Genomic DNA, 113479 nt, shown 5'->3' with positions numbered 1-113479 from the left:
TGGCAAAGCCAATGGCGTTCGCGGTGGGGGTAAAGCGCTGCATCAGGTAGTCATAGCGGCCGCCCTTCAGCACCGCGCAGGGGATGCCCGCCGCATAGCCGGTGAACACCAGCCCGTTGTAGTAGTCCATCTCGTCCGCCATGCTCAGATCGAGACGCAGTTCGCAGCCCTGCGGCGGCAGGGTGTCCAGCAGCTGGCGCAGTTCTGTCAGGGCGGCGCGCTGGGCTTCGCACAGGCAGCAGGTTTCCGCTTGCGGCAGCACCTCGGCGGGGGTGCCGTGCAGCGTCAAAAGGCCGCACAGACTGTCGGCCGCCGCAGCAGACAGGCCGAATTTTTCGGCGGCGCGACGCAGTTCGTGTCCGTTTTTGCCCCGCAGGTATTTCAGCAGCCGTCCCCGTGCCGCAGGCTCGATGTTCAGCGCGTCCAAAAGCCCCGTCACAAAGCCCATGTGGCTGATTTCCAGCACCGTGGCAACCCCCAGCGCCGCCAGACTCTGCAACGCCAGACCGACGGCCTCGGCCTGAACGGCAGCGTCCACCGCACCCATACATTCCAAGCCCATCTGCCGTATGGTCTGGAAGGTGTGGCTTTCGCGGCTGGGGCGGCAGACCTCCTCATTGTAATAAAAGCGCTTGCATTCCTCGGGGGCAGGCTGCGCGGTTTTGGCAATACTTAACGTAACATCAGGCTTTATGGCGCGCAATTTGCCGTCCAGATCGGTAAAGGTCACCACCTGGGTGTCCGGCAAAAAACGATTGTACTCCTGATACAGGGCGTACTCCTCAAAGCGGGAGCAGCGGTACTTGCGGTAACCGGCCTGCTCATACAAAGCGCGCAGCGTAAAGGTCGCGCGCTCGGCGGGGGTAAAATTTTGCAGATCCATATCCATATCCTGCCTCTCCTATCCTCTATCTCTCTATTATACTTTAGCACAGTAAAGTTGTAAAGTGCTAGTTCAATAAAAAAGGGCGCACCCTTGCCAAATCGCAAAGATGCGCCCGTTCAGCGTGATATCAGCCCTTGCAGCCCTGTTCTTCCCAATCGCCGAAATCGGCGGGGTCGGCAATCTTGGTTGCATCCAGCTTGCCGTCCTCGGTCTTGGGAACCTCCACCGCGCCCAGCTCTACCGGGTTGACGTTGGGGGTCTCGTCCGCCTTGGCGGGGGCAGGCTGCACTTCGGCAGCGGTGTCCTCGGCTTCGGCAGGCACGTTCTCAGGGTCTGCGGGGGCAGGGGTTTCCGCCGCGGCAGACGCATCCTCAGCGGGCTCGGCGGAATCGGTCTCGACCTCATCCTCCGGGCCCACAATATGCTCGTACTCCTCGGTATGCTCGTCACGGTTCAAAAGATAGGCAGCCGCGCCCACAGCGGCAGCACCGACAGCCAGACCAACCAGCTTTTTCAGCAAAGACATTGTCAAAACCTCTTTTCCACTCTTGCGGCGCACGGCAATTTATGCGGTGTCGCCTTATATTTTTTGGTTAGTATACCACAGCACGCACAAAATTACAAGCAATGTCAATAAAAATTCACAATTTATGAACTTATGGCAATACCGCATAATTCTAAGTGCCGATACGGCGAGCGAGGTGCGGCAGCTGTTAAGCCAAAAGCGCAGATAATACTTTGTGCTGCAAAGGTGAGCGCCGCCAGTGGCGGATACAGCGAACCGAAGCAGGGGCAGCGGTCGCAGAGTGCAAGGGGCTTTTGCCCCCGAAGCACGATGCGGGTACCGCAACCCGACATTATCGAGCATTTTGGCAACGCAGATGCTGTGCCGCACACCGAGCCGCAGCGAGGCGCTTCGGAGCGCAACCGCCGCTTGCGGCGGCTCTTGGCGCGGAGATCCGCCGGAGCGGTGCTTAAGCCGTAAGGCGGGAATTGTGCGGTGTTGTCTTATATACCCTCTGTAACATACATCGTGTCTTTGCCGTCTATGTAGGTGAACGGCAAAATGACACGGTACCGTCAGCCGCATAAGACAAGATTTTGGAGGATTTTTTATGAAACGCTTTTTCTGTTTTTTGTTGACCGTTGTATGCGCCGCCACTCTGGCAGCCTGCTCTACCCAAAGCAGCCGTTCCGATGTTGCTGACCCAACTTCTGCTGCGGACAGCGCCCAAATTCCCAACCCCTGGCAGGAATACGACACCTTGGATGCCTTAAACGCGGCTGTCGGAACATCCTTGACCGCCCCCAAAGACCTATCCGTAAGCGAGGAGCATTTCTCCGCCATGGAGGGTGAAGCCTACACGCTCGCGGAATACCGCTTTACATATAACGGTGCCGTATACACCCTTCGCACAGCCCCCACGCAGGAGGATATCTCCGGTTTGTGGATGGCCGGCAAAACCGTCGGAGATACCAATGAGGATTTTGCCACTGTGGACGGCAGTCCTTGGACACGCTGGTATGACGAATCCGGTCAACGCCAGTTCTCCCTGTATGGCAAAAACGCCTCTGCCGAGGATTTCGCCGCTGTGACCGCCACACTGGCGCAATAAAAACAAACGCCGGACTCCTTCGGGAGGCTGGCGTTTTACTTTTTGCGTGCTATAATAAATAAAAGGGAAAGGAGGGGATCGCTTGCCCACAGGTTTTTCACTTTCCGGCAGCGGGCTGAAATGGTTTGCCATGCTCACCATGCTGCTGGATCATATCGGGGCCGTCCTGCTGGTGCCGCACCTTGCCGACCCCACGGCAGCGGCCGTCTATCTGGTGCTGCGGTGCATCGGGCGGATGTCCTTTCCGATCTACTGCTTTCTGCTTGCCGAGGGCGTGCGCCACACGTCCCATCCGCGCCGCTACGCCCTGCGGCTGCTGGGCGTAGCGCTGCTTTCCGAGCCTGCGTTTAACTATGCCACACTGGGTCGTTGGCGGGACGCGGGACACGCCAACAATGTCCTGTTTACGCTGCTGCTGGGCTTTTTGGCGCTGCAAATTCTGCGCGCCCTGCAAGCCCGCTTTGGGCAAACCGACCCCGCTGCGCTGGTGTTGGGCGGCGCTGCCGCTGCCGCCTTGACATTTCTGGCGGAGCTTCTTGGTACCGATTACGGCGCCGCAGGTGTTGTGACTATCGTTTTATTCTACGTTTTGCCGCCGCTTTTTGCTAACCGCAGTGTCGGCTTTACCGCCGCACTGCTGCCCCTGTGCCTGACAGGCTCTTTAGAAATTTTCGCCCTGCCCGACGTTTTTCTGCTGAATGCCTACACGGGGCAGCGCGGGCGGCAGAACGCACTTTTCTTTTATGCCTTTTACCCCGCACACCTTCTCCTGCTGGGGCTGCTGGCGCATGGGTGGCAGTTCGTATAAACTTCGTAACGCGCTATTTTTATAATATCAAAAACCCGCATATCTTACGCAGATACGCGGGTTTTTGTTGGCGGAGTAAGAGAGATTTGAACTCTCGCGGCGGTTTCCCACCCTACGCCCTTAGCAGGGGCGCCTCTTCGACCTCTTGAGTATTACTCCACAGTCAAAGTGATATCTCTATTCACTTGTCATTAAAAATGGCGGAGAGGATGGGATTCGAACCCATGGTCCGCTCTCGCGAATCGCTGGTTTTCAAGACCAGTTCCATAAACCACTCGGACACCTCTCCACAGTGGCTGCCGCCAAGTACGTTTGATAGTATACCAAACGTTTTGGCAAATGTCAAGCCTAAAGCAGAATTTTTTTATACTTTTTATTTTTTCGGCACAGCTGCGCCTTTTTATTTTTACGCTGTCCGTCGGTGGCTTGCATTGCGGCACAAAATCCAGTATACTAAAGGCAATATCGTAACCGTAAACAACAGGGGGCACAACTATGCGTTTATTTGATGTGCTGGGCCCGGTCATGACGGGGCCTTCCAGCAGCCATACGGCGGGTGCGGTGCGCATCGGCAGCACGGCGCGCCGCCTTTTGGGCGAGGCACCTGCCCAAGCCGACATTATTTTATACGGCAGCTTTGCCGCCACGGGGCGCGGACACGGCACCGACCGTGCGCTGGTTGCGGGGCTTTTGGGTATGCAGCCCGACGACGACCGCATCCCGAACAGCTTTGCCATCGCTGACGCGCAGGGGCTGCAGTTCACAGTTTCCACCGGCACGCTGCGCGGGGGCTATCCCAACACCGCCATGCTGCGGCTGGTGGGGGTATCCGGGCGCAAGCTGGAGGTCATGGGCGAATCCATCGGCGGCGGACGCATCAACATCTGCCGCATTGACGGCATTACCACCCATTTCGGCGGCGACCGCAACACGCTGATCGTCTTTAACCAGGACTCTCCCGGACACGTTGCCGCCGTCACCGGCGCGCTGAGCCGCCTTGGCATCAACATTGCCACCATGCAGCTGTTCCGCTCCGAGGCGGGCGGCTACGCCGTTATGGTGCTGGAATGCGACCAGCCCCTTCCGGAGCAGCTGTGCGGCGAGCTTTCTGCCTTGCCGGGCATTATCAAGGTCACGATATTAAACGTATAAGGGGGTGTTGAAATGGCGTTCTCATCTGTCAGTTCCATGCTGGATGCCTGCAAGCAGAGCGGGCACCCGCTGTATGAAGTCATTTTGGAAAGCGACCTTGCCGAAAGCGGCCTGACCCGCGCCGAGAGCGAAGCCGAAATGCACCGCCTGTGGGGCGTTATGTGCGCCACCAGTGCAGGGTATTGCGGCGCTGACCGCTCGATGAGCGGCTACGCCGGGGGCGACGCCGCCAAGGTTGCCCAGGCAGCAGGGGAGGGCAGGCTTTATGCCGACGGCTACTTTGCCGAGGTCATCGCCGAAGCCCTGAAAACCGCCGAGTGCAACGCCTGTATGAAACGCATCGTGGCGGCGCCCACCGCCGGCAGCTGCGGTGTTTTGCCCGCCGTGCTGCTGCCGCTGTTCCGCGCCGGACGCGCCGACGAGGACGCGGTCTGCCGCGCGCTGTATGTTGCCGCCGGGTTCGGGCAGGTCGTTGCCGCCAGAGCCACCCTGGCAGGGGCGGAGGGCGGCTGCCAGGCCGAGGTCGGCGCCGCCAGTGCCATGGCTGCCGCCGCGCTGACCGTGCTGAAAAACGGCACACCCGAACAAGCCGCCGAGGCGTTTGCCATGGCCCTGACCAATCTGGAAGGGCTTGTCTGCGACCCCGTGGCGGGTCTGGTGGAAATTCCCTGCGTCAAGCGCAATGTCATCGGCGCGATGAACGCCGTTTCTGCCGCCGATATGGCGCTGGCGGGTGTGGTGGGGCACATTCCCGCCGATGAGGTCATCGACGCCATGGCTGAGGTCGGCAATGCGATGAGCCACGAATTGCGCGAAACCGGCATCGGCGGTTTGGCAGGCACCCCCACCGGCTGCAAGATCCGCGACGCCGTGACCCGTGGCTTTGACACACCGTGACCCCTTGCCAAGTATGCTATACTATATTATATAGAACAAAATAAACCATCCGGAGGTTTTTGACTATGAATGATCCGCGTTGGGCATCCATTGATGCCTTTGCCGAACAAAACCGCGACGCCGTGTTGCGGGACATTACCCGCCTGGTAGCCGTTCCCAGTGTCGAGGGCACCCCCGAGCCGGGCGCACCCTTCGGCGCAGGCCCCAAGGCCGCCCTGGACAAGGCGCTGGAGATCGCCGCCGAGCTGGGTCTGCACACCTATAACGCCGACGGCTACATCGGCTGGGCCGACACCGCCCCCATCGCCGAGGGGCAGAAGTTCCTGGCCACCATCACCCACACCGACGTTGTCCCCGAGGGCAACGGCTGGGACGCCGACCCCTACACCGTGCGCGTGCGCGACGGCTGGCTGCTGGGGCGCGGCGTTGCCGATGACAAGGGGCCGAGCATCCTCTGCCTGTACGCCCTCAAATACCTGAAGGACAGCGGCATTGCCCTGCGCTACCCCGTGCGCGCCCTGCTGGGTGCCAACGAGGAGACCCATATGCACGACGTTGACTACTACGCCGAGCACTACCCGATGCCCGCTTTCTGCTTTACCCCCGATGCCGAGTTCCCGGTCTGCAACGGCGAAAAGGGCGGCTTCAGCGGCGAGCTGGTCAGCCACGCGCTGAACGGCGTCATTCTGGACTTTCAGGGCGGTGTTGCTGTCAACGCCGTGCCCGACCGCGCCTTCTGCGTGGTGAACGTCCCCGCTGACCGCCTGACCCCCGCCGAGGGCATCACGCTGGAAGCAGGGGAGCAGCCCGGCACCACCGTCATCCGCGGCTGGGGCAAGAGCGGCCACGCCGCCATGCCCGCCGGCACGGTGAACGCCATCGGTCTGATCGTGCGCTATCTGCTGGACAGCGGCATCTGCACCGAAGCGGAAAACGCCTATCTGCAGGTACTGCGCACCCTGCACGCCGACACCGACGGCACCGCCTTGGGCATTGCCGCCGACGATGGTCTGTTTGACCCGCTGACCGTGGTGGGCGGTACCATTTGCATGAAGGACGGCGTCATCCGCCAGACCTTTGACTGCCGTTACCCCACCAACACCAACCCCGAAACGATGTCCGCCGCCGTGCGCAAGGTCTGCGGCGATGCCGCCGCACTGGAGAATGTTTCCAGCCGCGTGCCGTTCTATATTGCCGCCGACAGCCCCGCCATCCAGACGCTGATCCACACCTACAACGACGTCACGGGCGAGGGCAAGACCCCCTTCACGATGGGCGGCGGCACCTATGCGCGCCACTTCCCGTATGCGGTCAGCTTTGGCCCCGAGCATACCGACCTGCCCCTGCCGGAGTTTGCCGGTCCGATGCACGGTGCCAACGAGGGCGCTAACTTCGATAAGCTCATCGAAGCGCTGAAAATTTATATTCTGGCCCTGCTGCGTCTGCAGGAAATCGAGCTGTAAAACAGCAGCCCCGCTTCCCAAGGGAAGCGGGGCTGTTTTCATTCTTTTAATGTACTCTCAAAGTACACTCAAAATTCCACGCCGCTGTCGTACAGCGTGACATAGCCGCTGTCCTGCCGGTTTGTGCGGCGGCACAGGGCGGCGACCAAGGCGAAAATACCGCCCGCCACAACCAAAACTGCCAAAATTCTGCCAAGATGTTTCATATCGCTGCCCTCCCGGTTTGCGCCTGTTATTTTTTCTACTTATACTATACCACAAGAAGCACGCAGTTGCAAGTAAGTTACATACTTTGCAACATTTGCGCAAAACTCTGCATAAATTGCGCATTCCGATTTTTTCGGACGTTCTTCACAAAATCGCCTTGACTTGAATCCCAAAAATGTTAAAATGATACTGTATATTTGTCCGGTTGGAGCAAGGCTTGCCTTTTTCGCTGGCATCACCGCAGCCGGACGCCATTTCAACGTGACTGTGCCGCACCGCAAAATCGGTGCGCGGTCACATCAGAACAGGGGGAAATCAGCTTGTTTAAGTCCCTAAAGCGCTCCGCCAAGGGTGCTGCCGTCCCGCACGACAAAGGCACAGCAGGGCTGGCTACGGTGCAGATGCCCGTTCCCGACCGCGTTGTGATCCCTATGTCTATGCACATCGGCGCACCGGCAGAGCCGACCGTCCAAAAGGGTGACACCGTGCAGGTGGGCACCATCATCGGCAAGGCGGGCGGGTTCGTCAGCGCCAACATCTACTCCAGCGTGTCCGGCACGGTGGAGGGCATCGCCCCGCTGCGTATGGTCAACGGAGCCATGACCACCGCCGTCACCATCAAGACGGACGGTGCCCAGACGGTAGACCCCGCCTGTGTGCCGCCCACCGTCACCGACAAAGCCAGCCTGATGGCCGCCGTGCAGAACTGCGGCCTGGTCGGCGTAGGCGGTGCCGGCTTCCCGACCCATGTCAAGCTCGCTGCCAACACCATCGACACGCTGCTTATCAACGCTGCCGAGTGTGAGCCGTACCTGACCACCGACTGCCGCGAAATGCTGGAATGCAGCGACACCATCATCTCCGGCATCAGCGCCGTGATGAAGTACTGCGACATTCCGCACTGCATCATCGGCATTGAGCGCAACAAGCCCGAATGCATCGACCTGATGTGCTCCCTGGTGCGCAAGATGCCCGGCGTCACCGTCAAGCCGCTGCCCATGCGCTACCCGCAGGGCGCAGAAAAAACGCTGGTCGAAACCTGCACCGGCCGCGAGGTGCCGCAGGTGGGACCCTCCGGCAAGCCGGGTCTGCCCGCCGATGTCGGCTGCGTCATTATGAACGTGACCAGTGTGTCCACCTTGGGCAAATACTTAAAGACCGGTATTCCGCTGGTCAGCAAGCGCCTGACCGTGGAGGGCGACGCCATCGCCAAGCCCCAGAACATTGAGGTTCCCATCGGCACTATGTACAGCGATGTCATCGCAGCCTGCGGCGGCATCAAGGAAGATGTGCCCCTGGGCAAGATCATCTTCGGCGGCCCCATGATGGGCGGTGCCGCGCCCGGCGCGGACTTCCCGGTTTTGAAGCAGAACAACGGTCTGCTGCTGCTCAGCAAGGCAGCCGCCGTCCTGCCTGAGCCTTCGGCCTGCATCCGCTGCGGCCGCTGCATTGAGGCATGCCCCATGGGTCTGGAGCCTGTGGCCATTGCCGAAGCGTTCAACAACAAAGATTTTGATGTCTTAAAGGCCCGCTGCGTAGATTTGTGCGTGGCCTGCGGCAGTTGCAGCTACGCCTGCCCCGCCAAGCGCCCCGTCAGCCAGACCATGACGCTGGCCAAGGGCTGGTACATGGGCGAGCTGCGGAAAGGGGGCAAATAACCCGTGGAAAACCTGATTGTAACCGCCTCGCCCCATATTCGGGACAAAGCCACCACCCGCAGCCTGATGGGCTATGTGGTCATTGCGCTGCTGCCCGCCGTGCTGGCGTCGGCTTTGATTTTCGGTATGCGCGCGCTGGTGCTGGTGGTCGTTACCACCTTTGCCTGTGTATTCTTTGAGTATCTGTATGAGATGCTCCTGCACAAGCCCGTCACGGTCAAGGACCTGTCCGCCGTGGTCACGGGCATGATCCTTTCGCTGAACATGCCCGTGGGTATGCCGCTGTGGATCGCCATTGTCGGCGCGTTTGTCGCCATCGTGATCACCAAGCAGCTGTTCGGCGGCTTGGGCTACAACTTCGCCAACCCCGCGCTGGTGGGCCGTATCGTCCTGTTCCTGGGCTTTACCTCCCGTATGACCGCCTACGTCTACCCGGATATGAGCGTTGACGCGCTGGCTTCCGCCACGCCGCTGGCGCTCGGCAGTGAGCTGCGCAGCGTAAACCTGCTGCATATGTTCCTGGGCTTCCACGGCGGTATGCTGGGCGAGGTCAGCGTGCTGGCGATCCTTGCCGGCTTTGCCATTCTGCTGGCCAGCGGCACCATCCACGCCACCATTCCCGTCAGCATCGTGGGTACGATGTTTGTACTCAGCGCCCTGTACACCGGCGACCCGTATCTGGCACTTTTGCAGTGCATGTCCGGCGGTCTTTTGTTCGGTGCCGTCTTTATGGCGACCGACTATGTGACCTGCCCGTTCACCACCAAGGGCAAGCTGTTCTACGGCATCTTTATCGGTCTGGTGACCTTCCTCATCCGCAACTTTGCCTCGATGAACGAAGGCATGAGCTTTGCCATTCTGCTGGGCAACCTGATGGTGCCCTGGTTCAACGCCTGGGGTCACCAGATCCCGCTCGGCTACAAAAAGCCCAAGAAAGTCAAGGAAGGGGGCGCTGCCTGATGGCCAACCATTCTTCTGCCGAGAAGCAGTCCGCTTCTAAAGAGCTGGTTTTTCCCGTTATCGTGCTGGTTGTCATCTGCCTGGTGTGCAGCGCGATCCTGGCGGTGCTGAACAACATCACCGCCCCCATCATTGAGGCCAACACCCGTGCCGAGACCCTGGCCGCGTATGTGTCGGTGCTGCCGCAGGGTACCACCACCGATGAGCTGACCGAGGTGGAAAACCTGACCACCGCCAACGTGGCCGGTGCCGTCAAGACCGCCGCCGGCGATGTTGCCGTCAAGGCAGCTGCCACCGGCTACTCCGGCAAGGACGTCACCGTCTACGTTGCCTTTGATGGCAACGGTGCTATCTCCGGCATCAGCATCGACGCCTCCACCCAGACCACCGGCATCGGCTCCAAGGTAGGGGAGGAGCGCTTCGCCTCCGGCTTTATGGGCTGGAACGGCGGCAAGGTTTCCGCGGGCAGCCCCGTAGACAGCATCTCCGGCGCGACCTACTCCACCAATGCCGTGTACAATGCGGTCAACGCCGCAATCGACTGCTACAATAACGAAATCAAGGGGGGTATGTAACGATGGCGGAAAAACCGAGCAAATGGAAAGTATTTACCGCGGGCATCCTGCGTGAAAACCCCGTTCTGCGTCTGGTGCTGGGCTGCTGCTCTGCGCTGGCCGTTACCACCACCGTATCCGGCGCTGCCGGTATGGGCTTTGCCATGACCTTTGTGCTGGTATGCTCCAACATTGTTATCTCTGCCATGCGCAAGATCATCCCCGCCAAGGTGCACCTGCCGTGCTACATTGTCATCATCGCCACCTTCGTTACCGTGGTGCAGATGATCCTGCAGGCGTTTGTCCCCAGCCTGTACAAGAGCCTGGGCGTGTTCCTGGCGCTGATCGTCGTCAACTGCATCATCCTTGGCCGTGCCGAGATGTTTGCCTGCAAAAATACCGTGGTCGATTCCGCACTGGACGGTCTCGGCATGGGCGTGGGTTATATCCTGACCATGGTGCTGATGTCCTCCATCCGTGAGATCATCGGCAACGGCACCTGGCTGGGCATCACCGTCATTCCCGAAGGCATCGACCGCATGACCGTGATGAACTCTGCCCCCGGCGGTTTCTTTGTGTTCGGCTGCCTGATGGCCGGCTGTGTCTGGCTGGAGCGCAAGCTGAACAAACCCATTGAGCGCAAGACCTGCGGCGACGTTATGCTGGAGCAGATCGACGACGCCAAGCAGAATCAGAAAGAAGGTGCCCAGCAATGAATCCCGTAGCCACTTTTGCCACCATTTTCTTCAGCATGATTTTGGTCAACAACTACGTTCTGGTGCAGTTTTTGGGTATCTGCCCGTTCCTGGGCGTTTCCAAAAAGCTGGACTCCTCCGCCGGTATGGGCATGGCCGTTATCGTGGTCATGGTCATTGCCACGGCGGTGACCTTCCCGCTGCAAATTTTGCTGCTGGACGCCTTTGACCTCGGCTACCTGCAGACCATCGTGTTCATTCTGGTCATTGCCGTGCTGGTGCAGCTGATCGAGATCACCCTCAAAAAATACGTTCCCGCCCTGTACCAGTCCCTGGGCGTCTACCTGCCGCTGATCACCACCAACTGCTGCGTGCTGGGTGTCACCATTCTGGCCGTGCAGGACTACTCCGCCGTGGTCGAGCAGTACGGCTTCGGCCTTGCTTATGCCGAGGCGCTCGTCTGCGCCGCCGGTGCCGGTGTCGGCTTCCTGGTTGCCATGCTGCTGTTCTGCGGTGTGCGCCAGCGTGTCGAAAACGCCAACCCGCCGGAGAGCTTTAAGGGTCTGCCCATCACGCTGGTGTCCGCCGCCATTACCTCGCTGAGCTTTATGGGCTTCGGCGGTATGGTCGAAAACATCATCAACGCGATTTTCTAAGAAAGGGGAAACAAACGTATGAACCCGATTGTATTAGCTATCGTCGTACTGGTGGTGCTGGGTCTGGCCGGCGGCGTCATTCTGGTGCTGGCCTCCAAATTCATGGCCGTGTACGAGGACCCGCGCATTGCCCAGATCACCGAATGTCTGGCAGGCGCCAACTGCGGCGGCTGCGGCTACGCCGGCTGTGCCGACTACGCCAAGGCGATCGTTGAGGGCAAAGCCCCCACCTACAAGTGCGCCCCCGGCGGCGACAAGACCAACGATGCCATCAACCTGATCATGGGCAACGATACCGACGACCGCCCCAGCCTGCGCGCCACCGTTATCTGCAACGGCGGTGTCAACTGCGGCAAGCGGTTTGACTATCAGGGCATCCAGACCTGCGCCGCCGCGGCTGCCGTGGCGGGCGGCCCCAGTGCCTGCGCCTTCGGCTGCCTGGGTCTGGGCGACTGCACCCGCGCGTGCAAGTTTGACGCCATCCATGTGGTAAACGGCGTTGCCTTGGTCGACCGCACCAAGTGCACCGGCTGCACCGCCTGCACCGTCGCCTGCCCGCGCCATATTATCCAGATGAAACCCATCGCCTCCCAGCCCGCCGTCAAGTGCTCCAGCAAGGACAAAGGCCCTGTGGTCAACAAGGCCTGCCGTGTCGGCTGCATTGCCTGCGGCCTGTGTGTGCGCAACTGCCCCAACGAGGCCATCTTCCTCAAGGACAACGTTGCCGTGATCGACTACACCAAGTGCAACGGCTGCGGCACCTGCGTTTCCAAGTGCCCCAAGAAGGCCATCCAGTGGGTCGAGGGTTCGCCCCGCCCTGTGGATTCTGCCGTGCCGGAGCATAAGGTCCTGTAAGCAGGGCCTGTCCCAAACAAACCAAAAAGCACCGCGTCATTCCTTTGCCTTAGCGGCGGGAACGGCGCGGTGCCTTTTCTGTTTATAAGGGCAATGCCGCACAATTCTAAGTGCCGATACGGAAGGCGAGGTGCGGCAGCTGCTAAGCAGTTAGGAGAGAATTGTGCGGTGTTGCCATTAGGTTTCTTCCTGCGGGGGTGCCTTCAGCACGGCCACCACCCAGGCCATCAGCAGCGGGGCCGCCGCTGCCACAGGCAGTTCATAGCGGATAAATCTTGACAGCGGGCTGGCCAGGCAAACGCAGATGTTCACACCGATGGGCAAAAGCGGGATAAGCTCCTTCCACTTTTTTTTGCGCAGCAGCGACCAGCCGCACAAAAACGCCACCTGGGTGTAAAAGCCCGCCGTTGCCAGATACCGCAGTCCCGGCAGATTTTCCACCTTGGATATAAACTCCTGATATCGTCCGCGCGCCGCCTCGGAGAACGCCGGCGTCAATTCCAGCCGCGGATCCGGCTCGATCTCATGGCCCAGCAGCTTGACATAGCCTCTGGCCGATGCCGAATAATAGCCAAAGCATTTGTTCAGCGATGCCTGCACACAACTGGCAGGGTAGCGCAGTAAGATCCTGAACCACAGCTGCTGAAATGCCCGTATCTCCTCCGGCGTGGTCGCGCGGCGTATGCCCAGTATGGGATCCAGATTGGTCGGGCTGTACGTCTCGACCATCTTGTCGGCCTCGATGACCTCGTCGATGATGGCATATTCCTCCGGCGTGATACCGCCGGGATGCTCAATATAGCTGCGCATGACCTGCTGCACCTGGTTCAGGTGCACCATGCCCGCCAGTTTCAGGGGCTGGTTTTCGGTGATGCGGCCGGCCGGCACGCTCAGCACCTTGTGCGCCCCCGTGTAGATGACCAGCACCGACAGCAGCGACACCGCCAGATATTTCTTTGTAGCGCGCGGCATGGCCAACAGCAGCACGACCATGGTGGGGAACACCGCAAACGGCCCGTTCAGCCGCAGCAGGCAGGTCAGGATGGCCGTAACCGTCAGGCATACCAGGTTAGCCCGACTCACGGTTTTGCCGCTGCGGATGCACCGCATCATGCAGACCAGCCACAGCGTTGTAATGGCCGTATAGGGCACGTCCTTGCTGATCCACTGGGCAAACTGCCCCCACATGGGCACCACAGCAAAGAACAAAAGGCTCAGGACATAGCCGGGCTTGCGGCCCTTGCCCCGCAGCATGGTGTAAATTTCCGCGCAGACCACCGCAAAGCTGACCGCCAGCAGCAGCGCCTGAAACACCGTGTACAAAAACGCGCCCAAGCCACGGTTGCCGAAAAGATCCCCCAGGTTTACAAAAACCGCCATCATCAGGGTATGCAGCAGGTTGTCGTCTATGAACACCTCGTACCCGTAATAGCCCTTCAGCTGATACAGTGCATCGGTGCCAAAGCTGCCCGGATAATTTATGACGATGCCCGGCAGCCAGCAGATGCCCAGCACCAGCAGCGAAAAAGCAAATACCTTTTTGTAGGGCACAGGCGTTTCGGCGGTAAAGGGGCGCTCGCACCAGCGGTAGGCCGCCGCCAGCAGGGCATACCACAACATAAATACGGTCAGGAACTGCACCGTGCTCTGTACAGGGTTTTCAAACAGCCGGTTCCAGCTGTTTATGGCGGAATAGCTTTCCCCCATGACCTGCAACAGCGCCACAACAGCCACCATGACCGCCGTCAGGGGAAAGACCAGTTTTTTACATGCGTTCATAGAAAAACCTTCTCATTTTGATAAGAATACCGCCTTAATTATACCACATTTGCCCATTGCCTAGCAAGCCGCGGCAGGGGATAAGCGGGGCAATTTCTGCCGCGCCGCGTCGGTTTTACAGAACCCCCAGCCCGGTCAGCAGCGTTTTGGCGCCAATCAAAATCAGCACCACGCCTCCCGCGCGCTCTGCCGGGGCACGGTATTTGTCACCGAACACCGCGCCCGCCTTGACGCCCGCAGCGGACAGCCCGCAGGTGATACCCCCGATCAGCCCCGCCGCCGTGGCAATGTGTACCTGCATGGCCGCAAAGCTGACGCCCACAGCAAAGGCATCAATGCTGGTGGCCACAGCCAGCGGCAGCATGGCCTTGGCGGAAAAATCGTCGTCCAGCGTTTCGTCCCCGCCAAAGCTCTCCTTGATCATATTGCCGCCGATCAGCGCAAGCAGCACAAAGGCGATCCACGGTCCAAAGCGGGTCAGCAGCACGGCAAAGCGGTCGCCCAAAAAGAAGCCCAGCAGCGGCATCAGCGCCTGAAACCCGCCGAACCACACGCCGCAAAGCAGCGCATGTCTTGCGCTTACCCTGCGCACCGACAGCCCCTTGCAGACAGACACGGCAAAGGCATCCATCGAAAGCCCCACGGCAATCAAAATCAGATCCGTTAAAGTCATCGTATTTCCTCCATCTTTTTGCGGGAGCGCGGCAAATAAAAAAAGACTCATCTGCCCCCGAATCCGGAGCAGATAAGTCTCGTCAATTAAAGTTAAGCCAGGGTCATAAACCCATTATGTTGGCAGAACTGTGCGGCAAACCCGCACCGACTACTCCCTTATTGCCAAAAAAGCATACCATACTCTGAAAATAATGTCAATATGTTAGAAAACGCTAATCCGACAAAACATTTTTTTGCACCCACTGTTTTTTTTCGGCAAAGTATGCTATACTGATTACATATAATGTGAAAAATAAGAAGGGAGCTCCCTATGCAGCAGGAAACCGTTATCGTTTTGGATTTCGGCGGCCAGTATAATCAGCTGATCGCCCGCCGCGTCCGCGAATGCAACGTGTATTGCGAAATTTATTCTTACCGCACCGACCTGGCCAAAATCAAGGCCAGGAACCCCAAGGGCATTATCTTTACCGGCGGCCCCAACAGTGCCTATCTGCCGGATTCTCCCACCATCGACCCCGACATTTACACCTGGGGTGTGCCCATTCTGGGCATCTGCTACGGCAGCCAGCTGATGATGCACACCCTCGGCGGCCACGTCTGCAAGGCCCCCGAACGTGAGTACGGCAAGACGCTGGTCGATCTGGACACCGAAAGCCCCCTGTTTGACACCCTGCCCGCCCAGAACATCTGCTGGATGAGCCACAACGACTACATCGAACAGGCCGCCCCCGGCTTTGAGATCATCGCCCATACCCCCAACTGCCCCGTTGCCGCCGTGCAGGACAAAACCCGCGGCCTGTATGCCGTGCAGTTCCACCCCGAAGTACTGCATACCGACAACGGCACCCGCATCCTGCACAACTTTGTGTATAACGTCTGCGGCTGCGCCGGCACCTGGAAGATGGATTCCTTTGTCGAGAACACCGTCCTCGCCCTGCGTGAGAAGATCGGCGACGGCAAGGTGCTGTGCGCCCTGTCCGGCGGTGTCGACTCCAGCGTCTGCGCTGCCATGCTGGCCAAAGCCATCGGCAAGCAGCTGACCTGCGTGTTCGTCGACCACGGCCTGCTGCGCAAGAACGAGCGCGAGCAGGTCTGCGAGGTCTTTGGCGAAGGCGGTCAGTTCGACATCAACTTTGTCTGCGTCGATGCCCGTGACCGTTTCTATGCCAAGCTGGCGGGTGTGGACGCCCCCGAATCCAAGCGCAAGATCATCGGCGAGGAGTTCATCCGCGTCTTTGAGGACGAGGCCAAAAAAATCGGTGCTGTGGACTTTTTGGCGCAGGGCACCATCTACCCCGACGTTGTGGAAAGTGGTCTCGGCGGCGAAAGCGCCACCATCAAGAGCCACCACAATGTCGGCGGCCTGCCCGATTATGTAGACTTCAAGGAGATCGTCGAGCCTCTGCGTGACCTGTTCAAGGACGAAGTCCGTCAGGCGGGTCGCGAACTGGGCCTGCCCGAATATCTGGTGGCCCGCCAGCCGTTCCCCGGCCCCGGCTTGGCCATCCGCATTATCGGCGATGTAACGGCCGAAAAGGTCGCCATCGTGCAGGATGCCGACGCCATCTGGCGCGAGGAAGTGGACAAGCTGCCCATGGAGCAGCGCCCCAGCCAGTACTTTGCCGCCCTGACCAATATGCGCAGCGTCGGCGTTATGGGCGACGAGCGCACCTACGACTACGCCATCGCCCTGCGCGCTGTCACCACCACCGACTTCATGACCGCCGAGGTCACGCTTCTCCCCACCGAGACCCTGACCACCGCCGCCAGCCGCATCGTCAACGAAGTCAAGAACATCAACCGCGTACTGTTCGACTACACCACCAAACCCCCGGCAACCATTGAGTTTGAATAAATAAAAATTTCTAATGAATTATTTTAAATGACAGGCAGTCTACACGATTGCCTGTTGTTTTTCTAATAGCTGTATTTGTCATAAACAAATATCAAATTTGTTATCGTTGTAAAATTTCAACTGTGAATTTATTTATTAGATGATGTATGATATATTTTTAATATAATCTTTTATATATTTGAAAAAAATAACGTGAAAGAGGAATTATTATGTATAAAATCAGAAAAATTAAATTTCAAGAGCATCCTATTTTGAAAAATTTGGAACTCGATTTTTGTGGAAAAGATGGGAAAGCATTCGATACAATAATCTTTGCTGGCGAAAATGGAACAGGAAAAAGCACGATTATAAATGCGCTATACGAAATAGCATCTCATACAGTTAAATATCCTGTGTTAGTTGAGTTTGAATATAAGGGAAAAATTTTTAGTATTAGATATTACTTAAAAGAGATTAATGGTAAAAATTATATATATGCTAATGACGAACAAGGAATGAATACATATATTGGGTCTGATGATATAAAGAACAGATATCCGTTTAGTGGTATTTTTTCTGATGTTGATATAAATTTTCATGCAGATGATGTTTCAACTGTGACGAGTTTAACACTTGATTCGATAAAAGATAGTAGACGTTCAACAGAAAAACTACCGACACAAATTAATCAACTACTTGTTGATATACAGTCCATGGATGATGGAGAGTTAGCTCGTGCGTATAGAACTGCAAAAGAATTAAAACAATCTGTTGAGGATATTGTTTTTCAAGAGCGTATGCCCCGATTTACAACCGCATTTAATAGGATGTTTGAAAGCTTAAAATATAGTCGAATAGAAAACGTGGGAGGTAAGAAATTGATTCTTTTTCGAAAGAATGGTATAGACATTCCGATTGATAATTTGAGTTCTGGTGAAAAACAAGTGGTTTATCGTGGCTGCTTTTTGCTTAAGGATGTAAATGCAACAAATGGAGCTTTTGTGTTTATTGATGAACCAGAAATAAGTCTTCATCCAAATTGGCAAGTAAAGGTAATGGATTATTATAAAGGTATATTTACAAAGTGTGGAGAACAGACTTCTCAAATTTTTGCTGTTACACATTCACCGTTTGTAATTCATAATGACACACGAAGAAATGATAAAGTAATAATTTTTTCGCGTGATGATAATGGAGATATTGTTGTGAAAGATAAACCGGAATATTTTAAGTGTAATTCTATAGAAGCAGTTCAAGATGCCTTTCAAATTGATTTACCGGTTGATGAACAACCAGTTGTTTACTTAGAAGGTAGAACGGATGAAAAATATTTTAAGAAGGCACTTGAAGTTTATGGGTATGATGTAGATTTTAAATTCAAGTGGATTGGATATATTGATGAAAAGGGGCAGGAGGCAAATACCGGTAAAGATGCATTGAATAAGGCTGTATCCTTTTTGATAGCCAGAAATTCAGCGGTAAAAAGTGTTTGTTTATATGACTGTGATACCAACAAACCATTAAAAGAATCAAATAATGTTATTACTTTGAGCATTCCGAAATTTGAAAATTCTGCTGAGATTAGTATAGGAATTGAAAATGCGCTTGTTTTGGATAATATAGATATCAAACCATATAAAAAACAGCGAAAAGAAGTTGATGGATATGGAATAGAAAGATTGATTCCAGATTTTCAGAAAATGAAGTGTTGTGATGATATTTGTAATCTCGATGTCGAACAACTTAAGATTATTTTTAAGAATTTAAAAACGGTTATAGACCATATAATACAGTTGCTTAATGATAACAAGAATAAGGAATAATTTTAGACTTATCTGAAAGATAGTTATATTAATAAATATACTTTATGTTTTGATATATCAGTCTATGGGACAATTAGGTTATCAGAAACGAACTGACTTGAAAAGTAAATTCTAGTGCAGAACGGGGCATGCGGATTTTTAAATCTCATTTTAGTTTATCAGAAACAATTGAAATTCTATGTTGATTTTCTAAGTAAAACTTCTTATAATTTGCGTCGGAACATATTGCTATTATCCACAGTTACAGAGCTAATGTTATCAATGCCGATAACAAAATGATAACATTAGCTCATATAGGCAGGATAATATGGATAAATCAAAAAATCGAAAGAAAAGCAAACACGGCAACAAATAATCTCTAAGCAAAATTGATTAGTGATTGTCGAGTTTGAATAATTAAACAAGCCCGGATAGGGAACGAATTACCGCTCCCTATCCGGGCTTTTGTTTTTCGCGCAGGCTGTCCCTGCAAAATATTAAGGCATTGCCTTATATCAATTCCTCCAAAATGGCGTTTTGCACCACAAGACCCTGCGGGGTCAGGGCGAAGGTATCGTCCTGCCAGACGGCGTAGCCGTGGGCGACGCATTGGCGCATAAAGGCGCGCTGGGCAGCGGTAAACTTACCGTCGCGTGCAGCATACTGCGGCAGATTCAGCCCCGTGCGCAGGCGCAGCTGCATCAAAAGAAAATCCTCGGCCGTGCAGTCGCCCTCCGGCTGGGGCTGCACCGTGCCTGCGATAAAGCCCTGCACATCGTTGGGCCAGTAGCTGCGCAGGCCGCCCAGGCAGCTGTGCGCGGCAGGACCCAGCCCCAGGTAATCGCAGCAGTTCCAGTACAGCAGGTTGTGGCGTCCCTCGTGTCCGGGGCGGGCAAAGTTGCTGATTTCATACTGGCGGTAGCCCTCCTGTTCCAGACGGCGCACCGCGTACAGGTAAAAATCGGCGGCCTCGTCTGGGGTGGGCAAGCCGTCGGGCGGATATTTGGCAAACGCCGTACCCGGCTCAATCTTTAACAGATACGCAGAAATATGCGTGCAGCCGCCTTTTTTCAAAAGTGCCAGCGTGGCGTCAAACTCTGCGTTGCTGTAATGGGGCAGCGCCAGCATAATGTCGCCGCAGATTTCCGCAAAGCCCGCTTTTTGCGCCATCGCCAGGGCTTCGGCCGCCCCGGTGGCTGTGTGGGTGCGTCCCAAGCGGCGCAGCTGGGCGTCATCGGCGCTCTGCACGCCAAAGCTGATGCGTGTCACCCCCGCTGCACGAAAGCCGTCCAGCGTTTCCTGCGTGACCACATCGGGGTTGGCCTCCAGCGTGATCTCCGCGCCGGGCAGCGGGTCACAGGCGCGCAGCAGCAGTTCCACCTGCGCAGGGGAGAGCAGCGCCGGGGTCCCGCCGCCAAAATACACCGTGTCGGGGCGGCGGGTGTTCTTTGCCAGCTCCCGCAGCAGCGCGTCCACATATTCCTGCGGCACGCCGCGCGCACCGGGGGCGGAGTAAAAATCGCAGTAACGGCACTTCGCCTTGCAGTAGGGAACATGCAGATACAGCCCAAACAAATTTTTATTTGACATTTTGCCCTTTCTGTACCATACTTGTTTACAGGTACTTCATAGTTTTGTGATACATTGCACATCTTTTACGTTTATAATACAGCATAGAGAAAGGGGAATGCAACTATGAATCCTAACTATTACAATATTTCCTACGCAGAAAGTCCCTTCGGCACCCTGAACGAATATATGACCAAGACCTTCGGCTGGATGTTCGCCGGCCTGCTGGTCACCTTTGCCGTGGCGCTTGCCACCGTCACCACCGGACTGTTTGTACCGCTGTACAGCAGCGGCCTGATTTGGATGACCGCCATCGGCGAGTTGATACTGGTCATGATTTTGTCCACCCGCATCATGAGCCTGCAGCCGTCCACGGCCACAGGGCTGTTCTTCGGGTATGCGGTGCTGAACGGTCTGAACCTGTCCACCCTGTTTGTGGCCTACCGCTTCGGCACGCTGGTGCTGGCGTTTCTGGTGGGCGCTGTCTATTTTGGCGTTATGGCGGTCTACGGTGCCACCACCCACAAGGATCTGACCGGCTGGGGTCCCAAGCTGTTCGGCGGTTTGATTGCACTGATCGTCTGCTCTTTGGTGGGCGGGCTGTTCAATCTGCTGGGCTTTGGCTTCGGCTTTGGCGACATGCTGCTGTGCGCTGTGGGTCTGCTGCTGTTCATGGGCATCACCGCCTATGACACCCAGATGCTCCGGCATCATTACGCCTACTTTGGCGGCGATGCGGCCATGCTGCAAAAATCGTCCATCATCGGCGCGCTGAACCTGTATCTGGACTTTATCAACATTTTCCTGTATGTGGTACGCCTGCTGGGCCGCCGCGACAACTAACCCATAAGAAAACTGCCGATGCAGAGGTTTTTCTGCATCGGCTTTTGTTTGTTAAAGAAGCAATTTTTCGGGTAGAAATGCAGGGCGCGTGTTTACCCGGTAGGTTGATTTGCTGGGATGGCTGCGGCGGGCGGTCAATGACCGCCCCTACAAATAACCGGAAGGTAAGCAGTTATAGGCAAAGCTCCTATTTCCGGCAGGTTGTAGGGGACGCATATATGCGTCCCCTGGCGTTTACCCGTTACACAGCATTACCGGTGCGGTTGCAACGGGCGGCATATATGCCGCCCCTACGGAGTACCCGTAATGTTGTTGCAACCGTAAAACCGCGGGCGGGGCGTGCCCCGCCCCTACCGCGCAATGATTTTTATTGCCGCGCAATCCCGTGATGATTTGGGATTCCTGTTAGGTTTATCGGCAGTTTTTATTTTTTGTCAAAGGCCTCGCGGCGTTTCGTCGAAAGGCGGAACATCTCCTGCAGCCCGTCGCGGTCATCCTCGACCAGCTTTTGCCGCATATCCTGCAATGCGTCGGAGAACATGTCGATCTCGCTGATCAGATTGTCCTTGTTCCACAGGAACAGCTCCGCCCACATTTTATCGTTGATTCGTGCAATTCTTGTCAAATCCCGGAAAGAATCCCCCGTGTAGCGTGCAAGCTCCGTATTGTCGGAGGCACACATCAGGCTGACGGCGATGGCATGGCACAGCTGGCTGACATAGCCGATCATGTGGTCATGCTCGGCAGGGGACAGCACGCTGATGCGGCAAAAGCCCAGGGTCTCGGCCAGTTCGCGGCACCATTCGATGCCCTGCGGGGTGTTTTTTTCGGTCGGGGTGATGATAAAGTTTGCGGGGGCAAAGTTGACCTCGGCACTGTGGGCAATGCCGCTGGTCTCGCGCCCTGCCATCGGGTGGCTGGCGATAAACTCCACGCCCTCGGGCAGCGCCTGCTGCACAGGCTCCACCACGCCGCGCTTCACGCCGGAAACATCGGTCACCAGCGTGCCGCGGCGCAAAAGGTGCCCATACTGCCGCACCCAGTCCAGCAGCACCGTGGGGTACAGGCCGAAAATCACGCAGTCCGCCTGTTCGACCAGATCCTCAAAATTTTCGGTCTTGCCCGCGCAGACATAGCCGTGGCTGAGCGCAAAGTCCATGGTTTCCGCGCTGTGGGTAATGCCCGTAACGCGGTAGCCCTTCTGGCTCAGCACTTGGGCGTACTTGCCGCCCAACAGACCCAGACCTACGATGAGATACGTTTTGGATTTATCCAGCATACCGTTCCCGCCTTTACTCCTCAAATTCCACGCGCTCGCCCAGGGACTGCAGCACCTGCCAGAACGCCGGCCAGCTCTTGTTGACGGCCTCTGCCCCCAAAATTGTGGCGGGCAGACCGCCGGCGGCCGCCGCCACCGCCAGCGCCATGACAATACGGTGGTCGTTGTGGCCGTTCAGCGGGCGTTCGGGGGCGCGCAGCGCTGTGCCGTAAATATATACGGTGTCGCCGTCGACCTGGATACGCGCACCCATTTTTTCCAGCTCGGACTGCATGGCCGCAATGCGGTCGCTCTCCTTGATGCGCAGCCGTCCGGCGTTGCGCAAAATCGTTTCGCCGCTGCAAAAGCAGCCCAGAGTGAACAAAATCGGCCCCAGATCCGGGCAGTCGGCCAGATCAATTTCGGTAGCCTTGAGCAGACTGCGGCTGAATTTCAGCCCGCCGTCCACTGCCTTGCATTTGCCGCCGCAGCGCTGCAAAATATCCATAATGACCTTGTCGCCCTGCTTGCTTTCGGGGTTCAGCCCCGTCACGGTAACGCCGCCCAGCACACAGCCCAGCACCGCCAAAAAGGCGGCCTGGCTGTAATCGCCCTCAATGGTCACGTCACTGGCCGTGTAGGTCTGGGGCGCGGCAATGCGGTAGACAACGCTGCCGTTTTTGCGCGCGCGCTGCGCCACCTTGATGCCGAACTGCTGCATGGCGTCCAGCGTTAAATCCACATAGGATCGGCTTTCATACGGGGGCAGCACCTCGATCAGGCTGTCACTTTCCATCAGGGGGGCGGCGAACATCAGCCCGCTGATAAACTGGCTGGACACATCGCCCGGCATCTTAAAACCGCCCGGACGCAGCCGCCCAAACACCGTAATGCCGTCCGGCTCCTGGGTAAAGCGCAGCCCCTGGCTGTCGAACAGCATCTGGTAGACGGCCTGCGGGCGGTCAAACAGACGTCCCGCACCGGTAAAGTGTATCTTCTGGGCGGTCAGGCTGAACAGCGGGATCAAAAACCGCAGGGTCGAGCCGCTCTCGTTGCAGAAAACCGGACGTGTCACCGTCACAAAACCGTTGCCGGCACCGCGTCCCTGGATGCTGACGGCGTTCGGCTCCTCGCAGATTTTAGCCCCCAGCTGCGCCACCGCACCCAGCGTCGCGCGGATATCCTGGCTGTACTCTATATTTTCAATGCGGCTGGTGCCCTCTGCCAAAGCAGCGCACAGCACAGCGCGGTGGGCCGCACTTTTGCTGGGCGGCACTGCCGCCGTGCCGCCGATGCGGCTGGAAAAAAGATTAGCTTTCACGGGTGTTCTCCTAACGAAAGGTTATTTCAGCAGATGCAGCGCAGCCGTAACAGTATCGGTCAGCGCACCGTCGTTGCAGACGGTGCCCGTCGCAGCGGCACGGTACAGGGGCAGCCGTTCGTGTTCCATTCGGCGCAGGGCCTCACTGCCCTTGGAAAGCGGCCTGCCGGCAGTCGCCAGCTTTTCTATCGGGCGCTGCACCCACAGCACAGGGCCGTTCTGGCGCAGGGCATGCAGGTTTTGCGGCGTCTTGACGACCCCGCCGCCGCAGGCAATGACCTGTCGGTTCTGCCGTGTCAGGTCGGCAATGACGTCCGCCTCATACCGACGGAACGCCTCCTCGCCCTCCTGGGCAAAGATGTCGGGGATTGCCTTGCCCGTGCGGCGCTCGATCTCCGCGTCGGCGTCCACAAAGGTCTTGCCCAGCTTCTGGGCCAGCGCGGCCCCCACGGTGGACTTGCCGCAGCCCGGCATCCCGATCAAAACCACGTTTTGCAGTTCTTTTTGCAGTTCACGGCTGATTTTGGGTATCAGCGTTTCGCAGTCCAGCGTCCGGCCTGTAAAATACTCGGCCGCGTACACCGCCTGCGCCACCAGCATCTCAAAGCCGCCGGCGGCCACCAGACCCCTGTCCTTAGCGCGCAGCACCAGCTCGGTGGCAAAGGGGTTGTACACAACGTCCAGAACCGCCTGCAGATGTGGCAGCGCCGCAATGTCCAAAAGGCACTGCCCCGTCTGGGGATACATGCCGCAGGGTGTCGTGTTGACGACGATCTGCACATCGCTGCGCGCAGCGGCCTGTTCATAGGTCAGTGCACCGTCCTTACCGGTGCGGCTGGCGGTCAAAATCTCCTTGGCACCGCCGTCGCGGCATACGGCGCTTACCGTCGCATGGGTACCGCCTGTGCCCAGCACCAGCACGGTCTTGCCCGCAAAGTCAACGCCATGCGCCTTGGCCAGGTAGGCAAAGCCCGCATAGTCGGTATTGTAGCCGTACAGCTTTCCGCCGCGGTTCACCACCGTGTTGACCGCCCCGATGGCCTTGGCGCGGGGGTCGACCTCGTCGCAGCAGGGGATGACCATCTGCTTATAGGGAATGGTCACGTTGACCGCCGCAAACTCCCGTTTTTCAAAAAAGGCGCGCGCCTCCGCCTCGGTGGGCAGGGGCAGCAGGGTATAGGTGTAATCGGCAATTTTTTCGTGGATGATTTTGGAATAGCTGTGTCCCAGCCTGGCCCCGATCAATCCGTACAAGGGCTGTGCCATGGCGGTAACCTCCTTTGCTTTGGGCAATACGACCTCTTACTGCTGTTTCGGCAAGCCGTGCTTTTGCGCCAGCGTACCGTAGCGCACCGTCAAAAGATCCAGCAAGCCAAACGCTGTCAGCGTGTTTTGCACCACGGCGGCGCGGGGCACAATGCAGGGGTCATGGCGGCCCTTGATTTGCAGCTCGGCGTCCTGTTTTGCCGCAAAATCTACGGTGTGCTGTTGTTTATAAATACTGGGGGTGGGTTTTATCACGGTGCGGAACACCAGCGGCATGCCGTTGGTAATGCCGCCGTTCACGCCGCCGTTGCGGTTGGTGGCGGTGCGCACAGCCCCGTTTTGCATGGTAAAGGCATCGTTGGCCTCGCTGCCGCGCATGTCGGCAAAGGCAAAGCCCGCGCCGAATTCCACGCCCTTGCAGGCGGGAATGGCAAACATCAAATGGGAAAGCTCACTCTCGACACTGTCAAACCACGGTTCGCCCACACCGGCGGGCAGACCCGTTACGACGGTTTCCAGAATACCGCCCACACTGTCGCCCTGCGCACCCGCCTCACGGATCGCCTGCTGCATGGCGGCCTCCTTTTCGGGGTCCAGCAGGGCAAAATGCCCCGGCTCCGGCTCCGGCAGCAGCAGACCTGCCGCGCTCGAAAGCGGGGCGTCCTGCACCCCGCCGCAGGCGGCAATGTGGGTGTACACCCGCACGCCAAGGGACTGCAAAATGCCCTCGCAGACAGCGCCCGCCGCGACCGATGCCGCCGTGATGCGGCCGGAAAAATGTCCGCCGCCGCGCGCGTCCTGATACCCCTCGTACTTGGCGTAGGCCGTGTAGTCGGCATGTCCGGGGCGCAGCAGATCCTGCGTCCTGGCGTAGTCTCCGCTGCGGGTATTTTGGTTGCGGATCATCAGGGTCAGTGCCGTGCCGGTGGTTTTGCCCTGATACACGCCGGATAAGAACTCCACCTCGTCCGCCTCGGTGCGGGCGGTCGAAAGCCCGTCGCCTCGAGCACGGCGGCGATCCATGGCGGCAGCCACAGCGGCCTCGTCAACGGGCAGGCCGGCAGCCAGGCCGTCCAGCACAGCGCCCACGGCGGGGCCGTGGCTTTCGCCAAAAATGGTCATAGATACGGCATTTCCAAAGGTGTTTTTCATAAGCGTCATTCCATTCCCAGCAAGGTGGGCAGCTCGGTCAGGGGCAGGGTATCGGCGCGCCAGCAGCCCAAACCTGGGCACTTGATGACGGTGATGGTGCCGTTGCCCGCCTTCTTGTCGTGCAGCATGTATTGCAGCACCTTCTCCTTGCTGACGCCTGTGCGCACGGGCAGACCCAGTGTGCGGTAAACGGCGCGCACACGCTTGGCCAAGGCGTTGTCCTCGATCATCGGCAGCATACCCAGCGCCACGCACTCGCCGTGGTACAGCCCTGTGGTGCGCCGCCCGCGGATGCCCTTGACGGCCTCTATGCCGTGGCCGATGGTGTGGCCAAAGTTCAGGCATTTGCGCATACCGCCCTCGCGCTCGTCCTGCTCGACGATTTTTTTCTTGAATTTCAGGCTGCGGTAGATGATCTCCTCCAGATTTTGGCGGGGGTCGTCGCACTCAAACAGCGAGAACAGCTTGGGGTCGCCGATCAGACCCGTTTTCAGCGCCTCGGCCATGCCGTTGGCGACCTGGCGTTCGGGCAGGGTGGCCAGCGTGTCAAAATCCACCAGCACCACCTTGGGCTGCCAGAACGCCCCTACGATGTTTTTTGTTTCACCCAGGTCGATGGCCGTCTTGCCGCCGATGGAGGAATCCACCTGCGAAAGCACCGTCGTGGGGCAGTTTACAAAGTCAATGCCGCGCATATAGCTGGCCGCGCAAAAGCCGCCCAAATCGCCCACAACGCCGCCGCCCACGGCGACCAGCAGGTCGGCGCGGGTCATACCAAAGGCCAGCATGGCCTGCAAAACCTCGCCGTATACCTTCAGGCACTTGCTGCCCTCGCCCTGCGGGATGGTGTAGACCATCGCATCGGGGCACTGGTCGGCTACGGTTTGGGCATACTGCGCCGGCACGCCGGAATCCGTCAGCACAAACACCTTTCGGTTGGCGGTGTTTGTGAACTGGTGCAGGTTTTTCAGGCAACCGGCCTTCAGGATAATATCGTAGCTGCGCTGTTTCAGCTGCATTGTAAGTTTCATACCAAACTTTTCCTTTTTCATTGTATTAGCCCCCCAGGGTAAACGCGCCCAGCAGCCGCAGGGTGCTGCAGGCGGCGGTCAGGGTATCCAGCAGGTCGCGGCAGTCCTGCGCGCGCGAACCGGCAGGGCAGACCAGCTGCACATAAAAATAATATTCAAAGGGCACATGGGGCAGGGGACGGCTCTTGATGCACTCCATATTAAAGCCGCGCGCGCCGATCTGGTCCAGCACGGCAGCCAGCTGGCCGGGCTTGTGGCGGGCGGTGAACAACAGCGCCAGCCGCTGCCCTTCTCCCGTCAGGGCGGGCGGGGTCTCGCTGCGCTCGATCACGATAAAGCGGGTGGTGTTGTCGCCCTCGGCATTGATACCCGCCGCCAGAACCTGCAAGCCGTACAGCTGCGCGGTCTCGGCGCTGGCAACGGCGGCCAGCGTGGGGTCGTTCTGCTCCGCCACATGGCGGGCGGCATCGGCTGTATTGCCCCACGGCTGCAGGGTAAAGGCATGCTGCTGCAAAAAGACATTGCTCTGCGCCAGCGCCTGCGGATGGCTGATGACCGTGCGTATCTCCTCGATTTTCGCACCGGGCAGCGCTACCAGATCCTGCCGGATGGGCAAGTCGCACATGTCGGCCACTGTGATCTGCGGGTGGGTGTACAAGAGGTCCAGCACGGCGCTGACATCTCCGGCGCTGGAATTTTCAAACGGCAGCACGCCAAAGCGCGCATCGCCGTTTTGCACAGCGTCAAACACCTCGCCCCAGGTGGCAAAAGCCGCAGCGCGGGCAAAGGGGAACAGCTTGCGCAGGGCAATGTGGCTCCACGCGCCCTCAATGCCCTGATAGGCGGCCGTGTCCTGCCCCAGCGCGGCGCGCTGGTACGCGCGGGAAATCGACATGGCTTCCTGCAAAAAGGCGCGGTAATAGGGGCGCAGCGCATCGTCCTGCAGACGTGCCGTGTTCTTGTCCAGCACGGCGGCCTCCCGCGCGGCATCAAACACCGGCTTGCCGGTTTGCGCCTTGTAGCGCACCACATCGGCCACGGCCTGCATACGCTGCTCAAACAGAGCGGCCATTTGGGCGTCGATTTCGTCAATTTGGCTGCGTGCCTGCTGTAAAAGATCCATCGCAGACGCTCCTTTGCTTTAGAGTACTATTGTATAAAGTATAGCATAAAGAAAGCGCCGCCACAAGGGTGACGGCGCAAAAATCAGACAGTTTTCCTGGTTTCGTGTAATAGGTTTTTAGGCGTGCAGGGCGCTGCGCAGTGCTGCCAGCAGCTCGGCCTGGTACTTCGGGTCAAAGGTTCCGTGCAGCAGCTTGGGCAGGGCCTCCTCCTGCAGGCGGCGCCAGCTGGCAGCCTCGCGCCCCGGCAAAATGGGCACAAACGCCACACCGTTGGCGGCGGCGGCCTGGGCATCGCCCATGGCATCGCCCACCATGACCACCTTGCGGCTCTCGTACCCGCAGGCCAGCATGGTAGCGATGGAGTTCGCCTTGCTGCCCACTTCCTGGCCAAAAATCACGTCCGCGTGCTTGGTCAGACCATAGCGCTTCCACTCGCTGGCGATGGCGCTCTCGTTGGCGGCGCTGACCACAGCCAGATCAGCCACGGCATGCAGCTGGCGCAGACCGTCCTCCGCATAGGGGAAGGGCTTGAACGTAGGCTCCAGCAGCTGGATGCGGCGGTTGCAGGTGTTGTTCCACTCCTGCAATTTGCGCAGCGCGGGGCTGCCGGTTTTCAGTATTTCCTTTTGCAGACTCGCCGTCGAAAGCTCTGCCGCCGTGTTGACCCACGCGGCGATATCCTCGCTGCCGGGCAGCTCAATGCCGCGGTTTCTCAGCCGGTCAAATACCAGCACCACGCTCTCAAAGCGGGAAATTCCCCGCGTAATGGTGTGCAGGTTGATTTCCTCCCAGGCGGAACGGACAAAATCCGCCTGTTCTTCCAACGCAAATATCCGAATCAACTCCGGGCACATTACGGTAACATGCTTGGTGCGCACGGTGTCCATAACGCAGCCGTCGGAATCCATACAGACCAAAAATTCACGCCGCTTGGTAAAATCCTGCAATACGCTTGCCATACCCATAAACCCCCTTATACATTATAAACATCATACCAACAAAGGCGCGGTTTGGCAATGGGTTTTGACAAGAATTTAGCAAAATTTCACACACCGCGCCCCAGCGCCTGCCCGATGGGCATGTGCAGCAGCAGGTTTGCCATGCCGTCCGCCGGGGTGGGCTGCTTGTTGATGACCACCAGCGTGTCCCCCCTAAAGTACCGCAGCAGCCCCGCCGCCGGGTACACCGCCAGGCTTGTGCCGCCCACGATCAGCACATCGGCGGCGCGTATCGCCTTTACCGCGCCTTCCATCGTTGCCTCGTCCAGGCCTTCCTCATACAGCACGACATCGGGCTTTACAATGCCGCCGCACTCGGTGCAGCGGGGGACACCGTCGCCCGTTTTGCCCGCCTCCTCGATAAAGCTGACGGGGTAAAATTTGCCGCAGCGGGTGCAGTAGTTGCGCAGGGTCGAGCCGTGCAGTTCAAACACATTTTTGCTGCCCGCCGCCTGATGCAGCCCGTCAATGTTCTGGGTCACCACGGCGGCACACTTGCCCTCGCGCTCCAGTTCGGCCAGCCGCAGGTGCGCCGCGTTGGGCTTGGCACCGTGTACGATCAGCTTCTGGCGGTAAAAGTCGTAAAACTCTGCGGTATGCCGTTCAAAAAAAGTGTGGGAGAGCATTTCCTCCGGCGGGTAGCGGAATTTCTGGTGGTACAGCCCGTCCACCGAGCGAAAATCCGGGATGCCGCTTTCGGTGGACACCCCCGCCCCGCCGAAGAACACCATCGCATGACAATTCTGTAAAATTTCCTCCAAAGCAGGCACCATAAGCCGACAACCCCTTTCGTTTTTTTGCGGTTTCCTGTATAATATCATTATAAATCCTTTTGGGGGAGGTTTCAATATGCCGCAGGAGATCACCGTTCAAAACGCGCGCCAATGGCTGCCCGCCCGCCTGGCAGAAAGCAACAAGGGCAGCTACGGCAGTGTACTGGCCGTAGCGGGCAGCACCGCCTACCGCGGTGCCGCCGCCCTTTGCACCGAGGGTGCACTGCGCAGCGGAGCGGGGCTGGTGTATCTGGCCTCGGTCGAGCCGGTCCTGCAGTTGGCACTCGCGCGCACACCCGAATGCTGCGTCTGCCCCTGCCGCACGGCGCGAAACGGCGGCATCCACGCACAGGACGCCGCCGCCCTGCGGGAGTGGTTCCGCAGCAAAAACAACGCCGTACTGCTGGCCGGGCCGGGTCTGGGGGAGAGTGCCGCCTCCGTCTGCAAGGCGCTGCTGCACCGCGATGCCCCTTGGAGCGCTGCCGTGCTGGACGCCGACGCCCTCAATGCGCTGGCCGCCGGCAAGCTGAAACGGCTGCCCCTGCCCAAGAACACCGTGCTGACGCCCCACCCCGGCGAGGCTGCCCGCCTGCTGGGCAGCTCTGTGCGCCAGGTTCAGGCCGACCGCACCGCCGCCGCAAAGGCGCTGGCCGAAACCTACGGCTGCGTGGCCGTGTTAAAGGGCAGCGGCACGCTGATCGCCCAGCCGGACGGCACGCTGTGGCGCTGCTCTGTCGGCAACGCGGGGCTTGCCAAGGGCGGCAGCGGTGACGTGCTGGCGGGTATGACCGCCGGGCTGCTGGCTGCCGGGCTGCCGCAGGGTCGCACCGCCGCCCAGATGGCCGCACTGGCCGTATGGCTGCACGGCGAGACGGCCGACCGCTGTGCAGAGCAGCGCAGCATGACCGCCATGCTGCCCCAGGACCTGTTTGAGGAGCTTGGGTACTTATTAACGGAACTGGAAAACTAAGCCCGCCAAAAAAATCTCGCCGCATGGGCAAACACTACTTGCCAAAAATTTCATAAGGGTATATAATAGGACTGCTTTTTGAAAGCGGAAAGGAGCCGATCCCGTATGCCGCGTGTGGAAGGACAAAAACGCAAGCTGCTGGCGCTTTTGCAGATTCTAATTCGTGATACCGACGAAAACCACCCCCTCAGCGTTCCCCAGCTGGTGGAAAAGCTGCAGGACGAGGGTATCGTTTCCGAGCGCAAGAGTGTCTACAACGATTTAGCCACCCTCAAAGAAATTCCCGGTGCCGGATACGACATTGTGCAGCAGCGCGGGCGCGGCGGCGGCTATTATATGACCGACGCCCCCTTTGAGTTAGCCGAATTGAAGCTGCTTGTGGACGCTGTGTACGCCAGCAAGTTCATCACGGCGCGCAAGTCCAAAACGCTCATCGACAAGCTGGGGCAGTTCACCTCCCGCTACAAGCAGGCCGAGCTGGACCGTAAGGTTTTGGTCAGCGGGCGCATCAAATCCACCGACGAAAAAATCCTGTACACGGTGGACGCACTGCACACCGCCATCACGGCAGGGGAACAGGTGCAGTTCAAATACTGCGACTGGAACCTGCAAAAAAAGATGACGCCCCGCCACGACGGCCAGCTGTACCGCGTCAGCCCCTGGGTGCTGGTGTGGGAAAACGGCAACTACTACCTCATCGCTTACACCGAGGGGCGGCTCAAGCATTACCGCGTGGACAAGATGCAGTCGGTGCATCAGATGCCCGGCACCGCGCGTGAGGGTGCAGCGGAGTACGCCAATTTTGACGTCAACACCTACATGCAGCAGATGTTCGGCATGTTCAACGGTCCCTGCAAGCATGTGACCCTTCTGTGCGAAAACCGCTTTGCCGGTGCCATGATCGACCGTTTCGGCACGGTGCCCATTCTGGTGCCCTGCCCGGACGGGGAGCACTTCAAGATTTCGGTGGATATTCAGGTCAGCCCGCAGTTCTTCGGCTGGGTAGCCGGCTTCGGCGCGGGGGTATCGGTTTCCGGCCCGCCGGAGGTGCGCGCCGAAATGAAAAAGACGCTGGATCGTATTCAGGAAATTTATCGTTAAGAGGAACTTTTTATGTATGATTATCTGATCGTCGGTGCCGGTTTGTTCGGTGCCGTCTTTGCCCGCGAAGCCGCCAACGCCGGAAAATCCTGCCTTGTCATCGACAAGCGCAGCCACATTGCAGGCAACATCTATACCGAGGACGTCGCCGGTATCCCCGTGCACCGCTACGGCGCGCATATCTTCCACACCAACAACAAGACCGTGTGGGACTATGTCAACCGCTATGCCGAGTTCAACCGCTACACCAATTCCCCCGTGGCCAACTACAAGGGCGAGCTGTACAACCTGCCCTTTAATATGAACACCTTCAACAAGATGTGGGGCGTCATCACCCCCGCCGAGGCGGAGGCCAAAATCAGCGAGCAGCGCGCCGCCCACTACACCGCCGAGCCGAAAAACCTGGAGGAACAGGCCATCAACCTGGTTGGCGTCGATATCTACGAAAAGCTCATCAAGGGCTACACCGAAAAGCAGTGGGGCCGCCCCTGCACCGAGCTGCCCGCCTTTATCATCCAGCGTTTGCCCGTGCGCCTGACCTTCGACAACAACTACTTCAACGCCCTGTATCAGGGCATCCCCACCAAGGGCTACACCGCCTTGGTTGCCGCCCTGCTGGACGGCATCGAGGTGCGCACCGACACCGACTACCTGGCCGACAAAGCCGCGCTGGACGCCTTGGCGCAAAAGGTCATCTACACGGGTCCCATCGACGCTTATTTTGACTACAAGCTGGGGGCTTTGCAGTACCGCAGCGTCCGCTTTGAAACCGAAACGCTGGACTGCCCCAACTATCAGGGCAACGCCGTCATCAACTACACCGACGCCGAAACGCCCTACACCCGCATCATCGAGCATAAGCACTTTGTGTTCGGCTCCACCGAGCCGGGCACCCAGACCGTTATCAGCCGCGAATATTCTGCCGAATGGCAGCCCGGCGACGAGCCGTATTATCCCGTCAACGATGCCGCCAACGGCGCACTGTATGCCCGCTACAAGGCGCTGGCGGATGCCGAAAGCCGCGTGGTGTTCGGCGGCCGCCTGGGCGAGTACAAGTACTACGATATGGACAAGGTCATCGAATCCGCCCTTGCCTGCGCCGAAAAAGAGCTTCATTGACTTTTTCCCCATTTGCCGCGATTTTTGCAAAATTTCCTCTTGCGTGCGCGGGCTAAGTATGCTATACTGTATCTTGCATGAAAATTTTAAGGAGTGCTACATCAATGAACTGGTATGAAATCGCTCTCGGCGTCGTTCTGATCGTCGTTTCCGTTTTGATCGTTGTCTTTACCTTGGCCCAGGAGCAGAAGGGTCGCGGCCTGTCCGGTGCCATCATGGGCGAAAGCTCTGCCATGGCTGCCGGCCGTCAGCGCGGTGTCGACGCCAAGCTGGCCAAGATCACCAAGATCTGCGGCATTGTGTTTTTTGTGGTAACGCTGGTGGTCTGCGTCCTCAGCGCACGCCTGTAATCCGGCCGCACGGTATAACAAGAAAAGCCGACCCGTACCTGTACACACTGGTGTCAAGGCGGGTCGTTTTTTGTGGGAAAGTTTGCGGCTCCCCCCGCACAGGAAGGGCTTTATCGGACGATAAAGCGACGTAAATCAAAGGAGTAACTATGACACCCTTACAGAAAAATGTTTTAAATGCGGTCAAGCGCCGCCCCATGACGCTGCGCGAACTGCAAAACAACCTGCAGGTGGACAATTCCCGTCTGCGCACCACCGTGTCTGCCATGGTGGCCACCGGCGAACTGACCATCAAAAACGGGCAGTACGCCCCCGGCTTTGCCACCTTCAGCAACGAAGCCGCGCCCAACGCCATTCCCTGCACGCTGGTCAAACTGGCAGCCCGCTTCGGCTTTGCCAGCCGCGACGACGGCACCGGCGATATTTTCATCCCCGGCCGCGCGTTGCACGGTGCTATGCCGCAGGACAAAATTCTGGTCAAGCTGTTTGACCGCCCCCGCGTGGAAGGCTCGTCCGAGGGCGAGGTGCTGGAAGTCACCGTGCCCAACAACCGCTTTGCCGGTACCGTCTGCCTGTCCGACGATGGTCGCCTCTGCGTTGAGCCGGACGGCTGCCGCGACGTCAAGTTCCTACTGGCCAAGCAGGGAAGTGAGGGCGTGCATCTGGGCGACAAGGTCGGCTTTTTGATCACCCACCGCGGCGAGCGCCACAGCGACCACCGCGCCGCCGTGGTCGAAAAATTCGGCTCGTCCGACTATGCGTCGGAATGCTCCAAGGCGATTTTGTACGGACGCAACGTCCGTCAGGAATTTCCTGAGGACGTGCTGGAGGAAGCCCACGCCTACGACAACGCCGTCATCGACCAGACCGAGGCCGCCAAGCGGCTGGATCTGCGCGCCATCCCCATTTTCACCATCGACTCCGCCGAAACCAAGGATATCGACGACGCCATCAGCCTGCAAAAGCTGGCCGACGGCTACGAGCTGGGCGTTCACATTGCCGACGTCAGCCACTATGTGCGCCCCGGCTCCGCCCTGGATACCGAAGCGTTTGAGCGCGCCACCAGCATCTACTACGCCGACAAGGTCATCCCCATGCTGCCCACCCAGCTGTCCAACGGCATCTGCTCGCTCAATCAGGGCGAGGAGCGTCTGGCATTCTCCTGCCTGATGCGTCTGGACGAGCAGGGCAACATCAGCAGCTATAAGTTCGTCAAAACCGTGATCTGCAGCCGCGTCAAAGGCGTGTATAAGGAGATCAACGCCCTGCTCGCCCCCGAGGAGGGCGCCGACCTCAGCGAATTGCAGGCGAAGTACGCCCCCGTGGCGGATCAGCTGCCCGTCATGGATGAGCTGTACCGCAAGCGCATGGAACTGCGCAAAAAGCGCGGCGGCATGGATATCGAATCCACCGAGGCCAAGTTCATTATGGACGAAAACGGCCGCTGTATCGACATTGTCAAGCGCGAGCGCGGCACCTCCGAGTGCATGATCGAGGAGTTTATGCTGCTGGCCAACCAGTGCGCCGCCAACGCAGGCCGCACCAACAAGGTGCCCTTTGTCTACCGTGTGCACGAGGCACCCGACGCCGAAAAGATGGAAAAGCTGTCCGCCACGCTGCTGGCCTGCGGCCTGAACGCCAAGTTCAAGAACCCCATCCCCACCCAGCTGGAGCTTGCCGCCCTGCTGGACGAAACGCGCGGTCAGCCCATCCAGATCCCCGTACACACCGGCATTTTGCGCAGTATGCAAAAAGCCCGCTACGCCCCGCAGCCCTTGGGGCATTACGGTCTGGTGCTGGCGGACTACGCCCACTTTACCAGCCCCATCCGCCGTTACCCCGACCTTGCCATTCACCGCATTTTAAGCGAGCTGCTGCTGGGGGCTTCCGCCAACCAGCTGAACGCCGATTTCGGCGAGTTTGCCCAGCGCGCCAGCGAGCAGTCCAGCAAGCAGGAGGTCGCCGCCGTGCGCATTGAGCGCGACGTCGAGGACCTGTACAAGGCAGAGTATATGCACAGCCGTCTGGGCGAGGTGTATATGGGTACCGTGGCAGGCATCACCCCGCGCGGCATCTTTGTGGAACTGGAAAACACCGTCGAGGGCTTTGTCCCCGCCGCCCAGCTGTGCAAGGGCGAGCCGCAGGTCATTGACGGTGTCAGCATGCTGGACCCGCTGACGGGTCGCAGCTGGATGCTGGGCACCTCGATGAAGATTCGCGTTGCCGGTGCCGACGTCGCACTGGGCCGCGTGGACTTCGAGTATATGGTGGAGTAAGCTCTACCTTTTTATACAGCACAACAGCCGGCAGGGGAAACCCTGCCGGCTGTTCCGTTTGTCATTTGGCGCAGACCCTCACCAAACGCAGAGAGATTCCCCGCCTTAGCAAACCCAACCCGGAAAAAGACATAAAAAGCAAAAGCTACATTCAAAACGAATTTGAATGTAGCTTTTTAACATGTCTCGATGTGACAAAAAAGATACCAGACTTCATGCGTTGACAAAATTTGAAGCAGAAAAAATTTCCTTACAAATGGCAATGTCAATCATCTGGTGCAGATAAGGTCGGTGGCCATTGGAGCATCCACTCAAGATAGTCCGATGACGTGATTCGACCGTTCTCGAATGCTGTCCTATGAATCTGCCAATCTGCTAAAAGAGCCTTTACGGCAGGATGACTGCACGAGAGCCGAATGCGTAATAAGAAACATTGCGTACTATCTCCAAAGTCTTGAAAAGGCAAACTATGCTCCCAATCGTACCATATCAACGTGCGAATGAGATCGACTATGGTATCGTTTGGCATATAGAATGTTTCTTCCCGAACATTTAGAACTTTAGCGATTTTCTCTACAATTTCGGCTTTAGGTGTGCGGTACCCGGTTTCGTACTGTGCAATGCGGTTCGCTGCCCCGTTTTTAATATCAATCAATATACCCAACTGCTGCTGTGTAAGACCGCGATGGCGGCGCACGAGTTTGATTTTATCTCCGATGTTCATAGTGTGGCTGTCTCCATTCTTACGCAAAAATAAAAACTGCCCGTCCGCGTAAAGTTGCTACGCAGATGGGCAGTTTTGGCTGTGTACCTTTATTGCAGTGAAATCTGTTGCGTATAACCTCCGATAAAAATAATTTCTAAATCTTGCCGTGATTTAACGATGATTTTTTCTATGATTCTCGCTGTAAGCATATCGTCGTATTCTGTAATCAAAAGGTCCTTTGCGGTTATCGGATTTGTAGGGGTGGATGGCGTTTGGCTATTGACTGAACTTTGTGTGATGGCAGTTTTTAGCTGTTTGATTTTATCGCTGAGCCTTTTCAGCTTGTCATCAAGGAATGGGGTGTTTTCATCAAAGTCCAGCGACATTTCCAGTAGGTGGTCAAATTCCTGTTGGTTTTGCTCTAACTGTGCTTGCAGCTGTGGTGTCAGACTTTCGCCGACTTCTATCTGATGGAGAATCCCATTAAGCTGGTCAGCAACCTCGCTGGTAAACTTGGCAGCTAAATTCTGCACGGCCTTCAAAATTGCTTGATGCAACTCTGTTTCGGGGATAGAGGGTGAGTTGCTGCAAAACTTCGTTCCGTATTCAAGTCGGTTGACGCATCGCCAGACGATTTGCTTTCTGCCGTGGATGCTCCAAGTGACTCGCTTGTAGGAGCTGCCGCAGTCACCACAGACCAATCGTTCGGATAAGGCATATTTGCTGTTGTAGCGACCTCGATGTCGCTTGCGATGGTTGGTGGCCGACTTGCTGTTGCGGCGGGCAATTTCAGCTTGTGCCTCTCGGAATGTCTGCTTCGTGACGATTCCCTCGTGGTTATTCTCTATGTAATATTGCGGCAGTTGGCCGGTATTTTTCTTGGATACGCCTGTCAGTACATCCTCGATAAATGTCTTTTGCAGCAGCACATCACCGCAGTATTTCTCGTTCTGGAGAATCCGCTGGACGCTCTCGGACGACCACTTCTTGTTGCCACGTGCAGTGAGTACGCCGTCAGCCTCTAATCGCTTTTTGATCGTCTGTAAACTGGCGCCTTGCAGATAGCTGTTGAATATCATACGAATCACTTCGGCTTCTTCGGGAATGATTTCCGGCTTGCCGTCCGAACCCTTTCTGTATCCGAGAATTTGTCTGTAAGGAAACGGAAATTTTCCTTGTCGGAATCCCATTCGCTTACCGCGCGCGACATTCTGTGAAATTGACTCGCTTTCCGCCTGTGCAAAAGCGCTCAGCACGGTAAGAATCATCTCGGAGTTCATGGTTGATGTATTAATATTTTCTTTTTCAAAAATAACTGCGATGCCAAGTGCTTTCAGCATTCGGACGTATTGGATACTGTCCAGTGTGTTGCGGGCAAAACGCGAAATAGATTTAGTAAGGATTAAATCAATTTTCCGTTTCTTACAGTCCTGAATCATCTGATTAAAGCCGTCGCGTTTTTTAGTGTGTACACCGGAAATGCCATCGTCTGCGTAGATGCCGGCAATCTCCCATTCGGGAGTGGAAGTGATTTTTTCGGTATAATACAACTTCTGTGTTTCAAAGCTGCTTTGCTGTTCTTCTTCCTCGGTGCTGACGCGACAGTAGGCAGCCACGCGTAGTTTTCGGATGGCATGATTTTTTCCTTTGCCTGTCTGCATTGTGGCAGGTATTTCGATGATTCTTGTGTTGCTCATTTTGATTTTCCTTGTTACAGTATTTGTCCGTTTCGCAGTTTTATTTCAATGTGCGTGTCGCGATACAGGATGACATTGCTGACGATTTCTGCGTATAATTTCAGTGGGAAAGTGTCAGTCGGTTCAAGCTCGTTACAGGCACGCTTGATTTGCAGAGTTGCTGGGTCTGCATCACCTGCGGAGCAACAGGTAAATTGTAACTCTGCGCGGTGCAGGATTTTGCGAACAATAGACTCGGCATCTGGCTCCGGGGAAGCAAGCAGGGTATTTATTTCATGGCTCAACCGGGAAGATTCGATGGAGTGGATATTGCTTGCGCCCTGTGGAGAGCAGATTCTTTCATTATGCCGACAAATCCAGAATAACTTTTCACGAAGTTGCTGAGAGAGTTCTTCTGGGCGAATTCGATTCGACCACATTCCACAGTGACGACAGTACCATTGATGCGTTTTGGGATACCAATACAGGCGCTCTCCACAACAACATTGCATATCATCACGGAACGACTGCAGAACGCTGGAGTAGGATACAGACTTTTCATTGCGAAGTTGCTGTACTTGGAAATACAGTTCTTTTGTGATAATGGCGGGATAGGTTGCTGTACCGCAGTAAATGTCGCAGGAAAGCAATCGGGCAATGATATTTTTATTCCAGCGGTTGTCTGAAGAACGGTAAGGTGGCCCGCATGAACTCATGTGTGTGGCAATCTGCTGGAGACTGTCACCATTGCTGTAAGCATCAAAAATATACTCGACGGCGGCGCCTTCTTGTTGAACAATACAGAACTCACCATTTTGAATTTGATAGCCGAATAAGATGTAACGCTTTTTCATAGCGAACTCCGTTTTTCAGATAGTGTCATGCCATTCATAAACTTGAATTCTATTGTGGTAGGGCTGACCTGTACGCGGTTTACCAATTTGGTAAAAATGGTGCCATCAAATGTTTCCAGTGGGGGAGAAGATCCCAATTGCTGTTGTATGCTACGGGTTTGGAAAAGGACTCTTTCAAAACTATTGTCAGTGGTGCGTTTGGAAAGGAATTTTTTCTTTTCCCGTAGTTGTTGATCAAGGGCTATACTACGTTCAAGAAACTGGGCGTTGTCGATGTATCCCAGTGTGTGGATTCGTGTAAGGTTGTGCCGCTGTTTTGCAAGGCGCTGTACATCATCACGCGCTGTTTGCCGCGCAGAATTTGCTTGTTCTTGCAGAAACCTAAGCTGTAAAAGCGTGTCTATGATGGGCTGCAAAATATAGCTTTGGTTCGCCTGCAATTTATTGTAAACGGATAAAAATGCTTGCTGAATTTCAGTTTCCGAAACAGGCTTTAATGGGCAAAGGGCGGCAGATTGTAAATGCGTTCTACAGCACCATACAAAAGTTTGGGACTTTCGGACTTTTCTTGAGCAAACATGACCGCATAGGGCGCAGAATACAACCTTGGATAAAATGCAGGCTCGACTATTCGTGCTATTGATATTCTTTTGTGTAAGAAGCGACTGAACTCTTTCGAATTCATCTTTTGAAATAATACCGGGATGTGTTCCCTCAACGTAGTATTTTGGAAGCTGTCCAGTATTGCAGCAACTTTTTAGTGGAAGGGTATCAGGAGTATAGTTCTTTTGGAATAAGCTGTCGCCAATGTATTTTTCATTTCGTAGGATAAACCGTACAGAAGCAGAACGCCATATCACATCTGGCTTAGGGTGATTGGTATTTAGATGGTTCGCAATTTCCGCCGTGCTGAAACCATTCAAAAACAGATTAAAAATTTCTTTGACGGTTGCTGCTTCTTTTTCATCGGGAAACAGTTGCCGGTTAATCTTTTTATAGCCGAACGGTGTCAAGCTGGTTATATAAGTGCCGTCATGCATTTTCTTCCGTATGCCCCACTTTGTATTCTGTGATATGGACAGGGACTCTTCCTGTGCTGTAGCGCAAATCATACTCAGAATCATTTCGCCGTTGGCAGTTTCGGTGTCAAAGCCTTCTTTTTCAAAAACAACCGTTACGCCAAGACTTTTCATTTCGCGCACCGATGCCAGCGCATCCGCCGTGTTGCGGGCGAAGCGGGATGCAGACTTGACCAGCACACGGTCAATCAGTCCTGCGCGGCAGTCATCCAGCAAACGGTTGAACTGTTCACGGTGTTTGGTGCTGGTGCCGGTAATGCCTTCATCGGCATAGATTCCGGCGAAATCCCAGTTTGGATTTTCCTGTATCAGATGCGTATAATAGTCCACCTGCACGGACAGCGAGTTTAGCTGATCGGTTGAATCACTGCTGACGCGGGCATAGGCCGCCACGCGAAGGCGCTTCGGCTGTTGCTGTATCGGCTGGATGACTTGGACTTGCGGCATGATGTTCACCTCTGGATTTGACGCTGTGACACTCTTTTTGTCACATACAACATACCCGAAAGGCAGGTCAAAAGCTATTCACGAGAACCACTAAACATCGCGGCACAAAACGCTGCATTTCCGGGCATAACCAACATTGGCGCGCTGGCAGATGTCCCTAGGCAATCTTCCGCTTGCGGCAGCGGATACCAGCGCGGCATAGGCCAGTGCGTATTTCAGCTCCTGTTCCAGCCTTACGGGAAACGGGTCAATCTGCATCGACAGCCACCTCCCACGGCACTCTTTTTCCGGTCCGCGCGGTACGAGCCAGGATCCGACTCTCCAGCCCTGTCAGATAGAGTTCATATTGCAGATTGGTTTCGGTAGTAATCAGTACGGCACCATAATTCTGCAGAAAGCGCAGGATACGGTACAAGGTTGTAATGTCGTGGCTCAGTCGGTCAAGGCTCTGCACCATGACGGCGTTGACACGCCCCTGCTGCACAGCGGTGAGTATGGCGAACAAATCAGGTCGCCAGAATTCGGTACCGCACTTTTGCTCCATGCAGGAGTTGACGATGATGTAGCCGCGTCTGTCGGCCTCACGCATGACTTCTGCAAGCTGTTCTTCCAATGCGGGCAGGTTCGGTGCGGCACTGCGGGCAAACGCCCACACTTTGTATTCTTTCATGGGCGCACCTCAGAATTGCTCCATCAGAGGGAGACGAACATCAAATCGCGGCTTGCCGAACGATGCCCGCGTGAAGCGGTCACCGACAAAGCGTTCCAGACCGCTGTTGATGAGTTCGGCGTTCAGGTCACATTCGGTGGTGATGAGATAGACATCATTCTGACGCAGAATTTCAATAACGCCCACCAGTATGTAGCTGTTGCGGCTGATTTGCTCCAAATCGCGCACCATCACGGCTTCAATCCGACCGTTCTCTACTGCGTCCAACATAGAGCGCAGACCAATGCGGTCTTTCAAGGTGTTGCCGCTGCAATGGTCAAAAGATGTGCCGCGTACAAGGAATCCATGCCCTGCTGCTTCGTCGATAAGGTCATACAGCCGGTCAAAGGCAATGCGCGGATCGCTGTTGGCGCAGCGCACATAAATCCAGACATCGTGGTTTCGCATAAGGTACATTGCAGATCCCTCTTTTCACAAAAAGTAATCCGGGCGCTTCTGCTCCCGGATGAATTGCTGAACATCTTCGATTTTCTCGGTGATTGGGCAAGTCGGCAGTGCTGCCAGCGCGGCGTCATGGTACTTGCCGCCGATGCCCGCGCGCTCGTCCAGAATCGCTACCACGCAGGAATCCTGCTCGGTACGGATGGCGCGGCCAAATCCCTGCCGCAGTTTCTTCTGCATTTCGGGGATGACTTCGGCGTTTATGTAGTCGCGCAGGTTCGGGTACTGCTTGCGCTCATAGTCACTGACCGGGTCAGGAATCGGAAACGGCAGTTTTGCGATAATCAGCAGAGACACCATATCGCCGGGAAAGTCAATACCCTCCCAGCAGGAGCCCGCCGCAAACAGTACGCCGTTGCCGGATTCTTTGAATTGTTGAATCACCCTGCCGCCGTTGCGCCACGCCTGATAGGTCGGGTACTGCCACTGACCGTCCGTCAGCGCGCGGACTTCGGCCATTTGGCGGTAAGACGTGAACAGCACCAGAGCATGGCCGTGGCAGGCATCCACCAATCGGACGATTTCTTCTGCCATTTTGCGGTTGTCCATTTGCATTTTTACGCGAGGCGGAAAGTACAACAGACATTTTTTCTTATAGTTAAACGGAGAATCTGCGCGGAAATGGCGCAGGGGGGCATATGCTGCCAGCCCCAAAAGCTGTTCCGTGTGGCTGAAATCTCCGGCTGCAGCCAATGTGCCGGAGGTCAGAATCGCGGGTTCGCGGGTGTTCCAGAGCGCACTGCGAAGCAACTGCGGTACGCGGCTGCTGGCTGCGCAGAATGTGGGCTGACCATCGGCATCGTAGTCGATGTAGAGGATGCGCGTCGGCACCTCCAAAAGAAAAAGGCGCAGGAGACTTTCTGCTTCTCCCAGCCTGTTCAGCAGGTATCGCGGCACATCCGGCAATCCGCCAGCATTTTGCAACAATGCTATACAGTCGATGAGCGCAGCGCGGCGGAACGGCGTAAGCACGAACGGTTCGCTCGCTTTTCCTCGCAGCTTGGAAAGCCCCTGCGTGCAGGAGAACGACAGCGTAAGGAACGCCGTCCGCAGCTGTCTGGCAAAATCCTTGTAGTGCGCCTGTTGTAATAAAAGGCACAATTCATCCATGTTGTGCTGGGATAGTGTTTCCGTGTACATCTGGCGGGCGGCATCGGGTAATTTGTGCGCCTCGTCCACTACTAGAGCCTGATAGCTGCGCAGGAGCAGTGGTCTATCTTCAAGTCGGTGCGATGCGTCAGCCAGCAGATAATTGTGATTGCAAATTTGGATGTCGGGTTTCATGGAATCCCGCAGATACTGCTGGTAGCGGCAATCCTCGCGCAGAAAGCAATCGCGCGGGCAGGACTGCGGCACACAGATCCGGCAGCGGTCATAGCGGGAGAGTTCCGGGATATGATCCATGTCCAATATGTGCGCAGCGATGTTTAGACTGTTGGTTTGCCGTTTTCTGCTCGGCTGGACCAGTGAGGCCCTCTCAGCAAGGCGGGCATCGCAGACAAAGCGCTCTTTGCCCTTGCGGACAACAGCGGTAATAGGTTCGCGGATGATGCCCTCGCCCAGCAAAACAGCGGACAAGTCGGGCAAATATTCAGTAAGAATCGCATCTTGCAAAGCAACGCTGGAAGTGGAGATAACGCTGGGCAGCTTCATTCGCTCTGGGCGATGCATCTGCCAAAGGATGCAGGCTACAAGGTATGCCAGAGTCTTGCCGGTGCCTACACCTGCCTCGCACAGGGAAATTTCCTTATTATATAAGGTATCTAAAACTTCATGGCAAAGCGCGATTTGTTCCTCACGCACCGCCATGCTGTGCCGGGGTAAAATCTCCCGGAAAATTTTCTCGGCCATACGGTGGGATTCCGTATAGCCCGTTGGATAGGTTTGCATTTTACACCCCTGTTTTCCATCCCGTTTAAAGCAAAATGATGGACAGCAGGCGCTTGGGTTCCTGCTGCCCACGATTTGCCCTAAACGGCAAAAGTAGATAGTTAAGTAAGTGTGCCACATTTGCCGCTCGCACCCCTGACACCGGGAACATAACAGGCAGGGTGTTGGCACACCCGTTCACTGACTCCGCCGGAGTCTTACTGCTTACAACTCCGGCTCGGTCACCCCCTCTGACGCGGGAGGCTGCTGGCGTATCATTATGGTCTTTTCCGCCGCAATTTCGGTTTGCCGGACCGCCCACGGGGGCTTGCCGGGAAAGTAACGTACCTGTTATGCTGGGTATTCGGTTGTCAAGGTGCTGGGGAACGGACTATATCCGCTAAAGAGAAAAACGCCGGAGAATGGAGTGTGCCGCTATGCGATCTTCTTCGATTTCAGCTTCGTCATATTTCCGTTTCAACCATGAAGTTTCAAAATCTGTTAGGTATGGCACTTCATCGGTTTTTAGGTCCCTGTCTATTTCTATTCCACCGTGAGGACCGGACTTCGACTTGATATTGTGCTTGCGAGTAAGTACTACAATATCTGAGGTAATGGTACGTCTGCTGACTCCGAAACGCTCGACAAAATCGTTGACATTGCATTTTTCATGCATATACAACAGTTCTAATATTTCGGCTTGGCGTCGATCGGCACTTGACACACTCTCACCTCTTTTCTGCTCGTTTTTCCCTTGCTCATCATCTTAAAGGCTAATAGCGCAGAAAATGTTCTCTAATTATTTGAACTTTTTGTGAATTTTTCGAGAAGCAGGCATAAAAAAGCCCGCCGCATTTGAGATGCGACGGGCTTAGAACTGCAGCGTGAGATTTACTTTTTGTCCTGCGGTTTGGGCAGCGGCTTTTCGGGGCGGTGGGGTTGGTAATAAAAGCCCCCACTCTTGGGCGGCCAATCGCCGTATTCGTGGCGAATCACGTTCTGAATGGCTTTTTGCCCAACGGTGTGCAAATGTTGCTGCATGGTTTCTTTCATGAGTGGATTCCTCCTGAATTGTAATGATTTATTTATTGTATGCCAAAGCCGGCTGTGGCCATCATAAGGGAAACCGCGACCGAAAGCTCCGCCAACGCAATGGAGCTGGCGAAAAGGTGACCATGGACGCCCAACAGGGCAAGCGAAACAGCGCCCAGAAGCAATAGCCGCAAACGTGCGCGCTTTGCCATCGCCTTGCTTTCCGCACGGGAAAGGTGTATCTGCTTATTATCGGCAGGTGACGAAACCCATATCAGGGCAGAGGAGGCAATCATAATTGCCCAATAATTGTTGGGCTCCTCCGCAAAAATCGGCAAAGCGAACATCGTTGCAAAAATCATGGCGGCAGAGTATAATGCGCACTGCCATTCTGTTTTGGCATGGTAGCCGCCGGTGCGCTCACGGAGGAAAAGAAACGAAACGGTAAAGCAAAAGGCCGAACCGAAATCCGTAATCAGTCCACCAAGCAGGGTCAGAGCAATCAGGCCCACGGCGCGGGAAATACGTTGGTACAGCGCGTATTGGCACACCTCGGCGTCGTCCTCTTTGATAAGACCGTGCGCCAGAAAGTATTGCGTCAGCTTTTTTGCAATCTGTTCCATCGGCATCTCCTTGTCATCTTTCGCCCTTATCCTACTGCAAACCAGGCTAAAGTGCCAAGAATCCTGCGCAAGTGACAGAAACTCATGCGTGAACGCAAGAATTGCAGGCCACATCGGGCCATTCAAAGCAGAATTGGAACGCACCGTCATGATAATCCATCGTGTAAAAGGCGTTGTTGCGGCGCAGCAGCTCTTTGGCACAGGGCAGACCAAAGCCGTGCAGATGCGGTTCCAATTTCGTTGTGGCAATACAGTCCTTTTCGATGTGGACCGGCAGGCTGGTGTTGATAATCGAGACATACAGCTTCGCATCGCCGTCCGCGTAGGCTTCGTCCCGCAAAACGCTGACCTCAATGCGGCGCTTTGCTTCCTCCAGCTTTAGGCAGGCTTCGATGGCGTTGTCCAGCAGGTTGCCCAGCACGACTGTGCAGTCAATCAGTTCGATTTGCAAGGGCGACAGGTCGTTGACTTCAAACTGAATATCGATATGCTGCTTCTGAGCGGCATAGCCCTTTTGGTTCAGCACGGCGTCGATGGCCGAGTTGTGGGTGTTGACCATCAGGGCACGCTCAGTCTGCTGCTCCTGCAAAGCGGCAAGATAGTCCTGTGCCTGTTGTGTCTCGCCTCCCTGCAGCATCCCGGAAAGGGCCGCGATGTGATGCCGAAAATCGTGCGTCATTTTGCGCTGTGTGGCGTAGGCGCTGCTCAAGGCATCAATGTTGGCACGCTGGGAGCGCAGCTGCTCGTTAAGCGTTTTTTGCTGCTCCTGCGCGAGGTTGTTTTTTTCTGTCAAATCTATCAAAATCAGAATCACGGCATTGGTTGCCAGCAGAATTCCACTTGAAAAAAGTACAAATGCGGCTGCTATTTTGCCGTTCATGGATAAATAATAGCAAATTGATATACCAACCAGAGAAATAAGTGGAAATCCAATTGTCAGGGGTGCCCATTTGATGCTGGCGGAACTTGCCACCATCGGCTTGTGAATCTTTTTGATTCCAGAAGAAAGTAAGAATTTGAGACTATATGTTATAGCTGCGCTTGCAAGATAGAGCTTCATATTCGCCACATATTCATCATAACGAATATGAAGCAATGCCAGCAGAGAATAAAGAACGCAAAATTCCAGCAAGGTGGAAATTGCATACGCCAAAACAACCACCAGCAGCCGCAACCAGAATTTCCCGGTATAAAGCAAGGATGCAAAAACGAAGTAAACCGTAATAAGTGCGGCAAATTTTAAAAGCGTTATCGGCGATTCTTCCGAAATATGCGAAACGAAAACCGTAGCGATATAAGACAAGACTCCGTAGAGCAGAACCCCAACTACAAAGCGTAAGCCTCTTGTTTTTCTTTCAAGAAACGCATCGCAAAAAACGGCCACGCACAGCACGTCCAGGCAGCTGAAAGCGATCCCTAACCAATAACCCATTTCTTCGCGCTCCTCCACTGCGTATAGATTTTCCGCACGGCGCTGGCTGTGTGCGAGCTGACCGGCAGCTCGGTTCCGTCGCGCAGATACAGTCGCGTGCTTTGCAGATCGCGGATGTGCTCCATATTGACCAAAACGCTTTTGTGTGTGCGCACGAAGCCGTGGTTTTCCAGTAGGTCAGCCAAATCGGCCATGGTAGCGGTCGTGTACAACAAGGCCCGGTCGGCCCCCTGCAGGTGCAGGCATACCTTGCGGGCCGACATCTCGGCGTACAAGATCTGCTGCGGCTGCAGCTCGACATCCTCGCCATCGCAAAATATGCGAACCGTATCGCGGGTCTTGCGGTATGCGGTAAGGGCCTGCTGCACATAACGCTCCAGCTTTTGCGGCATCTCGGCTTTCAGCAGATAGCGAAATGCCTGCACCTCGTACCCCTGCAGGCTGTATTCGACGTAGTTCGTCACAAAAATTAGCAGCATATCGGGGCGCAGCTCATGCAGGCGACGGGCCAGATCAACGCCGTTCAGCGGGCCCATATCAATATCCAAAAAAGCCAGATCATATTTTGCCAGCGGCAAAGCACGCAACTGCGCTGCATCTGTGGCGCAATCCACCGTGGAGCGCGGCATTTGCGGCTTTACGATGGCCTCTATCTTTTCCGCCAACTGACCGGCAAAGGCTGCGTCGTCATCGCAAACCAGTATGCGCATGGAAAAATTCTCCTTTTCGGCATTTTTGCCCGGCGTGTGCTTGCGGGCATCTGCTGCAAACATAATCTTTTGCCCCCCTTGTTGTCAAGTATCTTGCCTAAAATCGCAGAATTACTGTTGTTTTTCTGATTATATAACAGATATATCGGTGTGTCAAACGGTACACTATAAGGTAGTGGAAGGGGGCCGTTTGGTATGTTTGATATGGGCAAGCGCATCTGTAAATTGCGTAGGGACGCACACCTGTCGCAAAAGCAGTTGGGCGAGAAAATTGGCAAATCAGCTTCGACCATCGGTTCGTATGAAAACGATACTGCCGTGCCGACGCTGGAAAACGCGGCAGCACTGGCGGAAGCGCTTCATGTTTCGTTGGATTATCTGCTGTACGGTGAAAAGAGCCGCACCCTTCCGCTGCAAAAGATGAGCGAGAACCGCGTGCAGCTGTTGACCGATCTGGCGCAGGAGTTTGCAGCACCTACCAGCCACGGTGCTGCTTTCAGTGACCGAAAGCTGGATATTCTGCGGCGGCTGTATCAGGAATTTTATCGTTAAAAGCATTGGCTGCTCGGCGTGTCTGCCTCCGGTGGGGGCAGACACGCTTTTGCGTTCACGCACGATTTTCTGTCACTTGCGCAGGTTTTGTAGATTTCGGGGGAACGCTGTGGTATTTTGGGGGCACAGCAAAGGTTCCCAGCATCGGCGCGCAGATGCTGAACATATCCGCCCCGCAGCCAACCCAATACAACTCGGATACCACAAACCACTACAGTTAAGGAGGATTTCCATGAAAACCAAAAAGTGTTTTTTCACCCTGATGCTGGCGCTTGCGTTGGCCGTCTGCATGGCGGTTCCTGCGTTTGCTAGTAATGAGGATTCGAACTTTATGATTCCTATTGCAAGCAACTATACATGGGGCGCCAATGAGGTCAGCGTTCGCAAAAAGGACAATTCGACCAGTGCCTATGTCAACTACAATATCCCGACCAGCCCCAATCGGATTGTTGTCCGTATTGACGGCGCATCCCGCAGCGCTGGTCCTTGGTATGACTGTACCAGCGCGATTTATGGTACCTCAACATCTCGGCGCGTTGCGGCGGTAACCTTTGGGCAGAAGGGTTATGTCCGTCAGGATGTGTATGAACGGTTCGGCTCTAATGCCTGGGCCCGTATCATGGCGCGTAGTGCGGATGGGAGTTCTGGCAGGGCCAACGGCAAGTGGAGCCCTGACAGTGTTTGGGAAAGTGGTTGCATCGAATTTAATAACTAATCACTTTTCTATGTCCCCTGCCGAGAAGCCATACATAAATGATACTCTTCGACAAAACCATCAGGTGGGTCGGCAGGGATTTGCTGCATATGCAAATTCCTGCCGACTTCATAAGTTGGAGGAATTGCAGCATGAGAAAAAGCACAAAGTGGGTTGTCTATGGTATCGTCATCCTCATAATCGCAGCAGCGATACTTTTTGTTTGGGTTTACCCTCAGCTGGATCGAAGCGCACAGCAAACGATCCGAGATATTCAGACAGGTGCGCTCGCAGATGATACACAAACGGAATCGCCAACCGTTGACGGCCATACGGAAGCCGAAAATGGTGGTGTCCCGACGGCCGCACCGGAAGCCTTGGCCGTCGGCCTGCGCGGTGTTGGGGAAACCATTCATGACACAGAAACGATGGGGGAAGGTTCCCGTGACTATACGCTGAACCGGGTGGATGTATACGACACGATAGAGGACTCTCCCATTTCTTTGTCCGAGTGTGTACCAAACACTTCCTATGACACCTATCAGACGTGGAAGTTTATTCTGCTCGATATGAACGTGACAAACACTTCAGAATCCGAAATGGAACCCCGTGCGGGTGAAGAATACCAATTTATGCTTGACCTCATTCCGCGAAATGAGGGTGATTCACAAATGCTCTATTTCAGTGAACACCCTGACAGCACAAATAGCGCTTCCGACTATAACAAGTTCAATTTGGCCCCTGGTGATACGTTAAATTTTCAGATTGGAATTTTTATTGAGCCATCCGCGTGGGAGGAACAGTCTGTATACCTCCAAGTCGGTTATGACAATGCGTCCGGTGTTGGCTTTTCTTATTTCTCATGAAAATGGTGGTGGCGCAGATGTATAACTGTATCCGCATGGAGTTCCGCAAATGCTTTCACTCTCATAACTTTATCATTTCAATGGCAACCTGCGTTCTTCTCGCATTGAGCAGCGCATCCTATTGCTGCCAGGGATATTTGAATATACATGATGCTCTGGATCAATATTGTTTTGAAAACGGACATATGGTCTCTAATGAATTGTTCCCTGTTTGGACTTCCTATAATTATTGGATTGGCGGCGAGTCGGAAACGCTTGCTTACTCTGCCTTCTACACGCTGCTTCCGCTATTTGCAATTCTTCCCCACTCGTTATCTTGTCTCCAGGAGAAAAAATCATCCTATGCCAACCAGATGGTTGTGCGTGTCGGCCGTCAGCCTTACTATCTTTCCAAAGGGATCGTATGTTTTTCCGCAGCGTTTATCACGATTGTGATTCCACTCATCTTAAATTTTGCTGTCACGGCTGCTTTTATTCCAAGCACGGTCCCTCAAATCAACTACGAAATCTATAACCATGTATATTTTGGCGCTATGTGGGCGGATCTGTTCTATACCCATCCGGCGCTTTATGTTACCCTGTACATTCTGCTGGATGGTTTGTTTGCTGGGTTGATTGCTTTGATCGGCTATGCGTTTTCTTTCTATATCACAAATCAATTTGCCGCAGCCGCTTTCCCGTTACTGCTTTTTTGGGGAATCGACTATCTTTCCGGCCTATTAGCCCGTGCAATTCCAGGGGCGAAATGGTCATACGAAATTTCGCCAATCGCATATCTTCATCCGGCAACTCTCCGCTATGATCCAAACGCAGCTATAATTCTTATAGAAGCTGTCATGCTGTTTTGTTCAGCAATCGCAATCATTTTCAAAAGGGGAGTATGGCATGAATAGAAGCAATCCCTTCCGTTTCGATTTAAGAAACGGCATCCGTTTTATCGCAAAGAAATTTCTGGTTTTGCCGCTTCTTGTGTCGCTTGTCTGTTTTGAATTCATGCTTCGCCTGAGAGAAACAGCTTCCCTCAATCATCAGTACGCAGGCGCACAGCCAACACTGGGGGATTTTGCCATGTATCTTTTTGGCGGCATGAAACCCTATATTCCGAATCCAGACGAACCATTCCTGTTTCCTGTTTCTTGGTTTCTGGTCTTTGGAATTTGCCTGTTTCTTACGCTTTATTATCCTGTGTATGATAGAGATACATTTGGGAAAATGGTCATCGTATATTCCGGCAGCCGCACAAAGTGGTGGACGGCCAAATGCGCCTGGATTATCGTTGCAACCTTCCTTTACTTTTTCCTGTGCTGGATCCTCCTCATCATCAACTGCCTGCTGTACGGCGGTCAATTTACCCTTTCTGTTTCCCCTTATATGAGCGATATTTTTTTGTTAAGGGAAACCGTACCGCCAGACCAGTGGAATGTATGCCATGTACTCCTGCTCATGCCTCCATTGATCACATCTTCTTTCGGCATATTGCAAATGCTGCTAACGCTTTGGTTTCGCCCCATTATCTGTTTTTTGATATCAGCAATTCTTATGTTGGCATCGGCATACTTTTGCGTCCCTGTATTGATCCTCAACTATGCATTCTGCATTCGCAGCAATGAAATACTGGTGGATGGGTTTTCCTTTCCCTCCGGAATCGTATACGCGCTTGCTTTGTCCCTCCTTTGTATGTTCATTGGGCGACATCGCTTCCGAAACTTTGATCTTTACTGAGGGGGTCGTACCTTATGGATTTATTGCCAAGAATCGAAATTGACGGTGCATCTAAAACTATAGGGAACAGCGTTGTACTTGATCAGATTCAATTAACGGTTAAACCGGGAGAAATGATCGGTTTGCAGGGGGTTAACGGCTCCGGTAAAACAATGCTGCTGCGGCTAATTTCCGGTCTCATATATCCTACAAAGGGCCATGTCCTAATTGACGGCAAAATGTTAGGTTCCGACTTGGAGTTTCCTCCCAGCATCGGCTTTCTCATTGAAAATCCTACGTTTTTACCACAATACACGGGCGCTGAAAACTTACAGATGCTCTCGTCTCTTCATCAAATGATGCCCACTGCTCAAATCGAAAGCGTATTGCAGCGTGTTGGCCTCCATGACACAAAATATAAAAAATATTCACTTGGGATGAAGCAGCGGCTTGGCATCGCAGCGGCTGTTTTCGAACAACCCGATATTATTCTTTTAGATGAGCCAACCAATGCTCTTGATGAGAGCGGCATTACCATGCTGGAAAATGTGATTCAAGATGAAACTTCGCGTGGCGCGACTATTGTCATGGCAAGTCACGACATGAACTTTTTGCACCATTGCTGCAGCAAAATCTATACGATGCGGGCTGGCACACTGTCACTGTAAAGAGGTACTTTGCTATGGGAAAAAAGATTCGCTTAAAACGGAAAAGCACCATCGCTGTGTTGTCAATTCTTGCGTGTCTCGTCGGTTTGGCCTCCTGGATGGCGGCTTTTTACCATACCAATCATCTTCCGTATCAAATCCCTGACAAAATTTATCAGGCGGGTGATTTTGTTCCAGTTGGCAACAACTATTTTATTTCTCCGGATGAGAACCCTGACGGTTATAGTGTGCAAGTCAATGATGCAAAATTGCTGACTTATCAGCAGTTGTTTGAACAGTACAACTTGGATTATCATGAATATTCCAGACTGGATGAATATGGGAACGTGGAATCTAATTATGTATATGACATAGAACTCAATATTTCTAACACAGATAATACGACTGGGTATATTTTCTTTGGACGATATCTTTTGGTAGACAAATCCCTGACGCTTTTCTATAACAGCACAATTCAAGCTCTGGTATATCCCGAACTTGCAGATGTCGGCAGCCTTAAGCTGAAGCCCGGAGCCAACAAAACCCTTCATTTCTTTTTTACGCCGAGCACTGGTGCTGTCCAAAAAAGAGTAAGAAAAGTCGAGAAGATGCTTACGGAAGATGTTTTTTCACTCTGCGTTTCCGAATTCCCTGCTCGTCTGCTAATAAAAATCAAATGATTGCATCATCGGATACCGAACGCTATGTTTTTCTGTGATGTGATTCGTACGCGAACGGTAGATATCCTCATCTGTTCGTTGCGAAGAAAGCTTCATCTTGAGAAGATCATTCGAACGGTTCCGACAGTTGGCTATATGTTGCGCACACCTTAGAAGTGTTTGTAAAGGGCGTTTGTTCCCGGTGGTCTATAGAGTATGTTGAAAAAGCTGTTTACCAAAATGCAGCGGCAAATCGTTTCTTTCAGAACCGTTCTGATTCTGCTTTGGGGAGCGTCCCCACAAGCCATCATTTTGCTGATTCTCGCCAGTAGTCTAACAGGCTTTCTGACGCCAATTGGGTTGTTATGCACACAGCATTTTTTAGATGCTATTGTTCGTTCCGTATCTGCAGGGGGAAAATTTGCTTCCGTAGTTATTTGGCTTTTGTTGTTACTAGGAGTGACTTTGTTTGGCAATCTAACTTCTATGGCACTTCAAACGCTCCGAGCAAACTTTAGTGATGTATTGGCGCTTCATATCACGCAAAAGACTCTTGCAAAATATCAAGTTATACACGCAGAAGCGTTTGAAAAGAAAGAAATTTATGACCGTATCCATATGGCGGTGACAGAAACGCCGAATCGATGCGCCTTATACATCGATATGATTTGTGGTGTGACCAAGGCAGTTGTGAGTTTAACCGGTGTTATTGCGATTTTAGCTTCGTTTGATGTGCGAATCGTTTTTGCTACTTGCTGTCTAACGATTCCATTGCTGAAAATAAAAAATAAAATCTCCATAAAAAAATATGGTATTTATCGTCAACAAGCCGAGAGCCATCGCCTGTGCAATTCTCTGTTTCGAGTTAAAATGCGGTACTATAATAAAAAACTATATAGTTACACTTGATGTGACGGTTGACCTAAGACAGTGGGTACTGTAAATCCTACCGAGGTGATGTTAAGCAGAAAGATACCACTAGGATTGTGTGGTATCTTTCTGCTTTTCTTGATAATGTGGAATATAGCAATGCCGTATATTTGTGGTATAAGTTTAAAATACAAGAATAAGTTAAGGTATTAGGATATGGGAGAAAGAAAAAAAGAAAAACTGAATTTAAAGAGATTTATATTAAAGCTACTGAGTTTACTAGGGTATGATTGCTCAAGAGTTGATATTGCGCCATTTCGTAAAGGGAAAAAGGGGAGTCAAAAGCTTTCCATTGCGTTGGCGGTAATTTATGCAGCGGTTTCATGGGTTACACTGAGCAGAGACAATATATTAGCAGAGTTAATAGCTATAATCCTAAATGGAATAACTGTAATACAAGTATTAATTGCTTCATACCAAAAAAGCGATCTGTCAAAGACTCTCTTGAATTTTATAGTGTAAAATATTGCATTGCATCCACACGGTTGCTGTCGATTCTTACTTCCAGATGTAGGTGGTTGCCCGTAACCCGCCCAGTGTGTCCGACATAGCCGATAACTTGCCCGGCCTGCACCTGCTGGCCGGTGGCAACGCAGATGGACGAGCAGTGGGCGTACAGTGTTTCCAGCCCGCCGCCGTGGTCGATTTGGATGTAGTAGCCGTAGCTGCCGCCCCAACTGTCAAGGCCGTTGGCAACAGTGGCGATGCCGTCTGCCGCAGCAAGAATCGGCGTACCCTCGGCACAGGCAATGTCTGTGCCGGTGTGGGAGTTTACCTCGCCGGTGATGGGGTCCACGCGGTGACCAAACTGCGAGGTAATCGTACCCGCAACGGGGAGCGGCCATTGCAGGGTGCCTGTCGGGATGCGGGTGCTGTCCGGGTTCATAAGTTCTCCACCGCCCTGTGCAAAGCCGCCGAGCAATTCTGCCCACAGTTCCTCATATTGCGGGTCTTGCAGGAGTTGCAGGTAGGTGTTCTGGCGGACGGTAAAGTGATAATCCAATGCCATCTCGTTGGGTGTTTTGTGGGTCAGTTCGATTACAAGGACGGTTTCGGTTATCTCTGTTGTGGTTGCTTTTCCGTTTTTGTCCGTCGTTTCTATAACGGCGGTTTCCGCACGAGTGGAGTAGTCCACCGCGTTCATCGCCCACATAATTTCCCGCAGCTTGTCCACTTGATTTTCCGTCAGCGCCGCAACGGGTGCGCCTTGTTCGCTGCCCGCCACATACGAAGAAAAGACCGCCAAGACATCCTGCCAGCGAATGTAGTACACATCATCGTTGGCTGTAATGTCTTGGCGGTCGTGCTGTACTGTCTCGGAGATTTCTTCCAGCCTGTCGCGGTATTCTGCCGTCAGGGTTTCTACGGCTTCGCGCACGGTGACGGACGCTGCGTTGGGGGCATTGGCGGCAAAAAAGATGCCGTAGGCCGAGCCGGAAACAAACGCTACAAGGCTGATGACGATAACAATGCCAAGTGCCACGCTGATGCCTGTGGCGATAGCTACAACTAGGCTGTGCAAATCGGCAAGAAAATTCCGAATTGCCGAGCGCACTGCAGCAACCGTCTTGCGGGTGTTTGCGACGGCTTTCTGGATGGCAAGCTGTATTTGGCGAGTGTGGGTCTGCATCTGCGCTTGGGTCGTCACACTGCGCACAGTTTGATTTGCGGCGGTGCGCAGTTGGCGCTGACCCTGGGTCACGCCGCGAATATCACGCGGCGCAGTCTTGGCGGTGACGGCTTTTTCTTTTGCCCACTGTCGGGGCAAATCTGCCCCACGGCGCGGGCGTTGGTCTGCATCGGGCAGCGTGCCGTACCTGACCTGTTTCGGACTGACACCGCGCTCACCGGCGGCGTGGACGCGGGCAGCAGATTCCTTTTGGCAGTGCTGGCGGGCTTGGGTTTCTGCCAATTTCTGCCCCTGACGCCGCACAAAAGCTGCCGACTGTTCCGCAGCCGAACCCGCAAGGTTTGTCGGTTCCTGCTGTCGGGTGTCGGTGTCGGTTTCCCGTGCGGCGGTGCGGGACTGTTCCTTTGTTTTTAGCCACACCGCTTTTAGCGTGGCTTTGGGTATCGTCCCCGCCGTACTTTTGGGGGTACGGTCACGGAGCTTTTGTTTGTTTTCTTTTGGCGTTCTCATACTCTCACCTCGGTTTGGTTATACGCTTTGCCACAACGACCACCCTGCTGTTTTTGCCGGAATCATCGCAGGTGGAAAACGTGATCAGCTTGTCCCCATAAGCAGCCGTCACGCCGGTTTCGTACAATGCGGTGCCCTTACAGGCGTCCACATAGGCGGCAAATTCCTGCGGTGTTTCGGCATCGGTACATCGATAATAGGCAAACAGGTCCTCCGCTTCGCCCCGAAATACCGCCATCACGGTATATTCTGCCTGCGCCGTCAGGGTATCAAAGCGGATGATCCTGTGCTGCTCCCAAAAGGATTCGCGCTTGTATTGCAGTAAATCCGAGAACATGGTGCCGTCCTTCATGTTGTGTCCGTACACAAGGATGTTGTCAGATGGCGCTTGCAGGTCGCAGTTTGCCTGCACATACGGGCAGCCGTGCGGGGAGTCGGCCTTTTCAAAGTTGTGTTTTAGGTAAAAGTCGGGATTCTGCTTTGACTGCATGACCGGGTAGTTGATGCTGGTGCCGTCAATCTGTATCCACCCGGCGAGGTCGCTGTTTTGCGCGTACATCGCCTGATACTGCGGCAAAAAATCATTCCCCGTTGACACGGTGTCATCGGGGAAATTTTCTGTCTGCGCGGCAAGCTGCCGATACATTCGCGCTTGCGTACAGGAGTCGGCGGCATAGCAGGCAATGCCAGCGGTACTTGCAAGAAAAACAGCGGTAAGGGGTAAAAGCAGGAAGCGGTAGAATTTCAACATAGGGTGTCCTTTCTCGGAATCGGTTTGCAAAGGAAAAACAGACGATGTATAATACAGATAGGTGTAATCATCAACGATACACAGGCCATCACATTTGAGGAAGCGGCAGAAGTCGCATCAAAGAGAAATGGTTCGGATTCGGATTGCTTTACGGCACCAAATTCTGAACGTAAAATCGTAAAATTCTGCATTCTTTCTTTATGCAGGAAAGCGACTGCACACTTTCTGCACACCAGTTGCACATTTCCCGAATATCAAGTCTTTTTGCGCAAGATGCGCACTGCCTGCTTTCCTTTGCATAAAAGGAAGAAAAGTTAGGCGAACAAGGCTCTCGTCAACTCTCTGCGTTCGTCTGCGTCCATCAGCCGGATGGCTTCAAGAATCTCCTTGCCGGAGATTTTTGTTGCCACCGGCTTTTCGTTTTGCCGGGGTTGGGGTGCTGCCGGGGACATATTTTGGGAATAGAAGTTTGCCTCGATCTTCTCGGTCAGCTCCAGCCGGGGCTTGTCCTGTGTGTGGACGTAGGTATCCATTAAAACGGCGGCAGTCGCATGGCCGATGTTACCCTGCACCGACTCGAGGTCGCCATCCGACTGCAAGAACTGGTAAGAACATAATAAAGGCAATTATTTGAAATTTTTGAAAAAACAGAAATCATTTTGATGATGTTGAACGTTTTAATAGACAGGAAGGGGGTGAACCGTATCCAGACAGAATTATTGCTGCGGAAAGCACAGAGCGGAGATACGGGTGCGCTGGACACTCTGATTACAGCGTACTATCCACAAATTCTGAACTATTGCCGTTGGCATACAGCGGACGAGCAGCAGGCGCAGGATGCAGCACAGGAAACCTTTTTGAAAGCGGTGCGCTGGCTGGATTCCTGTGGTGGATTTCAGGGGGCATTCCGTCCCTTTCTGTACAAAATCGCAAAAAACATTTGCATCGATCTGAACCGTACGATGAAGCGGACGGAGGTATCGCTGGAAAGCTTGCCGGACGAACCCGCCTATCAGGAAAGCGGCTTTGCTGCGGCAGAGGAGAAAGCAAACCTGCGAGCGCTGACGGCCCAGCTGGAGCCGGAACAGCGGGAACTGGTATTGCTGCGGTTCGCACAACAGCTTAAATTGCGGGAGATCGCGCAGATTACAGGTCTGCCCCTGCGCACAGTGCAGTCCCGCCTGCGTGCCGCATTGAAAACCTTGAAAATGCAATTGGAAAAGGAGGACTGGAGATGAATCGAGCCTTTGAAAAAGAACTGTCCAGAGCACTGGCGACAGAGCTTGACACAGCCGCACCGAAAACGCTGCTGCGCCGCTGCCGGGCGGAACATGTCGTAAAACAACGGAGTGATTGGCGTGATTTGCTGCACTGCCAGTTCAAATTGCTGGGCTGGAAGGTCTGGGCGCTGGAAGCAATGGCGGCACTGGCGTTGTACAGTGTGGGTCGGGAACTTGCCCTGTGGGAGAAGGCATGGACATTACGCAATGCACTGTTTGGTCTGAGCACACTTGCCATGCTGACAGCCCTGCTCGGTCTGCCGTTTTTATACCGGGCAAGTCAATATAAGATGCTTGAACTGGAACATGCCACATATGCAGGAGTCGGTCGTCCGCTGGTGATGCGGTTTTTGCTGCTGCTGGCGGGGGAAACAATCCTGCTGGGAGTGCTGGTACTCAATGTGCGGGCAGCCGTGCCATGGAGCATCGGGCAACTGCTGGCGGTGCTGACCGTGCCATTTCTGACCGCAAACAATGAGCTGCTTCTGCTGCTGCGCTGGGTGCGCCCGGAACGGATGATGACCGGGGCTGTACCACTGTTTGCAGGGCAGCTGTGTTTGCTGCGGTTCGTGCAATTATCGGAACTGCCGAAAGGTCTGCCACTGGCGGCGGGCGTGCTGGTGCTCTGTATGGTGTTGCAGTGCATCCGGCTTGCCGCCCGGTCAGAATATATTGCAGAAGATTGAAAGGAACAAGTCATGGAACTGAAAATTCAGAATATTACAAAGCGATACCGGGATAAAACGGCGGTGGATGATGTGTCCATCACTCTCACGCCGGGTGTGTGGGGACTGCTGGGGGCGAACGGTGCAGGCAAAACAACCTTAATGCGGATGCTGGCGGGCATTCTGCGGCCCAGCAGTGGCCGGATTTTGTGCGATGGGGTGGAGATTGGGACGCTTGGTGCGGCCTACCGGGAAAAGCTGGGGTATCTGCCGCAGGAATTCGGGTTTTACCCGGAATTCACGGTGCAGGACTATCTGGAATATATGGCGGCACTCAAGGGTCTGCCGCGTACAGAGGCTGCCCGGCAGATCGACGCACTGCTGGAGCGGGTAAGCCTGACTGAGGTGCGCCGCAAAAAGATTGTGAAGCTTTCCGGCGGTATGAAGCGCCGGGTTGGTATCGCACAGGCACTGCTCAACGACCCGGAAATTTTGATTTTAGATGAACCTACGGCAGGGCTGGACCCTGGAGAACGGGTGCGCTTCCGCAATCTGCTGTCGGAGTTTGCGCAGGAGCGGATCGTTCTTATTTCAACGCATATCGTTTCGGATGTGGAATACATTGCAGCTGAAAATGCCGTGATGAAGGCTGGCAAAATCATTGCACAGGACACCACCGAAGGGCTGGTAAAGCAGATCGAAGCCAAGGTCTGGCAGGGGAACATCCCGATGGAACAGCTTGCCCGGTGGGAATACCGGCTGCGGGTAGTGAACCTGCGCAACGAGCCGGACGGAACGGTAACATTGCGGTATCTGGCGGATGCACCGCAGCTGCCGGACAGCGTCCCGGCACAGCCCCGGCTGGAAGATCTGTATCTGTGGCTGTTCCCGGAGGAAATGGAGGAAGCAAAATGAACCTGTATCGTTTGGAATTGAAACGTGTGTGCAAAACTCGTATGACAGCTATTCTGCTGGCCATTGCGCTGGTGCTGGCTGTGGTCATGGCATATCTGCCGGTGACCTTTATCGGCTGGACGGAACTGGATGCCAGCGGAAACGAAGTGAGTTACACGGGTCTGAAAGCAATCAGGAAACGGCAGGAGCAGCAGGTATCCGGTACCATCACGCCGGATGTCATGCAGGAAGCACTGGAAGCCTATCAGCGGGTGTACCGGCAGTATGATGCAAGCTCCATCAACGATATCCCGGTCGAGGTGTTTTATAAAGAACTTGCCCGGCATCAGCCTCTTGTGAACAACGCAAAGGAAGCCTTTGCCGACCCGAAAACTGGCATGGCACCGGGCGTGATGGGGCTGACCGCAGAGGATATGCAGAACTTTTACAGCCAGCTCCCCAAACGGCTGGAATCGGTGATCTGGCTGGAACAAAGCGGAAAGCCCGGCTATGAGCAGGCGCAGGCCATTGCACAGAAAAAGTTCGATGCTGTACAAAAACCGTTCACCTATTCATTTGGGGTCAGTTCAGACGCAATGGATTACCAGACCCTGTTGAGCTTGCTGCTCACCCTGCTGTGCGCGGTGATTGCGGCCCCGGTGTTTGCATCGGATGCACAGACCGGGGCGCAGGACATCCAATTGTGCACAAAAAACGGCGGTCTGCGGCTAGCAGCGGCAAAGCTAGCGGCGGCGTTTAGTATCACAGGGGCGGCGTATCTGCTCTGCGGCGTGGTGTGGATCATGGTCACGAATGCTCTATTTGGCTGGGAAAGTACCCAAACTTCCGTGCAATGGCTGTTTTCTGTGACCAGCCTGCTGCCGTATACCGTTGGCCAGATGGAGTGGGTCATGCTGGTGGCAAACTTCCTGATCTTCTTTGCGGAGGTGGCCTTTGTGCTGACGGCATCCGTATGGGCCAAGAACAACCTGACCGCTTTGTCTGTGGCGCTGATCAGTGTGGTGGCACCGCTGATTGTTTATATGGTCGTGCCGGGCTCCTTCGGAGAATGGCTGTCCACCCTGCTTCCGGCAGGGGGCATTGGACTTTCCAACGCATTACTGTATAAAATGATTGGCTTTGATTTTCTCTATGCAGGCGGGCATGCCTTCTTTCAGGCCGATGTACTGCTGGCATCGGCACCGATCAAGATCGTTCTGCTCGTTGGATTGGCAGCATGGGGGTATCTGCGAAAGACCAAGGTGGCTTAAAAGGAAACGCTACTGAAAAAAGTTCATCGGATGCATAGAAAACTGCATCGGATGGTGTATTTGCAAAAACATATATAAATTCCAGTTTGCAGCACCCCTGAGGGACCGCTTCGGCGGTCCTTTATTTTTATATGTCATTGCTTTACTCCTTCCTCTCGGACGGGTTGGTCGACATCAATTTATAGAGCTTTGTATCCTTCGGGAAGGAATTTGTGAAAGGTACGATGTTGCCCGCGCAGCGAATCAACCCGCAACCTGCGGGAACATTGGTGACATAGCCCAGCTGGTTGTCGGAGATGTTCAGCAGCTTCGCCAATTCCGCGCGGTCGGTGGCGCTTTGGTTCAGCATTACCAGAAACTCCGAGTTCGCCAGCATCAGGCGGGCGGTGTCGGAGCGCAGCAGTTCGTCCACATTCTGCGTCAGCCCGGTCACAAGTCCGTTGTACTTGCGGATGCGTTTCCACAGCTTGTAGAAGAAATTGGCGCTGTACTCATAGCGGAACAAAATGTAAAACTCATCGCAGAAAATCCACGTTCTGCGCCCCTTTTTCCAGTTCTGAATGACGCGGTTATAAATCGCATCCAGCGTCACCAGCATTCCCAGCGGCATAAGCTGCTCGCCCAGTTCGCGGATGTCGTAAGCGATGATACGCGCCTGCGTGTCCACATTGGTGTGCCGGGCAAAGGTGTTCAGTGTGCCGGTAATGAACAACTCGGACGAAAGCGCCAGCCCCTGTGCTTCGGGTTCCGGCTGCATTTGGAGCAGACGGTAAAAGTCCTGCAGCGTAGGCGGTGTGCCTTTATAGCCGTTGCGAATGTAGGGCAGGTACACCTGCTCGGTGCAGCGGCCGAGGATGGACTTTTCTTTCGCCGTCACCATGCCATCACCGATGAGCTGCTCGAACAGCGACAGCACAAACTCCGACTTGCTGACGATGGGGTTGCGCTCATCGCCGTAGGCGCGATCCATGTCCAGCGCGTTGATGTGGGTGTCGGACGTGGCCGAGATACGAATGACCTCGCCGCCGAGGGCTTCGGTCAGATAGCCGAACTCCGACTCCGGGTCAAGGATGAGGATGTCATCCTCGGTGGAAAGCGCGATCTGCACAATTTCTTCCTTGGCGCTCATGCTCTTGCCGGAGCCGGACACGCCCAAACGGAAGCTGTTGCCGTTGAGCAGCAAGCGGCGATCCGCCACGATCATATTTTTACTGACGGCGTTCTGCCCGTAATACAGACCGTTCGGCTGCATGATTTCCTGTGCGCGGAACGGAATCAGCACGGCGGTGCTTTCGGTGGTAAGGGTTCGCAGGGCTTGGATTTTCCGCAGCCCATAGGGCAGCACCGTGTCCAGCCCGTCTTTCTGCTGCCAGCGCAGCGTGGAAAGCTGGCACAGGTGCTTACGCGCCGTAGAGTAGAGCGTTTCTGTGTCGCTGTCGAGCTGCTCTTTGCTGTCAGCCAGATGCACCAGCGTCACCAGCCCGAACATCATGCGCTGGTCGCGGGTCGTCAGATCGTCGAGCATCTCCTTGGTTTCCTTGCGCTGCAACTCCATATCGTAGGGAATGGTCGCGGTAAAATTGTTGTTGGCGTTCTGGCGGCGCTGCCAGTTGGCGACATTCGTCTCCACGCCCAGCAGTGTACTTTGCAGCTGGCGGGCGGCCTCGTCCGTTGGCACAGGCAGGATATCGATGGATAACATCAAGTCGCGGTCAAGGTCGCAGAGTTCCGACACAAAGCTGTCCTTGATGTAGCTGGCATAGTCCTGCAAATACAGCACCCTGCCATACCGTGCGTCCAGCTTGAAATGGTCGGCGGCAAATTCCATGCTGTCGGGGCAGAACCAATCCTTGAAATGCTGGCCGCGTTTGGCGTGTTCGTGGATGTTGAACTCTGCCGCAGCCTGCTCTCCGGCCTTGAAAAAGTCGCGGAAAATATGCAGGCGCTCGGTCAGCGTCAGTTCGGTTGCCACCGAGGAAAGCTGCGCGAGGTGTGTCACCAGATCCGTGCCAACGCGGGCAAAGTAACTGCGGGCTTCGTCTGCATTGCGTTTTACCACGCTTACGGTCAAATAGCGCTCCCGTACAATGCTGTTGCTGGTGCCGGTGACTTGGGCGGTGAGCATTTGATTGAACTCGTGGCGGTATTCGTCCAGACCATCATCCTTGTCGGGCAGCAGGACGCTGCGCTCAAATTCTGCTTTGTTGATGCGGCGGTTGTATATTGTGATTTTGGCAGAGGCCCCGGAGTCCAGCGCGTTCAGCAGCTCCGAGTAATCGAGGAACATAGCGGTTTTGTCCTCTTTGCCGGCGATGGCGTAGTTGATGTCGGTGAACGACCACGTTTTGGAATACTGGTTGCCGACTTGGAAAATCCCATCCGCAAAGATACGGCGGATGGGAATGGCGTCCTGTACACTGCGCGGAATACGGAACTTTTCGCGTTCCATCTTCTGCGCTTTTGACAGGGTTTTAATCAAGCGGTTTCCTCGCTTTTATGCGTATTTTTCTTCATAGGCAACCCTCTCTTTCGTTTCATGCCCGCGCGGATGGCGGGCTGCATGGCTTCGTAATAGTAGCTGTCGGATTTGAACACAAGTTGTTTCGGGCAGAGGATTTCAGATTTGAACCACGTCCAAAGCACCTGTTCGGCGGTCATGCCGTGGTATGTAAAGAACCCGCAGGCGGCAAAGGGTGCGGCACCCAGAATGCACATCCAGCCAATTTCTTCGGTGCCGACATACGGCTGCAAGGCAAAGTAGATGCCTACTGCCACGCCGACCGCCAGCATCGAGCAGATAAACTGCCGGGTGTTCAGCCCGAAAAAGATGTTTTCGTGGTAGTCGCGGACTTCTTTTGGTATTTTGATTTCTATAGCAGACACCTCCGTAAAGAAAAGCGCCGCTATGCAATCTGCACAGCGGCGTTCTTCATTATAGATATTTCGTATAATTTTGTGTCCCGTGGAAGATTCTGTAAATTTCCACGGTATTTCTTAATTCATCAATTTTGAAGAGAGCTACATATCGTCCAATTAAGAACTTCCTGTATTCTCTCTGCCGAAGCCCCTCGTCGCGGGAGTACCCATAAATTGTAGGAGTCTCTTCCAACCGAAGCAGCACTTCACCAAAATCTTTTACAAACGAGCGAATTGCTTGCTGAGAGTCGAACTGTCTCTCGAAGTATTGCAGGATTTCTTGGTAATCATCCTCTGCTGCTGGCAGCAAAATGACATTATAACTCATACTTCTTGCTCGTTTCTTTCAGAATATCAGCAAGAGGTCGCCCCATTCCAGCTTCGTGCTGTGCTTCAGCCGTTGCCAGCTTTGCGTATACCTCGTTCATGATTTGTTGGTGCTCATAGGCTTCCATGCTCATGATAACCATATCGCCATAACCGTTTTTGGTTACAAAGATAGGTTCTGCTGTTTCATGACAACGTTGGGAAATTGCGTTGGTGTTCTTTAAATCACGAATCGGAATAATTTCAGGCATAGTCCCAGCTCCTTTCGTGGCTTTATTATACCACAAAAAAGCCGCACCTGCAACTCACAATCCCATAATTTCCTTAACGATGCGGTCACAGCCTTTAATTGCTCCGACCAGCACCAGCAGGTTGAACGCCAGTTCCCCAACATAGGTCCAGACAGCCGTGACAACGGATGCGCTGGTATCCACGGCGGGAGGGCTGGACGAAATGGCGGAGAAAATAATGCAGGACAGTGCAATCACCACACCCTGCAAACAAACACCCGCATAACTGCGAATGAAGTTTTTACCCACGCTGCCGGTCGGCTCCCCGGCAAAGGTGGACAGCGGAATCGGTGCAATGGCTGCATACATCCACAGGCTGAACATTCTGCCGTAGACGGTCAGAATCATCGTGAACGACAGCACTGTAATCAGCAGCCCGCCGATCAGCGTGACCGCCCACAGCGGGATGCTATCCCAGAACCCCACGTTGTTTATGGCGTCGATCAACTCCTGTGGTAGTGTCACGCTGCTCATCCCGGAGCTGCCCGATTGGGTAATAATCGTAGACACCATGCCCTGCACGATAGAAAACACCGCCAGCATCAATTCCAGCCCGTAGGTCACCGCGCCCTTTGCCAGTGCAAAACGGATAAACAGCTTGAGGGCGTGTTCCGGCTTTTTGACCTCGACAAAGCTGCCGCAGGTTTTCATAACGCCTACGGCAAAAAACAGCACCAGCAGCCCATAACCGATTGCCTGCAACGCGCCGTGAATGCCGGTCATAACGCCCCAGACCTGCCCGCCTTTGAATGTCTGCGGACTTTCGGTCAGCAGTGACCAGATTTCCGCCAGCTTGTCGTTCCATGTGGAGAGCGCGGCGTTTAAGTTGCTGACGATCCATGACTCACCCACAGGGCATCACCGCCTTTCCTCTTGGTGCGGCCCTCACGCGGTGATGAGGTCGAGGATTTCTTTGGAGAACGTGATAACCAGACCGCCCGCCAGCGTCAGGAAACCTTGGCTGCGCTGGCTGGGGTCGTGGCTCTGCAAGGACAGGCCGACCTGCACGATGCCCCACCCCAGCAGGATAAGCCCCACCGCGCGGATCAGCGAAAAGATGAATGTGGAGAGATTCTCCACGACCGCCAGCGGGTCATCTGCGGCAAAGGCGGGCAGGGCAAAAACAATGCCGCACACCATGACGGCGTACAGCATGAACAGGCTGCGAGAAATTTTTACGGATTTTTTGTTGTTATTCAGCTTCATTTGGGCCTCCTAATTCTTTGTATGGTTGGCTTTATTTCTGCGGCTTCGGCGGGCAGAAAATCGTCCATATCCAGCAGTTCATAATTTTCGGGTGCACCGGGCAGATCGTCCAGCGCGTTGTCGGCGGCGGTGTAGTCATAGGGAGCTGCGCCGCCGTCCTCGGTGTAGCGAATGTTCGGGTGCTTCAGCAGATTGTATTTCAAATCCACCACCGGGCGTTCCCCACGAATGAACAGAATGCATTTGCTGTTGTCCAGCAGCCGCACCTCGTCCGGGGTCATAAGGTCGCGCCCGGATTGCTGGTGGTTGATGCTGTAACTGCCGCTGCGGCCTTTGCTCTGGTTGTAGCTGGTGGTGGAAATGGTTTCCTTTCCCAGCAGTTCCGAGACATACTTGTGGGTTTCCTTTTCAGTGCCGCCGAGATAGAGAAACTCATCACACAGACCGACCAGCGATTCCCAATCGTCTTTATACATGGCTTTGAGCTGTGCCATGTTTTGCACGATGATGGAGCAGAAAATGCCACGGGAACGCATAGTTGCCAGCGCCGACAAGAATGTATCTTTTGGCAGTGACAGGTTTGCATACTCATCCATGAGACAATGCACCGGCACAGGCAAGCGTCCTCTGTGTATGCGGTCTGCTTGGCGGTACAGCGTTTGGATGAGCTGGGTGTAAATCATGCCGACCAGATAATTCAGCGACTTATCCGAATCCGGGATGCAGCAGAACAGCGCGATTTTGCGTTCGCCCAATTCCGGCAAGTGCAGTTCGTCCGTCATCGTCAGCTTGGCAATGGACGGCAGATTGAATGCAGCCAAGCGTACACCTACGCTGACGAGGATGGATTTTGCGGTTTTGCCAGCCGCTTGTTTGAAAATGCGGTACTGCTTGCAGGCGATGCTGTCGGGTTCGCGCATTTCCAAGCGCTCGAACAAGATGTCAAGCGGAGATTGGTAGTTATCATCGTCCTCGCGGACTTCGGCGGCGGCAATCATCTCCATGACCATCGAGAAGTTTTGTTCTTCGGGTGGAGCTTCGTGCAGCAGGTACAGCATGAGGGCTTGGAGCAGGGCGGTTTCGGACTTCTCCCAGAAGGGGTCTGAGCTTTGAGAGTGTGACGGAGTTGTGTTTTGGATTAGATTGCTGATTAGGGAAAGCACATCTTTATCATCCTGCACATAGACAAAAGGGTTATAACAAAAGGACGTGGTAGGGTTGATGAGGTCAAAAATGATAACCTCATAGCCTTTTTGCTTCAGCAAATTACCGGTCTTACGCAAAATTTCGGCCTTGGGATCTGTAATTACCATAGAGCAGGCACATTCCAGCACATTCGGCACACCATAAGTGCGTGTCTTACCTGCGCCGGAGCCGCCGACAATCAGGATGTTGGTATTGTGCTTGTGTTTGTAGCCGTCTATCCCGATGTGAAAGTGTTGGGTCAGCAGCAGGTTCGGTCCGCGCTTATCCATGTAGAACTTGCTCAATCGGAACACATCGCCCCAAGCCGCCGAGCCATGCTCCGCGCCGGGGCGGGTGTTCTTCTGATCCGACACAGCCACGATAACCGCTACCGCGTAAATCACCGTAAACACAAGCAAAAAGCGCGGGCTGTCTTGACTCCACGCCAACGCAAACGGCTCTGCCAGTGCGCTGTTCAGCGCATCCAGCAGAGCCGTTATTTTCATGCCCGGCTGCCAGCGGCAAGCCACCGCCAGCGCCGCCCACCACACGAGGGGTAGCGGCAGCAGCCAGACCCACCAAGGATTCTTTCTTCCCGGCGTGGGGAGTTTTACCTTTCTTCACCGCGATAGGGCGGGCGCTTTGTACGTTCGGCATCCCATGCCTGACGCTTTCTCCACAACTTCGGCAAAACTACGGAAAAGTCTTGCGGCATCCGTTCCGCCTTGATTTGCGGCAGATTGGAAAACAAATCGCTTTGCAGCGTTTCCCATGCCACTTTGTCGGGGGCGTTTTGGGCATAGAATTTATTGTAGCTGTATGCCAGACCGCTGACTTCAATGTAGTGCTTGACTTCCGTCCGCAGCATTTGCCGTTCCCATTCGGTTTCCTGCGCACGGTGGGGTGCAAGCTGTTCCTGCATGATTGCCTGATGTAAATCGGCAGACGATTTCAGCAGGGCCGGATACTTTCGGAATAACTTGGCGGCAATTTCTTCCTTTTCAAAATAGGTGTGCAGCTGCTGCCCCGCGTAGGCATACCACGCCACATTCCCGCATCCCATCCACTCAGTATCTCGGAACGGAATGTTGAGCGCCGCGAGGTTATCCGGGTCAATCAGCGCCTGCCGATAAGCATCGTACCCCTGCATAATCAGCCAGTTGCGGAAATCGGTAAATCGATCATCCGAACTGCCGTCATTGATGATGCAGGCTGCTGCGACCATTTTGGGAAAGTTGGCTTTATTGCGATAGCTTTGCCATGCGCAATCGAAGCCGAGCAGTTCATCCTGCGGCAAGTTGATGAGTTCCGTGTAAAGGAACTGTTTCACGGACGCTTCATCCTGCATATCCGCTTTGGCGCGGATCCGGTCAATGATCGACCAGAATTTTTCCCATGTCATAGCCGGATTTACCAGATAAACAGCGGCGTGTGGGCATGGAGCAGCCGAGCCAGAGCATCGTCCACGGCATCGGTGTACCCGCCCTCAGCCAAGCGCTGGGTGCGCAGTTGGTTGAGAGCTGCTTTTGCCAGCCGATACTCTGCCGCCGACATCGTCAGTTTGCCGCCCGCGGGCAGATCGTTCACCCGCAAAATCAGCCGCCCCGTTTCTTCGGCGCTGCCGCCGCGGGCGCGTTGACCGTAGTAGACATCGCCCAGCGCCCGGAGCAGGATGCTTTTGTTGGCACGGTCGAGTTTCACTTTGTGTTCTGTCATTGTTTTTGCACCTCCTATCGCCAACATACCATAGAACTGCCGCAATAGCTATCTGCCATTTGAAAACAAACAGAAAACATTTACAGCACCTTTTCTTTGCGCCGGATTTTTACCGGCAGCTTGGGCATATGGTCTTTGGGCGCCTCTGCCCGGTTTCGCAGGTAGGCAGTAATATCCCGCAATTCCATGCGCACGCTGGGGCGCTCACCCTTGGTGCGCGCCATATCGGCGCGCGGCGACGGCGAGGTTGCAAAAGATCTGCTGCTGTCGGAGGAAGGCTCGGACGGACTGGCGTTCTCCGAGCCCAGCGGAAAATCCACGGCGGGTGTGTCCTCGTGGTTGGGGGCTGCATTTTCCAAATTTTGTTGCACAGCATCGACCAGTTCTGCCGTGCCGGTGTCCACGACATCCAACTGCAGTTTTTCAATAATGCGATTCGCTTTGGAAGCGTCGTCCTGCAAAATAGCGATCTCAATGTGGTCGGGATCCATCTTGTCGCGGATGGGGCAAAACAGCAGACCATGCGCTTTGGCAGCGCGGGCAAAATCGTGCATACGGTCTTTGTCTACCGTAAAAAATTTCAGCGGCTTCTGCTCTTTCAGCAAACGGATTAGGTGCGTTTTGCCGTGGGTCTTTTTGCTGTCGTGCAGCACTGCCTGTGCGAAAATAAAGAAGTTTTTCGCAGCGGTGCCGGAAATTCGCAGAGCAAACTCCGCGCCCTCCAGCGAGTAGCGGACGACCTGATCTGCGGGTTCAGAGCCGTAATTCATCTGGCATCACCGGTCTTTTCTTTGGGCGAGGGCAAGCGGCTGAACGAGTCCACGCCGGGGATGAGGGCAAGGCTGCGCCCGCAGTCCCAATCTACATGGATTTGCCCAGCGTCGTCGATACATTCCACCGTCCCCATGGAACCGGGCGGTACGGGAAATTCATCTTCCATACAGCTGAGTTGCAGCCGCGTGCCGGGCGGGTACTTGCGGTGCAGATGTTCGATGTAGTCTTTGTTGGGGTATTTCATGGGCATCTTTCCTTTCATGGTTATAGTGTCAAATCAATGTTGGGACGGCGGTCACGCGCACGTTCCTGTTCTTGTTTTTGCTGTTCAGCGCGCTCACGGCGGGCTTCGGTGAGGTGCTGCTGCACCTCGATTGAATGTTCTGCAATTTTTCGGCAGAGGCGTTCTTCTTGGCGAAGCTGCTTTAGGGCGGTGTTGACCGATTCACGCTGCGATTGTACATCATCGGTTTTGGGCAGTTGCTTACGCTTTGTCAGCAACTGCCTAATTTCTGTTTGCAGGGCTTGTCGGTGAGTTTCCAGCTGTGCCAGCGTGTTAATGTTGTTCTTAGATAAAAACTCCATCTGCCGGATGCGCTGGTCTAACTTGTAAGCATCCTGCCGCACGGCATAGCTGGAGTGGCTCGGCTTGCGGGGCAGCGCGCCCAACTCGTATAAGTATCGGTAATACAGAGCCCGCAGCCCGGTCAGCTTGCGATGGGGCTTCTTCCCTCTGTGCAGGCGGCCATGTTTGATTGTTGGTGGATTTTCCACATAAGGGTGGTAGCTTTGTGGATACAGGATGCGCGTCTGGATGGCTTCCGGTGTGTACCGCTTGCCCAGCGTTTTGAAGCGAACAAAGCGCTCCTTTCCGGGTGGGCGCAGGACGGGATACTTGCGTCCCATGCAGACCTCATATCCTTTGCGTTCCAGCACGGAAAGAAACTGCCGCCACGTAAGGCTCTGCTGAATGGCATCGTCCACATCCTGTCGGATGGCGGTGCGCCATGTGGGCTGACCATTCTTTTCTGCCATCCACTCCGCATAAGGCTTTGCTACATGATGGGAGTTTTCAGTATCGATGATCGACAACTTATATTTCCGGCAAAGTTCATCTGACGCCGCGCGGATTTCCGTCACATAGCTTTTGCCGTTGCTGTGATATTTTTTGCCGTCTATCCGGCTGACCGAATTCCAGACAATATGCGAATGGATATGCCCGGTGTTCAGGTGCGTACCGATGACATATTCATACTGCCCACCCAGCACGCGGTCTGCCAGTTCCTTTGCGATTTGGTGCGCAAGTTCCGGCGTCACTTCGCCGGCGGCAAAGCTCTGTACAAGGTGGTAACCCTGCACACCGCCCGGTTTGTGCCACTGTTCCTTGGTTTGGCGCATATCGGCAAAGGCGGTTTCCAGCGTGCAGGCATACGAGCTTTCAAAACAGGATTGCTCCGTTTTGTCACGGTTGGCGGCATAGTCGAGGGCATCCTGCAAGGATACCGCCGTGGTCTTTTCCTTGTTCATCACATACTTCACCGCCCGATCCAGACGGCGGACAGGGATTACGGATGTGTAAGCCATATTTCATAGAGCCTCCTAGTAGTTTTCTTTTATCTCGCGCCAGACTTCCTTGGCGATGCGCATCATCTCGTCCACGCTTTGCTGCCCCGCCACGCCCGTGCTGTTGGCGCGATGCGCAAGCTGGTTTGCGTTGTTGCACAAACCGGAAATTTGCCGCACAAGTTCCGCATGGTGTGTGCAGGGGCGCGGATGGATTTCTTTGCCCAAGATTAGGGAGCGCAGGTATTCCTCGCGCGAAAATCCACTTATTTTGACCTGTTCACAAAGATGGCGGTACTCGCGCTCGTTCAGCCGCAACGGGATAACATGACCGCGTCTGCGCATTGCGGGGGTTTGGGGATCACCCCAAAGGTGCGTTTGGATATCCAAACGCTATGCTTGCCAAACACGCCCCCCAGCGCCATTCATGACACAAGGTCGTCACCCTCCGAAACGGCTTTCTTCAAACCGTCCAAGGTCGTCACGATGCGGTTGTATTTCTGTGCCAAACCGATCTGCGCGTTGGTAGTTGCATCCTGATTGCGGCTGCAGACCACCAGCATCGGGCAGCGCAGCAGCTTATCCCGCACAATGGCGGTGTATTCACTGCGCTCCGCGGCATCTTCCAGCACCAAATACTGACTGTCCTGCAATTTGGGGCATACAGGCAGGTAGCCCAGCAGGTACACCTCGCGGCAATAATTGCGCAGGTGTTTGGATGTCGCGCCCTCGCTGGCGCAGATAAAAGCCCAAGGTCGTTTCATTTTCGTGTTTCCTTTCTGAATTTCGAGAGTGAATCAGATTTGATTCACTTTTCGGTATCTCTTGCAAAATAGTGAATCAGTTCTGATTCACTTCGGATTCAAGGGCAGTTTTCAGCCGTTCTGCACTGCGCCTGAAGTAGGCGTCCGACATCTCGATGCCGACAGCCTCATAGCCTTCCTGCACAGCGGCCAGCACGGTGGTTCCTGCCCCGGCAAAGGGGTCAAGGATGCGCCCGCCCGGCTCGCAGATCTGCACCACATCCCGCATAAGCTGCAAGGGCTTTTCGGTGACATGGATGCGGTTCTGCGGGTTCGGGTATCGGAACACGCCCGGCAGACACCCAACATTTCTCTCAAGCGGCATTTTGCCGTTGGACCCCCACACAATGTACTCGGACTGCTGACGAAAGCGTCCTTTCTGCGGGCGGCTGGCGACTTTATCCCACACCGCCACACCGCGCCAGGTCCAGCCCGCCCACTGCAGGGCCAGCGTCATGGCGGGCAGCTGCCGCCAATCGATGAACAGGCAGACGGGCGCGCCGGGCTTGGCAATGCGGCGGGCATCCTGCAGCCATGCCGCCGTCCAGAACATCCAACTCAGCTGATCCATTTGGTCGCTGTCAAAGTCGGGCAGCGCCTTTTCTTTGCTCATGCTGCTGTACTTCTCGTTGGTGCTGCGGTTCTTGGTGGTCTGGCTGCTGCCGCCGCTGGCATAGGGCGGGTCGGTGATGATTGCATCGAAGCTGTTCGGTTCAAACTGGCGGATAATCTGCAAGGAATCCCCGTGCAGGATCGACCAGCGGTCACCGCCGCAGTGTTCGGGCATCCGAAAATCGGGGTTGAGAATATTGCGCGTTTCGGGAGTATTCGTCAAAGGCATCCTTCTTTCTTATCGTTCAAAATCATGGGTACAGGGTTCTTTCGGAGGCGGGGTCCGGCTGGCTGTCTGCACAGAAACGCGGTCATCTTCGAGTACAAAGCAGTCCTGCGTCCTGTTGTCGAGCTTAGTGCCGGGCAGGACAACGGCATTGCCTCGGCAGACTACATTGCCGGAGATTTCGCCATATACACGGACGCTGCCGTCAATAATCGGTGCGCACAAGGTTTGCTCATCCTGCCGAATCACGGCATACCCGCAGACACAGCTTTCGCCCGTGAGCAGCCCGCCGCAAATAGCAGCATCATCTTGTGCGATGGCATGGTCGGTCATCATGGCATTATTGCCGACATAGGCATCACCTCTTGCAACAGCGTGATCTGTAAGGACTGCGTCGCCGCAGACAACTGCATTTTCACAGGCGATGGCATCCTCTGAAATCCATGCGCGACCCTCTTGGTCGAGGTTGTCATAGCTTTCCACATAGCCGCCGAGCATCCCGGCAAGGACCTCCTCGGTTAAGTCCGTCACCGCGCGGATGCGGTGCAGGTTGGGATTGTCGGGATGGGCAATGTCGGTGATTTCGTATTTTTTCATCCTCATCGTGCGTCACCTCGATTCGGTTTGTTTCTGGTTTTGGGCGTCAGTTCGGTTTCGACATACTCGGACACAATGGTCAGTGCCGCGTTATAGCTTTTGCTGGCCATGACACGGCCGCACATTTCCTTGGCCTTGTCGCTCTGTCCGGCACTCTTCAGCAGCCGGGAGGCGCGGCCCATGATGGCGAAAATGTTGCCGTCCTGCCCAATCAGCTGCATCTTGGGCTTCTTCGGACGATTCAGCAGTTTGTTGAATTCGGTCATATCCGGCACATCGCGTTTCAGTTCAAAATCGTGATCCTGCCAGAAATGGACATACAGCTTGCCGTCCTCCACACGAATATCCCTCTGTTCAAATCCCTCGCCCCAGCCGTCACTGTACTGGCCGGAGATGTAGTCGCAGAGAGCCGCCTGCTCACCCTCGTTCAAGGGTTCCCGCAACTCCACGGTCAGACACCCGCACAGCTTGTTGCCGCAAATTTTCGCAGACGGCACAGCACTTACCACCTTGCTGCGGACAGAATCGTCCTCATGGTAATACTGCATCAGGTCGCCGTTGAAATCTGCAATGTCCTTTTTCACAGCCTCATCAACAGCGTCTGCGTATTGCAGCAGGTCATGACCGTCCAGCGGGCAACCCTCATACTCGTCGTAGAACTCGTCCTCATAGTCCGATTCATTTGGGAAAAAGTCCGCAGTCAGCGGAGAATAAAATTTCATCTGCAAATCATGTCACCTCTTTCCGCCGCACAGGTCGTAGTCAATCTGTGCGGCATAGTAGTTTTCTATCGTCAGCGGCGCGTTGTAGAGCGCCGCCAGTAAGTATTGCTTGATGTTTCGGATGCGGGGCGGGTTGTCCTTGAGACAATCCAGAACATACTGGATATGTTCCGCGCCCAATTTTAGGAATCGAGATTTTACTACTTCTGCAGGCATTTCCTCACCCGAAATGCGGATAGCAGTCCGTTTGGAACAAACCACATCCAGCATCAACTCCACCAGTTCATCCAATCGCATCGTATCCATCGGGTTATTCTGCGCAAGGATCGGATACTCGATATTTTTCAGCAGCAGGGCGCGGTACTCTGCCCGCTGGTCCGCCGCGCGGATAGGATTCGATACGTTATTTGTTTCTTCTTTATTTATTTCTTTAGTATTTAATTGTGCAGGATTTTCCTGTGCAGGCTTTTCCCGTTTAGGCTCTGCCTGTTTTGGTTGGGCACACTTAGGCGCAGCTTCTTCGGAACCCTGTTCCGGGAGGTGCGGCTGCTCCAGAACCGTGTACTCCATGCCGCGCATCTGGCCGTTCTTGTCGCGGATGCGGCGGCGGATAATATAACCCGCTGCTTCTAACTCGCGCACGGTGGCACACACGCTGTCCACACCCTCTTTGCAGATGGATGCCAGCCCGCGCGTGGTATAATCCCAATCTTCAGGCAGGGACAGCATTAAAGATAAAAGCCCCTTCGCCTTGAGCGAAAGAGCCTTGTTGCGCAGATGATGGTTGGACATAATGGTATAATTTTGCGTCTTTTGTACACGGAACACAGCCATAACGATTTACCTCCTGTTTATGCCCTATAAGTGGGCGACCGAATATGTATTTTCATAATTTTCTCTCTATCGGCAAGCCACTGCGCGGTGGGCAGCAGTTCTTGCCATCAGGTTGTTTTTTGTCATATCAGCGTAATCTCCATTCTCGATGCCGGGCGGAAGGTCATGCACGGTGTAGCGGTCAGCGTAGATTTTCCGGATACCGACACTTGCCATGCGCCCTTTGGCATCGTTGTCCAGCCGCAGTTCTATCGTGGTGATCTCTGGGTGCTGCCGCAGGAACTCCTGTAAGGCCAGCGGCTCTTTGCCGGAGGATGAGACCCCACCCAGCGACAGACGGTACTTGTCCGCAGCATCGCCGCAGAGCGTCATCTCGGCCATGGCATCTATGGCGGCTTCGAACACCGCCACGGTGGTGCCGCGCTGCATCGGCGGGATGCAGAAACCGTACTGTTTCTGACTGCCGGGAGCCTCCCTCTTGAACGGTTTCCCATAGTCATAAATACCGCGCAGGGCAGCATATTTCGGCACACCCTGCGGGTCTTTGCCCAAGAAAACACAGTTGTGGTATTCTGCACTTTCGTACAGAATTTTTCTCTCAATACAGTATCGGATGGTAAGCAGAGACACACCTCTTCCCAGCAAATACCGCGTTACACGGTCATTATTCAGCGCGGGGTTCGGCAGACGGAACGGCGGGCGCTCGCGCTCCACCGCCTCATGCTGCACTGGGATGTACATCGGGCTTTCCTCACACAGCAGCTGCACCGCCTCCACAAACGGTACACCTTCCACATAAATCAAATATTTCAGCGCCGACTTGCCGCCTATGTCGCGGCTTTTCCAGTGCCACACACTGGATTCGCCGTTGATTTTGAAGCTGTCGTGTTCTGCTAGTTGATATTCACCCCGCGCACTGCTTTTTACCAGCGAGCCGGGTCTATACCGCCGCAGAAATTCTATTGCCGTCATCCGGTTGGCGGCATGGATTTGTTCCTTGCTGACGCGCGGCAATTACACAATGTAAGCGGCGAGGTCGCTCATATGTTCAACATTTTCCCACGGAAAATCCTCGCGTCCGAAGTGACCGCCCGCCGCCGTGCGGTTGTAAATGGGGTTCAGCAGGTTCAACTGCTTGATGATGCCCGCAGGGGTCAGGTCATACGCCTTGCGCACCGCGGCAGCCAAACAGTCATCCTCGCAGATGCCGGTGCCGAACGTATTCACATCCACCATGACAGGGTCTTTTTCCCCGATGGCATACGCCAGCGTGACCTGACAACGATTAGCAAGATGGGCGGCGACCATGTTTTTGGCAATGTACCGCGCCATATATGCGCCGCTGCGGTCTACCTTGGTGGCATCCTTGCCGCTGAACGCACCGCCGCCGTGGGGTGCAAATGTGCCGTAGCTGTCCACCACGAGCTTGCGCCCGGTCAAGCCGGTATCGGCATCCGGGCCGCCCTGCACAAATTTGCCGCTGGGGTTCAGGATGATTTCCGCATCGTCGGCGGGCATACCGTCAAAGGCCAGCGGGAACACATATTCGTCCAGCAGATCCGCCAGCTTATTGATGTCGGTGTCCTCCTTGTGCTGGACAGAAACGATCACTGTGGTGATGCGCACAGGCGTGTCGCCGTTGTATTCCATCGTGACCTGCACCTTGCCGTCCGGGCCGATGTCGGGGATAACGCCGGTCATGCGGGAGATTTCCAGCAGTGTCACAAGGCGCTGGGCGGCAACCACCGGCATCGGCAGGTATTCGGGCGTTTCGTTGCAGGCGTAGCCGACCATAACGCCCTGATCGCCTGCACCGAGGGTATCCTCATCCTCTCCCTCAGCCAATTCCGGCTCGACAGCGCCCGCAATGTCGGGGCTTTGGTCGTGGATGTAGCAGTCAATTTGGTAGCCCTTCGGGTCATAGCCGACATCCCGCAGGGTGTCGCGGACGATGTTGAACACGTCGGGCTTGGCCGAGGTCGTGATTTCGCCCGCCACAATGATGTGACCGTGGGTTGCCATGACCTCACAGGCCACGCGGCTGGCGGGGTCATGCTGCAGACAGGCGTCCAGCACGCTGTCGGCAATGAGGTCGCACAGCTTGTCAGGATGCCCGCGCATGACGGATTCGGCAGTGTAAAAACGGGGATGCTCGTTTTCTTTTATGGTTTCGGTGTTTTCAAAAATGTCGTTCATAGGTTCTTCTCCTTGCTTGTTGGATGATTTCGGACAAAGGAAAAAGCCCGCAGGCGGGCTGCGGGCGAAAAGGATCGTATTCATATCAGCGCTCCGGGGATTCTTTTGTTTTGGGTGGTGGAGCCATAACGCGGGTATATTCTTCCGGCGTGGTGTGTTCCACACACAGGGTCTTGCCCAACAGGAAAAACAGCTGCGGATCGTGGTACATTTCCCCGTAGTGCTTCATCTGCTTGGGCGTAAGGTCGGTAAAGTCGTCGCGGGTCAGACCGCAGACGAAAAATGTGCCATGGATGATGTCATAGTCACCCAGCATACGGTTCAGCGGCAGGTTTTCTGCAATGCCGTTGTCATTACAGACGATACAGGCGCTATCCCGCCAAGGGTACACGGCCTGAATGGTGCCGCCGACAACTGCCTGCTCGGCTTCAAGGGTATGCTCAATGTCGGCTTCGCGGGGGTACTTTCCGGGTTCAACGATCAGAACTTTCATCGGCGTCCTCCTCATCAGAAGTTTCTTTCAGCGCATTTCTCTGCTTGACGGTCAACAGCACGATACCTGTTGCAGACGCAAGCGAGACAAACACAATAGCCAGCAGCGGAAAACCATCTCCTGTCTGCGGGAGGGTCTGCACCTTGCGTGGCGTAATAACCGGCGTGGGCGCAGGAGTTGGCGCCGGGATTGCGGCGGGTGTCGGCTGCGGTGTGGGCGCAGGGGTCGGTGTGGGCGTGTCCTCGCGGGGCGTGGCTTCGTCTATCATCTGGATCAGGCGTTTGTCGGTGCGCACCCATTCGGCATCGGCGTTTTCGCGGACGAACAGAGAAATCACATCATCCACAGATTGCAACTTGAACTGCACCGATTCGGCAATTTCAAAGCCAGCCGGGGCGGCATCCTCGGTCAGGGTGTAGATGTACTCCTTGGTTTCGCCTGACAGCTTGAGGAAATCATTTGAAATGGGAACACGATGCGTTTTGTAGTCGGTTGTCCAAGTGTCGACGACCTCATCATTCGCATCACGGATCGTCAGCGTAGCCCACGGCAGCAGATTGCCTGCAATGTCCGTTTTGTCGATATCCAGCACCGGTGCGTCCTGCATGATGACGGTGGCCTCATCGCGTTTTACCCAATCATCGTCGGATTTCACATAGACCATATTGCTTTGTTCGTTGCCATCCTGCACCAGCTTGAACACGATGCTTTCGGCTTCGGCGTAGCCATCCGGGGCGCACTTCTCCGTTAGCGTGTACTCTTTTTTCAGTTCCAACCCGCGCACGGTGTGCGGCGTTTTACCGGAGGTCCAGCCCTCTACCAAATTGCCGTCTGCATCACGGATTTCCAGCTTTGCACCGGGCAGTTCCTTGCCGTTGGTGATATCCTGCTTGGAAATATTCACGGTGGTGCGCAGGTTGGTGTTTGTACCGTTCACGACCTGCCACGCGATTTGCTGACCCTCATAGGTGAACTCTACATCCACCGGGGTACTGTCCAGCAGGTAACCCGCAGGGGCTGCAACTTCCACAATGCGGTATCTGCCGCTGTTGCCGGAGTCGGGATAGCTTTCAGAACGGATGGGAACATTCACATCGAACCACGCGAAACCGTTGGCATTGGTGGCGCTGCCGGTGGCCAAATTTGTACCGGCGTCCAGCAGCTTTGTACCGTCTGCGGAATAAATGTCATCCACGGTGTAGAGTTCATACACCGCACCGGGCAGATAGGTCAGCACCTCTCGGTCCTGCTTGTAAATGCCTACACCGATTTTGCTGACCTTATCGCCGGGCTTTTCGGGCGTGGGCAGCACCCGCGCATTTTCAAACACGAGCGTCTGCCCATTCTTGTGGGCATCCGAGGCATCCCTGACATTCACTATGCTGTACGAACATTCCTTGTCGCCGTCCTGCTCGTGGCTGACAATAGTTTTTGCCAGCACAATGTCATTTTTCTGGTTGTCCCAGCCAAATTCCACAGTGTAGCTCTGCTGGGTCAGCACAAAACCATACGGCGCTTTGACCTCGGTAATGATGTACTTGCCCAGCGGCAGGGTCACGGTGACTTCGCCTTTAGTGCCATTATGGCTGACAGTGAGGAAATCGTAGGTAGCCTGTGTGCGGGTGGGGCTGAATTTTACTTCGTCCACCTGACCCTCCGCACCAGTGGTAACGGTGGCGACAAGGTCACCGTCCTTATACCAGTAGGTGCCTTGGCGGTCGGGTGTGACAATGTCGGCTGCAGCGTGAATTTCGTACACCGCGCCTGTGAGGTTGTCCTGCGTGTAGATGAACTGTCCATCTTGGTAGTCGGTCAGCACATTGCCCAGCTTACGAATGGTAAGCTGACCGAGGGTCTCGTGGTTGCAGTATTTCTCCGTGACGATGTACTCGTCCATGTCGTTGGTAGCATTGCCCACGACTTGCCAGACGCGGGCAGACTTGATTTCAAACTCCACCGAGTAGGCAGGATCGTTATAGTACCCTTCCGGACCTTGCAATTCTTCAATCAAATATCTGCCAAGCGGAAGTTTTTCGGGTGTTTTCATAAGACCGTCTGCATCGGTGTAGAACACATCCGTTTTCTTGCTGGCGCTGCCGCTGGCAGGGTCGATCATGGAAATGCGGGTCTTATTACCCTTGTCATCTAATTTGTACAAGGCAAAAGAGGTGTTGGCGATTTTGACCGCTTTGCCGGTTTCTGTATCGGTCTTGATGAGTTGCAAGTAACCCTCTAATTCTTCGTCCAGAATGTTGTAGGTCATGTAGTCGTTGCTGGCGGTGGTGACGCTGCCCGCAGGAATCGTGAATCGGCTCTGCGGGCTGTTGGCGTCCACTGTCACGATGAACGGATCACACTGGAACACATCCTTGGGGATGGTGGTTTCCACGACAAGGTATTGCCCATAGGGCAAGCCTTCCACGCGGAAAATGCCCTCGTCGTTCGTGAACATTTCTCCCAGCCTATACTCGGCGGGCTGATCCGTGGGCATCCAGCCGTTGCCCCTGCCGTTGGCGTAGTCGCCGTCTGCGGTCAAGGTCGCGTTATAGGCGTTGACCGTGTCGGTGTTGTTCTCGAACATATTGGCGATGGCTTGCCCCTCGGCGCGGAAATCGTATTTTAGTGTTGCGTTATCGTAATTGTCTTTGCGGTAGGCGGACAGGATGCTGGCGGCATCGTAGCTGCCATCCGGATTCTGCTTGAACTGCGCCGCCTTGCTCAATTTGGAAATACGATAGACAGTAAAGCCCGCACCCTCTAATTTCAGTGCCGGGCTTGGCTGACCGGTGGTCGAAACCAACTTTTGCAAACTAAAACCAGATTTCAGCACTTCGTCTTGACTTTCCTGCCCGGCGTGGATGTGGTAGGCGGACTCGTCTGCGTAGGTCAGCGTTTTGTAGTGGTTGACCTCGTCGCAGAGGTAGCCTTTGGCGTGGGATAGATAATAGCCATCCCACGCCTTGCTGCCGTTCAGCTTGCGGCTTTCGGCTACTGCAGAATACTGGTTTTTGTAGATGTAGTCGGTGTACTCTTCGTTTTCCCGCGCCAAATCGCTGTATTTTCCGGTGCGTTCCAGTTTCTTATTAAGCTGTGGGTACTTTCCAGTAATGTACAGTTTTCCGTTGCCATCTATGGGCAGAACAAGCCCTGTGCCACGTTCCACAAGGTAATATCTGCCCATATACAGGTTGGCAAACGCCAGTTTGCCATCAGTGATTTTTGCAGAGGCTACCAGCCGGTCTTTCTGCAAAATGGGCAGGTAATCGGTATCCCAACCGCCGTTGGTAAGGACAGTGGTGTGCCAAAGGGATGTGCCGTTGGCATCGGTGATTTTGGAGTAATCCACCACACCCGAAACACCGTCCGGGTGTTCAATCGTGTCAGCGGCGTACAGATCGTACACAGCACCTTCCAGCGTGGTATCTCCGTTGCTGCCCGCAGCCAGATACCGCGCGGCGTCCAAGTCCACTTTTGTCAGCAGAATATTGCCGAGGACACGGTCGTTCTGCATCTTGTCGGCATTGGCGTGCATGGTGTAGGAATCTTCGTTGTTGGCAATGCCCGTGGGGTCTGTGGCGTAGGTCTTATCTGCCTTGCGGCTGCCAAAGGTAATGGTGACCACGCCCTCGCCGGTGTCGATGAGCGTGCCGCCGCTGTTGGTCGTGGTGATGTCGGCGTTATAATCGGCGTTCCCCAGCCAAATCGTCTGGGCGTCCAATGATTTGGTAATTTCAAAGGCATACGCCCGCTTGCCCAGCACGGAACCGGCTGTACCGGGAGCGTTTACATCCGACCAGTCACCATAGTACCCACTGGGTGCGCGGCTTTCCACGATGACAAACTTGCCCTCGTTGCGCTGGGTGTAGAATAAATCATCCAAACCGCCCGCATAGTCGCTGTGGTTGATGACCTTGTAAGTGCCATCTGCTTGGCGCTCGACTTTGTACCGGTTGTACCCGCCTGCCGGAATATAGCACTGCCGAACGGTATCCCACTCGAAAATGGCGAACTCGGCATCCCCGTGAATCTGCTGTTTGGTCTCGCTGTCGATTTTATCAATCGACACCTTTACAGACCATTCATCGTTCTGCATCTGGTAGTCGTTGCTGCTGTTGGCGGGAACAGTAATCAACTGGTGGCTACCCAAAGCGCCGGGCGTGGAATCAAAGCCGTGAGGGATGGTGATTTCATCGTAGCTAAACGTAATATTTGCAAGCTGTGCCCGCGCCGAGGCGATGGCGGCATCTACCATACCTTGTGCTTCGTTTTTTAGTTGGTTGATGGCTGCATTTTTGGCAGCCTCGGCAGCAGCATCCGCTTCAGCCTGGCTGGTGAACGGTCCTTCCTGCCCGCTGAGTGTGCTGGTGCTGGTCTTGGACACCTCATAATGTACTGTCCATGTAGCAGAACCATCGCCGCCGTCCAAATGGTAGTTATTATCCTGCGTGTGACCGCTGGTGGTGATAGTCTGCGATCCGGCAGGAGTCATCTGCCAGCTGCCGCCATCCACGCTGCCACTTGTCCGGCTGGGCGTGACGGTAATGACCGCCCCGTCCACCTTTTCCAGCGTGTTCAGCTGGTACTTGTCGGTGTTGACAGTGAATGTCAGATCAAAGCTGCCGCCGGCAGTCTGGGCGGGAGCCTGCCAGTTGGCATAGTACTCCTGCGGCACGGGTTCCGGCTCCGGTTCTTCTCCCTCGATGGCGGGACCAATCAAGGCGACCGTCTGCCACCCACTGGCGGCGGGTTGATAAATGTAGGTGTAATATCCCGCTTCGGCGGTATAGGTCTGCACCCCGTTCAACAGTTCCTCTGCCGATTCCCGGTAAAGCGCAGCCGCCCGGCTGTCGGGGTAGTGCTGCATAATATACAGCTGCAGATCGTCGTAAATCATTTCGCAAAAATCCGAGACAGAGGGTTCCTCCTCTTCTTCCGCGCAAAAAACAGCGGGAAAATCACCGTCCTCGTCCAGAGAAAGCTGGTTCAGCCCGCCCCAAATGCGAATCTGGTTGCCGTAATGGTCACCGGGGATGCACTGGTCTGCGCCCACCGTGGAGGTGTGGGAATAGCTGTACGGCGGGCAGCCGTTGGGCTGACCGTTGGCGCCGTGGGTGCAGCAGTAGGCAGGTTCGCCGTTAAACCAAATCAACCATGTGGCGTTGACTTTTGCCACCTTGGTGATGCGCCCGCTTGTCACAGACGGGGTGGGGCGTCCTGCGTAAGGTGCAACCCCCATATCCGCAAACGGAGGGGCTGCCGTGCTGCTGCGGTCAATTACGACATTCAGATTTTGGGTCAGCGCATTACCGTCCGGGGCAGTGTAGACAAGCTGCGCCGTGAAATCACCGTCGGTCAGCAGATACAGCCCTGTGGCAGCGGCAGAGGTTTCCGCATACTCGCTGTGCAGAACGGTTGTGTCCTGCGTTGGCTCGCCGTAATAGTCCAGCAGCGTGACATTTTCGGGCAGCAGCACATCGGTTCGGGAACCGTCTGCTGGGTATTCAACCTGCGCCATAAGCGGCACAATGGCATAGTCGGTATCCCCGGTCAAGGGTACGGTCACGGTTTTGTCGCCGCTGTTCAGGGCATCCGGGTCAAGGTGGCTGTCCTGCTCCAACTGACCGTCCGCCCACAGCGACAGGCTGATTTTTGTCTGCCCTGTCGCAACCGGAAGCCCCTCGCTGCCGATGTAGGACCCGGCAGGTGCATCCGGCAGGTCGGCGTACAAAACCGCCGCGTCCGGGTCAAGGGCTGCCGTCTGCGCAGTTTCGGGGGTTGCTGCGGCATCCTCTGCAAAGGCGGGCAGCGCTGCGCCCAGATTTGTGAGCGCAATTCCACCCGCCAGCAGCAGCGACAAGCCCTGCTTTATTCTGTGTTTGTTCTTCATACGAATTTCTCCTTTTGTTGCAAAAGAAAAAGCCCGCTGCGGGGTGCAGCGGGCGGGGTTAGCGTTCGGGAGTGTGTTTCTTAGGGGCAGGCGCGGCTCTGGCCTTGTAGGCTTTTCTGTATTTTTCGTCAGCATCATAGAACTGCTGCGGAGAAATACCGGCATCCAGACACCCCTGCAAAACAACCGCATTGTAGCGGCTGCTGACCGGGAGCAACTGGTCGCGGTACGGTGCGTTCATGGTGTAAACCATAATTTCGTGCGGTGCGCCGTCTGCATCCGTGACCGTCAGGGTCTCCTTATCATAGAATGTCGGGTAACCCTCGTAACAGTCAAGCTGGGATTCGTCATGGTCGGTGATCGACCAGATCAGCCCTTCGACGGTTGCGCCCTCTTTGGGCAAAATCGTCAGGTAGCCGCGCCGGAACGCCAGCTCATAGCCGTCCAGCTTGGCGATACCCACGGCGGTTGCCTCCGGGCAGCGGTAAGCCATCTGCTCAAAATTCAGATTAGAGCCATAGGCAAAATATTCTTTTCGGGACATTTCTTCTCCTATCTGGCCTCGTCAGTGCGGAGCCTTGCTTGGTTGCTGGGATATAGCGACTTATCGTGCCGCCACGCCTTGTCACCGGGCAGGTTCTTCAGCAGGTGCATCCGCACATTTTTGTACTCCGGACCGATGAGTCCCAGCCGCAGCAGAAAGGTGCGGAAGGTGAACGCCGGATTATCCCCGATGGGCGTTTTTCGGAACTGCGTGTACTTCTGGTTGATGCCCTGCGCCGAGATCGCCATAGCCAGAACAATATTGGCTTTGACCTCGCCTGCATGCAGCGTGGAGTTGAACAACCGCCATTCGACCGTGCCGTGATAAAACACAGAGTGTAAATTACAGGCATGATATCGAGATTGGTCGAAGTGATAGTCACTCCCGTCCCGCCCGCGATACCAGCGATCCTTCAGTTGATCCATACTTGCACCGCTGGGCAGCTTGCGGATTTCTTCCAGAATCGGCTCATCCACCGCCTGACAGTAACTGTCGATGCGGGCAGGGTTGACTTTGAGTGCTGCAAATAGAATGTCCTCTTTGGAATACATGATGGACAGCACATTTTTGAGGCTCTGTGGCGTGTGCTTGCTTGCATCCACATGGACGTGCATACCGCAGGATGAATTGACCTTTCCGCCTGCACGGCGCAGTGCGCGGACAACCTCCTGCAGCTTTTCCATTTCAGCGTATTCCAGCTTGGGGGAGTTCAACTCAACTTTATACTCGCCCGAAGTAGAGGAGCGCAAATATCCTTCCGGGTGAATGCTGCCGTCCCGGACGATTTTCCACTCTTTACCGTCCAAATCTTTGACGCGGTAGGCATCGTAGCCGCCGCCGGAATGCTCGGCGCGGGTGCCAAACAGGTCGGCCAGCGTTTGGGCTGCCGTGGCGCGGTTTATCCCGGTCAGTTCAATTTCGCAGCCGAAATACTGGTCTTTGAAATCAAGGGGCGTTTTGCTCACCCCGCAGTTCTGCGTCCATGGCGGCAATGCGGCGGCCGATGGCCTCGATTACATTGACCGTCACGCCGTTTCCGGCCTGCTTGTAGGCTTGGTTATCGCTCTGGATGGCAAGCACCGTGTCGATGCGGTCATCTGCCCAGCCCTGCAGCCGCAGACATTCGCACGGTGTCAGACGGCGGATGCGCCCCTCACACAGAACGCCGGAGGATTCCCCGCGATGCGTTCGGATACCGTTGCCGACTCTGGCGTTTACGCACCGCGCGACCTCTGTGATTTTCGGGTCGGGGTTCAGGTCGATAAAATTCAGCGTACCCTGTCGGCAGCCGGTGGTGAGGGTGTGGGCAATTTGCTTGCCCACCCGCCCGCGCCGAGTATTGACAGTGGAGTAGCTCAGGTCAATGCTGTCACCGACCTGTGCCAACTGGTAGCCGGTCTTGGTGGCGCACTTGATCGGCACGCCCACCTCATACAGCCCGGTTTTGCCACCGAAGCCACCCGGATCAGCAGCCGGCGTACAACTCAGTCCTTCGGGGGAGTAGACTCGCTCTCCTTGGTGCCCGCCGTGGGTTTGAATAAGAGAACTTCCTGCTGTTTCGGTGAAAGGAAATACTTTTCCTCGGCATCGCTCATCAAGATATCCGATAATGTACACACGCTTTCTTGACTGCGGGACGCCAAAATCTTTGCTGTTAAGACATTGCCATTCGACAGCATACCCCAGTCTGTCCAGCGTATTGAGGATGGTCGCAAATGTCCGCCCGCCGTCATGGTTAAGCAGTCCGGGTACGTTTTCAAACAGCAGATACGGAGGCTTCCGGGCTTCAGCCAACCGGGCAAGCTCAAAGAAGAGAGTGCCTCGCGGATCACCAAATCCTTTTCGGGAGCCTGCAATGCTGAAAGTCTGGCAAGGAAATCCGCCGCAGAGTAACTGGAAATCGGGCATGGCGCTGGGGTCGGCTTTTCGGGCATCTTCAATGAACCACTCTCCCTTCGTGTCAAACAGGGCGTTGTAACTGCGGTTGGCGTATTTGTCGATTTCGCAGTGCCCTACGCATTCAAATCCTCCGGCACGGGTCAGCCCTTCGCGGAAACCGCCGATGCCGGAGAACATATCCACGAACTTGATCAAGGGCACAACTCCCGATGGGGATGTTTGCCGGATCTGCGAAGGTGCTTAATAGGCGCCCCTCATCAAAAACAAAAGCAGCCCGTCACAGGCTGCACCAAACAAGATTTTTTTACCATTCATAATGTATAAACCTCCTTTTGCCTTCTGCTTTTCTACCTATTATTAAAACATTGGAATCACCCCCTACAGTGAATTCAGGAAATCGAGCGCAGAGTCTGGTATAGCATTCGCTGGCGGTGGGCTTGGAACAGCGTTGGTTATGTTGACTGCCTGCAATTCCTCCCGCACAACCTTGCGGATGCTTTTTTCCAGCCTATCTGTCTGCTCTGCCTCAAGGATGCTCTGCACCAGAAACTCCTTGCGGCGAACTGACGGCATCTGCTGCAGCAACGCCCATGCGCGGCGGTGCTGCGGGTCGTTTAGGTTCGGACGGAAAACATACTGCGGGCGTTTCATACCTCGCTTTTACGGCGCGACACGGCGGTCAACGCGCGTTCGAACCCTACTGCGTTCACCTTATCGTCCAGTAGAAAAATCGTCTTACAAAGCCCGTCTTTTGGGCTGAGGTTGCGGCTCACCACCGATGCGCCGCCGCCCAGCAACACGGCGGGGATAGCGTGCAGGTCGAAGCCGGCTTCCATCGTGGCAGACAGCAGATGCTCTGTGTACTTGTGCCCCTGCTGATTCACAATGCCACGCACCACATCGCTGACCGTGCAGGGGTGACCCGCCAGCATATTTTCGATTTGGGCATCCGTGAGGGACAGCCCGGTTTCGCGCCGCACCTGCTCCCGGATGTCATCTACGCAGCGGATCATGCCGAGTTCCAAGCTGTGGGCAGTGTCAGCTACAGGAATAGCGTTGTCGATGCGCATGAGATCCACCGTCCAGCCGCCCAAATCCATAAGGAGCATGGACGGTTCGTCCTGCAAAAGCCCTACTTCGGTCATAAGGGCGGCGTAGCCTTGGGGGAAGATGGCAACTTCTTCGATGGTAATGCTGTACTCCACGCCCTCGAACTTGTAGTTCACAGGCTGGTTGCTTCGCAGCAGATAATCTCTGAACTTGGGTTTGTCGCGCCCGAAACTGGTCAGCGGCAGCCCCGCCGCAATGCGCACAGAACATTCGGGCGGCAAGCCGCGTTGCTGAATCTCCTTTGCGATAGCTGCCAGTGTCAGCAGGTAGTAGTTGTCGTTTACGGTCTTGTCCCGCTGGATAGGCTGCCGCCCGGAGCCACAAACAAAAAAGCACCCGCCAAACTCTAAGAGTCCTTGGCGGGTGTAGGGTTCGTGTTCTCCGTAGCTTGTCAGTCCTGCCGGGAACGAGCAGTGGGCTGTTTTGATGGCGTAGTAGCCGTGGTCGATGCCGATAATGATGCTCATAGTGAAAATCCTCCTTATTATAATAGGTATAAAATAGAAAATCTGAAAACAAACGGAAAACTGCCGAAAAAAACGAAAAATCCCCGCAGCCAACGGCTACAGGGAAATTGAAAACATTCTGAAAACAGCAGAAAAAAGTTGAAATTTTTGCTGAAAAACTGCAAAATCGGGCGGCAGGGGAGGGAAGACTCGCCCCAAAGCGCCCGACAAAAAAGCCCAACCGCTTTAAAACGGTTGGACATCTCTAAAAAATGTGCTTCAAAAATGACTCGTCGATTTTGCTGTTTTTGCACGATACAACAAAGAAAAAAGCCCATGACATCTTTTTTGTCATGGGCTTATGGCGGAAAGAAAGGGATTCGAACCCTTGAGGGCTTTAGGGGCCCTACACGATTTCCAGTCGTGCGCCTTAGACCAGCTCAGCCATCTTTCCACATATTCACTTGCGCCGTCAACTGACTGCATGGGTTATTATAGCAAAGAACATGTCGAATGTCAAGCGATTTTTCAAAATATTTTTCCTGTATTTTTTGTCCACCGAGTTTTCAAAATTTGTTCATATCTCTAAATTTTCACCGTCCCCTTGCAAACCGCATCGATCCGTGCTAAAACTAGAGTGGTTTTATAGAAGGAGATGACTGTATGTATACAATTTTTCGTGATTTAGCGATCATTATTCTCAGCGCCAAGTTCTTCGGCCTCGTAGCGCGCAAGTTTGCCGCACCGCAGGTCGTTGGCGAGATTCTGGCCGGTCTGCTCATCGGGCCGTGCATGCTGAACCTTGTGCAGGGCAGCGACGCCCTTTCCACCTTTGCGGAGATCGGCGTTGTTCTGCTGATGTTCACCACAGGCCTCGGCACCAACATCAAGGAGCTGCTCAAGGCAGGCCCCATCGCCACCTTTATCGCCTGTGTGGGTGTGTTTGTGCCGCTGGTCGGCGGCACGCTGCTGTACAGCGCTTTCTACGGCTTTGCCGCGGTCGGCACGCCGGAGTTTTTCCGTGCCCTGTTCATCGGCACCATCATGACAGCCACCAGCGTGTCCATCACGGTGGCGACCCTGCAGGAGCTGGGGCACCTCAAGAGCTTCCTCGGCACCACCATCGTCAGTGCGGCAGTCATTGACGACGTCATCGGCATCATCGTACTGACCTGCGTTATCGGTGCCAGCTCCGGCGAAGGCTCCAGCCTCGGCGGTGTGCTGCTGGACACGGTGCTGTTCTTCCTGGTCGCCATCGGCATCGGCTTTGTCATCCACTATGTCATGAAGTGGCTGGACGCCCGCAACCCGCACACCCAGCGCATCACCATCGTCAGCCTGGCGTTCTGCTTTGCCATGGCCTACCTGGCTGAACAGTATTTCGGCATTGCCGACATCACCGGCGCCTACATTGCCGGCATCGTGCTGTGCACCATGTCCGATGCCCCCTATGTTGAGCGCCGTGTTGACATCAGCAACTACGTCATCTTTGCCCCTGTGTTCTTTGCCAGCATCGGCCTGAAAACCGATATCAGCGGCCTGACCCCCGAAATTCTGCTGTTCAGCGTCTGCTTTGTTGTGGTTGCGCTGGCCACCAAGGTCATCGGCTGCGGCGTGGCCGCCAAGATTTGCCGCTTCGAGTGGGGCGATGCCCTCAAGGTCGGCGTGGGCATGATGACCCGCGGCGAGGTTGCCCTGATCGTGGCCAAAAAGGGCCTGGAGGTCGGCGTGGTAGACTCGGTCTACTTTACCGCCGTCATCCTGCTGATCGTGGTTTCCAGCGTTGCCACCCCGCTGGTACTGAAAACGCTGTTTGCCAAAATGCCGCCGATCCCGCACCCCAGCCAAGTCAAGTAAAACAAAAGCGACTGCCAAAAGGCAGTCGCTTTCTTTTATAATAGGCAGGGAATTACAGCACCACGTCGCCGTGGGTAACAAAGCCGCCCAACTCCTGCGCGTTGGACAAGCCCATCGCAAACGCCTTGCTGCGCATCGCGGCGTAAAACTCCGCCTCCGTAGCATTGATGTAAGGCGCCAGGAAGAAGGTGCCGATTCCCATTGTGATCCCGCACAGCAGATACCAGCCGATAAAGCTGAGCATCAGCACAAAGTAGTTCCACTTTTCGCCCTCCATGATCGCCTTGCTCAGTTCCATGGCGCGGCGGGGGGTCATATAGGGGTTTTCTGCCAGCAGGAAGGGCACCAGCGTGTAGCAGTAGCTCCAATAGATGCCGGGGATCACCAGCAGGCTGCCCAGTGCGATCTTCAGCCGGGTCAAAAAGCCGACCTTAACGACATTCAGATACGGGGTGCGAAAAATGCCTGTCACCGTGCCGAAGGGGGCAAGGGCCTGACGGCTTTCCATAAAATAGCGGGCAAGACCCACGTTCAGCGGTCCGAGCACAAAAATCTGCCACAAACAGCTCAGCACAAACACCAGCAGCGCAATGCCCAGAATCAGCGCCAGCGTTTCGTCCGGCATACCGTACATAAAGCTGTAATCGTACCCACCTCGGACGGTGTCCACATTGTTTTTTACGGTAAATACCCCGCCCGAAGCCAGGCTTACCAGCAGGCACACCCAGAACCCGCGCCAGTACCGCCCGCTTAACGCGCTGCGGGCATTGGTTTTCAGCAGTTGTCTTGTCCACATAGATATCCCTCCGTTTTCAGCAAGATTTTTGCTGTTTTTCTTTATTATAACAGAATCGTGCAAAATGTAAAGCGGGTTTTGCGCCAAACCGACGGCGGTTTGGCAAATCCCGGCTTTTGGAAAATTTTTGATTTTTTTGTAAAAAACGCTTGACTTTTTGGTGCAATCGGGCTATAATAAAACACGTCGTCAGGGCAAGCCCTGCGGCAAACAGAATATGCGGATGTGGCGGAACTGGCAGACGCGCTAGATTCAGGTTCTAGTTCCCTTAAAAGAGTGTGGGTTCAAATCCCTTCATCCGCACCATGACGAATGTTCTTACAGCATTTAGCTGTCAAAGAACATTCGTCATTTTTTATTTGCTAAATAGCGACATCACAGGGGGCGTAGTTCACAACTACGCCTTTTCTTGTATTCACCGACACATCGGGTGTCGGCAAAGGAAGTGCGCTTGGAATCTCGATGGTGCCCACGCAGTTGTAGTGAATGCGGAGCCGCTGCTCCCATACACCGTTGACCTTTTCTGCATTGAACACTTCGATTTTTTCCACCAGTTCGTTCAGCATCCGGGGTGTCAGCTTTTTCGCTCTGGTGTACTTGCGAACCAGACTGATGAACATATCCGTTGTCATAGTACGGCTGCTCTGCTTTTCGATTTCGGAGCGGAGCTGTTTGATTTTCTCGGTCAGCTCCTTTTGCTCGTCCTCATATCTCCGGGACATTCTGGAAAAGCGTTCGTCAGAGATTTTGCCGGAAACATTGTCCTCATAGATGCGCTCAAAGAGGCCGTCCAGTTCTTCATCACGGGCAAGGAGTGCTTTCAACTCTTTCTCTTTCAGCTTGCGGTCGGCTTCGTCCGCCTGCTGGGAGTGCCCGATAACAGCTTTCAGAAAGTCGTCCTCGTAGAGGCTGGCAAACTTGGTCAGCCGCCGAATCTCGCCCAGCACCACTTCTTCCAGAAAGTCTACACGGATGTAGTGGGTGGATTGGCAGGTGCCACGGTTGCCCTTGTAGTTGGAGCAGTTGAAATACTTGATTTCCGGGTTGCCCTGATTGAAGTGGAAGTGCAGATTGCAGCCGCAGTCTGCGCAGACAAGCAGGCCGGAGAACATATTGTGTTCTCCGTTGCTGGTACGGCGTTTGCGCATCTTTCCGCGCTTCTGCTGTACCTGTTCAAACACGGCACGTTCAATAATGGGTTCGTGAACATCTTGGAACACTACCCAATTTTCCGGGTCGTTATGAATCCGCTTTTTGTTCTTGTAGGACTTGGAGTAGGTTTTGAAGTTCAGAATATCCCCGCAATACTCCTGCTGATACAGAAGATGGGTAATCGTGGAGCCATTCCACTTGGTAGCGGGCCGCGTTTTGCTCTTTCCGGGACGGCCGATGCCTTTCTGAATCCAGTAGGCCTGCGGCGTCAGGATGCCTTCCTTTTCAAACTGGGTGGCAATCTGTTCCGTACCAAAGCCCTCCAACGTCATATCAAAAATGCGCCGGACAACTTGTGCAGCTTCTTCATCAATGACCCAATGCTTGGGATTGTTCGGGTCCTTGATATATCCATAGGGAGGAAGTCCCATCGGTTCGCCGGAGTTGCCTTTGATTTTATTACTGATACGGCGTTTCTTGCTGATGTCACGGGCGTACCACTCATTGAACAGATTTCGGATGGGTGCCAGTTCATTTTCTCCCTCGGCCGTGTCGATGTTGTCCGAAACGGCAACAAGTCGGATGTCATGGTCTGGGAAAAATTCTTCTGTCAGCCGCCCGACCTCGATATAGTTTCGGCCCAGACGGGAAAGGTCTTTGACGAACACAGCGGAGGCTTTCCCTTGTTCAAGCTGCTGCATCATTTCAACGAAACCGGGACGGTTCATGGTCACGCCGGAAATGCCATCATCCAGAAAGTGAACCAGATTGGTATAGCCTTTTTCCTTTGCAACTTTGGTGAGCAGCTTCTTTTGGTTGCCGATGCTGTAACTCTCGCCCTCCAAATTATCATCACGGGAAAGACGCTCATAGAGAAAAGCGGTTGCTTCACGGGATTTCTTGTTACTCGACTGTTTCATACTCGCTCCTTTCTTGGGACAGTCGAATAGCAAATTCACTTGTACACCTATATTATAACACAATCCGCTTTCTCTGTCCGCTGCCTCCCGAAAGGTCATTATAATTTTTCGCTTTCGGATTTCATCAGCCGGAGAAGAACTTCTCCTAAGGTCTGGGAGCTTTCTTCTTTGAACACCGGCTCAACGATAAAGGAGCGATTGCCAATACGATAAGTTGAATCCAGAGTAAGTATCTCTGGATTTTTTGTTTTTTCAGGGTTTGTCTTTTTCGCTTGCATCGTAAAATCCCCTTTCTTAAAAATCAAAAAATGAGCCAACGGACGGCTGCTGGCAGCAGCCCACGGGAATCTCACCCCTGCATTCCTCATGCAGCCCTACTCATTGCCTGCGACGCTCTGAACGCTCGGACTTTGACGGTAAGGGAGTATCAGCCTGCCTGTATGTCATGGCCCGCAAGCAGCCGCGCTTGCATTGCGGCGTGGTGGTGATCGCTCCACTTTTCAGAGAAAAGCATCGTGGCGCACCCGCCGTCCGGCTCGATACAGACAGCAACGTATCCGTTTGCCCTATGATGCACCGCCGTTGTCCTGCGGGCATATTTTTCAAGGTGCTTCCCGAAACGTGGAAAGGGTCAGACCGTTTCGGCTTTGGTTACAATAGAAGAAATCAGTTTGATTTCCAGATGGCGTTTCATGTACTCGTCTATGCACACATGAGGCTGACCGTGCTTGTCATAGAAAATGCCTGTACAGAGCTTGATGATATAGCCTCTGTAATGTCGCAAAACCTGTTCAACTGCATCGGGGTCCCCAGCGCAGGCAGAGCGAATCACCGAGAGCGGTAAAAACTCTCTGCTCGTGTGTTCATAGGAATTCATTTACGCCTAACCTCCCTCCGGCAAGTGCGCCTTTAGCTTTTTTTGCAGCTCGTTCAGCGTTTTTGTCCGGTGGCGCTGTACAGCACTCCGGGACATTCCCATGAGGTCGCCAATCTCGCCATCGCCCAGTTCCAGAACGCAAAACAGAATCAGAATGCTTTGTTCTTGCTTTGGCAGAGCGGCAAACGCATTGGCAACAAGTTCATTGTCGATGTGCAGATCACAGCCGTAGGATGAAAATACAAATTCTTCACTTGGATAATGGTCTACACTCGTGAGCTGCCCCAGTTCTTCCAACGAAAGAACGCTGAATGACTTTTCACGGTCAAGCAGACGTTTCTTATTTCGGTGATAGTTCCGGGCCTCATTTCGCAGCACCGCTTTGCAGAACGCATCGAATCGGTACTGTTCGCCATCGTTGCGAGGGATAGCTTCCATCTTCTCACCCCCTTTCCGTGGGGATGTCGGGTGGATTTTTCCCTTTCCGCTAATATGACACCTGAAACACCCGATTCTGCCCGCTTTTTTGAAAATTTCCAAAAATATTTTTTGAAACAGGCAGATTTTCAGGTGGCAACAGAAAAGCCCAGCAAACCGAAAACGGCCAACCGGGCATAATGGCAGTATTAAACGCGCAGCAGCTACATTGTATAGTACATAGTAAAAGCCCTGCTGACCCTGTGCGGGAGCAAGGCTTTTTTTGACAGTTCAAAGCTAGGCGTTCGATAGAATATCAGGCGCATGGCGGCATCCTCCTATGGCCGCCATACGGACGATGAAACGCTTTGATAAGCAAAAAGAGCCGGCGGCCTTGATTTTCTCAAACACCGCCGGTTCAAAATGGGCGCAAAGAGTCACCTGCTCCAACCAACGGCTTTTTTATTTCCCCTTAGTCGGGGCAGGTTCTCATCATATACTGAAAAAAAGAACCGATAATCACAAGTGAATTCACCTTGTGCATTACCGGCTCTGCGTCTGTGCGTCTGGCTCTTTGATAACAGATATATTCAGTTGTCGTGCGGAGATCAATGTTTCATGCTTGCATTTGGGACAGTACAACGGGAAGTTTTCAAGAACTGTATCTTCTCGTATTCGTACTCGCGTTTTGGAATCGCATACTGGACACAATATCCATGTTTCGATCATTGCTTTGTACCGTCATTCTTGCAGTTCTTGAAACCACGCATAGCAGCCCAAATGCCGATAACAATGATATATGCACAGATACCCAGCGCGACAATAGTTATTTCCGTGCCATAGTCCGAAATAGTGATATTCTGTATCGCCGGGATGGCCCGAAATTGAATGTACGATGTCAAGGCCAGCAACCCAACATCGACGAAAATCATAAGCAATCCAGTCTGCTTGCTTACCTTTTCCTTATCGTATTTCGCACGTTCTTCGGGGCTTTTCGTATTAAATCCTGAAACCAACATACTTCCTTTGCCCGTCAACAAGATAATCGTAGCGATAATAGCGATTGCCACAATCACCCACATAATCCAGATAAACCACATAATCAAAACTCCCTTCAATCCTTGATTAAACTTTGTAATATAAATACTGACCTTTTTTGTCTACCCACGTCACCATTGCTAAAAACAACAGTAAAATGATTGCACAGGCAATCCAACTCCCGATAAACAAAGAACTTGGGAAAAATCTCAACAACAAATATGCCGTTCCGCAGGTAACTACAACTCCAATCAATGCTGTCAAAATCGCTGGTAGGCTTTGCTTGATAATGTGGGTGACATTCTCCCATTCAAAATTTGGGAAAATAAGATTTAAGATGTAGCCTATCATTCCAATCAGCACCGAACATAGCAAAGGAAAAGCATACCCCAGCATAGCTTTAGGGAAAGACCATTGCAAATACAATGCCATGATGGTATTCAAAACAAAAATTGTCGGTACAGACATTGAGAGATGGTGCAGCAGCTTTACTCGAAAGAGGCTCTTTGCCGCAATGGGTAAGGATTTCAGTATTTCAATCTGTTTCCCCTCGATAGAAATACTGACATAGGTTGTGCAGGATATTGTTGTCAAGATAGAAAAAGCATATATGAACAGCACATCATAATCAGCAAAAGGCACCTGAAAATATTCGGCCAACTGATAAATGTATGGTGTGATCTTATCCGACATTAAAACAACCAGCAGAACAAAGACCGCAGCAAAAAGCAATCCGCAGGCGGTATTGGTTAGATATACTGGAAGCGAAAAATAACGTGTGCGCTCTCTTTCTAAAAGAGCAGATACCGGGCTGTGCTGTTCCGTGGTTTCTTTGTTCCAATCGACGGGCTGACTTTTTGAGCCTTGTATTGCATCATTGCTATACCAGTTACGAAATATTTTGATTAGACCATAGAGCAGAGTAACGCCTATCAGGAATACCCCGCCGAAGTATAAACCTATCAACAGATAGTCCCCGTTAAGCAATCGGTGAATATACCGGCCTGCATAAAGTGTAAAAGTCGAGGTAGAAATAACATCCCCAAAATTTCCGGCAGCTATATCAGGGAATTTGCAGAACATAAAGATCATAAATGCAAACAAAACCAGAATAGCCGCCGCTGCCTTTAGTCGGGCGATACGAGCAGAGGAACTTTTCAAGATGCGGTAAATCTGTGTTCCGATCATTGTTCCCAAAAGGCCGGGAATGACAGGAAAGAGGATTGTTATTTCAAGCACAATTAGATAAAACGGAAATCCCATATCTGCGGTCAGGCCAAACAGCACCATCATAGGAAGCAGCAGAGCCGCAGTAAGGGCTACTTCAACTATAAACAAGACACTCAATTTTGAGAGTATCAATGTACGCAGCGGAATTGGAAGCGCAAGCACACTGTCAATGTTAGTATCGCTAAGGAGCAGGCCGCTTCCCCAAAAAACACTAATCGCAATATTGAGTATCACGCAGATTAGCGCCATAGGAACAACAAGTTCTATGACTACTTCTTCCAACGACCACGCAATAGAATAAATGATTTTCAAGGAGTAAATCAGGTATGCAAGCAATCCCATTAGGATCGCGGCTATAAGCATATACAAAGTGATCGTTTTTGTGCGGTTCTTTGTATCTGCATATCGAAGCTGATTGGCATGAGATAGCTGCAAAAGATTATTCCTTAGTAGGGGTAACAGAAATTTCATCGCCATTCATCTCCATAAATACTTCTTCCAAACCCTTTGTTCCAACGATTTCTGTTGTCCTGCCGGAATACAGTAATTGTCCATGCTTAATAACGGACACTTTATTGCACACCTTTTCTACCACATCAAGAATATGGCTTGAAAACAGAACGGAATTTCCACTTGCACAGAGTTCTTTCATCTGCTCTTTCAGGATCACAAATGCCTCCGGGTCTAATCCGACGAAAGGTTCATCCAATATCAGCAGTTTAGGCGTGTGTGAAAAGGCGGCAATCAGCGCAAGTTTCTGTTTCATGCCGTGGGAGTAAGAGGAAATCAAGTTATTCAAATGCGGCCCCATCTGAAAAGCCAAGGCCAATTTCTCGAAGTTTTGTTTCCGCATCTTGGACGGTACTTCGTAAATATCACAGATAAAGTTGATATACTGCAATCCTGTCATATACTCGTCAAGCTGGGGATTATCTGGCACATACGCCATCTTCTGCTTACAAGCCAACGGTTCTTTTAGGACAGAAGTTCCATCCAAAAGGATTTCTCCCTCGTCAATGCCGATGATACCTAAACAGGCTTTCAATGTTGTGGTTTTGCCAGCTCCATTCTTTCCGATGAAGCCCATTATGTCGCCATCTTCCACGACAAAACTAAGGTTGCTTACAGCCTTTTTCGCACCGTAGCTTTTGGATAAGTTCTTGATTTGTAACATAGCATTCCTTGCCTTTATTTAGAAAAATTTCAAAATGAAACTCAAAAAAAAAAATAACCGTTCCGCCACCAAAGTTCTTGTTGGGGAAATTCACTTCATCCCCAAATAAATCATGATGCCCGTTGCTACGAATGCAACAACAGCCATGATATAGTACATATACGGCTTTGCATTCTCTTTCTGCCTTACGGTAAAGCCAGAAATGAGGTTCAGCAGGACGCAAGCCACAGGGACGCCGAACACTACAACATTGCGGGGCCAGAAAGAATTTGCAACTCCGGTAGAATCAAAGTGGACGGGGATAGACGCCGGCAGGCGGTTATAGAAAGCGAGAAAGACTACCAGCGTCAATGCACACAAAATGGTGCTGATAACAATATGCTTCGTTGCGGACTTCATAAGTATTACCTCCTTTAATTGCTTCGTTTCCTCTTAAAATAGAGGACAAGCGAATAGACCAACGGGACAATGCCAACCAGAAAAATGATTAGCGGAACGGTTACAAAAACAAGATTGTGTAGTGGATGAAGAATGCTGACAATACCGGCTAATATCCATGTGTAGCCGCCCAGCCGATGCGTCTTGTACCAGCCTTCTTCATCATTGAATAACCATGGAAACTTTAGCCCGATATAGGGGTTGATGTGGTTTTTGGGGAAATAATTGCCGCTGACAATAAATAAAATGCCAATAAAGACATACCAATAAGTATCTTGCATAGTCTTAGCGGGAAAAAGTACGGAATATACCTGCGGGATCAAATATACAACTCCCGCAATCGGCATAATCCATTTACCCAAAGATACTAACGCCTTGGCTCCGTTTGTCGAAGCGATTTTGATACTAAGCGCAAGGTTCAGAACAATATTCAGCAAAACGGCAATCACATAGAGCAGAATATAGTTTTCGTTGCTGGCCTCGCCCATGTGGGACAGAGCGAATGCTACGATGGACAAAATAATGCAAATTGTACTTGTCAGAAACAAGGTTCGTTTATTTTTGGGGTTCATCTTTATCCTCCTGAAATTGCATAAGCCACATGACAACACTTTCAAATACCGATGTATTGATTTCATAATAGATGTATTTCTGATAGCGTGTTTCAAAAATCAAATCAGCCTTTTTTAGAGTGGAAAGGTGGTATGAAATAGTGGCATTAGTCAAGTCAAATTCTGCGGCAATTTCACCGGCTGACATCTTCCGTTTTTGTTTTAGTTTCAGTAGTATCTCCCGTCGGACAGGATCACTTAATGCTTTGAAAATATTAGGTAAACTCACAGTGCTTTCACCTTTGCCCCCCTGTTATTTTGAAAAATCTCTAAATGATATTTTCATTGTAGCACAATAAGAAAGAAAGTCAACACTCATTTTGAAAATTCTCTAAATGGCTTTCTTATGGGCTGTTCAGGATGGCCCAGATTAGTCTACTCTGGTGTCATGGTTATGTATTGCCATAATCAAATAAACATGAATTATAAAATGTAGACAGAACGGACATAGCAACATTTCGCCAATCGCTCATGAACTATAAAATGTATATGGGTGATGCAGAATGGCGAAAATTGAGGACTGTCCCGGCTTTGAAACGTTCGGAGCGGATGTCAAGGCAGCACGAAAGGCAAAACAGCTTTCCCGCAGTGCGCTGGCCGACATGATACATTGCGACAGCCGGTATCTTGCAAACATTGAAAACGAAGGCACGCTGCCCAGCCTGCCGGTAGTGATTCAGCTGATAAAAATTTGCGGTCTGCCCGTAGAGCGGTACTTCAACCCGGAACTCATGCGGGAAGAAAGTGCGGAACGTCAGCGGGTCAGCCACAAGCTGCAGCTTTGCCCGGAAGAATACTTACCCATCGTAGAAGGTGCCATTGACGGTGCCTTACGAATCCATGAACAGGAAAAAGAGCCCGTGTGTGTCTGATTGTCATGCACGGTCATTGAGAGGATGCAAAAGCGTCCTCTTATTTTTTTGCATTTTGCGGGCAAAACGGGGGTGTTGTGGTGTCATAGTAGTGGGGAAAGGTAACGTAGCAAGCATAGGGAGTGTAGCCACTCCCGGCAAAAATGCTTGCTGGGGAGTACCCCAGACCCCCAAGAAACGAGGTGAAACTATGACGAACCGAACCCGAAAAATTGTTCTGCGTGTTCCCGTGACGCCGGAGGAACAGGAACTTATCCGGCAGAAGATGGCTCTGCTGCACACACGGAATTTTTCTGCCTACGCCCGGAAGATGCTGATAGATGGTTATGTTGTCCACATCGACACCACCGGCATCCGGGAACAGACCGCCGAACTGCAAAAGATTGGCGTCAATGTCAATCAGATTGCACGGCGGCTGAACAGCATGGGGCCGCTGTACACACAAGACGTTGCGGACATCAAAGGAGCGCTGGCACAGATATGGCAGTTACAAAGATACATCCTATCAAGTCAACGCTGAAAAAGGCACTGGACTACATCGAGAATCCAGCCAAGACGGATGAAAAAATGCTGGTGTCCTCCTTTGCCTGCTCCTATGAAACCGCCGACATCGAATTTGAACTGCTGCTATCACAAGCCATGCAGAAAGGCAACAATCTGGCCCACCACCTGATACAGTCTTTTGCGCCGGGCGAAACCACGCCGGAGCGGGCCCACGAGATTGGCCGGCAGCTTGCAGATGAAGTCCTGCAAGGCAAATACCCGTATGTGCTGACCACGCACATTGACAAAGGGCACGTCCATAATCACATCATCTTCTGTGCTGTGGACATGGTGAATCAGCGAAAGTATGTTTCCAACCGACAAAGCTATGCCTACATCCGGCGCATCAGCGACCGGCTGTGCAAGGAACATGGCCTGTCCGTGGTAATGCCCGGCCAAGACAGGGGCAAGAGCTATGCCGAGTGGGACGCGCACCGCAAGGGCACGAGTTGGAAGGCGAAGCTGAAAGCCGCCATAGATGCAGCCATTCCGCAGGCCAAGGATTTTGACGATTTTCTGCGGCTCCTGCAGGAGCAGGGCTACGAGGTAAAGCGTGGCAAGTATGTTTCGTTCCGTGCGCCCGGACAGGAACGGTTCACCCGCTGCAAAACACTGGGAGAAGCCTATACCGAGGAAGCTATTACCGAGCGCATTAAAGGACGGTCCGTGGAACGGAAGCCCAAAGAAAACCATAAAATTTCGCTGCGGATTGATTTGGAGAACAGCATCAAGGCCCAGCAGTCCGCAGGGTATGAGAAGTGGGCAAAACTCCACAATCTGAAACAGGCTGCCCGGACGCTGAACTTTCTGACGGAGCATGAAATTGATAGTTACCCGGATTTGGAAAGCCGGGTGGCCGAGATCACCGCCGCCAGCACCGAAGCTGCCGCCGCATTGAAAGCAGCAGAGCGCCGGCTTGCTGAAATGGCCGTGCTGATAAAGGATGTCACCACCTGTAAAGAACTGCGCCCACTGTTGCAGGAGTATCAGCGGGCTGCTGACAAAAAGCAGTTCCGACGTAAGCATGAAGGAACCTTGATTCTCTATGAAGCAGCGGCGAAAGCTCTAAAAGAGCAGGGCTTTCAAAAGCTGCCCGACCTCTACGCCCTGAAAAACGAGTATAAGCAACTGGCCGAGCAGAAAGACCAGATGCAGCGGCAGTACAATGATGCCAAACGCCAGATGCAGGAGTATGGCATCATAAAGCAGAATGTGGACGGCATTCTGCGGACAGCACCGGGAAAGGAGCAGATGCAGGAACGGTAAATCTGCACAAAATATTGTTCGGATTTTTGAATCCCAAACGCTTAGACCGGGTGGCGTTTCCGCCCGAAATCATGTAAAATAGACTTAGACAACGAAAGCGAGGAACCCTCTATGGCAGAAGTGAACGATAACGGCTCTATCCAGCTTTTTGAAGATCAGAAAATCCGTACTGCATGGGATGCAGAAAAGGAAGAATGGTATTTTTCGATTATTGATGTTATTTCTGTTTTAACTGGAACAGCCAATCCACGGCGTTATTGGAGCGATCTTAAGCGTAAGCTGAAAGCTGAGGGGGCAAATGAGTTGTACGAAAAAATCGTACAACTGAAAATGTTGTCCTCTGATGGAAAACGGTACAAGACAGATGTCGCCAACACCGAACAGCTTTTGCGTATCATCCAGTCCATCCCGTCCCCGAAAGCTGAACCGTTCAAGGCATGGCTGGCAATGGTGGGCAAGGAACGCATCGAAGAAACCATCGACCCGGAGCAAGCTATTGACCGTGCGCTTGATACCTATTTGAAGAAAGGCTACTCCGAAGAATGGATTCACCAGCGGCTTTTGGCAATCCGCATCCGCAACGAACTAACGGACGAATGGAAGAAGCGCGGAGTGCAAAAGGGCAAGGAGTACGCCATCCTGACCGATGAAATCTCCCGCGCATGGTCCGGCATGACCACGGGGCAGTACAAGCGGCTGAAAGGTCTGACAAAAGAAAATCTCCGGGACAACATGACCGATTTGGAACTTGTGCTGACCATGCTGGCGGAAGCATCTACCACGGATATTTCCAAGACTGCAAAGCCGCAGACCTTTGAAGAAAACAAGCAGGTTGCTAAACGCGGCGGCAAAGTGGCCGGCATTGCGCGGCAGGCTCTTGAAGCGGAAACCGGCAAGCCCGTTATCACAGAAAAGAATGCGTTTGACTTCCAGCAGCTTGTGACCGACATTGTAGAAGATGCCGCCGAACTGCCAGAAAATCCCACCGAGAAAAAAGATAAAGACTGATACATGAAAATAGCCGGACACAGCAGCCACAAGGCCACCGTGTCCGGCTATTTCTGTGTTGACAATGGCACATTACTTTCACTGAAAATAATGTGCCATTGTTAAGCTGGCGGTATTATTCACCCGTAAAATCAAACCTCTGCCCGTCAAAGTCAGCATCGGTCATGTACTCTAACTTTGTAATGGTTCCATTCGCCAGCCGCCGCATTTCCGTATCCATGTCCGGCAGGACGGCCAGCATCCGCGCCATCGTCCGGCGGCGGTCAGAGGTGTGGTACACACAGATCAAATTTTCTTCTTCTACGCTGAAATTCATGCGTTAGACCTCCATTTCGTATTGTTTGCTGCAGGCCGCTGCTTTTTTCGGGCTGGCGGTCTGTTTCGTTTCGGAAAGCTGCTTGCGGACAGAAGCACGGGGTTTGCGAATGTTCTTATCTCGGTTCTCGTTTTTGTCAACCAGCGCGTAGATGCCAAAACGGTCTTTTACGCTGGACAGATGTAAAGATTTATACGGCAGCATGGCAAGCAGCTGGTCAGTGTCCCGGCTGGATGCCAGCTTGGTGAAATAGGGCGATACCTCTACCATGAAATGATTCTTGTCCGGGCTGTTGGGAGCAGCCAGACGCTTCATATCGGCTACGATACGCTGTGCCTCGGCCTCGATCAGCCCGGTGTGCAATGCCGCAAGGTGTTCTTTGAAATCACCGGGTCGTGCAGGTTCCCGGCTGCGCTGCTCCTGCCGGATGACCGCTTGCAGAAGCTCCGGGTCGCGGGGCTGCATTTCATACCGCACGAGTGCCCCGAAATATTTGTCCGGGTGGCTGTCGAAATGCTCTTTGGGGCCAATCTCCCGCATCCCACTTTCGTAGATCAGGCGGTTGGCGCCCACGGACAAGGCTGCATCCCGGATATGCTGGAAATGCTGCTGGTAATCCAGTTCATACAGATTGCCCTGCACAGTTCCGTTGGCCGCGCCGGTCAGTTCTACTGCGTAGGCAAGAATCCTGTCGTGGGTCTGTTCGCCGCAGAATTTCCATGTGTTGTAGGCTTGTGTATCTTTGAGCAGCACGTCCCGTTCCCGGAAGCAGAATGTTCCAGAAGGCCGGGACAACCACAACAGAATCTTATCTTCCGGCTGGCCGCTGCGGGCGGCCTCCCGCAGCATTTTGATGTCATAGGCAAAATCGCTCTGATAGTATGCGGTGTTCTGGTGCATAATGGCTTCCAGCGCAGCGATCAAGTCCATATTTTCAAACTTCTGCACGGTTTACACCTCCAATTCTTTTGTCTTTTCCCGTGGCGGCGGTTGCTTGCTCTGCTCCTTTTTTGCGGCATCCAGCTGTACCCGGATGGACGGCTTTTTCGGCTTGGCTGTGCGTGACTTCTTGGCTTTTGGTGCCTTTTCCTCGGCCTTGACTGCGGCGGCAAGGTCCGTCAGAGAAATTTGTTCTCCGGCCTTTGCTTTGGCTTCCAACTCACCTAAAGAGGGCGCATTGTTCAGCACACCGTCAATCATGTTTTCGTTTTGTTCGGTGGAAAGTTCTGCGGTGCGCAGCGGGTTTTCCCGCAAGAACTCTGGCACCTGCTGGAAGCCCACACTATCGCAGTAGTGAGCGGTATTTTGTCCGTTCTGGTGCAGCACTACCACATCCGAAACGGACAGCGAGTGTCCCTTGAAATCTGCCGGATAGTCCACATTGAATGTGCGGTAGATGTCCTCCAACGTGGTACCAGCAGTCAGCGGCGCGGCGTATACTTCCGTATAGTTGGCCTTGTCCACGGTCAAACCGGCAGCCTGCAGGCGGTCGTAGGGCTCAAAACGGTAATCGCGGGTGGAATCTTCATTGCGCAGCTGGTAGATGGAAAAGCTGTCCTGCTGCGGTGCTTCAAAGCCTGCCGCTGCGTATTCCTCTACGGTCATTCCGGCAGCAGCCGCTTCCTGCGCGATCTCGGCCTGCACCTGTGCCTTGTAATCCTGCAAGCTCTGGTCAAAGTCAGCCAGCTTGGGCGGTTCCGGCAAGTTATACTGGCCTTGGTTAAGCAGCGGGCGGCAGTCCTGCACATAGGCCACAACAGTGTTGTAATAGGCAGCCTGTTCCGGCGAAATGTTCTGTCCCTCCCGCAAAGCGGCGGTGGCTGCCTGTTCCATGGCCGAAAGATTGCAATGTTGTTTGAGGTACGGGATAAACTCGGTCAGCACCATTTCCCGCTCTGCCTTGTCTTGTTCCCACGCTTCCGGGCCTTTGTTGTGCAGAACAAAATTTTTCCAGTTCTCGTCCTTGGCGTAGTATTCGTGGTAGTTCTGGATATGCTGAATCAAAGAACCCTCTCCGTCACCAAAATCCTGCCGCCCCTCGTAGTTGTCCGGCTGGCCGTTCATAGTAAAGTCAATGCGGAAGGCTGTTTTGTCGTACCAGCCGCCCGTGTAGCCGTCCTTTTCCCGGTCAGTGTGCTGGGCGGCGTCCAGTTCTTCAAAAACACGATTCGCTACGGACAGCGGCATGTTTTCGCCGTCCTGCAGCTTGTCGCTTTCGCTCCAAAGAATCGTGACCGTGGGCTCTGCGGCGGGGTCTGGAATTTTAACAGGTTCTGGAATTTCGTTGGCCTTTTCTGCGGCCTCTTGGAATGCCGCTAGCTTATCGCCCAACAGGACTTCCGACACCGGGGCTGTCTGCCCCAGCAGATTAAGCGCTTCCTGCCCGGCATCCGGCAGGGTCAGACCGGGCGCGTCCAGCTGGCCTCCGTCCAGAGCCGTGTGGTCCGGGCCATACAGAGTGTAGTCATAGCCAGAATCGCAGTTCTGGATGAACAGCGTATTGCCATTATCCAGCGCAAATGCAGCCTCCTGTGCAGTGGAAAGTTCTGTTTCCCGCTGCTGGCGCAGTTCTGCCAGATGTTCGTCCAGCGCGGAGATCAGTTCATGGGCCGTATTGCGGATAATTTCCAGAGAGGCTTTCAACTCGGCCAGTTCCCGGCCCGAACTCCACCCGGCCACATAACCAAAGGAATACTCGGATGTGTCCAGCCCGTAGTACTGGCAAACAGCATAGGCCACACTTTCGGCCTGTACCTCGCGGGTGCGGCTGTCCGGGCGGTTAGTCTGTTCTGGGTCGTTCGGGTCGATGGCGTGCAGCTTGGCATGGGCAATCTCGTGGATGGCCGTTTTGATGGTTTGCAGCTGGCTCATGCCCTCCTGAATTGCAATGCGGTTGTCGAGCAGATGAAAGTAACCGTGCGCCCCGCCCTCGATGTCCTCAAACCCGATGGGCACCGGGGAAGCCTGCTCCAACGCTCTGAAAAAATCTTGGTAGTCCTGCACGCTGCCGGACAGTTCATTCACTGCAATAGAGGGCAGCGGTTCGCCCTCGGTCTGGCTGACATCGAACACGGACACCACCTTGAAAGCCGGAATCTGCACCGTCTTTTCTTCCGTCAGCGGCTTGCCGTCCTTGTCCAGAATCGGCTTGCCCTGTTCGTCCAGCTTTTCCATCTTCTGCTTGACCTTGTACGGCGCAGGAGCCAGAATCTTGATGCCTTTTTCGCCTTTCTTTACGGTGCGGTGGAACGTGTCTTTCCACTTGTTGAAGCCCGCCACCAGCTGCCCGCCCTGCATGGCGATCAGCAAGGTGTTGTTGAAGCTGTAATTGTGGAATTTCGCCATCGTGGTGAGGTAGGCCTTGTAGCGGTCACTGCCGAACAACTGCTGAATGCCCGTTTCCAGCCGGTCCGTGATTTCTTTCATGCGTTCCGCGCTGTCCTTGCCGTTTAGGATAATGGGAATAACTTTCTGCGGTTCCGTTTCAGGCTGAACAGGTGGCGGGATGTTGGCCGAATCTCGCAAAACTTCCGGCGCAGGAAAGGACAGCACCCGGTATTCCTCCGGCACAGGCTGGCCCTCGTGGACTTTCTGCCACGCGTCCCCGCTTTTGACAAGGTAGCCATACTCGGTAAACACGCCCTGCTCCTGCTGGGCCACATACCGGCCGAACTGTGCCGTGTCGATGCCGCCTTTCCATTCTTCCGGCATATCCACCATGCCGGAGCGATTCAGGTAGTAATCTCCTAGCTGGGCAGGCCCGTGCACATCCGGCAGATGCACATAGTAGTCCACGTTTTCGGGAAAGTCGGTGATTCTCCCGATGCTGAAAAGCTCACTCTGCGGGGCTTGCAGGGCGGCGTTCAGCTCTGCGCGTTCCCCGGTAGAGAGTGTTTCCAGTCGTGATGCCAGAAAGTTCAGCTCGTCCACATTGGATGCCAGCACCATGTTGTAGGGGATGGCAAAACGCTTTTCTTCCTCGGCAAAATAGCCGGAAATGAAAAGGCCCTGCGGATTATCGGACGAAATGCCGATTTGCCGCAGGGCCGCTTGTACCTGTTCGGTTGTAGTGGGCAGGTCCAGCCAGACGCCATCCCTGCCTTGCTGCTGCCGATTTTGCAGCTGGATGGAAAATAATTCGCTCATTTGGTCACACTCCTTTTTTGCTATCCTACGGATAGAGAGAGCCGGTTATGGCAAAATGAATGCTTCACCTTACCATAACCGGCCCTCGTATTTTTGCCTTACTCTTTGCGCTCTACCCGGTAATTGACGTACTTGCCTCCCGTATCTGCCAGAAGCACCGTTGCATCATAGGTTTTGCCTGTCTTTTCGGAATAGAGGCCCTTGACCTTTGCCTTACCGTTTTTGAGCAGAGCAGCGGCGATCTTCGGTGTGAACGCCTTTTTGCGCTGCTCAAAGAAGCGGTCATTCTTCCACATCACGAACTGACAGCCACGATTTCCGCAGTAGAAGTTTTTCTTGCCCTCGTAGACGTTTTCACCACACCGGGGACACTTGCCGATGATAACCCGTTCCGGCTGGAACAGGTTTTGCTTGTCCGCACTGATGCAGGAATAGGTCTTGACCAACTGGCGCACCTGCGCCTCAATTTCGGCCATGAAATCGTCCGGGTCTGCATTGCCCTTGGCAATCTCGGTCAGGCGATTTTCCCATTCAGCGGTCAGGACGGGAGAGGTCAGGCTTTCCGGCAGAACCACCGCCAGATTGATGCCGTCCTTGGTGGGGATAAGCTGTTTGCCCTTGCGCTGCACAAAGCCCATTTGCACCAGCTTTTCCAGAATCGCGGCACGGGTGGCGGGTGTGCCCAGCCCCTTGCGTTCCGCATGGCCCAGGCCACCCTCTCTTGCTCCTGCGGAGCAATTCACCTTGTCCTCCGGCATATCTTCGGCCCCGGCCCGCTCCATTGCTGACAGGAGCGTATCTTCGGTGTAGGCTTTCGGCGGGGACGTGAAGTGTTCCGAAACGTTAGCCGTCACGGAAAAACTCTGTCCCTCGGCCAGTTCCGGCAGGGTGTTCAGCACTTCTTCCTCGGTATCTGCTTTCAGGTTGGAGCGGAACCGCTGGTCGATTTCTTTCCAACCGGGAACAAGCACCGTCTTTCCCTTGGCGGTGAACTCGTTCCCGGCGCAGGAGAACACAGCAGTCACAGTTTCGTACTCATGGGGCGCAGCCACGGCGCAGAGCAGCTTGGAGCAGACAAGGTTCATCAGCTTGCATTCACTCTCGGCAAGACCAGTGAAACCCTGCTTTACAAATTCGGACGTGGGGATGATGGCGTGGTGGTCCGATACCTTTTTGCTGTTCAGAATCCGGCCCACTTCCGGGGTCAAGTCAAGCCCTTGGGTAAAGGGCAGCAGCTCCAGCAGGTCAGACACAAGATGTTGTGCTGTCTGGCCCATATCCTCGGTCAGATATTGGCTGTCGGTGCGGGGATAGGTCAGCAGTTTCTTTTCATAAAGCTGCTGGGCGTAATCAAGGGTCTGTTTTGCGGTAAAACCGAACAGACGGTTTGCTTCCCGCTGCAAGGTGGTCAGGTCATAGAGCTTGGGCGGCTGTTCTGTCTTTTTCTCCCGCTTGACAGAAGTACAGACGGCAACTGCACCCGTGCATTTTTCTTTGAGAGAATTTGCAGTTTCCGCATCAGAAATGCGCTCACTGTCCGCTTTCAGGCTGCCGGACTGGATGCCGACCGTGTAATACTTTTCTTTCTGGAAGCGCAGGATTTTTGCATCCCGGTCCACCAACATTTTCAGTGTCGGGGTCTGCACCCGGCCTACCGTCAGGGTTTTGTGATACAGCACCGAAAACAGTCGCGTTGCATTGATACCCACCAGCCAATCCGCCTTTGCACGGCAGAGGGCCGATTGATACAGAGCATCATAATCCGAATCCGGGCGCAGGTTTGCAAAGCCCTCCCGGATAGCGGCATCCTCCATGCTGGAAATCCAGAGCCGCTTCACAGGTTTTGTGCAACCGGCCATTTGGTAGACGAAACGGAAAATCAGTTCTCCCTCCCGGCCTGCATCGGTCGCGGCGGTCACACTGTCCACATCCGGGCGGTTGAGCAGAGAGCGCACAATTTCAAACTGCTGTTTCTTTTCGTCCGGGACAATGAACTGCCACGGCTGGGGCAGGATGGGCAAATCCTCATACCGCCACTTGCAGTATTTTTCATCGTACTGGCCTGCCTCTGCAAAGGACACCAGATGCCCGATGCACCAGCTGACCAGATACCCGCCGCCCTGCCAATAGCCGGTTTGCTTTTCGGTGGCCCCGATCACGGCGGCAATGCTGCGGGCCACACTGGGCTTTTCGGCAATCACCAGCTGAACGCTCATGTTTCATCCTCCTGTCCGTCCTCCGAATGAATCTCGATTTCAGCCGGTTCCTCGTCTGCATCCTCGTCCTCGCCAAAATCGTACTCGTCCAGATCATCGTGCCCGGTGGTATCGGCCTTGGGCTTGCGGAACTTGAAATAATAGAGGGCCGCGCCGCCGCCAGCCAGAGCCAGCACCAGCAGAATCATCAGACTGCCCATGTTGGACTTCGGCTTTTCCTGCGGCGTTTCGGTGTCGGTTTTCACGGCTTCCGGGGCCGTGCAGTTACGCAGGCTCTTTTCACACAAGGGGCAGTTTTCGTTGACGTTTCCGGCCTCACATTTCACCGTGCAGGTGCAGACTTCGGCGGCCTGCGGTTCTTCATCCAGCAGAGCCAGCAAGTCGGCATCGTCCACTTGGTTCAGGAAGTGAACGGACGTTTCCTTGTCCTCGTTGGCACGGTCAATGAGAATGTAAAAATAATTCCCGGCTTTGGTGGTCACGGTGATAAGCTGCTTGTCGCCGTAAAAATCATCCACCAGTGTTGCATTGCCCTTGGGCGTGATGGACACGCCCTCCGGCTCCATGCCGCCCGTAGTCGGTTCTTCCTCGGTAATTTCCGGCAGAGGTTCCGGGGCTGGGTCAGTGCCGCTTGCAAAAGCAGGCATGGAGAACGAACAGAGGCAGAGCAGGATAGCCAGCAGCCCAGCAGCGAAGCGGTTCCAGTTGTCAGGTTTCATCGGCGGCATCCTCCTGTTTGTGGTACGGGGTGACGGTGGGGGCGGCGTTCAGCGCACCGCTGCGCAGAAAAGCCGCAAACTCGTCCGGTTTCATGTTCATGCTGCGCACCAGCTGAATGATCTGCAGGTTTTCCTGTTCAGTCTTTGCAGCTTCCAGTTCTTTCAACTGCTGCTGGTATTCAGAGATTTTTTCTTTGAGCCGTTCAATATCGCGCTCAATGCGGGAAAGTCTTTTTGCCATACAAAATCCTTTCTGGCGTCACGGTAAACGCCCATAGCTGTAAAAATGTTCCTGCCAATATTTTGAGTTGAGGTTTGTGTAAGAGATAGGGTCGCCGCAGTGCAGCATGATGGAATTGCCTACATAGATACCGCAATGGCTCACGCCGGGGGTATCGTAGGTTCCCTTGAAAAACACAAGGTCGCCCGGTTTGACCTGCGCCGTCGAAACAGGAGTACAGAGGTTGTAAAGGCCCTGTGCGGTCTGGCGGCCCACGTTCCAGCCGGAGTGATTCAGCACCCACGAAATGTAGCCGCTGCAATCAAAGCTGGTGCTGGGCGAACTGCCGCCCCACACATACGGGTAGCCGATGTACTTCGTGGCTTCCTCCATCATGGCGGCAAACCTATCATCCTTTAGTGCTTCCGGGGGAATATCGTAGTAGGTGGGCTGCTTGATGGTGGACGCATTGGGGTATTGCGCTTTGCCAAACAAATCCGGCCGGTTGCCCAGCGTGCGCATATAGAGCGAATAGGCACTAAGCTGTTCTTCGGTCAGTACTTCCACGGGCAGATGGGATAAATCCTTGTTCTTCAGCTTGACCGTGCAGATGTAGTATTCATACGGTTCTTGGTAGGTGATAACCTGCGGCACACCATACGGGCCAATAATGACCATCATTTTTGTACGGTAACGTATCTGCATGGTCACGGTCTCGGTCAGGATGTACTGCTTTTCAAAGAGCATTTCAAGTTCGCCCTGCACCTCGGCCAATGTAAAAACGCCATCATGGAGCGCGGACAAAATCGAGATCAGCACATAGGGGTCATGCTCGATTTCGTCCAGATAAAAATGGTATTCATCGTAGTTGTGGGTGGCCTCGTAGGTGTCGAGATACCGTTGCAGCTTTTGTTCCAGCTTGGCGTAGGCTTTCTCTGCACCCAGCATATCCTTGTCCTTGGAAAAGTAAGAGGATGCCGTCACGCCGGTTCCAGCGGTGCCCGCCATCACGGTGCAGGACTGCAAGCCCGTTATCAGGAGCAGAGCCAGCAGACCGAACACCGCCACGATCAGAATGGTTTTCCAGTTCCGGGCCGCAAATTCGGCTACCCGTTCGCCGCCCTCGGCCGCCAGCTTTGTTACCCGGAAACCGTTCTCTGCGGTGGCGGCTGCACCCTGCGCGGCGGCTTGTCCGGCCTGCCGTGCAGCTTTGGCATACTGCTGTTTGATACGCCGTTTCTGCCACATCCGGGAAATGGGGTTGCTGGCCGCCTGTGCAATTTGCGGATTGTCCCGCAAGGATTTCTGGTAAAAGTATTCTGCATTGGCAGACATGAGCTGACGCTCTGCCTTTTCCACGGCCTTGTAGGGCTTCATCTTGTGGTGCCGGATGCCGCTGCGGATGGCTTTGGCGGTCTGACGCTCCACCAGTTCTTCACCCTTGTGGCCACCCTCCACACCCACATTTTCGTGTTCGACTTCATGGATTTTTCCGTGAGCGAACAGCAACGCTTCCGATAGCGGGCGGCTGGCCGGGTTTGGTTTCAGGCTGGGTGGGCCTTTGTCCTGCTGCTCAAAACGCAGGGTGGATTTTGCCTTGCCGCTGACAGCATCGTAGACTTTTCCCTTGACCGGAACACGCTTTTTCGGAAGAGCGGCGCGGGCTGCATCCAGCTTGTCGGCTTTCGCTTCCGCCTTTTGGATGTACGGCTGCAACTCTGGGTCTGCCCGTTCTTCTTCGGTCAGTTCCAGACGGGCAGCGGAACGGTGCAAGCAATCTTCACTTTCGGCGGTGGTTGCGGTTTCTGCTGCCTTTTTTGATTTCTTTTTAGCAGAATGTTTTTCTTTGGCATCCTCGGCGCGCTCTAAGATTTTTTCGGTCTTGCCCTCGGCATCCGTGGAGTAATCCTGTTCCGCTTCCCGGCTGGAAACATTCTCCACAGTACCATCAGCCTGATTTTCCACCACCAGACCGTCACGGGTCATGGTCTGGGTGACTTTGGCTTTTGCCTGCAATTCTTTCAAGGAAATTCACCTCCCATCGGACAGCGGCCTGTTTCAATATCCGCAATGTATTTGAGAATCGGGAATACCTGCGGCGGCGAAACCGCATTGCCCAGCGTTTTCATCCGCTTGCTGCGGTTCGGCACATCCTCGGTCAGACGCGGGATGTCGGCTGGCTCTTTGGCCCAAAGGGAATGTCCGTCCATTTGCGCGGGAAACCCATCAGCCACTCTACCCAGTCCGGGTTGAGATAAGGCTTTTCCAGCGTGGTGGGGGTCATGCGGTAGACCACATGGGAAAGCCGCGCTGTCCATGCCTTGCCATCTTTGTTCATCTTGCGGTAGCTGCCATTCGCAGAGATTTGGATGTCCAACCCCTTGCCCACATCCCCGGTGTCGCTGGCAAGGGGCGTGGGCAGCAGCGGAGCCGATGATGAATACCCTTTTGCGTTCGTGCCACGCGCCAACGGCAGCAGCAGGTAATACGAAAACCCGAACATCGTAACCTGCCTGCTCCAAATCAATGAGCGTTTTGTCGAGCCCCATACGGAGGAAGCCAGCAACATTTTCTCCAAGCACCCAACGGGGCTGCAATTCCCGGATGACCCGTAGCATTTCGGGCCAGAGGTAGCGTTCATCGTGGAAGCCGCGCTGCCGCCCTGCGGTGGAGAACGGCTGGCACGGAAAGCCGCCTGAAATGAGGGTGACGGTACGAAGTCCTGTTTTTTCAAAGAAAGCCTCCTTTGTTACGGTTGTGATGTCCTGAAAACGGGGCACCTCCGGCCAGTGGCTTGCCAGTACAGCGGCGGGAAACGCCGCCCACTCACATTGACAGACAGAGGTAAACCCCGCTGCTTCTGCGGCAAGGTCAATGCCGCCGATGCCGGAAAACAAACTGAAATGCGTTAGGCTCATAGCTCCACCACCTCGCTGAGCCGGGTGGTCATAATCTTATAGAGCTGGGTGTTTTTCGGGATGGGGTTTGAGAACGGCAGCACTACGTTTTCAAAAATCAGCAGTCCTTCGCCCGGTTCGGAGTTGTCGATGTACTTCTGCTGGTCTGCGGAAAGGTTCAGCCGTTCCGAAAGGATTTTGCGGTCGCCGGATGCCTGATTCAGCAGAGTGATGAAGTCGCTGTTTTCCAGAATGTTCTCGATTTCCGGGGAAGAAAGAAGGTCCTTCACATTCTGAGTAGCGCCTGTGGGCACGCCGCCCCATTTTCGGAAGCGTTTCCAAATCTCGGCACTGTACGCGGCGGTCTGTTCTTCTTTCAAGAGCAAGTGGAACTCGTCTGCAAAATACCATGTGGCCCGGCCCTGACTGCGGTTCTGGGTGACGCGGCCCCATATCTGGTCTTGGATAATGAGCATCCCCAATTTTTTTAACTGCTTGCCTAACTCTTTGATGTCAAAAGCCACAAGGCGGTTGTGGATGTCCACATTCGTTTTGTGATTGAAAACATTCAGCGAGCCGGACACATACAGGTCGAGTGCCTGTGCTACCCGGTCCGCTTCCGGCAAATGCTGGTCGAGCAGGGCTTGGTGCAAATCGGAGAGGATGGGCATATTCTCCGGGCAGGGATTTGCCAGATAGGGACGGTAGATGGCTTTCACAGCACGGTCTATCACGGTGCGTTCAATCGCTTCCAGACCTGTTTTGCCGCCCATGACCAGCTCACAGAACGACAGCACAAAATCCGACTTCAAGGCCAGCGGGCTGTCATCTTCGGAATAATTCAGGTTGATGTCCAGAGGATTCACATAGTCCTTGCTGGTGGGCGAAAGTTTGATGACCTGCCCATGCAGCCGCTTGACCAGCGGATAATACTCGGCCTCTGGGTCTGAAATAAAAATATCGTCAGCAGTCGTTAAAAACACACTGACGATTTCAGACTTGCAGCTCATGGATTTGCCGCTGCCGGGCGTGCCCAGCTTTAGGCCGTTGGGACACCGGGCCTGCTTGCGGTCCAGCATGATCATGTTGTGGGATTTCGCGTTGATGCCGTAGTACATGGCCGCGCCGCTCTGGAAAAGCTCCTGCGTTACAAAGGGCACGAACACCGCCACGTTGGAGGTGGTAAGGCTGCGCTGAATCTTTATCTGGTTGATGCCCAGTGGCAGGCTGGACACAAGGCCCTGCTCCTGCTGGTAGTCCAGCCGGACGAGCGAGCAGTTGTACTTTTGCGCCACACCAGCCGCTTGGAACACATCGTTGCTCAGCTTTTGCTTGGTGTCGGCCACGTTCATCACCAGAAAGGTCAGCATGAAAAGCCGTTCGTTCCGGGTCTGCAATTTGTTCAGCAGCTTTTTGGCGTCCTCGCCGTAGGTGGCAAGGTCGCTGGGGAGGATGTCCATGTCGTACCCGGAACGGACAGCCTTTTTCTGCTCCTGAATCTTCATGGCATCAAGGTCTGTAATTTTCCGCTTGATGGTCTTGATGGCCTCGGTCTGGTCGATGGCCTGCACATGGAGATTGACGAGAATCCCGCTTTCCGTTTTGAGGAAGTCGGCCAGCATTTCGTCTGAAAGTTCCGGCGCAAGGATTTGTAAAAAGCTCACGGCTCCATACTTGCCGCCCAAACCAAAGGTCTTGGCCGTGCCGAAGCAGAGGGAGGACGGGGCCACAAAATCCTTAGTGGACAGGCCGGAGGGGGCCAGCCAGTCCCAGTCAAAACGGAACGGTTCACCGTCCGGGTGGAAGATACCGTGCAACACCTCCAAACGCTCCTGCCCGTCCATGACGTGCGCCACACAGCCCATGGTCTTGAAGTAGCCCAGAAGGTCAAGGCCAATGCGGGTCAGCCGCGCCCGTGCGTTTTTCAGACTGTCGGCCTCGATGGTGAAGGTCAGATATTTGGTTTTGACGATGCCGTTGTTGCCGCTGGCAAGCTGCTTTTGCAGGATGGCGGTGTACTCGGCGCGGATGTCGTCAAAATCATCCCCCTGCGGTGCGATCTCAAAACTTTTTGCGTACTGCACCGGGTCAACCTTGCGATTCAAAAACGAAAGCTGCACATG

General features: G+C 54.2%; 117 protein-coding genes and 4 tRNA genes (1 of these 121 cut by a window edge). 40 read left to right on the top strand and 81 right to left on the bottom strand.

Annotated features, from left to right (window positions below; genetic code table 11):
* Together hisG and Q0I19_RS00600 are read right to left on the bottom strand one after the other, a co-directional pair.
* Positions 1-889 carry the 5' portion of an ATP phosphoribosyltransferase gene (gene hisG, locus Q0I19_RS00605; protein WP_294759383.1) on the bottom strand. 695 nt of this gene lie to the left of the window's left edge, so the window shows 889 of its 1584 coding nt (coding positions 1-889); its start codon is at positions 887-889; its stop codon lies beyond the left edge, outside the window.
* Between the two features lie 124 nt (positions 890-1013).
* Positions 1014-1412, bottom strand: coding sequence for a hypothetical protein (locus Q0I19_RS00600; RefSeq protein ID WP_294759381.1), 399 nt, complete (start codon positions 1410-1412; stop codon positions 1014-1016).
* Positions 1413-2001: 589 nt separating this feature from the next.
* Between Q0I19_RS00600 and Q0I19_RS00595 the strand changes: the two genes are divergently transcribed.
* Both Q0I19_RS00595 and Q0I19_RS00590 read left to right on the top strand, forming a co-directional pair.
* Positions 2002-2502 carry a hypothetical protein gene (locus tag Q0I19_RS00595; RefSeq protein WP_294759379.1) on the top strand — a complete coding sequence of 167 codons (501 nt, stop codon included), beginning with the start codon at positions 2002-2004 and terminating at the stop codon, positions 2500-2502.
* 82 nt (positions 2503-2584) lie between these two features.
* Positions 2585-3310 (top strand): TraX family protein, encoded by a 726-nt coding sequence (locus Q0I19_RS00590; RefSeq protein WP_294759378.1) that lies wholly within the window; start codon positions 2585-2587, stop codon positions 3308-3310.
* Positions 3311-3378: 68 nt separating this feature from the next.
* Here the strand turns inward: Q0I19_RS00590 and Q0I19_RS00585 are convergent.
* Positions 3379-3469, bottom strand: a tRNA-Ser gene (locus tag Q0I19_RS00585).
* Between the two features lie 39 nt (positions 3470-3508).
* Positions 3509-3599: transfer RNA gene (locus Q0I19_RS00580), tRNA-Ser, on the bottom strand.
* Positions 3600-3805: 206 nt separating this feature from the next.
* Here Q0I19_RS00580 and sdaAB point away from each other — a divergent pair.
* The 3 genes from sdaAB to Q0I19_RS00565 all read left to right on the top strand — a co-directional run bounded on the left by sdaAB (position 3806) and on the right by Q0I19_RS00565 (position 6822).
* Positions 3806-4462, top strand: coding sequence for an L-serine ammonia-lyase, iron-sulfur-dependent subunit beta (gene sdaAB / locus Q0I19_RS00575; RefSeq protein ID WP_294760547.1), 657 nt, complete (start codon positions 3806-3808; stop codon positions 4460-4462).
* A 12-nt stretch (positions 4463-4474) separates the two neighbouring features.
* Complete coding sequence (sdaAA, locus tag Q0I19_RS00570; RefSeq protein WP_294760549.1) at positions 4475-5359, top strand: L-serine ammonia-lyase, iron-sulfur-dependent, subunit alpha; 885 nt, start codon at positions 4475-4477, stop codon at positions 5357-5359.
* 65 nt (positions 5360-5424) lie between these two features.
* Entirely contained in the window at positions 5425-6822 is a 1398-nt protein-coding gene (locus tag Q0I19_RS00565) for a Sapep family Mn(2+)-dependent dipeptidase (protein ID WP_294760550.1), read from the top strand.
* Positions 6823-6890: 68 nt separating this feature from the next.
* On the opposite strand, the gene Q0I19_RS00560 is transcribed toward Q0I19_RS00565, so the two are convergent.
* On the bottom strand, positions 6891-7028 hold the full coding sequence (locus Q0I19_RS00560; RefSeq protein ID WP_294760552.1) for a hypothetical protein: 138 nt from the start codon (positions 7026-7028) through the stop codon (positions 6891-6893).
* A gap of 321 nt (positions 7029-7349) precedes the next feature.
* Here Q0I19_RS00560 and Q0I19_RS00555 point away from each other — a divergent pair, with 321 nt between their 5' ends.
* Genes Q0I19_RS00555 through Q0I19_RS00530 form a run of 6 tightly spaced genes read left to right on the top strand, consistent with a single transcriptional unit; the run spans position 7350 to position 12407 of the window.
* Positions 7350-8687, top strand: a complete 1338-nt coding sequence (locus tag Q0I19_RS00555) for an RnfABCDGE type electron transport complex subunit C (RefSeq protein WP_294760554.1) — start codon at positions 7350-7352, stop codon at positions 8685-8687.
* Positions 8688-8690: 3 nt separating this feature from the next.
* Positions 8691-9647, top strand: a complete 957-nt coding sequence (locus Q0I19_RS00550; RefSeq protein WP_294760555.1) for an RnfABCDGE type electron transport complex subunit D — start codon at positions 8691-8693, stop codon at positions 9645-9647.
* A complete protein-coding gene (locus Q0I19_RS00545) occupies positions 9647-10222 on the top strand; it encodes an FMN-binding protein (protein ID WP_294760557.1) in 576 nt (191 codons plus the stop codon). Before Q0I19_RS00550 ends, Q0I19_RS00545 begins: the two co-directional genes overlap by 1 nt.
* Positions 10223-10224: 2 nt before the next feature.
* A complete protein-coding gene (locus tag Q0I19_RS00540) occupies positions 10225-10917 on the top strand; it encodes an electron transport complex subunit E (RefSeq protein WP_294760559.1) in 693 nt (230 codons plus the stop codon).
* Complete coding sequence (locus Q0I19_RS00535; protein ID WP_294760561.1) at positions 10914-11552, top strand: Rnf-Nqr domain containing protein; 639 nt, start codon at positions 10914-10916, stop codon at positions 11550-11552. The genes Q0I19_RS00540 and Q0I19_RS00535 overlap by 4 nt, the downstream gene beginning before the upstream one ends.
* A gap of 18 nt (positions 11553-11570) precedes the next feature.
* On the top strand, positions 11571-12407 hold the full coding sequence (locus Q0I19_RS00530; RefSeq protein ID WP_294760563.1) for an RnfABCDGE type electron transport complex subunit B: 837 nt from the start codon (positions 11571-11573) through the stop codon (positions 12405-12407).
* Between the two features lie 177 nt (positions 12408-12584).
* Here the strand turns inward: Q0I19_RS00530 and Q0I19_RS00525 are convergent, their stop codons facing one another.
* Positions 12585-14186, bottom strand: coding sequence for a DUF6020 family protein (locus Q0I19_RS00525; protein ID WP_294760565.1), 1602 nt, complete (start codon positions 14184-14186; stop codon positions 12585-12587).
* Between the two features lie 115 nt (positions 14187-14301).
* A complete protein-coding gene (locus Q0I19_RS00520; RefSeq protein WP_294760567.1) occupies positions 14302-14859 on the bottom strand; it encodes a manganese efflux pump MntP family protein in 558 nt (185 codons plus the stop codon).
* A gap of 312 nt (positions 14860-15171) precedes the next feature.
* On the opposite strand from Q0I19_RS00520, the gene guaA reads away from it, so the two are divergent.
* Both guaA and Q0I19_RS00510 read left to right on the top strand, forming a co-directional pair.
* Entirely contained in the window at positions 15172-16716 is a 1545-nt protein-coding gene (guaA, locus tag Q0I19_RS00515; protein WP_294760569.1) for a glutamine-hydrolyzing GMP synthase, read from the top strand.
* Positions 16717-16925: 209 nt separating this feature from the next.
* Entirely contained in the window at positions 16926-18518 is a 1593-nt protein-coding gene (locus Q0I19_RS00510) for an ATP-binding protein (RefSeq protein ID WP_294760572.1), read from the top strand.
* A gap of 489 nt (positions 18519-19007) precedes the next feature.
* On the opposite strand, the gene hemW is transcribed toward Q0I19_RS00510, so the two are convergent.
* The gene (gene hemW / locus Q0I19_RS00505) at positions 19008-20087 is read right to left on the bottom strand and encodes a radical SAM family heme chaperone HemW (RefSeq protein WP_294760573.1); all 1080 of its coding nucleotides are present in this window, start codon (positions 20085-20087) and stop codon (positions 19008-19010) included.
* Between the two features lie 105 nt (positions 20088-20192).
* Here hemW and Q0I19_RS00500 point away from each other — a divergent pair, with 105 nt between their 5' ends.
* Positions 20193-20909: a Bax inhibitor-1/YccA family protein gene (locus Q0I19_RS00500; protein ID WP_294760577.1), complete on the top strand. Its 717-nt coding sequence runs from the start codon at positions 20193-20195 to the stop codon at positions 20907-20909.
* A gap of 424 nt (positions 20910-21333) precedes the next feature.
* Here Q0I19_RS00500 and Q0I19_RS00495 read toward each other — a convergent pair whose 3' ends face one another.
* From Q0I19_RS00495 to Q0I19_RS00460, 8 genes are all read right to left on the bottom strand, one after another.
* Positions 21334-22188, bottom strand: coding sequence for a prephenate dehydrogenase (locus Q0I19_RS00495; RefSeq protein ID WP_294760579.1), 855 nt, complete (start codon positions 22186-22188; stop codon positions 21334-21336).
* A 13-nt stretch (positions 22189-22201) separates the two neighbouring features.
* On the bottom strand, positions 22202-23488 hold the full coding sequence (aroA, locus tag Q0I19_RS00490) for a 3-phosphoshikimate 1-carboxyvinyltransferase (protein WP_294760581.1): 1287 nt from the start codon (positions 23486-23488) through the stop codon (positions 22202-22204).
* Positions 23489-23509: 21 nt separating this feature from the next.
* Positions 23510-24754 carry a shikimate kinase gene (locus Q0I19_RS00485; RefSeq protein ID WP_294760582.1) on the bottom strand — a complete coding sequence of 415 codons (1245 nt, stop codon included), beginning with the start codon at positions 24752-24754 and terminating at the stop codon, positions 23510-23512.
* A gap of 36 nt (positions 24755-24790) precedes the next feature.
* Entirely contained in the window at positions 24791-25906 is a 1116-nt protein-coding gene (aroC, locus tag Q0I19_RS00480; protein WP_294760584.1) for a chorismate synthase, read from the bottom strand.
* A gap of 5 nt (positions 25907-25911) precedes the next feature.
* A complete protein-coding gene (gene aroB, locus Q0I19_RS00475) occupies positions 25912-26937 on the bottom strand; it encodes a 3-dehydroquinate synthase (protein WP_294760586.1) in 1026 nt (341 codons plus the stop codon).
* A 25-nt stretch (positions 26938-26962) separates the two neighbouring features.
* A complete protein-coding gene (locus Q0I19_RS00470; protein WP_294760588.1) occupies positions 26963-28060 on the bottom strand; it encodes a chorismate mutase in 1098 nt (365 codons plus the stop codon).
* A 117-nt stretch (positions 28061-28177) separates the two neighbouring features.
* The gene (locus Q0I19_RS00465; protein ID WP_294760590.1) at positions 28178-29020 is read right to left on the bottom strand and encodes an HAD hydrolase-like protein; all 843 of its coding nucleotides are present in this window, start codon (positions 29018-29020) and stop codon (positions 28178-28180) included.
* A gap of 86 nt (positions 29021-29106) precedes the next feature.
* Complete coding sequence (locus tag Q0I19_RS00460; protein ID WP_294760593.1) at positions 29107-29832, bottom strand: NAD-dependent protein deacylase; 726 nt, start codon at positions 29830-29832, stop codon at positions 29107-29109.
* A 76-nt stretch (positions 29833-29908) separates the two neighbouring features.
* Between Q0I19_RS00460 and Q0I19_RS00455 the strand changes: the two genes are divergently transcribed.
* The 5 genes from Q0I19_RS00455 to Q0I19_RS00435 all read left to right on the top strand — a co-directional run bounded on the left by Q0I19_RS00455 (position 29909) and on the right by Q0I19_RS00435 (position 35648).
* Positions 29909-30802: an NAD(P)H-hydrate dehydratase gene (locus Q0I19_RS00455; protein ID WP_294760595.1), complete on the top strand. Its 894-nt coding sequence runs from the start codon at positions 29909-29911 to the stop codon at positions 30800-30802.
* Positions 30803-30907: 105 nt separating this feature from the next.
* Positions 30908-31903, top strand: coding sequence for a WYL domain-containing transcriptional regulator (locus tag Q0I19_RS00450; RefSeq protein ID WP_294760597.1), 996 nt, complete (start codon positions 30908-30910; stop codon positions 31901-31903).
* A gap of 12 nt (positions 31904-31915) precedes the next feature.
* Positions 31916-33022, top strand: coding sequence for a UDP-galactopyranose mutase (gene glf, locus Q0I19_RS00445; protein WP_294760599.1), 1107 nt, complete (start codon positions 31916-31918; stop codon positions 33020-33022).
* 104 nt (positions 33023-33126) lie between these two features.
* Positions 33127-33372 (top strand): preprotein translocase subunit SecG, encoded by a 246-nt coding sequence (gene secG / locus Q0I19_RS00440; protein ID WP_294760601.1) that lies wholly within the window; start codon positions 33127-33129, stop codon positions 33370-33372.
* 149 nt (positions 33373-33521) lie between these two features.
* Positions 33522-35648 (top strand): VacB/RNase II family 3'-5' exoribonuclease, encoded by a 2127-nt coding sequence (locus Q0I19_RS00435; protein ID WP_294760603.1) that lies wholly within the window; start codon positions 33522-33524, stop codon positions 35646-35648.
* A 265-nt stretch (positions 35649-35913) separates the two neighbouring features.
* Here Q0I19_RS00435 and Q0I19_RS00430 read toward each other — a convergent pair whose 3' ends face one another.
* The 13 genes from Q0I19_RS00430 to Q0I19_RS00370 form a co-directional block, all read right to left on the bottom strand.
* Positions 35914-36372 (bottom strand): helix-turn-helix transcriptional regulator, encoded by a 459-nt coding sequence (locus Q0I19_RS00430; protein WP_270763362.1) that lies wholly within the window; start codon positions 36370-36372, stop codon positions 35914-35916.
* A gap of 89 nt (positions 36373-36461) precedes the next feature.
* Positions 36462-38051 carry a recombinase family protein gene (locus tag Q0I19_RS00425; RefSeq protein WP_294760608.1) on the bottom strand — a complete coding sequence of 530 codons (1590 nt, stop codon included), beginning with the start codon at positions 38049-38051 and terminating at the stop codon, positions 36462-36464.
* Between the two features lie 14 nt (positions 38052-38065).
* Positions 38066-38884 (bottom strand): recombinase family protein, encoded by an 819-nt coding sequence (locus Q0I19_RS00420; protein WP_270763358.1) that lies wholly within the window; start codon positions 38882-38884, stop codon positions 38066-38068.
* Positions 38881-40410: a recombinase family protein gene (locus tag Q0I19_RS00415; protein ID WP_294760611.1), complete on the bottom strand. Its 1530-nt coding sequence runs from the start codon at positions 40408-40410 to the stop codon at positions 38881-38883. Before Q0I19_RS00415 ends, Q0I19_RS00420 begins: the two co-directional genes overlap by 4 nt.
* Positions 40411-40500: 90 nt before the next feature.
* The gene (locus Q0I19_RS00410; protein WP_294760612.1) at positions 40501-40668 is read right to left on the bottom strand and encodes a hypothetical protein; all 168 of its coding nucleotides are present in this window, start codon (positions 40666-40668) and stop codon (positions 40501-40503) included.
* On the bottom strand, positions 40658-41080 hold the full coding sequence (locus tag Q0I19_RS00405) for a recombinase family protein (RefSeq protein WP_294760614.1): 423 nt from the start codon (positions 41078-41080) through the stop codon (positions 40658-40660). The genes Q0I19_RS00410 and Q0I19_RS00405 overlap by 11 nt, the downstream gene beginning before the upstream one ends.
* A gap of 9 nt (positions 41081-41089) precedes the next feature.
* A complete protein-coding gene (locus tag Q0I19_RS00400; RefSeq protein WP_294760616.1) occupies positions 41090-41536 on the bottom strand; it encodes a recombinase family protein in 447 nt (148 codons plus the stop codon).
* 15 nt (positions 41537-41551) lie between these two features.
* The gene (locus Q0I19_RS00395; protein ID WP_296023136.1) at positions 41552-43471 is read right to left on the bottom strand and encodes an ATP-dependent DNA helicase; all 1920 of its coding nucleotides are present in this window, start codon (positions 43469-43471) and stop codon (positions 41552-41554) included.
* Between the two features lie 379 nt (positions 43472-43850).
* Positions 43851-44174, bottom strand: a complete 324-nt coding sequence (locus Q0I19_RS00390) for a DeoR family transcriptional regulator (protein ID WP_227595706.1) — start codon at positions 44172-44174, stop codon at positions 43851-43853.
* 167 nt (positions 44175-44341) lie between these two features.
* A complete protein-coding gene (locus Q0I19_RS00385) occupies positions 44342-44503 on the bottom strand; it encodes a hypothetical protein (RefSeq protein WP_294760621.1) in 162 nt (53 codons plus the stop codon).
* A 32-nt stretch (positions 44504-44535) separates the two neighbouring features.
* Positions 44536-45105, bottom strand: coding sequence for an accessory gene regulator B family protein (locus Q0I19_RS00380; protein ID WP_296023133.1), 570 nt, complete (start codon positions 45103-45105; stop codon positions 44536-44538).
* Between the two features lie 82 nt (positions 45106-45187).
* The gene (locus Q0I19_RS00375) at positions 45188-46537 is read right to left on the bottom strand and encodes a sensor histidine kinase (RefSeq protein WP_227593518.1); all 1350 of its coding nucleotides are present in this window, start codon (positions 46535-46537) and stop codon (positions 45188-45190) included.
* Positions 46522-47310, bottom strand: a complete 789-nt coding sequence (locus Q0I19_RS00370; RefSeq protein ID WP_294760624.1) for a LytTR family DNA-binding domain-containing protein — start codon at positions 47308-47310, stop codon at positions 46522-46524. Before Q0I19_RS00370 ends, Q0I19_RS00375 begins: the two co-directional genes overlap by 16 nt.
* A 132-nt stretch (positions 47311-47442) precedes the next feature.
* Between Q0I19_RS00370 and Q0I19_RS00365 the strand changes: the two genes are divergently transcribed.
* The 10 genes from Q0I19_RS00365 to Q0I19_RS00320 all read left to right on the top strand — a co-directional run bounded on the left by Q0I19_RS00365 (position 47443) and on the right by Q0I19_RS00320 (position 53758).
* The gene (locus tag Q0I19_RS00365; protein ID WP_227593516.1) at positions 47443-47799 is read left to right on the top strand and encodes a helix-turn-helix transcriptional regulator; all 357 of its coding nucleotides are present in this window, start codon (positions 47443-47445) and stop codon (positions 47797-47799) included.
* A gap of 232 nt (positions 47800-48031) precedes the next feature.
* Entirely contained in the window at positions 48032-48514 is a 483-nt protein-coding gene (locus Q0I19_RS00360; RefSeq protein WP_294760626.1) for a hypothetical protein, read from the top strand.
* A gap of 131 nt (positions 48515-48645) precedes the next feature.
* Entirely contained in the window at positions 48646-49359 is a 714-nt protein-coding gene (locus Q0I19_RS00355; protein ID WP_294760628.1) for a hypothetical protein, read from the top strand.
* Positions 49360-49376: 17 nt separating this feature from the next.
* Positions 49377-50252: a hypothetical protein gene (locus Q0I19_RS00350; protein ID WP_291215196.1), complete on the top strand. Its 876-nt coding sequence runs from the start codon at positions 49377-49379 to the stop codon at positions 50250-50252.
* Positions 50245-51081 (top strand): hypothetical protein, encoded by an 837-nt coding sequence (locus tag Q0I19_RS00345; protein ID WP_294760631.1) that lies wholly within the window; start codon positions 50245-50247, stop codon positions 51079-51081. Before Q0I19_RS00350 ends, Q0I19_RS00345 begins: the two co-directional genes overlap by 8 nt.
* Positions 51082-51095: 14 nt before the next feature.
* Complete coding sequence (locus tag Q0I19_RS00340; protein WP_177608833.1) at positions 51096-51728, top strand: ATP-binding cassette domain-containing protein; 633 nt, start codon at positions 51096-51098, stop codon at positions 51726-51728.
* Positions 51729-51742: 14 nt separating this feature from the next.
* A complete protein-coding gene (locus Q0I19_RS00335) occupies positions 51743-52387 on the top strand; it encodes a DUF5028 domain-containing protein (RefSeq protein ID WP_279024482.1) in 645 nt (214 codons plus the stop codon).
* Positions 52388-52411: 24 nt separating this feature from the next.
* Positions 52412-52540 carry a winged helix-turn-helix domain-containing protein gene (locus tag Q0I19_RS00330; RefSeq protein ID WP_294760637.1) on the top strand — a complete coding sequence of 43 codons (129 nt, stop codon included), beginning with the start codon at positions 52412-52414 and terminating at the stop codon, positions 52538-52540.
* Positions 52541-52582: 42 nt separating this feature from the next.
* The gene (locus Q0I19_RS00325; protein WP_294760639.1) at positions 52583-53275 is read left to right on the top strand and encodes a hypothetical protein; all 693 of its coding nucleotides are present in this window, start codon (positions 52583-52585) and stop codon (positions 53273-53275) included.
* A gap of 177 nt (positions 53276-53452) precedes the next feature.
* Positions 53453-53758 (top strand): hypothetical protein, encoded by a 306-nt coding sequence (locus Q0I19_RS00320; protein WP_294760641.1) that lies wholly within the window; start codon positions 53453-53455, stop codon positions 53756-53758.
* On the opposite strand, the gene Q0I19_RS00315 is transcribed toward Q0I19_RS00320, so the two are convergent.
* The 3 genes from Q0I19_RS00315 to Q0I19_RS00305 form a co-directional block, all read right to left on the bottom strand.
* Complete coding sequence (locus Q0I19_RS00315; RefSeq protein WP_294760643.1) at positions 53748-55436, bottom strand: M23 family metallopeptidase; 1689 nt, start codon at positions 55434-55436, stop codon at positions 53748-53750. The genes Q0I19_RS00320 and Q0I19_RS00315 overlap by 11 nt on opposite strands.
* 4 nt (positions 55437-55440) lie before the next feature.
* On the bottom strand, positions 55441-56187 hold the full coding sequence (gene srtB / locus Q0I19_RS00310) for a class B sortase (protein ID WP_294760644.1): 747 nt from the start codon (positions 56185-56187) through the stop codon (positions 55441-55443).
* 314 nt (positions 56188-56501) lie between these two features.
* Positions 56502-56813 carry a hypothetical protein gene (locus Q0I19_RS00305; protein ID WP_294760646.1) on the bottom strand — a complete coding sequence of 104 codons (312 nt, stop codon included), beginning with the start codon at positions 56811-56813 and terminating at the stop codon, positions 56502-56504.
* 36 nt (positions 56814-56849) lie between these two features.
* Here Q0I19_RS00305 and Q0I19_RS00300 point away from each other — a divergent pair, with 36 nt between their 5' ends.
* Genes Q0I19_RS00300 through Q0I19_RS00285 form a run of 4 tightly spaced genes read left to right on the top strand, consistent with a single transcriptional unit; the run spans position 56850 to position 60297 of the window.
* A complete protein-coding gene (locus Q0I19_RS00300) occupies positions 56850-57425 on the top strand; it encodes an RNA polymerase sigma factor (RefSeq protein WP_294760700.1) in 576 nt (191 codons plus the stop codon).
* Positions 57422-58153 (top strand): hypothetical protein, encoded by a 732-nt coding sequence (locus tag Q0I19_RS00295; protein WP_296023129.1) that lies wholly within the window; start codon positions 57422-57424, stop codon positions 58151-58153. The genes Q0I19_RS00300 and Q0I19_RS00295 overlap by 4 nt, the downstream gene beginning before the upstream one ends.
* A 12-nt stretch (positions 58154-58165) precedes the next feature.
* A complete protein-coding gene (locus Q0I19_RS00290) occupies positions 58166-59047 on the top strand; it encodes an ABC transporter ATP-binding protein (RefSeq protein WP_114000671.1) in 882 nt (293 codons plus the stop codon).
* Between the two features lie 41 nt (positions 59048-59088).
* On the top strand, positions 59089-60297 hold the full coding sequence (locus Q0I19_RS00285) for a hypothetical protein (RefSeq protein WP_296023127.1): 1209 nt from the start codon (positions 59089-59091) through the stop codon (positions 60295-60297).
* 142 nt (positions 60298-60439) lie between these two features.
* On the opposite strand, the gene Q0I19_RS00280 is transcribed toward Q0I19_RS00285, so the two are convergent.
* From Q0I19_RS00280 to Q0I19_RS00145, 28 genes are all read right to left on the bottom strand, one after another.
* A complete protein-coding gene (locus Q0I19_RS00280) occupies positions 60440-62776 on the bottom strand; it encodes a VirB4-like conjugal transfer ATPase, CD1110 family (RefSeq protein ID WP_366012110.1) in 2337 nt (778 codons plus the stop codon).
* Entirely contained in the window at positions 62773-63171 is a 399-nt protein-coding gene (locus Q0I19_RS00275) for a PrgI family protein (protein WP_294760701.1), read from the bottom strand. Before Q0I19_RS00275 ends, Q0I19_RS00280 begins: the two co-directional genes overlap by 4 nt.
* 58 nt (positions 63172-63229) lie before the next feature.
* Entirely contained in the window at positions 63230-63541 is a 312-nt protein-coding gene (locus Q0I19_RS00270; protein ID WP_294760653.1) for a type II toxin-antitoxin system RelE/ParE family toxin, read from the bottom strand.
* Entirely contained in the window at positions 63531-63791 is a 261-nt protein-coding gene (locus Q0I19_RS00265) for a type II toxin-antitoxin system Phd/YefM family antitoxin (protein WP_294722689.1), read from the bottom strand. The genes Q0I19_RS00270 and Q0I19_RS00265 overlap by 11 nt, the downstream gene beginning before the upstream one ends.
* Positions 63792-63845: 54 nt before the next feature.
* Positions 63846-64682, bottom strand: a complete 837-nt coding sequence (locus tag Q0I19_RS00260) for a hypothetical protein (RefSeq protein WP_294760655.1) — start codon at positions 64680-64682, stop codon at positions 63846-63848.
* Positions 64683-64715: 33 nt separating this feature from the next.
* On the bottom strand, positions 64716-64985 hold the full coding sequence (locus Q0I19_RS00255) for a formate hydrogenlyase (protein WP_366012183.1): 270 nt from the start codon (positions 64983-64985) through the stop codon (positions 64716-64718).
* Positions 64986-65032: 47 nt separating this feature from the next.
* The gene (locus Q0I19_RS00250; RefSeq protein WP_294760657.1) at positions 65033-66727 is read right to left on the bottom strand and encodes a VirD4-like conjugal transfer protein, CD1115 family; all 1695 of its coding nucleotides are present in this window, start codon (positions 66725-66727) and stop codon (positions 65033-65035) included.
* Positions 66728-66831: 104 nt separating this feature from the next.
* On the bottom strand, positions 66832-67623 hold the full coding sequence (locus Q0I19_RS00245; RefSeq protein WP_294760659.1) for a DUF4240 domain-containing protein: 792 nt from the start codon (positions 67621-67623) through the stop codon (positions 66832-66834).
* Positions 67624-67631: 8 nt separating this feature from the next.
* Complete coding sequence (locus Q0I19_RS00240; RefSeq protein ID WP_294760661.1) at positions 67632-67937, bottom strand: hypothetical protein; 306 nt, start codon at positions 67935-67937, stop codon at positions 67632-67634.
* A gap of 80 nt (positions 67938-68017) precedes the next feature.
* A complete protein-coding gene (locus tag Q0I19_RS00235; protein WP_294760663.1) occupies positions 68018-68707 on the bottom strand; it encodes a PcfB family protein in 690 nt (229 codons plus the stop codon).
* Positions 68704-68955, bottom strand: a complete 252-nt coding sequence (locus tag Q0I19_RS00230) for a DUF4314 domain-containing protein (RefSeq protein WP_294760664.1) — start codon at positions 68953-68955, stop codon at positions 68704-68706. The genes Q0I19_RS00235 and Q0I19_RS00230 overlap by 4 nt, the downstream gene beginning before the upstream one ends.
* A 20-nt stretch (positions 68956-68975) precedes the next feature.
* Positions 68976-70295 carry a relaxase/mobilization nuclease domain-containing protein gene (locus Q0I19_RS00225; RefSeq protein ID WP_294760667.1) on the bottom strand — a complete coding sequence of 440 codons (1320 nt, stop codon included), beginning with the start codon at positions 70293-70295 and terminating at the stop codon, positions 68976-68978.
* A gap of 15 nt (positions 70296-70310) precedes the next feature.
* Entirely contained in the window at positions 70311-70619 is a 309-nt protein-coding gene (locus tag Q0I19_RS00220) for a MobC family plasmid mobilization relaxosome protein (protein ID WP_294760704.1), read from the bottom strand.
* 80 nt (positions 70620-70699) lie between these two features.
* Positions 70700-71038, bottom strand: coding sequence for a hypothetical protein (locus Q0I19_RS00215; RefSeq protein WP_294760669.1), 339 nt, complete (start codon positions 71036-71038; stop codon positions 70700-70702).
* A 76-nt stretch (positions 71039-71114) separates the two neighbouring features.
* Complete coding sequence (locus Q0I19_RS00210; RefSeq protein ID WP_366012180.1) at positions 71115-71864, bottom strand: site-specific DNA-methyltransferase; 750 nt, start codon at positions 71862-71864, stop codon at positions 71115-71117.
* Between the two features lie 63 nt (positions 71865-71927).
* Entirely contained in the window at positions 71928-72512 is a 585-nt protein-coding gene (locus Q0I19_RS00205; RefSeq protein WP_294760672.1) for a hypothetical protein, read from the bottom strand.
* Between the two features lie 2 nt (positions 72513-72514).
* On the bottom strand, positions 72515-73234 hold the full coding sequence (locus tag Q0I19_RS00200) for a hypothetical protein (RefSeq protein ID WP_294760705.1): 720 nt from the start codon (positions 73232-73234) through the stop codon (positions 72515-72517).
* 12 nt (positions 73235-73246) lie between these two features.
* Positions 73247-74068: a DUF6017 domain-containing protein gene (locus tag Q0I19_RS00195; RefSeq protein ID WP_294760674.1), complete on the bottom strand. Its 822-nt coding sequence runs from the start codon at positions 74066-74068 to the stop codon at positions 73247-73249.
* A 66-nt stretch (positions 74069-74134) separates the two neighbouring features.
* Positions 74135-75040: a DUF3991 and TOPRIM domain-containing protein gene (locus Q0I19_RS00190; RefSeq protein WP_366012103.1), complete on the bottom strand. Its 906-nt coding sequence runs from the start codon at positions 75038-75040 to the stop codon at positions 74135-74137.
* Between the two features lie 42 nt (positions 75041-75082).
* A complete protein-coding gene (metK, locus tag Q0I19_RS00185) occupies positions 75083-76264 on the bottom strand; it encodes a methionine adenosyltransferase (RefSeq protein WP_294760677.1) in 1182 nt (393 codons plus the stop codon).
* Positions 76265-76349: 85 nt separating this feature from the next.
* Positions 76350-76757 (bottom strand): DUF3846 domain-containing protein, encoded by a 408-nt coding sequence (locus Q0I19_RS00180; RefSeq protein ID WP_294760678.1) that lies wholly within the window; start codon positions 76755-76757, stop codon positions 76350-76352.
* Positions 76738-82644, bottom strand: a complete 5907-nt coding sequence (locus Q0I19_RS00175) for a SpaA isopeptide-forming pilin-related protein (protein ID WP_296023120.1) — start codon at positions 82642-82644, stop codon at positions 76738-76740. The genes Q0I19_RS00180 and Q0I19_RS00175 overlap by 20 nt, the downstream gene beginning before the upstream one ends.
* 58 nt (positions 82645-82702) lie before the next feature.
* Positions 82703-83188, bottom strand: a complete 486-nt coding sequence (locus Q0I19_RS00170) for a gamma-glutamylcyclotransferase family protein (RefSeq protein WP_294760681.1) — start codon at positions 83186-83188, stop codon at positions 82703-82705.
* 8 nt (positions 83189-83196) lie between these two features.
* On the bottom strand, positions 83197-84153 hold the full coding sequence (locus tag Q0I19_RS00165; RefSeq protein WP_294760684.1) for an amidoligase family protein: 957 nt from the start codon (positions 84151-84153) through the stop codon (positions 83197-83199).
* A complete protein-coding gene (gene dcm / locus Q0I19_RS00160) occupies positions 84134-85264 on the bottom strand; it encodes a DNA (cytosine-5-)-methyltransferase (RefSeq protein ID WP_294760707.1) in 1131 nt (376 codons plus the stop codon). The genes Q0I19_RS00165 and dcm (Q0I19_RS00160) overlap by 20 nt, the downstream gene beginning before the upstream one ends.
* Positions 85265-85465: 201 nt before the next feature.
* Positions 85466-85738, bottom strand: coding sequence for a plasmid segregation centromere-binding protein ParR (locus tag Q0I19_RS00155; RefSeq protein WP_294760685.1), 273 nt, complete (start codon positions 85736-85738; stop codon positions 85466-85468).
* A complete protein-coding gene (locus Q0I19_RS00150) occupies positions 85735-86664 on the bottom strand; it encodes a ParM/StbA family protein (RefSeq protein ID WP_294760686.1) in 930 nt (309 codons plus the stop codon). Before Q0I19_RS00150 ends, Q0I19_RS00155 begins: the two co-directional genes overlap by 4 nt.
* Positions 86665-87005: 341 nt before the next feature.
* Positions 87006-87097 (bottom strand) — tRNA-Ser (locus Q0I19_RS00145).
* Between the two features lie 209 nt (positions 87098-87306).
* Between Q0I19_RS00145 and Q0I19_RS00140 the strand changes: the two genes are divergently transcribed.
* Positions 87307-88500, top strand: coding sequence for a cation:proton antiporter (locus Q0I19_RS00140; RefSeq protein WP_294760688.1), 1194 nt, complete (start codon positions 87307-87309; stop codon positions 88498-88500).
* Between the two features lie 52 nt (positions 88501-88552).
* Here the strand turns inward: Q0I19_RS00140 and Q0I19_RS00135 are convergent, their stop codons facing one another.
* Entirely contained in the window at positions 88553-89296 is a 744-nt protein-coding gene (locus tag Q0I19_RS00135) for a DUF975 family protein (protein WP_294760690.1), read from the bottom strand.
* A gap of 219 nt (positions 89297-89515) precedes the next feature.
* On the opposite strand from Q0I19_RS00135, the gene Q0I19_RS00130 reads away from it, so the two are divergent.
* Positions 89516-89602: transfer RNA gene (locus Q0I19_RS00130), tRNA-Leu, on the top strand.
* A 56-nt stretch (positions 89603-89658) separates the two neighbouring features.
* Here the strand turns inward: Q0I19_RS00130 and Q0I19_RS00125 are convergent.
* The 4 genes from Q0I19_RS00125 to Q0I19_RS00110 form a co-directional block, all read right to left on the bottom strand.
* On the bottom strand, positions 89659-91368 hold the full coding sequence (locus Q0I19_RS00125) for a recombinase family protein (protein WP_294760692.1): 1710 nt from the start codon (positions 91366-91368) through the stop codon (positions 89659-89661).
* Positions 91369-91466: 98 nt separating this feature from the next.
* On the bottom strand, positions 91467-91736 hold the full coding sequence (locus Q0I19_RS00120) for a hypothetical protein (RefSeq protein WP_296023116.1): 270 nt from the start codon (positions 91734-91736) through the stop codon (positions 91467-91469).
* 263 nt (positions 91737-91999) lie between these two features.
* The gene (locus Q0I19_RS00115) at positions 92000-92245 is read right to left on the bottom strand and encodes a helix-turn-helix domain-containing protein (RefSeq protein ID WP_005927545.1); all 246 of its coding nucleotides are present in this window, start codon (positions 92243-92245) and stop codon (positions 92000-92002) included.
* 6 nt (positions 92246-92251) lie between these two features.
* The gene (locus Q0I19_RS00110) at positions 92252-92683 is read right to left on the bottom strand and encodes a sigma-70 family RNA polymerase sigma factor (RefSeq protein WP_097771745.1); all 432 of its coding nucleotides are present in this window, start codon (positions 92681-92683) and stop codon (positions 92252-92254) included.
* A 30-nt stretch (positions 92684-92713) separates the two neighbouring features.
* On the opposite strand from Q0I19_RS00110, the gene Q0I19_RS00105 reads away from it, so the two are divergent.
* On the top strand, positions 92714-92863 hold the full coding sequence (locus Q0I19_RS00105; RefSeq protein ID WP_156071490.1) for a hypothetical protein: 150 nt from the start codon (positions 92714-92716) through the stop codon (positions 92861-92863).
* Positions 92864-93205: 342 nt separating this feature from the next.
* On the opposite strand, the gene Q0I19_RS00100 is transcribed toward Q0I19_RS00105, so the two are convergent.
* The 7 genes from Q0I19_RS00100 to Q0I19_RS00070 form a co-directional block, all read right to left on the bottom strand.
* Positions 93206-93391, bottom strand: coding sequence for a cysteine-rich KTR domain-containing protein (locus Q0I19_RS00100; RefSeq protein ID WP_117948268.1), 186 nt, complete (start codon positions 93389-93391; stop codon positions 93206-93208).
* The gene (locus tag Q0I19_RS00095; protein ID WP_117948267.1) at positions 93388-93762 is read right to left on the bottom strand and encodes a DUF3784 domain-containing protein; all 375 of its coding nucleotides are present in this window, start codon (positions 93760-93762) and stop codon (positions 93388-93390) included. The genes Q0I19_RS00100 and Q0I19_RS00095 overlap by 4 nt, the downstream gene beginning before the upstream one ends.
* A gap of 25 nt (positions 93763-93787) precedes the next feature.
* The gene (locus Q0I19_RS00090) at positions 93788-95401 is read right to left on the bottom strand and encodes a hypothetical protein (protein WP_120020353.1); all 1614 of its coding nucleotides are present in this window, start codon (positions 95399-95401) and stop codon (positions 93788-93790) included.
* Complete coding sequence (locus Q0I19_RS00085) at positions 95370-96104, bottom strand: ABC transporter ATP-binding protein (protein ID WP_117948265.1); 735 nt, start codon at positions 96102-96104, stop codon at positions 95370-95372. The genes Q0I19_RS00090 and Q0I19_RS00085 overlap by 32 nt, the downstream gene beginning before the upstream one ends.
* 90 nt (positions 96105-96194) lie before the next feature.
* Entirely contained in the window at positions 96195-96503 is a 309-nt protein-coding gene (locus Q0I19_RS00080) for a DUF1648 domain-containing protein (protein ID WP_117948264.1), read from the bottom strand.
* A gap of 14 nt (positions 96504-96517) precedes the next feature.
* Positions 96518-97114: an SdpI family protein gene (locus tag Q0I19_RS00075; protein ID WP_120020352.1), complete on the bottom strand. Its 597-nt coding sequence runs from the start codon at positions 97112-97114 to the stop codon at positions 96518-96520.
* Positions 97098-97382 (bottom strand): autorepressor SdpR family transcription factor, encoded by a 285-nt coding sequence (locus Q0I19_RS00070; RefSeq protein ID WP_040342330.1) that lies wholly within the window; start codon positions 97380-97382, stop codon positions 97098-97100. Before Q0I19_RS00070 ends, Q0I19_RS00075 begins: the two co-directional genes overlap by 17 nt.
* Positions 97383-97656: 274 nt before the next feature.
* Between Q0I19_RS00070 and Q0I19_RS00065 the strand changes: the two genes are divergently transcribed.
* From Q0I19_RS00065 to Q0I19_RS00050, 4 genes are all read left to right on the top strand, one after another.
* Complete coding sequence (locus tag Q0I19_RS00065) at positions 97657-98025, top strand: helix-turn-helix transcriptional regulator (RefSeq protein WP_005927725.1); 369 nt, start codon at positions 97657-97659, stop codon at positions 98023-98025.
* A 190-nt stretch (positions 98026-98215) separates the two neighbouring features.
* A complete protein-coding gene (mobC, locus tag Q0I19_RS00060; RefSeq protein ID WP_238078443.1) occupies positions 98216-98545 on the top strand; it encodes a plasmid mobilization relaxosome protein MobC in 330 nt (109 codons plus the stop codon).
* Positions 98506-99834: a relaxase/mobilization nuclease domain-containing protein gene (locus tag Q0I19_RS00055; protein WP_129873382.1), complete on the top strand. Its 1329-nt coding sequence runs from the start codon at positions 98506-98508 to the stop codon at positions 99832-99834. The genes mobC and Q0I19_RS00055 overlap by 40 nt, the downstream gene beginning before the upstream one ends.
* Positions 99835-99945: 111 nt before the next feature.
* Complete coding sequence (locus Q0I19_RS00050; protein ID WP_005922866.1) at positions 99946-100842, top strand: Bro-N domain-containing protein; 897 nt, start codon at positions 99946-99948, stop codon at positions 100840-100842.
* 115 nt (positions 100843-100957) lie between these two features.
* Here Q0I19_RS00050 and Q0I19_RS00045 read toward each other — a convergent pair whose 3' ends face one another.
* The 9 genes from Q0I19_RS00045 to Q0I19_RS00005 all read right to left on the bottom strand — a co-directional run.
* A complete protein-coding gene (locus Q0I19_RS00045; protein WP_253495560.1) occupies positions 100958-101158 on the bottom strand; it encodes a transposon-transfer assisting family protein in 201 nt (66 codons plus the stop codon).
* A gap of 3 nt (positions 101159-101161) precedes the next feature.
* Positions 101162-102088, bottom strand: a complete 927-nt coding sequence (locus Q0I19_RS00040; protein ID WP_253495615.1) for a hypothetical protein — start codon at positions 102086-102088, stop codon at positions 101162-101164.
* 21 nt (positions 102089-102109) lie between these two features.
* Complete coding sequence (locus Q0I19_RS00035; RefSeq protein WP_296023114.1) at positions 102110-105304, bottom strand: YodL domain-containing protein; 3195 nt, start codon at positions 105302-105304, stop codon at positions 102110-102112.
* Between the two features lie 98 nt (positions 105305-105402).
* Complete coding sequence (locus tag Q0I19_RS00030; protein WP_296023112.1) at positions 105403-107520, bottom strand: DNA topoisomerase 3; 2118 nt, start codon at positions 107518-107520, stop codon at positions 105403-105405.
* Positions 107517-108239 carry a DUF4366 domain-containing protein gene (locus Q0I19_RS00025; protein WP_296023111.1) on the bottom strand — a complete coding sequence of 241 codons (723 nt, stop codon included), beginning with the start codon at positions 108237-108239 and terminating at the stop codon, positions 107517-107519. Before Q0I19_RS00025 ends, Q0I19_RS00030 begins: the two co-directional genes overlap by 4 nt.
* Positions 108229-108480 carry a DUF4315 family protein gene (locus tag Q0I19_RS00020; RefSeq protein ID WP_097777297.1) on the bottom strand — a complete coding sequence of 84 codons (252 nt, stop codon included), beginning with the start codon at positions 108478-108480 and terminating at the stop codon, positions 108229-108231. The genes Q0I19_RS00025 and Q0I19_RS00020 overlap by 11 nt, the downstream gene beginning before the upstream one ends.
* Positions 108481-108498: 18 nt before the next feature.
* Positions 108499-110484 carry a C40 family peptidase gene (locus Q0I19_RS00015; RefSeq protein WP_296023107.1) on the bottom strand — a complete coding sequence of 662 codons (1986 nt, stop codon included), beginning with the start codon at positions 110482-110484 and terminating at the stop codon, positions 108499-108501.
* Positions 110481-111377, bottom strand: a complete 897-nt coding sequence (gene dcm, locus Q0I19_RS00010; protein ID WP_294759359.1) for a DNA (cytosine-5-)-methyltransferase — start codon at positions 111375-111377, stop codon at positions 110481-110483. The genes Q0I19_RS00015 and dcm (Q0I19_RS00010) overlap by 4 nt, the downstream gene beginning before the upstream one ends.
* Positions 111374-113479, bottom strand: a 2106-nt coding sequence (locus Q0I19_RS00005) for a VirB4-like conjugal transfer ATPase, CD1110 family (RefSeq protein WP_296023104.1), incomplete at its 5' end; no start/stop codon positions are given. The genes dcm (Q0I19_RS00010) and Q0I19_RS00005, both read right to left, overlap by 4 nt.

Source organism: uncultured Gemmiger sp., assembly GCF_934561205.1.
Taxonomy (GTDB): Bacteria; Bacillota; Clostridia; order Oscillospirales; family Ruminococcaceae; genus Gemmiger.
Note: the sequence above shows the minus strand (reverse complement) of the source record. Positions and strands in the feature narration are given on the sequence as shown.

Coding starts and splice junctions, on each gene's coding strand:
- Q0I19_RS00345 (WP_294760631.1), top strand. CDS start 50,245: ATGAATAGAAGCAATCCCTTCCGTTTCGATTTAAGAAACGGCATCCGT.
- Q0I19_RS00360 (WP_294760626.1), top strand. CDS start 48,032: ATGAAAACCAAAAAGTGTTTTTTCACCCTGATGCTGGCGCTTGCGTTG.
- dcm (WP_294760707.1), bottom strand. CDS start 85,264: ATGTTCTCCGGCATCGGCGGTTTCCGCGAAGGGCTGACCCGTGCCGGA.
- mobC (WP_238078443.1), top strand. CDS start 98,216: ATGACGAACCGAACCCGAAAAATTGTTCTGCGTGTTCCCGTGACGCCG.
- Q0I19_RS00425 (WP_294760608.1), bottom strand. CDS start 38,051: ATGAGCAACACAAGAATCATCGAAATACCTGCCACAATGCAGACAGGC.
- Q0I19_RS00415 (WP_294760611.1), bottom strand. CDS start 40,410: ATGCCGCAAGTCCAAGTCATCCAGCCGATACAGCAACAGCCGAAGCGC.
- Q0I19_RS00405 (WP_294760614.1), bottom strand. CDS start 41,080: ATGAAAGAATACAAAGTGTGGGCGTTTGCCCGCAGTGCCGCACCGAAC.
- Q0I19_RS00320 (WP_294760641.1), top strand. CDS start 53,453: ATGGGAGAAAGAAAAAAAGAAAAACTGAATTTAAAGAGATTTATATTA.
- Q0I19_RS00465 (WP_294760590.1), bottom strand. CDS start 29,020: ATGGCAAGCGTATTGCAGGATTTTACCAAGCGGCGTGAATTTTTGGTC.
- Q0I19_RS00455 (WP_294760595.1), top strand. CDS start 29,909: ATGCCGCAGGAGATCACCGTTCAAAACGCGCGCCAATGGCTGCCCGCC.
- Q0I19_RS00065 (WP_005927725.1), top strand. CDS start 97,657: ATGGCGAAAATTGAGGACTGTCCCGGCTTTGAAACGTTCGGAGCGGAT.
- srtB (WP_294760644.1), bottom strand. CDS start 56,187: ATGTTGAAATTCTACCGCTTCCTGCTTTTACCCCTTACCGCTGTTTTT.
- Q0I19_RS00245 (WP_294760659.1), bottom strand. CDS start 67,623: ATGACATGGGAAAAATTCTGGTCGATCATTGACCGGATCCGCGCCAAA.
- Q0I19_RS00085 (WP_117948265.1), bottom strand. CDS start 96,104: ATGTTACAAATCAAGAACTTATCCAAAAGCTACGGTGCGAAAAAGGCT.
- sdaAB (WP_294760547.1), top strand. CDS start 3,806: ATGCGTTTATTTGATGTGCTGGGCCCGGTCATGACGGGGCCTTCCAGC.
- Q0I19_RS00525 (WP_294760565.1), bottom strand. CDS start 14,186: ATGAACGCATGTAAAAAACTGGTCTTTCCCCTGACGGCGGTCATGGTG.
- Q0I19_RS00110 (WP_097771745.1), bottom strand. CDS start 92,683: ATGGAAGCTATCCCTCGCAACGATGGCGAACAGTACCGATTCGATGCG.
- Q0I19_RS00355 (WP_294760628.1), top strand. CDS start 48,646: ATGAGAAAAAGCACAAAGTGGGTTGTCTATGGTATCGTCATCCTCATA.
- Q0I19_RS00150 (WP_294760686.1), bottom strand. CDS start 86,664: ATGAGCATCATTATCGGCATCGACCACGGCTACTACGCCATCAAAACA.
- Q0I19_RS00410 (WP_294760612.1), bottom strand. CDS start 40,668: ATGCAGATTGACCCGTTTCCCGTAAGGCTGGAACAGGAGCTGAAATAC.
- Q0I19_RS00080 (WP_117948264.1), bottom strand. CDS start 96,503: ATGAAGTCCGCAACGAAGCATATTGTTATCAGCACCATTTTGTGTGCA.
- secG (WP_294760601.1), top strand. CDS start 33,127: ATGAACTGGTATGAAATCGCTCTCGGCGTCGTTCTGATCGTCGTTTCC.
- sdaAA (WP_294760549.1), top strand. CDS start 4,475: ATGGCGTTCTCATCTGTCAGTTCCATGCTGGATGCCTGCAAGCAGAGC.
- Q0I19_RS00495 (WP_294760579.1), bottom strand. CDS start 22,188: ATGCTGGATAAATCCAAAACGTATCTCATCGTAGGTCTGGGTCTGTTG.
- aroC (WP_294760584.1), bottom strand. CDS start 25,906: ATGAAAAACACCTTTGGAAATGCCGTATCTATGACCATTTTTGGCGAA.
- Q0I19_RS00050 (WP_005922866.1), top strand. CDS start 99,946: ATGGCAGAAGTGAACGATAACGGCTCTATCCAGCTTTTTGAAGATCAG.
- Q0I19_RS00520 (WP_294760567.1), bottom strand. CDS start 14,859: ATGACTTTAACGGATCTGATTTTGATTGCCGTGGGGCTTTCGATGGAT.
- Q0I19_RS00395 (WP_296023136.1), bottom strand. CDS start 43,471: ATGCAAACCTATCCAACGGGCTATACGGAATCCCACCGTATGGCCGAG.
- Q0I19_RS00195 (WP_294760674.1), bottom strand. CDS start 74,068: ATGGCTGTGTTCCGTGTACAAAAGACGCAAAATTATACCATTATGTCC.
- Q0I19_RS00500 (WP_294760577.1), top strand. CDS start 20,193: ATGAATCCTAACTATTACAATATTTCCTACGCAGAAAGTCCCTTCGGC.
- Q0I19_RS00040 (WP_253495615.1), bottom strand. CDS start 102,088: ATGGACTTGATCGCTGCGCTGGAAGCCATTATGCACCAGAACACCGCA.
- Q0I19_RS00240 (WP_294760661.1), bottom strand. CDS start 67,937: ATGACAGAACACAAAGTGAAACTCGACCGTGCCAACAAAAGCATCCTG.
- Q0I19_RS00595 (WP_294759379.1), top strand. CDS start 2,002: ATGAAACGCTTTTTCTGTTTTTTGTTGACCGTTGTATGCGCCGCCACT.
- metK (WP_294760677.1), bottom strand. CDS start 76,264: ATGAACGACATTTTTGAAAACACCGAAACCATAAAAGAAAACGAGCAT.
- Q0I19_RS00095 (WP_117948267.1), bottom strand. CDS start 93,762: ATGTGGTTTATCTGGATTATGTGGGTGATTGTGGCAATCGCTATTATC.
- Q0I19_RS00380 (WP_296023133.1), bottom strand. CDS start 45,105: ATGGAACAGATTGCAAAAAAGCTGACGCAATACTTTCTGGCGCACGGT.
- Q0I19_RS00485 (WP_294760582.1), bottom strand. CDS start 24,754: ATGGCACAGCCCTTGTACGGATTGATCGGGGCCAGGCTGGGACACAGC.
- Q0I19_RS00215 (WP_294760669.1), bottom strand. CDS start 71,038: ATGAAACGACCTTGGGCTTTTATCTGCGCCAGCGAGGGCGCGACATCC.
- Q0I19_RS00385 (WP_294760621.1), bottom strand. CDS start 44,503: ATGAAAGAAACCATGCAGCAACATTTGCACACCGTTGGGCAAAAAGCC.
- Q0I19_RS00435 (WP_294760603.1), top strand. CDS start 33,522: ATGACACCCTTACAGAAAAATGTTTTAAATGCGGTCAAGCGCCGCCCC.
- Q0I19_RS00235 (WP_294760663.1), bottom strand. CDS start 68,707: ATGAATTACGGCTCTGAACCCGCAGATCAGGTCGTCCGCTACTCGCTG.
- Q0I19_RS00170 (WP_294760681.1), bottom strand. CDS start 83,188: ATGTCCCGAAAAGAATATTTTGCCTATGGCTCTAATCTGAATTTTGAG.
- Q0I19_RS00255 (WP_366012183.1), bottom strand. CDS start 64,985: ATGCTGTACGCCGTCATGGTGTGCGGCATTGTTTTTGCCCTGCCCGCC.
- Q0I19_RS00400 (WP_294760616.1), bottom strand. CDS start 41,536: ATGTACCTTATGCGAAACCACGATGTCTGGATTTATGTGCGCTGCGCC.
- Q0I19_RS00210 (WP_366012180.1), bottom strand. CDS start 71,864: ATGCCCGAACACTGCGGCGGTGACCGCTGGTCGATCCTGCACGGGGAT.
- Q0I19_RS00225 (WP_294760667.1), bottom strand. CDS start 70,295: ATGGCTTACACATCCGTAATCCCTGTCCGCCGTCTGGATCGGGCGGTG.
- Q0I19_RS00325 (WP_294760639.1), top strand. CDS start 52,583: ATGTTGAAAAAGCTGTTTACCAAAATGCAGCGGCAAATCGTTTCTTTC.
- Q0I19_RS00450 (WP_294760597.1), top strand. CDS start 30,908: ATGCCGCGTGTGGAAGGACAAAAACGCAAGCTGCTGGCGCTTTTGCAG.
- Q0I19_RS00025 (WP_296023111.1), bottom strand. CDS start 108,239: ATGAAACCTGACAACTGGAACCGCTTCGCTGCTGGGCTGCTGGCTATC.
- Q0I19_RS00180 (WP_294760678.1), bottom strand. CDS start 76,757: ATGAAAGTTCTGATCGTTGAACCCGGAAAGTACCCCCGCGAAGCCGAC.
- Q0I19_RS00510 (WP_294760572.1), top strand. CDS start 16,926: ATGTATAAAATCAGAAAAATTAAATTTCAAGAGCATCCTATTTTGAAA.
- Q0I19_RS00285 (WP_296023127.1), top strand. CDS start 59,089: ATGACAGCTATTCTGCTGGCCATTGCGCTGGTGCTGGCTGTGGTCATG.
- Q0I19_RS00120 (WP_296023116.1), bottom strand. CDS start 91,736: ATGAGGAATGCAGGGGTGAGATTCCCGTGGGCTGCTGCCAGCAGCCGT.
- Q0I19_RS00045 (WP_253495560.1), bottom strand. CDS start 101,158: ATGAATTTCAGCGTAGAAGAAGAAAATTTGATCTGTGTGTACCACACC.
- Q0I19_RS00430 (WP_270763362.1), bottom strand. CDS start 36,372: ATGAACATCGGAGATAAAATCAAACTCGTGCGCCGCCATCGCGGTCTT.
- glf (WP_294760599.1), top strand. CDS start 31,916: ATGTATGATTATCTGATCGTCGGTGCCGGTTTGTTCGGTGCCGTCTTT.
- Q0I19_RS00135 (WP_294760690.1), bottom strand. CDS start 89,296: ATGTGGACAAGACAACTGCTGAAAACCAATGCCCGCAGCGCGTTAAGC.
- Q0I19_RS00530 (WP_294760563.1), top strand. CDS start 11,571: ATGAACCCGATTGTATTAGCTATCGTCGTACTGGTGGTGCTGGGTCTG.
- Q0I19_RS00375 (WP_227593518.1), bottom strand. CDS start 46,537: ATGGGTTATTGGTTAGGGATCGCTTTCAGCTGCCTGGACGTGCTGTGC.
- Q0I19_RS00365 (WP_227593516.1), top strand. CDS start 47,443: ATGTTTGATATGGGCAAGCGCATCTGTAAATTGCGTAGGGACGCACAC.
- Q0I19_RS00470 (WP_294760588.1), bottom strand. CDS start 28,060: ATGGATCTTTTACAGCAGGCACGCAGCCAAATTGACGAAATCGACGCC.
- Q0I19_RS00205 (WP_294760672.1), bottom strand. CDS start 72,512: ATGAAAAAATACGAAATCACCGACATTGCCCATCCCGACAATCCCAAC.
- Q0I19_RS00175 (WP_296023120.1), bottom strand. CDS start 82,644: ATGAAGAACAAACACAGAATAAAGCAGGGCTTGTCGCTGCTGCTGGCG.
- Q0I19_RS00270 (WP_294760653.1), bottom strand. CDS start 63,541: ATGAGTTATAATGTCATTTTGCTGCCAGCAGCAGAGGATGATTACCAA.
- Q0I19_RS00230 (WP_294760664.1), bottom strand. CDS start 68,955: ATGAAATACCCCAACAAAGACTACATCGAACATCTGCACCGCAAGTAC.
- Q0I19_RS00560 (WP_294760552.1), bottom strand. CDS start 7,028: ATGAAACATCTTGGCAGAATTTTGGCAGTTTTGGTTGTGGCGGGCGGT.
- Q0I19_RS00545 (WP_294760557.1), top strand. CDS start 9,647: ATGGCCAACCATTCTTCTGCCGAGAAGCAGTCCGCTTCTAAAGAGCTG.
- Q0I19_RS00035 (WP_296023114.1), bottom strand. CDS start 105,304: ATGAGCGAATTATTTTCCATCCAGCTGCAAAATCGGCAGCAGCAAGGC.
- guaA (WP_294760569.1), top strand. CDS start 15,172: ATGCAGCAGGAAACCGTTATCGTTTTGGATTTCGGCGGCCAGTATAAT.
- Q0I19_RS00335 (WP_279024482.1), top strand. CDS start 51,743: ATGGGAAAAAAGATTCGCTTAAAACGGAAAAGCACCATCGCTGTGTTG.
- Q0I19_RS00220 (WP_294760704.1), bottom strand. CDS start 70,619: ATGCGCAGACGCGGTCATGTTATCCCGTTGCGGCTGAACGAGCGCGAG.
- Q0I19_RS00250 (WP_294760657.1), bottom strand. CDS start 66,727: ATGAAAATAACGGCTCTGCTGGATGCGCTGAACAGCGCACTGGCAGAG.
- Q0I19_RS00190 (WP_366012103.1), bottom strand. CDS start 75,040: ATGACGGCAATAGAATTTCTGCGGCGGTATAGACCCGGCTCGCTGGTA.
- Q0I19_RS00075 (WP_120020352.1), bottom strand. CDS start 97,114: ATGAACCCCAAAAATAAACGAACCTTGTTTCTGACAAGTACAATTTGC.
- Q0I19_RS00540 (WP_294760559.1), top strand. CDS start 10,225: ATGGCGGAAAAACCGAGCAAATGGAAAGTATTTACCGCGGGCATCCTG.
- Q0I19_RS00125 (WP_294760692.1), bottom strand. CDS start 91,368: ATGAAACAGTCGAGTAACAAGAAATCCCGTGAAGCAACCGCTTTTCTC.
- Q0I19_RS00565 (WP_294760550.1), top strand. CDS start 5,425: ATGAATGATCCGCGTTGGGCATCCATTGATGCCTTTGCCGAACAAAAC.
- Q0I19_RS00370 (WP_294760624.1), bottom strand. CDS start 47,310: ATGTTTGCAGCAGATGCCCGCAAGCACACGCCGGGCAAAAATGCCGAA.
- Q0I19_RS00200 (WP_294760705.1), bottom strand. CDS start 73,234: ATGAAATTTTATTCTCCGCTGACTGCGGACTTTTTCCCAAATGAATCG.
- dcm (WP_294759359.1), bottom strand. CDS start 111,377: ATGAGCCTAACGCATTTCAGTTTGTTTTCCGGCATCGGCGGCATTGAC.
- Q0I19_RS00340 (WP_177608833.1), top strand. CDS start 51,096: ATGGATTTATTGCCAAGAATCGAAATTGACGGTGCATCTAAAACTATA.
- Q0I19_RS00290 (WP_114000671.1), top strand. CDS start 58,166: ATGGAACTGAAAATTCAGAATATTACAAAGCGATACCGGGATAAAACG.
- Q0I19_RS00460 (WP_294760593.1), bottom strand. CDS start 29,832: ATGGTGCCTGCTTTGGAGGAAATTTTACAGAATTGTCATGCGATGGTG.
- Q0I19_RS00265 (WP_294722689.1), bottom strand. CDS start 63,791: ATGCCTGAAATTATTCCGATTCGTGATTTAAAGAACACCAACGCAATT.
- Q0I19_RS00140 (WP_294760688.1), top strand. CDS start 87,307: ATGTATACAATTTTTCGTGATTTAGCGATCATTATTCTCAGCGCCAAG.
- Q0I19_RS00295 (WP_296023129.1), top strand. CDS start 57,422: ATGAATCGAGCCTTTGAAAAAGAACTGTCCAGAGCACTGGCGACAGAG.
- Q0I19_RS00315 (WP_294760643.1), bottom strand. CDS start 55,436: ATGAGAACGCCAAAAGAAAACAAACAAAAGCTCCGTGACCGTACCCCC.
- Q0I19_RS00100 (WP_117948268.1), bottom strand. CDS start 93,391: ATGATCGAAACATGGATATTGTGTCCAGTATGCGATTCCAAAACGCGA.
- Q0I19_RS00330 (WP_294760637.1), top strand. CDS start 52,412: ATGTTTTTCTGTGATGTGATTCGTACGCGAACGGTAGATATCCTCATC.
- Q0I19_RS00020 (WP_097777297.1), bottom strand. CDS start 108,480: ATGGCAAAAAGACTTTCCCGCATTGAGCGCGATATTGAACGGCTCAAA.
- aroB (WP_294760586.1), bottom strand. CDS start 26,937: ATGAAACTTACAATGCAGCTGAAACAGCGCAGCTACGATATTATCCTG.
- Q0I19_RS00030 (WP_296023112.1), bottom strand. CDS start 107,520: ATGAGCGTTCAGCTGGTGATTGCCGAAAAGCCCAGTGTGGCCCGCAGC.
- Q0I19_RS00420 (WP_270763358.1), bottom strand. CDS start 38,884: ATGAAAAAGCGTTACATCTTATTCGGCTATCAAATTCAAAATGGTGAG.
- hemW (WP_294760573.1), bottom strand. CDS start 20,087: ATGTCAAATAAAAATTTGTTTGGGCTGTATCTGCATGTTCCCTACTGC.
- Q0I19_RS00600 (WP_294759381.1), bottom strand. CDS start 1,412: ATGTCTTTGCTGAAAAAGCTGGTTGGTCTGGCTGTCGGTGCTGCCGCT.
- Q0I19_RS00055 (WP_129873382.1), top strand. CDS start 98,506: ATGGCAGTTACAAAGATACATCCTATCAAGTCAACGCTGAAAAAGGCA.
- Q0I19_RS00300 (WP_294760700.1), top strand. CDS start 56,850: ATGATGTTGAACGTTTTAATAGACAGGAAGGGGGTGAACCGTATCCAG.
- Q0I19_RS00090 (WP_120020353.1), bottom strand. CDS start 95,401: ATGAAATTTCTGTTACCCCTACTAAGGAATAATCTTTTGCAGCTATCT.
- Q0I19_RS00350 (WP_291215196.1), top strand. CDS start 49,377: ATGTATAACTGTATCCGCATGGAGTTCCGCAAATGCTTTCACTCTCAT.
- Q0I19_RS00535 (WP_294760561.1), top strand. CDS start 10,914: ATGAATCCCGTAGCCACTTTTGCCACCATTTTCTTCAGCATGATTTTG.
- Q0I19_RS00155 (WP_294760685.1), bottom strand. CDS start 85,738: ATGAAACGCCCGCAGTATGTTTTCCGTCCGAACCTAAACGACCCGCAG.
- Q0I19_RS00115 (WP_005927545.1), bottom strand. CDS start 92,245: ATGAATTCCTATGAACACACGAGCAGAGAGTTTTTACCGCTCTCGGTG.